The sequence below is a fragment of the Shinella lacus genome (assembly GCF_010994755.1).
GTDB lineage: Bacteria > Pseudomonadota > Alphaproteobacteria > Rhizobiales > Rhizobiaceae > Shinella > Shinella lacus.
Genome location: NZ_WHSB02000002.1, coordinates 564,305 through 674,609, shown reverse-complemented (window position 1 = coordinate 674,609; position 110,305 = coordinate 564,305). Strand labels below are relative to the sequence as shown.

The 110,305-nt window shown below is 62.4% G+C and carries 116 protein-coding genes and 8 tRNA genes (1 of these 124 only partly in view); 76 read left to right on the top strand and 48 right to left on the bottom strand.

The window, feature by feature from the left end:
• The 4 genes from sseA to GB927_RS07805 all read right to left on the bottom strand — a co-directional run.
• Nucleotides 1-730: the 5' portion of a 3-mercaptopyruvate sulfurtransferase gene (sseA, locus tag GB927_RS07820; RefSeq protein ID WP_256116104.1), read on the bottom strand. It extends 125 nt beyond the left edge of the window; the window shows 730 of its 855 coding nt (coding positions 1-730); it begins with the start codon at nt 728-730; its stop codon lies beyond the left edge, outside the window.
• Between the two features lie 75 nt (nt 731-805).
• The gene (locus tag GB927_RS07815; RefSeq protein ID WP_256116204.1) at nt 806-1,543 is read right to left on the bottom strand and encodes an alanyl-tRNA editing protein; all 738 of its coding nucleotides are present in this window, start codon (nt 1,541-1,543) and stop codon (nt 806-808) included.
• 11 nt (nt 1,544-1,554) lie between these two features.
• Nucleotides 1,555-2,595, bottom strand: a complete 1,041-nt coding sequence (locus GB927_RS07810; RefSeq protein ID WP_256116103.1) for a cysteine synthase A — start codon at nt 2,593-2,595, stop codon at nt 1,555-1,557.
• A gap of 126 nt (nt 2,596-2,721) precedes the next feature.
• Complete coding sequence (locus tag GB927_RS07805) at nt 2,722-3,987, bottom strand: SAM-dependent methyltransferase (protein ID WP_256116102.1); 1,266 nt, start codon at nt 3,985-3,987, stop codon at nt 2,722-2,724.
• A gap of 226 nt (nt 3,988-4,213) precedes the next feature.
• Here GB927_RS07805 and GB927_RS07800 point away from each other — a divergent pair, with 226 nt between their 5' ends.
• The 5 genes from GB927_RS07800 to GB927_RS07780 all read left to right on the top strand — a co-directional run bounded on the left by GB927_RS07800 (nt 4,214) and on the right by GB927_RS07780 (nt 8,448).
• Nucleotides 4,214-4,423, top strand: a complete 210-nt coding sequence (locus GB927_RS07800; RefSeq protein WP_256116101.1) for a hypothetical protein — start codon at nt 4,214-4,216, stop codon at nt 4,421-4,423.
• A 75-nt stretch (nt 4,424-4,498) separates the two neighbouring features.
• Entirely contained in the window at nt 4,499-4,690 is a 192-nt protein-coding gene (locus tag GB927_RS07795) for a hypothetical protein (protein WP_256116100.1), read from the top strand.
• Between the two features lie 297 nt (nt 4,691-4,987).
• A complete protein-coding gene (locus tag GB927_RS07790; RefSeq protein WP_256116099.1) occupies nt 4,988-6,139 on the top strand; it encodes a tyrosine-type recombinase/integrase in 1,152 nt (383 codons plus the stop codon).
• Between the two features lie 149 nt (nt 6,140-6,288).
• The gene (locus tag GB927_RS34375) at nt 6,289-6,606 is read left to right on the top strand and encodes a helix-turn-helix transcriptional regulator (RefSeq protein ID WP_369431627.1); all 318 of its coding nucleotides are present in this window, start codon (nt 6,289-6,291) and stop codon (nt 6,604-6,606) included.
• Between the two features lie 255 nt (nt 6,607-6,861).
• Nucleotides 6,862-8,448, top strand: a complete 1,587-nt coding sequence (locus tag GB927_RS07780) for an AAA family ATPase (protein ID WP_256116098.1) — start codon at nt 6,862-6,864, stop codon at nt 8,446-8,448.
• A 154-nt stretch (nt 8,449-8,602) separates the two neighbouring features.
• Here the strand turns inward: GB927_RS07780 and GB927_RS07775 are convergent, their stop codons facing one another.
• Nucleotides 8,603-9,367 (bottom strand): hypothetical protein, encoded by a 765-nt coding sequence (locus GB927_RS07775; RefSeq protein ID WP_256116097.1) that lies wholly within the window; start codon nt 9,365-9,367, stop codon nt 8,603-8,605.
• Between the two features lie 89 nt (nt 9,368-9,456).
• On the opposite strand from GB927_RS07775, the gene GB927_RS07770 reads away from it, so the two are divergent.
• On the top strand, nt 9,457-10,461 hold the full coding sequence (locus tag GB927_RS07770; RefSeq protein ID WP_256116096.1) for a DUF4062 domain-containing protein: 1,005 nt from the start codon (nt 9,457-9,459) through the stop codon (nt 10,459-10,461).
• A gap of 32 nt (nt 10,462-10,493) precedes the next feature.
• Here GB927_RS07770 and GB927_RS07765 read toward each other — a convergent pair whose 3' ends face one another.
• A complete protein-coding gene (locus GB927_RS07765; protein ID WP_256116095.1) occupies nt 10,494-10,736 on the bottom strand; it encodes a DUF2934 domain-containing protein in 243 nt (80 codons plus the stop codon).
• A gap of 122 nt (nt 10,737-10,858) precedes the next feature.
• On the opposite strand from GB927_RS07765, the gene GB927_RS07760 reads away from it, so the two are divergent.
• The 7 genes from GB927_RS07760 to GB927_RS07730 all read left to right on the top strand — a co-directional run bounded on the left by GB927_RS07760 (nt 10,859) and on the right by GB927_RS07730 (nt 18,623).
• Complete coding sequence (locus GB927_RS07760) at nt 10,859-11,692, top strand: hypothetical protein (protein ID WP_256116093.1); 834 nt, start codon at nt 10,859-10,861, stop codon at nt 11,690-11,692.
• Nucleotides 11,693-12,682: 990 nt separating this feature from the next.
• Nucleotides 12,683-13,036 (top strand): hypothetical protein, encoded by a 354-nt coding sequence (locus GB927_RS07755; RefSeq protein WP_256116092.1) that lies wholly within the window; start codon nt 12,683-12,685, stop codon nt 13,034-13,036.
• A gap of 11 nt (nt 13,037-13,047) precedes the next feature.
• Nucleotides 13,048-13,983: a hypothetical protein gene (locus tag GB927_RS07750; protein WP_256116091.1), complete on the top strand. Its 936-nt coding sequence runs from the start codon at nt 13,048-13,050 to the stop codon at nt 13,981-13,983.
• Complete coding sequence (locus GB927_RS07745) at nt 13,973-14,707, top strand: head maturation protease, ClpP-related (protein WP_256116090.1); 735 nt, start codon at nt 13,973-13,975, stop codon at nt 14,705-14,707. Before GB927_RS07750 ends, GB927_RS07745 begins: the two co-directional genes overlap by 11 nt.
• A gap of 694 nt (nt 14,708-15,401) precedes the next feature.
• Nucleotides 15,402-16,070 (top strand): hypothetical protein, encoded by a 669-nt coding sequence (locus GB927_RS07740; RefSeq protein ID WP_256116089.1) that lies wholly within the window; start codon nt 15,402-15,404, stop codon nt 16,068-16,070.
• Between the two features lie 108 nt (nt 16,071-16,178).
• Nucleotides 16,179-16,460, top strand: coding sequence for a hypothetical protein (locus GB927_RS07735; protein WP_256116088.1), 282 nt, complete (start codon nt 16,179-16,181; stop codon nt 16,458-16,460).
• A gap of 12 nt (nt 16,461-16,472) precedes the next feature.
• A complete protein-coding gene (locus GB927_RS07730; protein ID WP_256116087.1) occupies nt 16,473-18,623 on the top strand; it encodes a phage tail tape measure protein in 2,151 nt (716 codons plus the stop codon).
• Between the two features lie 4 nt (nt 18,624-18,627).
• On the opposite strand, the gene GB927_RS07725 is transcribed toward GB927_RS07730, so the two are convergent.
• The gene (locus GB927_RS07725; RefSeq protein WP_256116086.1) at nt 18,628-18,753 is read right to left on the bottom strand and encodes a hypothetical protein; all 126 of its coding nucleotides are present in this window, start codon (nt 18,751-18,753) and stop codon (nt 18,628-18,630) included.
• A 330-nt stretch (nt 18,754-19,083) separates the two neighbouring features.
• Nucleotides 19,084-19,233, bottom strand: coding sequence for a hypothetical protein (locus GB927_RS07720; protein WP_256116085.1), 150 nt, complete (start codon nt 19,231-19,233; stop codon nt 19,084-19,086).
• 374 nt (nt 19,234-19,607) lie between these two features.
• On the opposite strand from GB927_RS07720, the gene GB927_RS07715 reads away from it, so the two are divergent.
• Nucleotides 19,608-19,841 carry a hypothetical protein gene (locus GB927_RS07715; protein WP_256116083.1) on the top strand — a complete coding sequence of 78 codons (234 nt, stop codon included), beginning with the start codon at nt 19,608-19,610 and terminating at the stop codon, nt 19,839-19,841.
• Nucleotides 19,838-20,227, top strand: coding sequence for a hypothetical protein (locus GB927_RS07710; RefSeq protein ID WP_256116081.1), 390 nt, complete (start codon nt 19,838-19,840; stop codon nt 20,225-20,227). The genes GB927_RS07715 and GB927_RS07710 overlap by 4 nt, the downstream gene beginning before the upstream one ends.
• A gap of 408 nt (nt 20,228-20,635) precedes the next feature.
• Here the strand turns inward: GB927_RS07710 and GB927_RS07705 are convergent, their stop codons facing one another.
• Nucleotides 20,636-20,872, bottom strand: a complete 237-nt coding sequence (locus GB927_RS07705; protein WP_256116080.1) for a hypothetical protein — start codon at nt 20,870-20,872, stop codon at nt 20,636-20,638.
• A gap of 833 nt (nt 20,873-21,705) precedes the next feature.
• On the opposite strand from GB927_RS07705, the gene GB927_RS07700 reads away from it, so the two are divergent.
• The gene (locus tag GB927_RS07700) at nt 21,706-21,834 is read left to right on the top strand and encodes a hypothetical protein (RefSeq protein ID WP_256116079.1); all 129 of its coding nucleotides are present in this window, start codon (nt 21,706-21,708) and stop codon (nt 21,832-21,834) included.
• A gap of 189 nt (nt 21,835-22,023) precedes the next feature.
• Here GB927_RS07700 and GB927_RS07695 read toward each other — a convergent pair whose 3' ends face one another.
• Nucleotides 22,024-22,395 carry a hypothetical protein gene (locus GB927_RS07695; protein WP_256116077.1) on the bottom strand — a complete coding sequence of 124 codons (372 nt, stop codon included), beginning with the start codon at nt 22,393-22,395 and terminating at the stop codon, nt 22,024-22,026.
• A gap of 274 nt (nt 22,396-22,669) precedes the next feature.
• Here GB927_RS07695 and GB927_RS07690 point away from each other — a divergent pair, with 274 nt between their 5' ends.
• Complete coding sequence (locus GB927_RS07690) at nt 22,670-22,879, top strand: hypothetical protein (protein ID WP_256116076.1); 210 nt, start codon at nt 22,670-22,672, stop codon at nt 22,877-22,879.
• Between the two features lie 43 nt (nt 22,880-22,922).
• Here the strand turns inward: GB927_RS07690 and GB927_RS07685 are convergent, their stop codons facing one another.
• From GB927_RS07685 to GB927_RS07675, 3 genes are all read right to left on the bottom strand, one after another.
• Nucleotides 22,923-23,225 carry a DUF982 domain-containing protein gene (locus GB927_RS07685; RefSeq protein ID WP_256116075.1) on the bottom strand — a complete coding sequence of 101 codons (303 nt, stop codon included), beginning with the start codon at nt 23,223-23,225 and terminating at the stop codon, nt 22,923-22,925.
• A gap of 147 nt (nt 23,226-23,372) precedes the next feature.
• Complete coding sequence (locus GB927_RS07680) at nt 23,373-23,867, bottom strand: ferritin-like domain-containing protein (RefSeq protein WP_256116202.1); 495 nt, start codon at nt 23,865-23,867, stop codon at nt 23,373-23,375.
• 426 nt (nt 23,868-24,293) lie between these two features.
• Nucleotides 24,294-24,653, bottom strand: coding sequence for a hypothetical protein (locus tag GB927_RS07675; RefSeq protein ID WP_256116074.1), 360 nt, complete (start codon nt 24,651-24,653; stop codon nt 24,294-24,296).
• 216 nt (nt 24,654-24,869) lie between these two features.
• Here GB927_RS07675 and GB927_RS07670 point away from each other — a divergent pair, with 216 nt between their 5' ends.
• Nucleotides 24,870-25,124, top strand: coding sequence for a transcriptional regulator (locus GB927_RS07670; RefSeq protein ID WP_256116073.1), 255 nt, complete (start codon nt 24,870-24,872; stop codon nt 25,122-25,124).
• A gap of 343 nt (nt 25,125-25,467) precedes the next feature.
• Nucleotides 25,468-25,671, top strand: a complete 204-nt coding sequence (locus GB927_RS07665; RefSeq protein ID WP_256116072.1) for a CsbD family protein — start codon at nt 25,468-25,470, stop codon at nt 25,669-25,671.
• A gap of 63 nt (nt 25,672-25,734) precedes the next feature.
• Here the strand turns inward: GB927_RS07665 and GB927_RS07660 are convergent, their stop codons facing one another.
• Complete coding sequence (locus GB927_RS07660) at nt 25,735-25,920, bottom strand: hypothetical protein (protein ID WP_256116071.1); 186 nt, start codon at nt 25,918-25,920, stop codon at nt 25,735-25,737.
• A gap of 116 nt (nt 25,921-26,036) precedes the next feature.
• Here GB927_RS07660 and GB927_RS07655 point away from each other — a divergent pair, with 116 nt between their 5' ends.
• On the top strand, nt 26,037-26,228 hold the full coding sequence (locus GB927_RS07655) for a DUF2934 domain-containing protein (RefSeq protein ID WP_256116070.1): 192 nt from the start codon (nt 26,037-26,039) through the stop codon (nt 26,226-26,228).
• A 111-nt stretch (nt 26,229-26,339) separates the two neighbouring features.
• On the opposite strand, the gene GB927_RS07650 is transcribed toward GB927_RS07655, so the two are convergent.
• Nucleotides 26,340-26,414 (bottom strand) — tRNA-Asn (locus tag GB927_RS07650).
• A gap of 163 nt (nt 26,415-26,577) precedes the next feature.
• Between GB927_RS07650 and GB927_RS07645 the strand changes: the two genes are divergently transcribed.
• Nucleotides 26,578-26,862: a hypothetical protein gene (locus GB927_RS07645; RefSeq protein ID WP_256116068.1), complete on the top strand. Its 285-nt coding sequence runs from the start codon at nt 26,578-26,580 to the stop codon at nt 26,860-26,862.
• 79 nt (nt 26,863-26,941) lie between these two features.
• Nucleotides 26,942-27,418 carry a DUF2938 domain-containing protein gene (locus GB927_RS07640; protein ID WP_256116067.1) on the top strand — a complete coding sequence of 159 codons (477 nt, stop codon included), beginning with the start codon at nt 26,942-26,944 and terminating at the stop codon, nt 27,416-27,418.
• A 52-nt stretch (nt 27,419-27,470) separates the two neighbouring features.
• On the opposite strand, the gene GB927_RS07635 is transcribed toward GB927_RS07640, so the two are convergent.
• Together GB927_RS07635 and GB927_RS07630 are read right to left on the bottom strand one after the other, a co-directional pair.
• Nucleotides 27,471-27,809 carry an RcnB family protein gene (locus GB927_RS07635; protein ID WP_256116066.1) on the bottom strand — a complete coding sequence of 113 codons (339 nt, stop codon included), beginning with the start codon at nt 27,807-27,809 and terminating at the stop codon, nt 27,471-27,473.
• A 277-nt stretch (nt 27,810-28,086) separates the two neighbouring features.
• Nucleotides 28,087-28,160 (bottom strand) — tRNA-Cys (locus GB927_RS07630).
• Nucleotides 28,161-28,346: 186 nt separating this feature from the next.
• On the opposite strand from GB927_RS07630, the gene GB927_RS07625 reads away from it, so the two are divergent.
• On the top strand, nt 28,347-28,610 hold the full coding sequence (locus tag GB927_RS07625) for a hypothetical protein (RefSeq protein WP_256116065.1): 264 nt from the start codon (nt 28,347-28,349) through the stop codon (nt 28,608-28,610).
• A gap of 50 nt (nt 28,611-28,660) precedes the next feature.
• On the opposite strand, the gene exbD is transcribed toward GB927_RS07625, so the two are convergent.
• The gene (gene exbD, locus GB927_RS07620; protein WP_256116064.1) at nt 28,661-29,098 is read right to left on the bottom strand and encodes a TonB system transport protein ExbD; all 438 of its coding nucleotides are present in this window, start codon (nt 29,096-29,098) and stop codon (nt 28,661-28,663) included.
• A gap of 4 nt (nt 29,099-29,102) precedes the next feature.
• Nucleotides 29,103-30,113: a tonB-system energizer ExbB gene (exbB, locus tag GB927_RS07615; protein ID WP_256116200.1), complete on the bottom strand. Its 1,011-nt coding sequence runs from the start codon at nt 30,111-30,113 to the stop codon at nt 29,103-29,105.
• A 369-nt stretch (nt 30,114-30,482) separates the two neighbouring features.
• Between exbB and GB927_RS07610 the strand changes: the two genes are divergently transcribed.
• From GB927_RS07610 to exoR, 6 genes are all read left to right on the top strand, one after another.
• Complete coding sequence (locus GB927_RS07610; protein ID WP_256116198.1) at nt 30,483-31,133, top strand: protein-L-isoaspartate O-methyltransferase family protein; 651 nt, start codon at nt 30,483-30,485, stop codon at nt 31,131-31,133.
• A 352-nt stretch (nt 31,134-31,485) separates the two neighbouring features.
• A complete protein-coding gene (locus tag GB927_RS07605) occupies nt 31,486-32,787 on the top strand; it encodes a TolC family outer membrane protein (protein ID WP_439655475.1) in 1,302 nt (433 codons plus the stop codon).
• A gap of 153 nt (nt 32,788-32,940) precedes the next feature.
• Nucleotides 32,941-33,720, top strand: coding sequence for a PopZ family protein (locus tag GB927_RS07600; protein WP_256116063.1), 780 nt, complete (start codon nt 32,941-32,943; stop codon nt 33,718-33,720).
• A gap of 137 nt (nt 33,721-33,857) precedes the next feature.
• Complete coding sequence (locus GB927_RS07595) at nt 33,858-36,785, top strand: valine--tRNA ligase (RefSeq protein ID WP_256116062.1); 2,928 nt, start codon at nt 33,858-33,860, stop codon at nt 36,783-36,785.
• A gap of 355 nt (nt 36,786-37,140) precedes the next feature.
• Complete coding sequence (locus tag GB927_RS07590) at nt 37,141-38,394, top strand: OmpP1/FadL family transporter (protein ID WP_256116061.1); 1,254 nt, start codon at nt 37,141-37,143, stop codon at nt 38,392-38,394.
• Nucleotides 38,395-38,758: 364 nt separating this feature from the next.
• Complete coding sequence (exoR, locus tag GB927_RS07585; RefSeq protein ID WP_256116060.1) at nt 38,759-39,562, top strand: exopolysaccharide production regulator ExoR; 804 nt, start codon at nt 38,759-38,761, stop codon at nt 39,560-39,562.
• Nucleotides 39,563-39,581: 19 nt separating this feature from the next.
• Here exoR and xth read toward each other — a convergent pair whose 3' ends face one another.
• Together xth and erpA are read right to left on the bottom strand one after the other, a co-directional pair.
• Nucleotides 39,582-40,373 (bottom strand): exodeoxyribonuclease III, encoded by a 792-nt coding sequence (xth, locus tag GB927_RS07580; protein ID WP_256116196.1) that lies wholly within the window; start codon nt 40,371-40,373, stop codon nt 39,582-39,584.
• Nucleotides 40,374-40,403: 30 nt separating this feature from the next.
• Complete coding sequence (erpA, locus tag GB927_RS07575; protein ID WP_256116059.1) at nt 40,404-40,736, bottom strand: iron-sulfur cluster insertion protein ErpA; 333 nt, start codon at nt 40,734-40,736, stop codon at nt 40,404-40,406.
• Nucleotides 40,737-40,954: 218 nt separating this feature from the next.
• Between erpA and GB927_RS07570 the strand changes: the two genes are divergently transcribed.
• From GB927_RS07570 to GB927_RS07500, 15 genes are all read left to right on the top strand, one after another.
• Nucleotides 40,955-42,175 carry a deoxyguanosinetriphosphate triphosphohydrolase gene (locus GB927_RS07570; protein ID WP_256116058.1) on the top strand — a complete coding sequence of 407 codons (1,221 nt, stop codon included), beginning with the start codon at nt 40,955-40,957 and terminating at the stop codon, nt 42,173-42,175.
• A gap of 37 nt (nt 42,176-42,212) precedes the next feature.
• Nucleotides 42,213-43,973, top strand: a complete 1,761-nt coding sequence (gene argS, locus GB927_RS07565) for an arginine--tRNA ligase (RefSeq protein ID WP_256116057.1) — start codon at nt 42,213-42,215, stop codon at nt 43,971-43,973.
• A gap of 63 nt (nt 43,974-44,036) precedes the next feature.
• Nucleotides 44,037-47,330 (top strand): SPOR domain-containing protein, encoded by a 3,294-nt coding sequence (locus GB927_RS07560; RefSeq protein WP_256116056.1) that lies wholly within the window; start codon nt 44,037-44,039, stop codon nt 47,328-47,330.
• 105 nt (nt 47,331-47,435) lie between these two features.
• Nucleotides 47,436-48,455, top strand: a complete 1,020-nt coding sequence (nagZ, locus tag GB927_RS07555) for a beta-N-acetylhexosaminidase (RefSeq protein ID WP_256116055.1) — start codon at nt 47,436-47,438, stop codon at nt 48,453-48,455.
• Nucleotides 48,456-48,526: 71 nt separating this feature from the next.
• Nucleotides 48,527-49,327, top strand: coding sequence for a segregation and condensation protein A (locus GB927_RS07550; protein ID WP_256116054.1), 801 nt, complete (start codon nt 48,527-48,529; stop codon nt 49,325-49,327).
• Between the two features lie 2 nt (nt 49,328-49,329).
• Nucleotides 49,330-50,043: an SMC-Scp complex subunit ScpB gene (gene scpB / locus GB927_RS07545; RefSeq protein ID WP_256116195.1), complete on the top strand. Its 714-nt coding sequence runs from the start codon at nt 49,330-49,332 to the stop codon at nt 50,041-50,043.
• 74 nt (nt 50,044-50,117) lie between these two features.
• Nucleotides 50,118-51,221, top strand: coding sequence for an ABC transporter ATP-binding protein (locus GB927_RS07540; RefSeq protein ID WP_439655473.1), 1,104 nt, complete (start codon nt 50,118-50,120; stop codon nt 51,219-51,221).
• Between the two features lie 42 nt (nt 51,222-51,263).
• Nucleotides 51,264-51,461, top strand: a complete 198-nt coding sequence (locus GB927_RS07535) for a twin-arginine translocase TatA/TatE family subunit (protein WP_256116053.1) — start codon at nt 51,264-51,266, stop codon at nt 51,459-51,461.
• Between the two features lie 50 nt (nt 51,462-51,511).
• Nucleotides 51,512-52,123, top strand: a complete 612-nt coding sequence (gene tatB / locus GB927_RS07530; protein WP_256116052.1) for a Sec-independent protein translocase protein TatB — start codon at nt 51,512-51,514, stop codon at nt 52,121-52,123.
• Nucleotides 52,120-52,950, top strand: a complete 831-nt coding sequence (gene tatC, locus GB927_RS07525; RefSeq protein ID WP_256116050.1) for a twin-arginine translocase subunit TatC — start codon at nt 52,120-52,122, stop codon at nt 52,948-52,950. Before tatB ends, tatC begins: the two co-directional genes overlap by 4 nt.
• Nucleotides 52,951-53,025: 75 nt before the next feature.
• A complete protein-coding gene (serS, locus tag GB927_RS07520) occupies nt 53,026-54,309 on the top strand; it encodes a serine--tRNA ligase (protein ID WP_256116049.1) in 1,284 nt (427 codons plus the stop codon).
• Nucleotides 54,310-54,328: 19 nt separating this feature from the next.
• Complete coding sequence (gene surE, locus GB927_RS07515) at nt 54,329-55,099, top strand: 5'/3'-nucleotidase SurE (RefSeq protein ID WP_256116048.1); 771 nt, start codon at nt 54,329-54,331, stop codon at nt 55,097-55,099.
• Nucleotides 55,096-55,752: a protein-L-isoaspartate(D-aspartate) O-methyltransferase gene (locus GB927_RS07510; RefSeq protein WP_256116047.1), complete on the top strand. Its 657-nt coding sequence runs from the start codon at nt 55,096-55,098 to the stop codon at nt 55,750-55,752. The genes surE and GB927_RS07510 overlap by 4 nt, the downstream gene beginning before the upstream one ends.
• A gap of 255 nt (nt 55,753-56,007) precedes the next feature.
• A complete protein-coding gene (locus GB927_RS07505) occupies nt 56,008-56,634 on the top strand; it encodes a hypothetical protein (RefSeq protein WP_256116046.1) in 627 nt (208 codons plus the stop codon).
• 150 nt (nt 56,635-56,784) lie between these two features.
• Nucleotides 56,785-58,344, top strand: a complete 1,560-nt coding sequence (locus GB927_RS07500; protein WP_256116045.1) for a peptidoglycan DD-metalloendopeptidase family protein — start codon at nt 56,785-56,787, stop codon at nt 58,342-58,344.
• 63 nt (nt 58,345-58,407) lie between these two features.
• Here GB927_RS07500 and GB927_RS07495 read toward each other — a convergent pair whose 3' ends face one another.
• Both GB927_RS07495 and GB927_RS07490 read right to left on the bottom strand, forming a co-directional pair.
• On the bottom strand, nt 58,408-58,797 hold the full coding sequence (locus GB927_RS07495) for a VOC family protein (RefSeq protein ID WP_256116044.1): 390 nt from the start codon (nt 58,795-58,797) through the stop codon (nt 58,408-58,410).
• A 10-nt stretch (nt 58,798-58,807) separates the two neighbouring features.
• Nucleotides 58,808-59,677 carry an ATP-binding protein gene (locus tag GB927_RS07490; protein WP_256116043.1) on the bottom strand — a complete coding sequence of 290 codons (870 nt, stop codon included), beginning with the start codon at nt 59,675-59,677 and terminating at the stop codon, nt 58,808-58,810.
• 183 nt (nt 59,678-59,860) lie between these two features.
• On the opposite strand from GB927_RS07490, the gene yajC reads away from it, so the two are divergent.
• The 5 genes from yajC (at nt 59,861) to GB927_RS07465 (ending at nt 64,640) form a co-directional block, all read left to right on the top strand.
• Entirely contained in the window at nt 59,861-60,196 is a 336-nt protein-coding gene (gene yajC, locus GB927_RS07485) for a preprotein translocase subunit YajC (protein WP_256116042.1), read from the top strand.
• Nucleotides 60,197-60,345: 149 nt separating this feature from the next.
• The gene (gene secD / locus GB927_RS07480) at nt 60,346-62,853 is read left to right on the top strand and encodes a protein translocase subunit SecD (RefSeq protein ID WP_256116041.1); all 2,508 of its coding nucleotides are present in this window, start codon (nt 60,346-60,348) and stop codon (nt 62,851-62,853) included.
• Nucleotides 62,846-63,232: an Mth938-like domain-containing protein gene (locus tag GB927_RS07475; protein WP_256116040.1), complete on the top strand. Its 387-nt coding sequence runs from the start codon at nt 62,846-62,848 to the stop codon at nt 63,230-63,232. The genes secD and GB927_RS07475 overlap by 8 nt, the downstream gene beginning before the upstream one ends.
• Nucleotides 63,233-63,254: 22 nt before the next feature.
• Nucleotides 63,255-64,109 (top strand): phytoene/squalene synthase family protein, encoded by an 855-nt coding sequence (locus GB927_RS07470; protein ID WP_256116039.1) that lies wholly within the window; start codon nt 63,255-63,257, stop codon nt 64,107-64,109.
• 78 nt (nt 64,110-64,187) lie between these two features.
• Nucleotides 64,188-64,640, top strand: a complete 453-nt coding sequence (locus tag GB927_RS07465) for a hypothetical protein (protein ID WP_256116037.1) — start codon at nt 64,188-64,190, stop codon at nt 64,638-64,640.
• 1 nt (nt 64,641) lies between these two features.
• Here the strand turns inward: GB927_RS07465 and trmFO are convergent, their stop codons facing one another.
• The 3 genes from trmFO to GB927_RS07450 form a co-directional block, all read right to left on the bottom strand.
• Nucleotides 64,642-66,051, bottom strand: a complete 1,410-nt coding sequence (trmFO, locus tag GB927_RS07460) for a methylenetetrahydrofolate--tRNA-(uracil(54)-C(5))-methyltransferase (FADH(2)-oxidizing) TrmFO (RefSeq protein ID WP_256116035.1) — start codon at nt 66,049-66,051, stop codon at nt 64,642-64,644.
• 146 nt (nt 66,052-66,197) lie between these two features.
• Nucleotides 66,198-66,341: a DUF1127 domain-containing protein gene (locus GB927_RS07455; RefSeq protein WP_023511883.1), complete on the bottom strand. Its 144-nt coding sequence runs from the start codon at nt 66,339-66,341 to the stop codon at nt 66,198-66,200.
• A gap of 346 nt (nt 66,342-66,687) precedes the next feature.
• Nucleotides 66,688-66,831 carry a DUF1127 domain-containing protein gene (locus GB927_RS07450; protein WP_256116034.1) on the bottom strand — a complete coding sequence of 48 codons (144 nt, stop codon included), beginning with the start codon at nt 66,829-66,831 and terminating at the stop codon, nt 66,688-66,690.
• Between the two features lie 152 nt (nt 66,832-66,983).
• On the opposite strand from GB927_RS07450, the gene GB927_RS07445 reads away from it, so the two are divergent.
• The 6 genes from GB927_RS07445 (at nt 66,984) to GB927_RS07420 (ending at nt 72,373) form a co-directional block, all read left to right on the top strand.
• The gene (locus tag GB927_RS07445) at nt 66,984-67,367 is read left to right on the top strand and encodes a hypothetical protein (protein ID WP_256116033.1); all 384 of its coding nucleotides are present in this window, start codon (nt 66,984-66,986) and stop codon (nt 67,365-67,367) included.
• Between the two features lie 561 nt (nt 67,368-67,928).
• Complete coding sequence (locus GB927_RS07440; RefSeq protein WP_256116032.1) at nt 67,929-69,032, top strand: DUF2157 domain-containing protein; 1,104 nt, start codon at nt 67,929-67,931, stop codon at nt 69,030-69,032.
• A 2-nt stretch (nt 69,033-69,034) separates the two neighbouring features.
• Nucleotides 69,035-69,625 carry a GDYXXLXY domain-containing protein gene (locus GB927_RS07435; protein WP_256116031.1) on the top strand — a complete coding sequence of 197 codons (591 nt, stop codon included), beginning with the start codon at nt 69,035-69,037 and terminating at the stop codon, nt 69,623-69,625.
• Between the two features lie 136 nt (nt 69,626-69,761).
• Nucleotides 69,762-69,846: transfer RNA gene (locus GB927_RS07430), tRNA-Leu, on the top strand.
• 179 nt (nt 69,847-70,025) lie between these two features.
• Nucleotides 70,026-71,501 (top strand): trigger factor, encoded by a 1,476-nt coding sequence (gene tig, locus GB927_RS07425; RefSeq protein ID WP_256116030.1) that lies wholly within the window; start codon nt 70,026-70,028, stop codon nt 71,499-71,501.
• Nucleotides 71,502-71,725: 224 nt separating this feature from the next.
• Nucleotides 71,726-72,373, top strand: coding sequence for a DUF2306 domain-containing protein (locus GB927_RS07420; protein WP_256116029.1), 648 nt, complete (start codon nt 71,726-71,728; stop codon nt 72,371-72,373).
• Here the strand turns inward: GB927_RS07420 and GB927_RS07415 are convergent.
• The 6 genes from GB927_RS07415 to GB927_RS07390 all read right to left on the bottom strand — a co-directional run bounded on the left by GB927_RS07415 (nt 72,360) and on the right by GB927_RS07390 (nt 78,983).
• Nucleotides 72,360-73,163 carry an endonuclease/exonuclease/phosphatase family protein gene (locus tag GB927_RS07415; protein ID WP_256116028.1) on the bottom strand — a complete coding sequence of 268 codons (804 nt, stop codon included), beginning with the start codon at nt 73,161-73,163 and terminating at the stop codon, nt 72,360-72,362. The genes GB927_RS07420 and GB927_RS07415 overlap by 14 nt on opposite strands.
• Nucleotides 73,160-74,566 (bottom strand): Si-specific NAD(P)(+) transhydrogenase, encoded by a 1,407-nt coding sequence (gene sthA, locus GB927_RS07410; protein ID WP_256116026.1) that lies wholly within the window; start codon nt 74,564-74,566, stop codon nt 73,160-73,162. Before sthA ends, GB927_RS07415 begins: the two co-directional genes overlap by 4 nt.
• A gap of 138 nt (nt 74,567-74,704) precedes the next feature.
• Nucleotides 74,705-75,448: a RadC family protein gene (gene radC, locus GB927_RS07405; protein ID WP_256116193.1), complete on the bottom strand. Its 744-nt coding sequence runs from the start codon at nt 75,446-75,448 to the stop codon at nt 74,705-74,707.
• Nucleotides 75,449-75,542: 94 nt separating this feature from the next.
• Entirely contained in the window at nt 75,543-76,370 is an 828-nt protein-coding gene (gene map / locus GB927_RS07400) for a type I methionyl aminopeptidase (RefSeq protein WP_256116025.1), read from the bottom strand.
• A gap of 30 nt (nt 76,371-76,400) precedes the next feature.
• The gene (gene sfsA / locus GB927_RS07395; protein WP_256116024.1) at nt 76,401-77,120 is read right to left on the bottom strand and encodes a DNA/RNA nuclease SfsA; all 720 of its coding nucleotides are present in this window, start codon (nt 77,118-77,120) and stop codon (nt 76,401-76,403) included.
• A 6-nt stretch (nt 77,121-77,126) separates the two neighbouring features.
• Nucleotides 77,127-78,983 carry a PHA/PHB synthase family protein gene (locus GB927_RS07390; RefSeq protein WP_256116023.1) on the bottom strand — a complete coding sequence of 619 codons (1,857 nt, stop codon included), beginning with the start codon at nt 78,981-78,983 and terminating at the stop codon, nt 77,127-77,129.
• A 125-nt stretch (nt 78,984-79,108) separates the two neighbouring features.
• Between GB927_RS07390 and GB927_RS07385 the strand changes: the two genes are divergently transcribed.
• The 4 genes from GB927_RS07385 (at nt 79,109) to recJ (ending at nt 84,216) form a co-directional block, all read left to right on the top strand.
• Nucleotides 79,109-79,447 (top strand): SHOCT domain-containing protein, encoded by a 339-nt coding sequence (locus GB927_RS07385; protein ID WP_256116022.1) that lies wholly within the window; start codon nt 79,109-79,111, stop codon nt 79,445-79,447.
• Nucleotides 79,448-79,623: 176 nt separating this feature from the next.
• Nucleotides 79,624-80,841 (top strand): LL-diaminopimelate aminotransferase, encoded by a 1,218-nt coding sequence (locus tag GB927_RS07380; RefSeq protein ID WP_256116021.1) that lies wholly within the window; start codon nt 79,624-79,626, stop codon nt 80,839-80,841.
• 57 nt (nt 80,842-80,898) lie between these two features.
• Entirely contained in the window at nt 80,899-82,221 is a 1,323-nt protein-coding gene (locus GB927_RS07375; protein ID WP_256116020.1) for a homoserine dehydrogenase, read from the top strand.
• A 192-nt stretch (nt 82,222-82,413) separates the two neighbouring features.
• Nucleotides 82,414-84,216, top strand: a complete 1,803-nt coding sequence (gene recJ / locus GB927_RS07370; protein WP_256116019.1) for a single-stranded-DNA-specific exonuclease RecJ — start codon at nt 82,414-82,416, stop codon at nt 84,214-84,216.
• Nucleotides 84,217-84,250: 34 nt separating this feature from the next.
• Here recJ and GB927_RS07365 read toward each other — a convergent pair.
• The 5 genes from GB927_RS07365 to gloA all read right to left on the bottom strand — a co-directional run bounded on the left by GB927_RS07365 (nt 84,251) and on the right by gloA (nt 87,310).
• Nucleotides 84,251-84,325: transfer RNA gene (locus tag GB927_RS07365), tRNA-Glu, on the bottom strand.
• Between the two features lie 128 nt (nt 84,326-84,453).
• A tRNA-Glu gene (locus GB927_RS07360) sits at nt 84,454-84,528 on the bottom strand.
• A 449-nt stretch (nt 84,529-84,977) separates the two neighbouring features.
• Nucleotides 84,978-85,052, bottom strand: a tRNA-Glu gene (locus GB927_RS07355).
• A gap of 140 nt (nt 85,053-85,192) precedes the next feature.
• Nucleotides 85,193-86,518 (bottom strand): YcbK family protein, encoded by a 1,326-nt coding sequence (locus tag GB927_RS07350; protein WP_256116192.1) that lies wholly within the window; start codon nt 86,516-86,518, stop codon nt 85,193-85,195.
• A gap of 351 nt (nt 86,519-86,869) precedes the next feature.
• Nucleotides 86,870-87,310: a lactoylglutathione lyase gene (gloA, locus tag GB927_RS07345; RefSeq protein WP_256116018.1), complete on the bottom strand. Its 441-nt coding sequence runs from the start codon at nt 87,308-87,310 to the stop codon at nt 86,870-86,872.
• Nucleotides 87,311-87,506: 196 nt separating this feature from the next.
• On the opposite strand from gloA, the gene GB927_RS07340 reads away from it, so the two are divergent.
• The 5 genes from GB927_RS07340 to GB927_RS07320 all read left to right on the top strand — a co-directional run bounded on the left by GB927_RS07340 (nt 87,507) and on the right by GB927_RS07320 (nt 89,288).
• Nucleotides 87,507-88,085: a cold-shock protein gene (locus GB927_RS07340; RefSeq protein WP_256116017.1), complete on the top strand. Its 579-nt coding sequence runs from the start codon at nt 87,507-87,509 to the stop codon at nt 88,083-88,085.
• Between the two features lie 50 nt (nt 88,086-88,135).
• A complete protein-coding gene (locus GB927_RS07335) occupies nt 88,136-88,582 on the top strand; it encodes a DUF192 domain-containing protein (RefSeq protein WP_256116016.1) in 447 nt (148 codons plus the stop codon).
• A gap of 96 nt (nt 88,583-88,678) precedes the next feature.
• Nucleotides 88,679-88,755: transfer RNA gene (locus GB927_RS07330), tRNA-Pro, on the top strand.
• Nucleotides 88,756-88,881: 126 nt separating this feature from the next.
• Nucleotides 88,882-89,187, top strand: a complete 306-nt coding sequence (locus GB927_RS07325) for an ETC complex I subunit (RefSeq protein ID WP_256116015.1) — start codon at nt 88,882-88,884, stop codon at nt 89,185-89,187.
• A gap of 24 nt (nt 89,188-89,211) precedes the next feature.
• Nucleotides 89,212-89,288 (top strand) — tRNA-Arg (locus GB927_RS07320).
• A gap of 62 nt (nt 89,289-89,350) precedes the next feature.
• On the opposite strand, the gene GB927_RS07315 is transcribed toward GB927_RS07320, so the two are convergent.
• Complete coding sequence (locus GB927_RS07315) at nt 89,351-89,785, bottom strand: BA14K family protein (RefSeq protein WP_256116191.1); 435 nt, start codon at nt 89,783-89,785, stop codon at nt 89,351-89,353.
• A 275-nt stretch (nt 89,786-90,060) separates the two neighbouring features.
• Between GB927_RS07315 and GB927_RS07310 the strand changes: the two genes are divergently transcribed.
• The gene (locus tag GB927_RS07310; RefSeq protein ID WP_256116014.1) at nt 90,061-91,035 is read left to right on the top strand and encodes a GlxA family transcriptional regulator; all 975 of its coding nucleotides are present in this window, start codon (nt 90,061-90,063) and stop codon (nt 91,033-91,035) included.
• 48 nt (nt 91,036-91,083) lie between these two features.
• Here GB927_RS07310 and GB927_RS07305 read toward each other — a convergent pair whose 3' ends face one another.
• The 4 genes from GB927_RS07305 to GB927_RS07290 all read right to left on the bottom strand — a co-directional run bounded on the left by GB927_RS07305 (nt 91,084) and on the right by GB927_RS07290 (nt 95,365).
• Complete coding sequence (locus GB927_RS07305; RefSeq protein WP_256116012.1) at nt 91,084-91,860, bottom strand: amino acid ABC transporter ATP-binding protein; 777 nt, start codon at nt 91,858-91,860, stop codon at nt 91,084-91,086.
• A 15-nt stretch (nt 91,861-91,875) separates the two neighbouring features.
• Nucleotides 91,876-93,030 (bottom strand): amino acid ABC transporter permease, encoded by a 1,155-nt coding sequence (locus tag GB927_RS07300; protein WP_256116011.1) that lies wholly within the window; start codon nt 93,028-93,030, stop codon nt 91,876-91,878.
• 1 nt (nt 93,031) lies between these two features.
• Complete coding sequence (locus GB927_RS07295) at nt 93,032-94,240, bottom strand: amino acid ABC transporter permease (RefSeq protein ID WP_256116010.1); 1,209 nt, start codon at nt 94,238-94,240, stop codon at nt 93,032-93,034.
• A gap of 96 nt (nt 94,241-94,336) precedes the next feature.
• On the bottom strand, nt 94,337-95,365 hold the full coding sequence (locus GB927_RS07290; RefSeq protein WP_256116009.1) for an amino acid ABC transporter substrate-binding protein: 1,029 nt from the start codon (nt 95,363-95,365) through the stop codon (nt 94,337-94,339).
• Between the two features lie 357 nt (nt 95,366-95,722).
• On the opposite strand from GB927_RS07290, the gene GB927_RS07285 reads away from it, so the two are divergent.
• Nucleotides 95,723-96,913: a cystathionine beta-lyase gene (locus GB927_RS07285; protein WP_256116007.1), complete on the top strand. Its 1,191-nt coding sequence runs from the start codon at nt 95,723-95,725 to the stop codon at nt 96,911-96,913.
• A 4-nt stretch (nt 96,914-96,917) separates the two neighbouring features.
• On the opposite strand, the gene GB927_RS07280 is transcribed toward GB927_RS07285, so the two are convergent.
• Both GB927_RS07280 and GB927_RS07275 read right to left on the bottom strand, forming a co-directional pair.
• The gene (locus tag GB927_RS07280) at nt 96,918-98,078 is read right to left on the bottom strand and encodes an FAD-dependent monooxygenase (protein WP_256116006.1); all 1,161 of its coding nucleotides are present in this window, start codon (nt 98,076-98,078) and stop codon (nt 96,918-96,920) included.
• A gap of 22 nt (nt 98,079-98,100) precedes the next feature.
• Nucleotides 98,101-98,349 carry a zinc-finger domain-containing protein gene (locus GB927_RS07275; RefSeq protein ID WP_256116005.1) on the bottom strand — a complete coding sequence of 83 codons (249 nt, stop codon included), beginning with the start codon at nt 98,347-98,349 and terminating at the stop codon, nt 98,101-98,103.
• A gap of 167 nt (nt 98,350-98,516) precedes the next feature.
• Between GB927_RS07275 and GB927_RS07270 the strand changes: the two genes are divergently transcribed.
• The 8 genes from GB927_RS07270 to GB927_RS07235 all read left to right on the top strand — a co-directional run bounded on the left by GB927_RS07270 (nt 98,517) and on the right by GB927_RS07235 (nt 105,450).
• Nucleotides 98,517-99,302: an alpha/beta fold hydrolase gene (locus GB927_RS07270; RefSeq protein WP_256116004.1), complete on the top strand. Its 786-nt coding sequence runs from the start codon at nt 98,517-98,519 to the stop codon at nt 99,300-99,302.
• A gap of 90 nt (nt 99,303-99,392) precedes the next feature.
• Complete coding sequence (gene cysE, locus GB927_RS07265; RefSeq protein WP_256116003.1) at nt 99,393-100,226, top strand: serine O-acetyltransferase EpsC; 834 nt, start codon at nt 99,393-99,395, stop codon at nt 100,224-100,226.
• A 153-nt stretch (nt 100,227-100,379) separates the two neighbouring features.
• A complete protein-coding gene (locus GB927_RS07260) occupies nt 100,380-100,583 on the top strand; it encodes a DUF3126 family protein (RefSeq protein ID WP_134649125.1) in 204 nt (67 codons plus the stop codon).
• A 217-nt stretch (nt 100,584-100,800) separates the two neighbouring features.
• Nucleotides 100,801-101,154: a phasin family protein gene (locus GB927_RS07255; protein WP_256116001.1), complete on the top strand. Its 354-nt coding sequence runs from the start codon at nt 100,801-100,803 to the stop codon at nt 101,152-101,154.
• 266 nt (nt 101,155-101,420) lie between these two features.
• Nucleotides 101,421-101,771: an ATP-dependent Clp protease adapter ClpS gene (gene clpS / locus GB927_RS07250; RefSeq protein WP_037408383.1), complete on the top strand. Its 351-nt coding sequence runs from the start codon at nt 101,421-101,423 to the stop codon at nt 101,769-101,771.
• 9 nt (nt 101,772-101,780) lie between these two features.
• The gene (gene clpA / locus GB927_RS07245; RefSeq protein ID WP_256116000.1) at nt 101,781-104,297 is read left to right on the top strand and encodes an ATP-dependent Clp protease ATP-binding subunit ClpA; all 2,517 of its coding nucleotides are present in this window, start codon (nt 101,781-101,783) and stop codon (nt 104,295-104,297) included.
• Between the two features lie 71 nt (nt 104,298-104,368).
• On the top strand, nt 104,369-105,109 hold the full coding sequence (locus GB927_RS07240; protein WP_256115999.1) for an AzlC family ABC transporter permease: 741 nt from the start codon (nt 104,369-104,371) through the stop codon (nt 105,107-105,109).
• On the top strand, nt 105,106-105,450 hold the full coding sequence (locus GB927_RS07235) for an AzlD domain-containing protein (protein ID WP_256115998.1): 345 nt from the start codon (nt 105,106-105,108) through the stop codon (nt 105,448-105,450). Before GB927_RS07240 ends, GB927_RS07235 begins: the two co-directional genes overlap by 4 nt.
• Here GB927_RS07235 and GB927_RS07230 read toward each other — a convergent pair whose 3' ends face one another.
• The 4 genes from GB927_RS07230 to GB927_RS07215 form a co-directional block, all read right to left on the bottom strand.
• Nucleotides 105,451-105,879, bottom strand: a complete 429-nt coding sequence (locus GB927_RS07230; RefSeq protein ID WP_256115997.1) for an HIT family protein — start codon at nt 105,877-105,879, stop codon at nt 105,451-105,453.
• A 95-nt stretch (nt 105,880-105,974) separates the two neighbouring features.
• Complete coding sequence (locus tag GB927_RS07225; RefSeq protein ID WP_256115996.1) at nt 105,975-107,162, bottom strand: GNAT family N-acetyltransferase; 1,188 nt, start codon at nt 107,160-107,162, stop codon at nt 105,975-105,977.
• A gap of 1 nt (nt 107,163) precedes the next feature.
• Nucleotides 107,164-107,889, bottom strand: coding sequence for a glycerophosphodiester phosphodiesterase (locus GB927_RS07220; RefSeq protein ID WP_256115995.1), 726 nt, complete (start codon nt 107,887-107,889; stop codon nt 107,164-107,166).
• Nucleotides 107,889-108,353: a RidA family protein gene (locus GB927_RS07215; RefSeq protein ID WP_256115994.1), complete on the bottom strand. Its 465-nt coding sequence runs from the start codon at nt 108,351-108,353 to the stop codon at nt 107,889-107,891. The genes GB927_RS07220 and GB927_RS07215 overlap by 1 nt, the downstream gene beginning before the upstream one ends.
• A 135-nt stretch (nt 108,354-108,488) precedes the next feature.
• Between GB927_RS07215 and GB927_RS07210 the strand changes: the two genes are divergently transcribed.
• Nucleotides 108,489-109,316: a cell envelope integrity EipB family protein gene (locus GB927_RS07210; protein ID WP_256115992.1), complete on the top strand. Its 828-nt coding sequence runs from the start codon at nt 108,489-108,491 to the stop codon at nt 109,314-109,316.
• Nucleotides 109,317-109,505: 189 nt separating this feature from the next.
• Nucleotides 109,506-110,267 (top strand): 30S ribosomal protein S2, encoded by a 762-nt coding sequence (gene rpsB / locus GB927_RS07205; RefSeq protein WP_256115991.1) that lies wholly within the window; start codon nt 109,506-109,508, stop codon nt 110,265-110,267.
• Nucleotides 110,268-110,305 lie beyond the last annotated feature (38 nt).

Below are 110,305 nucleotides of genomic sequence, written 5' to 3'. Positions count from 1 at the left end.
TGCCCGAGCCGCAGCTGGTGACGATCGGCTTCGAAAGGTCGATGCCCGAATCCTCGAAATGTTTTCGCAGGCTCGTAAGGTCCTTCAACTTGCCATCGACGGAGAAGGTGCCCGACGGCAGGCTTTTGGCGCCCGGCATATGGCCGGAGCGCATGCCGGCGCGGGGCTCCGCTTCCTCGCCGGTGAATCGGCCGGCGCCGCGGGCATCGGCGATCTGCTTGGAGCCGGTCGAAACGATGCCGCGCATCTCCTCGAAGGAGGTGACGGCATAGGGATTGAAATTGGTGTGGAAGACGGCGGGGGCGGGTTCCGGCAGGTCGGTCTGGAGCGGCCTTCCTTCCTTCTTCCAGCCATCGATACCGCCATCCAGCACGAAGACGTTCTTGGCGCCCATCGTGCGGAACAGCCACCAGACGCGCGGCGCGGTGAAGATGCCGGGGCCGTCATAGACGACGATCGTGTCCGTATCCGAAATGCCGAGCTTGCCGACTTCGGTGGCGAAGAAGGCCGGCGACGGCACGGTGTGCGGCAGGTTGCTCGAATGATCGGCGATCACATCCTGATCGAAGAAGACGGCGCCGGGAATGTGGCCGGCCGCATATTCGAGGGCGCCGTTGCGGTTTTGCGCGGGCAGATACCAGGCGGCATCGACGATGCGGAATTCCGGCGCGCCGAGCTGCTTTTCCACCCAGTCGGCCGAGACGACGAACCTGCTCTTGTCGTTGGACATTTTTTACTCCTCAGGCAATTCCGGCAAAAATGCGGAACGCGGTCTTGCGTCCGGAACTGCGTAAACCAGAAAGCGCTACGCCTCGGAACCGGGCGCACCGAAGCGGATGCGGAACCGGCGGTTCTCCTTGCCCTTCTTCTCGATCTTGCCGATGTGGATGGCACCCACTTCCTGCGTCTCCGAGACATGCGTGCCGCCGCAGGGCTGGCTGTCGACCGAAGAGTTTTCACCGATGCAGACGAGGCTGACGCGGCCAAGGCCCATCGGCGGGCGCACGTTCTTCGACCTCACAATGCCGGGATTGGCAGCGAGTTCCTCATCGGTGATCCATTGCACGAAGATCGGATGGTTTTCTTCAACGAGCTTCATCAGCCGCGCCGTCACCTCATCCTTGTCGATCGTCTCGCTCATGTCAAAATCGACCCGGCTGTCGTCCTCGCCAACGGCCGCGCCGGTGATGGGGTAGGGGCAGACGACGGAGAGCAGGTGGCAGGCCGTGTGCATGCGCATCAGCTTGTAGCGGCGCGCCCAGTCGATATGGGCGACCACCGTCTCGCCGACGATCGGCGACGTTTCGCCCTTCAGCGGGCGGTGGATGATGATCTCTTTCGTGCCACCATTGACGGCCGGACCGAGCGCGATGCGGGAACCGTCGGTGCGCTCCAGAAAGCCGGTATCGCCCGGCTGGCCGCCGGATGTCGCGTAGAAACAGGTCTGGTCGAGCTCGATGCCGCCATCCTCGTGCACCGCCGTCACCACCGCCTCGTTTGTCGAAAGATAAAAATCGTCGCGAAAGAGGGCAGTGGTTGGCAGGGACATGAGACCTATTCGACCGGCTGATAGGGGACCTTGATCCCCGATTTCGCCGTCAGCCATGCCGGAACGGGCAGGCCCTTCGAATCGAGGAAGTCCGCGTTGAAGAGTTTGGACTGATAGCGGTTACCATAGTCGCAGAGGATCGTCACGATCGTGTGGCCCGGGCCGAGGTCTCTGGCCAGCCGGATCGCGCCCGCAATGTTGATGCCGGAGGAGCCGCCAAGCGCGATGCCTTCGTTCTCGATCAGGTCGAAAACAAGCGGAACCGCCTCGGAATCGGGAATATTGTAGGAATAATCCGGCGTGAACCCTTCGAGGTTCGCCGTGATGCGGCCCTGGCCGATGCCTTCGGTGATCGAGCTGCCGGCGGCCTTCAGTTCGCCATGCGCATAATAGTTGTAGAGTGCCGCACCATCTGGATCGGCAAGCGCGATCTTGATGTTCGGGTTTTTCGCCCGAAGGCCTGCGGCAACCCCGGCCAGTGTTCCGCCGGAGCCGACGGCCGAGACGAAGCCGTCCACCTTGCCGTCCGTGTCGCGCCAGATTTCCGGCGCCGTCGTCTCGACATGGGCGTCACGGTTGGCGACATTGTCGAACTGGTTGGCCCAGATCGCGCCGTTCGGCTCGGTTTTCGCAAGCTGCTCGGCGAGGCGGCCGGAGAGTTTTACGTAGTTGTTCGGGTTCTTGTAGGGAACGGCCGGGACCTCGACGAGCTCGGCGCCGAGCAGGCGCAGCGCGTCCTTCTTTTCCTGGCTCTGGGTTTCCGGAATGACGATGACGGTGCGGTAGCCGAGCGCCTGCGCGACGAGCGCCAGCCCGATGCCGGTATTGCCGGCCGTGCCTTCGACGATGACGCCGCCAGGACGCAGCGCCCCGGAGCGTTCCGCGGCACGGATGATATAGAGTGCCGCGCGGTCCTTGACCGACTGGCCGGGGTTCAGGAACTCCGCCTTGCCGAGGATCTCGCAGCCCGTCGCGTCGGAAGCCCCCTTGAGCCGGATCAGCGGCGTATTGCCGATTGCATCCAGAACGGACGGAAGAATTGCCATGGGAGCCGAGCCTCGCGTTATAAACCTAGATCAGGAAACGTCTTTTCGGCCGCCAAGCGGCGCTTTGCAAGAAATCGTGTTCCCCGAGAACGAGCTTCCAGAGGGATTTTTTTTAACCTGCGCGGGTCAGCCGAGCGGACGCGTATAAACCACCTGCCGCACGTCGATGTTTCGCGCTCGAAAACCCGCTTCGCAATAGTAGAAGTAGAATTCCCAGAGTTTGCGGAAGCGCTCGTCGAAGCCGAGCGGCACGATGCGCTCCCAGGCGGCCCAGAAGCGGTGGCGCCATTCGGCGAGCGTGCGGGCATAGTCATGGCCGAAGCCGATGTCGGAGGCCGTCGACAGCCCGAACTGCCGGCCGAGCGATGCCAGGTGCTCGCGGGTCGGCAGCATGCCGCCGGGGAAGACGTATTTCTGGATGAAATCCGGGTTCGACCGGTATTCTTCATAGGCTTCCTGCAGGATGGTGATGATCTGCAGGCCGGCGCGCCCGCCGGGCTTCAGGCATTCGTTCAGCTTGGAAAAATAGGCAGGCCAGTATTTTTCACCGACCGCCTCGAACATTTCGATCGAGACGATGCGGTCATAGGTGCCGGTCTCGTCGCGGTAATCCTGGAATTTCAGCTCGACGCGGTCGGTAAGGCCGGCTTTCGCCATGCGCTCGCGCGCAAAGGCAAGCTGCTCGCGGCTGATCGTCAGGCCCGTGACCTTGCAGCCGATCTCGCTGGCCGCAAACTCGGCAAAGCCACCCCAGCCGCAGCCGATCTCCAGCACATGGTCGTTCGGGCCGATGCCGGTCGCCTCCGCAAGGGCGCGGTATTTCGCGACCTGGGCGGAGGTGAGGTCGTTTGCGCCGCGCGAATAGAGCGCGGAGGAATAAGTCATCGTCGGGTCGAGCCACTGGGAATAGAACTCGTTGCCGAGGTCGTAATGCGCGGAAATGTTGCGCTGCGAGCCGCGGCGGGTGTTGGCGTTCAGCCAGTGGCGGAATTTTTCGACGAGCAGCAGCAGGCCGCGCGGGCCGTTCGTGTAGTTGCGAACGATGTTGGTATTGACCAGCACGAGTTCGAGGAACATGCCGGCGTCCGGGCTTTCCCAGTCACCATCCATGTAGCTTTCGGCAACGCCGATCGTGCCGCCGCTGACGGCGCGATAGGCAAGGTTCCAGTTGTTGAGCTTCACGACCGCGTTCGGGCCGGGCGTCTTGCCGCGGATCACGAATGTCTGGCCGCTTGGCACCGTTATGGCGAGCGCCCCGGTTTCCAGGCCGAGCAGGCTGCGCAACACCATCTGCGCGCGGAACGGCAGTCCTTTCGCGCGCGTGGCGAAATTGGCCGCCGTCAAAATGTCTCGATCTGAAAATGTCTGTTCTGAAATCAAATCATTCGTCATCGATTGCCCCTCTGCCAACCCGACGTAAGGGTAAGCTAGCGTCAATGTTCCTGAACGCCAAGACGTGAATCGTGACAGGTCGGATCACAAAGATGCGCAAGGTCGCCCGGAAAAGCGCGAGGCTTTAACGAGCTGTTAGGAAACATGGTTAATTTTGCGTCTATCCGGCAATCGGCGGGAACGGAAACCGCGCCCGTTCGTTTGAAGGAAAATTGGAGGTATCAGGATGCTTTTCAGACTTTTTCCGGCGAGCCCGGTCGATCATGACGACGATATCGCGACCGGCACCTATGCCGACGGGGTAATCGGAACGCCGCTCGGCGACGCCGCTATGCGGCCGCGCGACCGCAGCCAGACCTTCCACCGCGCCACCCCCGATCGCGACTACAGCCTCGCCCGCAGTGCCGGCCAGGCGGGTGCCGGAATGGTGGCCTGAAAATCAAAGCGCCGGGAACAATAAGCCGCCCGGCGCATTCCTCCTCTGCCCGAATGCCGAAGCGAGGAGCCCGCCATGACGCACCACATCGACAATCGCCAGTTCAGCCCCCGCCAGACCCGCAATGTGCTCGATGTAATCGAACATTGCCGCAAGAACGGATTGGACAAGGCGGAGGAACGCAAGCTTCTCCTGCTCTTCGGCCGCTTCGCCAGCCGCCACGAACTCCAGATGAACATCAAGCGCCAGCCGACGAACGTGCGATAGCGAAAGCAGCACGTGATCATTGACGGGGAGCCAATCCTGCGGAAGGATGGCTCCTTAACTGCGTCTATGCCGGAAAAGCAGAAGGGCCGCGCTTTTCAGCACAGCCCCTCAAAATCTGGCTCCCCGGGCCGGAAATTGGATAGCGACCCTTTCAACTTTACCGTCTACCCGCAACCCGCTGAATTACCAATATTCAGCGTCCTCCTTGCCCATTGTGACCATACCGTCTACAACTAGCAACACCCCCAAAAGCGGGGAAAGTTGCGGGGAAGGAAAATGGGGAGCCATACTCGAAATGTGCTGACGGTGAAGGCGATCGCCGCAAGCAAGGCGGCGAAGCTACGCGATGGTGGCGGACTGTGGCTCGTCGCCAAGGGCGCTTCGCGTTATTGGATCCTCGATTTCACCTTCCGCGGCAAGCGGCGGCAGATGGGCCTTGGTGTTTATCCCGATACGTCCTTGGCCAAGGCACGGGATAGAGCGGCCGAGGCTCGGCAGCTCGTTCGCGATGGCGTAGACCCTATCGAACAGCGAAAGGCCGAGAATGCCCCTCCGCGCGACGTAATGACCTTTGGGAATTACGCCGACTTTTACATCGATGAAGCTGTACGGGTGGGGCGTTGGCGTGGTGCCAAGACTGAAGCACGCTGGCGCAACATGATCGAAAATCATGCCGCCAGTCTCCGCGACAAACCGATTGCAGACGTTGCCATCGACCATGTGCTTGCCGCAATCCGACCATTGTGGGGTTCGAAGCAGGAAACCGCTGAGAAGTTGCGCGAAGCGATAGAGCGAGTTCTCGATTCCGCGAAGGTGGAGGGGCATCGCAGCGGTGAGAACCCGGCCGCCTGGAGGGGCAACCTCGAGCACGTTCTGCACAAACCTGATGCGCTCACTAGCAAAGGGCACCACGCCTCTATGCCCCATGAGGAAGTGCCGGGCTTTATGAAGAAGTTGACCAATGTGGCAGGCGTTGGGGCGAGGGCACTCGAGTTTGCCATTCTGACTGCTGTTAGAAGCGGTGAGGTGAGAGGCGCACTTTGGTCTGAGATCGACCTGCAGAAGAAGATCTGGTCGATTCCAGCGGCACGGACCAAACCCGGAAAGCCTCACCGAGTGCCGCTCTCGGATAAAGCTGTAGCGTTGCTGAAGACGATGGCGGCGCAATCCGTCAACGAGCTCGTCTTCCCAAGCGTCCGAGACAAGAAACCTCTGTCAGATATGACTCTCGGTAAGGCGCTGAAGTCGGCGGGAGGAGAGGGGGCAACCGTCCATGGCTTCCGATCATCTTTTCGTGATTGGGCAACCGAGGTCGCGCATACACCCCGCGAGATCGCAGAGGCAGCACTGGCTCATGCCGTTGGCGACGCGGTGGAGAGATCCTATGCGCGATCCGATGCCCTTGAGCGGAGGAGGGCGCTAATGCAGCAATGGGCGGACTATATTTAGCTGACCATCTTGACTAAATTGTCAAATTCAACTATACGTTGACGATGGGCGCGTCTTGGTGCGCGCTCAGTGCGGGGTGGTTCCCGCCGAGGTAGGCTGGCGACGTAAGCCCTACCGCGTCAGATCAGGTCCTAACGGGCCGCGCCACAATGGCGTGTCGCAACTCAACCCGGCCAGTCGGTCGGTACCAGATCCTTCTCTATTCACGCTATTGGACCGACTCGGGAACGATGTTCCGTGTTCGGCAGAGGAGCACCATGACGCCTGCAAACGACAATGTGCCTATGCTTATCAGCTTGAACGACGCATGCCGTCTGACGAGCATGTCCCGCAGCATGCTTAATCGCTACCGATTCGAAGGCCGCTTTCCTATTGCGGTCGATCTTGGTGACAGGCGCGTGGCGTTCGTCCGGTCAGAAGTGACAGACTGGATCCAAGCAAAGATTTCGGCGAGGGCTGCAGCATGACCCTCATAGCCGCCTAACCAAGGACCATCATGAAGATCCTATCTATCAGACCCGCGCCTCCAGGCGGCGGGAACACCCTCGCGCGCTTTGACGCTGAAATCGCACCTGGAATTCGCGCATACGGTCTGCGTCTAGTGCAGTCGAAAACCGGCCTTCGCGTTTTCGGTCCATCAATCTCCGGCGGTTCAGCCGTGACCTTTGCACCCGAAATTGCCAACGAACTCGCCGCAATCGCCGAGAGGGATGTCGCCCCAGATGACCGCATTGAACCAAAAGCAGCTTGAAACGAATATCGAAGAACTTCGGGGAATGCCTCCCCTACTCAAGAAACCGGACCCTGACAGTCGCGAGGCGCTGGTATTCGGGACGCACGATCGCCTCGTCGACCACGGCCACGCCATCGTCAACGTCGTTCTGGCGCCAGCGCATCCCGACGGCTCGCCAGACTGGGGGCATGCCGACCCGGCAAATCTCGAGTCGCTGCCGGCCGATGAATGGCCGGAAGATGTGCAAGTCGAAAACCGCGTCGGCATTCTCGTAGATCAGATCGACGGATGCTCGCCGGAAACGTCGATGCTTATTTTTTTCAGCGATGTTGGCCAGCCCCACGTAGAGCAAATTGCCGGACCAGATGCCGATGCCGCCATCGCCGCCGGCATCATCGCGCGCGATATAGGCGCTCGTCCTCCTGAGACTGCCGCCACGCGGTTGCAGGAGTCCATGGCGAAGCTTGCCGGAGAGCTCTTCCCGCCCGTCCCGGCGAATGACAACGTGCCGCCTAGCGCGAAGAACCTTTTCACGGTCATCAGCCCGGCTAATTTTGCGAATGCGTCAGTTCCGTCGCGCAAGTGGTATATTGATGAACTTATTCCGGCTCGAAATGTCACGCTGCTCTCCGGTGATGGCGGCACAGGAAAATCACTGGTCGCTTTGCAGATTGCTGCCGCTGGTTGCATGGGCACTGAGACGCTAGGCCTTTCGCCGGCATACGGCCGCACGCTGGTACTCGCCGCGGAAGATGAGTGGGACGAACTGCACAGACGGCTGGATGACATTTGTGTGGCACAGGGGACGACCCTAGCCGCCCTCGGCGGTATGCGCGTCATACCCGCCGCCGGCCAGGATGCCGAACTTGTCAGAGCGGACGCCAAAGGCCGGATACAAATTACGGATAAGATGCAGGCGCTTGTCGATGAGATCGTCGATTTCCAGCCTTCTCTGGTGGTGCTGGACACCTCTGCAGACCTCTTCGGCGGTAACGAGATCGACCGCAATCAGGTGCGGTTCTTCATATCGACGTTGCGCGGTCTCGCAATGGAGCTCGATTGCACTTTCCTCCTACTGTCGCACCCGTCTGTAGCTGGCATGCAGACAGGAACGGGCATCTCTGGCTCTACCGCGTGGAACAACTCCGTGCGCAGTCGGCTCTACCTTACGGCTGACAAGGATGATGACGATGCCCGCGTGATGAAGGGAATGAAGGCCAACTATGGGCGCAAGGGCGGCGAGATCCGCATGCGTTGGCAGGGCGGCATATTCGTCCTTGACGACGGGCGGCCCGCTGCGGGATCCGCATTGCTAGCAGCGCGTGCCGAGCGGGTATTCGTTGAAACCCTCGCGAAGCTGTTCCAGCAAGGCCAGAGGCTCAGCCCGTCACCGTCCGCGACATATGCGGTGAAGGTGATTGCGGCTCATCCCGATGCCAAGGGACTGTCCAAGAAGGAGTTGGTCGCGGCTCAGCAACGATTGCTTGACGGCGGGAGCATACGGATTGTCGAAGAAGGCTCTCCGTCACGCCGGACGAAGCACCTTGTCGTGGTCGACGATCAGCCTTCAGACTAAGGGTACAGACTGCCTTCAGACCCCTTCAGACCCCTTCAGACTGGGGGTGCTCACACACCCCCTTATACCCCCTGAGAGTGCGAAGGGGTTCGCACCCGCCCTTGGTGGCGGTTGCACCCCTCCACACTCGAGATAGAGGACATGCTAGGGGGCATCACTCGCTAAGCGCGACGATGACCTCGGCCAAGAGTAGGTCCAGCGAGTTGGAGGAGTCGACTTGCGTGATCGTCGGCAGGACTTCTTTTCTTCTGATTTGGGAATGGAGGTGTAGGTCAGCAATGCTTCTTGCCGTTGTGTCGAGGTTTTTGAGCTCACGTTTCAGTGTCGCGCCACCATGGTTATTGGCAACCTCGGAAAAGGTCGACTTTCCGAATATGGGCGGAACGTGATCCACGATTGCGCGAGTGAGCATCGCCATTGAAAGATAACTCTGGGTCGCAAATGCCAAGTTCAGCTCTTCACATAGGCGGATCAGCTTTGCCAAATCGAAATTCGGCGAAGTAATATTTCGCAGTTCATCAATGCGGGAAGGGTCAACGATCGCGCGTGAGGTTACGTTAAGCTTCACTTCGCGGCGCCCGACTTCAATGCTCTCGGCATTTACCGCTTCTGGGATGGTAAGATCGCGCATCCGAACCTTAAATGGCAAATCGGCGAGCCATTGAAGGTGACGGTCGACATGCCCCTCGGCCATCACCCTTGCCAGGCTAGTAGGGTTTGAGAGTGGGAGACCTATCTCGATAATTGGAAGTGCGGCCCATTCGGCCGATAGCCCGGTATTAGGGAAATTATCGCTGACCCAACTGGCAACGCGGGCTTTCCAGCCTGACGCTGCCATGCTGACCTCTAGAGGCGCAGCAAATTTGACCTGTGATTTGAGGGCCGCGCCCAGATGGGCCAGTTCATCTAAGCCTCTCATTTAAAATCCTTCTGTTCAGAAGAGGGCTCACCTCTCGACAACGTTTCCACCGCCATGATCTAAAGGTCAACTTCAGCGGGGAGCCGGCGATGGTCGCAAAGAAATACCAGGTTTTCGTCTCATCGACATTCCGCGATCTCGTCGATGAGCGGCAGGAAACGATTAGAAACATTCTCGACCTGAACCATATCCCCGCAGGAATGGAGCTATTTCCAGCCGCTGATGTCGAGCAACTCACCTACATCAAGAAAGTTATCGATGAATGTGACTATTACCTGCTTATCATCGGTGGGCGGTATGGCTCTCTTGATGCGGAGGGCATCAGCTTTACGGAAAGGGAATATGACTACGCGGTAGATACTGGCAAATTTGTTATCGCCTTCGTCCACGGGGAGCCTGGAGCAATATCGGTAAGGAACAGCGATATCGAGCCAAGGCTAGCGGCGGCGCTTGACGCATTTCGGGACAAAGTCATGTTGGGGCGCTTGGTGAAAACTTGGACAAATCGCCAGGATTTGCAGCTTGCGGTTCTCAAATCGCTTATGCATGCATTCAGTGCGTATCCGCAGACCGGGTGGATACGCGGCGATGTGGCTGCCAATCAAGACACATTGGAACAAGCTAATAAAGCCCTGCAGGAAAATGCGGAGTTACGAAATCAGGTCGCCATTTTGCAAAAAAACCAGCAACCGATGTTCGATAACATCGCTGGGTTGGATGATACCGTAGAGATCCGTTTTCGTACCCGGCACCGGAATCAATACAGCAGTAGTTATTATACTTACACGGACCGTGAAATATCACTCACGTGGAGACAAATTTTTCTTCCCCTTTCCGCGGAGTTGACGGTTGGAAAAACTGACTATGTGATTTCGAGTGCGGTTAAGACAGCGATGAAAGAGGCAAATTGCGACTACACTCCGTACGATATAAATGAAATGGACTTAGCGAAAGTCAAAGTACAGTTCGTTGCTTTGGGGCTGATCGCCGCTCGCGTTAGCCAAACGACCAAAGGCGGACATGCTGAATTTCTTTCCCTTACGACGCAAGGCCAGCAAATCTATATGGAAGGCCTCGTTGCGAGAAAGGATTAGGCTCGGCCCATATCGACTGCATAGCGACTCGACTACCTGCTCGCAGCAGCCTTCCTCTTTGCACCGCCAACTTTCACCACCGTTTCCGGATGTTCGCGCTCAACGCCTCGACGAGCAGCAGCATCGGGGGTGTCCGCATCGATCACAGGCTCGACTTGCGCGGCCTCTGCCTCTGCCTGAAGCCAATACTCTGCGCCGTCGCCTGGCGGTTTGCCGGCGGCTTGCCACAGTTCGTACGCGCGATTTCGGATTCGTTTTTTCGGATCAGTTTCCATGTGGGTTCTCCTTCGGCCGAGAAACTTCACGGAAGGTAGAATGTTCCCCGTACCTGGAAAAGGGCGCGCCCCTTACCACAACCGGCGATTAATGTCTAGCCCATATTGACAAAATTGTCAAAATGAATTACAGTACGAAAATCGGCGTTGAGCGCGCCGATTCCACCACATTTCCCTTTCTCAAAAACGAGGTGACGGCCTTGATCATCGAGACACCGGTGTTCGACCGGCGCGACGCGCTGCCCGCAATTCTCAACAAAGGCGAATGGGCGCCTGCCCGAACGCGAATCAAGACACGCGGCGTGGCTATCCGAATTGCGGGCGATCCTAGACCCTCATTCGTGTGGGACGACGCGGACGAAGCCGAGCGAGAACTCTGGCGGCGCAACGCTGCGGCTACATATGCTTCGCAGTGGTATGATGGCCAGGCTGCTAACGACAATGAAGACTGGCCGCTTCAGAAACTCCTCCGGACTGAAAAGAACGACCATTGCCTCGTGCTCGCCGAACGCTATCGCGCTGTACACGATATCGCGGAACGCCCTACCGCGCTTGTCGGTCGCGAACCGGTGGACCTCTATGTCGTGCAGAACATCGACAAGGACGGAAAGAAGAAGGGACCAAAGGTCATCACAGGCAAGAAGGCCATGGTCGACACGCAACCTTCCCGCAATCGTGCCGCACCCGTGCCGAAGGAATGGACCGGAGACGCCGCTTTGATTGCCACGATCGATGCGAGGCGCGAACTCGCCTTCCTCCGCGGCCGACTTGCGTACGTTCCCGCCATCCTTGATGCATTCGAGTGGTCCGTGGTCGACGGCCTGACCCTAGAAGAGATTGGAAAGAAACTCGGCGCTGGCAGCAAGGGGGCAAAGGGCGAGGCCCGCGCACGCATTTTCGACGGATTCGGCATCATCGATAGGTATTGGGGTAAACAGCGGCGGCGCGCTGCTTGATCAACTGGGTCGACGTTTTCTATTGGCGAGCTTGAGAAAGCTCGGCTTGGCGCGCCCGCTCCAATATTGCGTGCAAATCGGATCGGCTGCCGTCTTGGGCAGGGTAGGACGATGCTGACCGACGTCGCCCGACTTCCTGTTGGGCTAGCGAAACAAACTTCTTGAGGCAGTCGATTGCAACTACACGCATAAGCCGTCTCTCTTCAGTTTCTGAGGCGGACCAAGCAAGTGAAATCCGATGGCAGATTAGTAACTGATCAAGAATGATCGGTCGGATCCCGCGGTAGGCTACTTCTTTCTGCATTTTGTACCTAGAGCGAGTATTGTTTTTAAAGAAAAGCCGCCCCTGTTCGACCAATATGGAAGTTCGAAAGCCCAATTCAGTCAACCTCGCGGCCCGCTGTTCATCCCATCCTGGTGACGTTATCGTTATCGTCAGCACAAGTGATTGCAATGCGTCGATACCGTCATTTGCCCAAGCGTGTACCTCCTCCCGCCGAAGCTCTGACTTTCGCCATTCAATGTAACCCGTAACCAAGGCTAAAAGGCTTAGGATCGTGGCCGCTATCGTCGCGATCGACTCCCAGTCTCCAAGATTCATGCTAACCCCCTAATAATCGCCGCCAAAGAACTACACAACTAAAGGTTATTCGCCAAGGGGTACCCCATTCCCCCGCGCCAAATGGGTAGGGAGAGGAGAGGGTCGCAGCGATGCGGCCCTTTCGCATTTTCGGGGTGGCCGTCACCGCCCTGAATAAGTGGGTGGCCGCGCGCGGTCGCTCACTTCCTATTCCCCAATCGCCGCCGGTTTCCTTTGCCCGGCGCGATCTCCCCGCCGGAGCGTGTCTTCCGCGACGCGGGGCCAGTTTCGTAATTCGCGGAGTCTACCAACGCTCGCCGCGAACTCCTGGCCACTCCCTTCTGGGAGTGGTCTTTTTTTTACCACCCAAAACCGTGACGCCCATCGCCCGTCACTGAAAGGAGGCCGAAGTGACCTTCGCCAACAGCGACCTTGCAGGCCTTCTTGGCCTGTCGGAAGCAGCCATCCGGCAATGGCTCTGCCGCGCCCCAGCATTCCACATCGGGGCCGTTCGCGGCAAAGCCCGGCTCTACAATCGCGTGGAGGCGCTCACCATCGCCATCGCCGCCGAACTCTTCCGCCACCACCTGGGCCGGCCGCATGAGGTCCTGCCCGTCGCACGGCAGATAGCAGCATCCGGCGACGATTCCATCTGGGTCCATCGGCCTACCGGCGGTCCGATTACCACCACCGCAGAGAAACCCGCCAGCACCGCCGTGCATCTTCCGCTCGCGGAACTGCGGCGCCGGCTCGTTCAACATTGAAAGGAAGTCACTTGGGAAAACTGATCAACAAGATACTCGGCAAGTCATCCTCCGCCGACCTATCCGCCGCGATCGAAAAGGCCAAGGCTGAGCTCGAAGCTGCTGAGGCTGCCGTAACGGCCGCTGAAGAGCAATACGACGCCAACCTCCTGACTGCCGACAAGAAGTCCTTGCGCGGTTTTCTGGACGCGAAGACAGAAGCAGGCATCGATGTGGACCAGGCGCGTGCCCGCGTCCACCGTCTTGAGCGGGACCACGAAGCGGCACTTGAGGCCGAGGCTACCGACCAGCGTCAGCGGAAGTACGATGAAGCCAAGGCTGCTAGTGAGGCAGCCGAGAAGCGGTTGCGCCGGGAGTACCCGAAGGCTGCACTCCAGATCCGCGACCTTCTCGCCGAGGTCGCTGCCGCATCGATCGCCGTGCAGGCTGCGAATGAGGATCGCCCCGAAGGAAAACCCCCGCTGCTCGGCCCCGAACACAGCCGTTCGCAGCACCAACTTTACCGAGAAGTGCTCGGCGAAGACGCGGTCTGGATGTGGTGCGAGATCGATGGCGCGCGGCCCGTTCGCGACGAACTCCAACGCCACGTTCGCGCGCATGACAAGCATCGACGTGGCATGATGACCGATCGCTCTGATACCGTCGAAAACCCACTGACATACGGCGTGGTCCAGACCGAGCACGGGTTCCTTGAGGTTGTGCGCAAGCCCTTCCGCCGCTCGAAAATCCTCCCCGACCAGAGCGGGTACAACATCGCCCCGCTGGGATGCGAGATTATGCTGCCCGCGCTCGACGCCGGCGCCACGCCGTTCTGGACGCCCTCGTACGACCAACGCGATGCCGCAGCGCAGGCTGTCTCCGAACTGAAGCCCGCGCCGAAGCGCGCCGAGCGCAGCCCGGAATTTGAATACAGCCTTGCCCCAAAGGAGACCGCCCTTGCGTCTTGATCTGTTTGGCGTCGTCGGGGAGGACTTCACCCCGACGACCGTCCGCGCCGCGCTGCCGTACAGCGGTGATATCACCGTCACCATAAACAGCGGTGGCGGCATCGCCGTCGATGGCAGCGCGATCTACAACATCCTCGCCGCTCACCGCGGCAAGGTGCATGTCGAAATCATTGGCATTGCCGCTTCGGCCGCCAGCCTGATAGCCATGGCGGGCGACACCATCACTATGCTCGACGGATCGATCCTTATGATTCATGAGCCGATGAATATCACGATCGGCGACTCGGCTGCGCATCAGAAGACGGTGGAGCAGTTGGAAGCGCATGCCGTTGCGTACGCCAGGGTGTATGGCAAGCGCGCAGGGATCACCGAGACAGCGGCGCGCACGATCATGAAGGCGGAGACGTGGTACACACCCGACGAAGCGGTAGCGGCACGGTTCGCCACTGCCGTAGCCGACCGCCGTGCAGCGCCTTTCGCTTATGTCGATGAGAAGTATGAAGCACGGATGCAGGCCGTGCATGCGCGTGCCGCGGCCTCGCCTCGCGGCTTAAAGAAGGTAGCCGAGGCCAAGGAGTCGTGGGCGCGAGTTGTCGCGGCCATGAATAAGTCAATGGGCTTCGCGCCTGCCGTGAAGCCGGAGGAGGCGAAGCCGAAGGTTGAGCTGACCGGGTGGGCGAAAATCGTCGCCGAGCAAAACGCGTTCGCCCGGCGCCACCGGTAGCCCCCCAGGACAGGGACCGTTCTCATTTCGTTCCTCCGGGCGGTGACGCAGCCGCGAGGATTCGAAAATTATCTAGCTCGAAAAGGGGGTAACAACTTGTTACCTGCTCAAAACCCACCGCCTGCGTTCTGCAAACAGAGCGCCTACGCGCGGTATCGCGGCGTCAGCCGCAAGACCGTTACCGTCTGGAAAGCTAAAGGATTACTTGTGCTTAACGAGAATGGGGTTGTCGATGTGGCGGCAACCGACAAGCTTCACTTGGGTCATTTCGGGACCTTGAAGCTGGCCAGAGACCGGTAACAGTCGCGGACAGTCAGGTGTCCGCATTTGTTACCGCTGCGGACACCGCGGACACTCTTGCGTAATCCGTCATTCGGCCGCTGGGAACCATTTATCCTGTCCAAATCGGGAAATGCTGCCGACCCGGAACTCGGCCCTCTAGCTGCCAAGCAAGAGGACGGGCGGCACCCCGATCATAACAATCCCGGCGAGAATGAGTGCTGCGGCAGCCACCATTGTGCTGTCGCTATCTTTCAGTCGTTTCACACGATCGAGCATTGCAGACCTCACGTTGTCAGAAAATCTGACGCTCAAATTCGGACAGCGATTGTTTGTTCCACTCGCCGCAACGTAGCGGCACTTCATCCCATTATGGCCCGCCCTCGCGCGGGCCTTTTTATGCCAGGAGACCTAAATGCCCCGTATTCGACACATCGGCGGAATCGGCTCGATCCTCACCGCCGGCAAAAGCGGAGCGACCGGCGACGCGCCGGATTTCGTCGATGCGCAGACAGCGACTGCATCCAGCACTACGGCGCTGACCGTAAATAAGCCGGGTGTTTCTGTGGGTGATATCTTGATTGCGCGTATCGTTTCGTCTGGCGTCAGTTCGCATATCCCGCCAGACGCCAAATGGGGGCGGATCGGCGGTTACATCGAGACGTCCAGACCGTCTACTGAGTTGTTCCTGAAGATCGTTGACGGGACAGAAGATTCAACGTTCGTCTTCTCCCCAACGGTCAGTAATACTCGCAGCATCATCCTTGCCGCCTATCGACCAAAGAAGGCGCTTGATCTTCAACTCGACCAGCTTCCGCTGCCGGTCTATTCGGCAGCATCTACAGCCTTCTCTACAGTTAGCCTGACGCCCAAGCGCAAGTCGCGAATGCTGGTCTTTGTTGGTTACAACAATGCGTCGCCGAATGCGACTGCGCCATCCGGGACGACCCAAAGGGCAATGGCCAGCGCCAGCACTTCAAAGCAATACCTGTTCGACGTGCTGGCGCCCAAAGGGACAGCGATTTCAAAAGCTGGAACGCTGTCGTCTGCGAATCAGCACATTACCGAGGCGCTACTGTTTTGAGGCCGGTGCCACAAGTGCCCTGAAAGACACATGTACCAGTCGCCAGTGGGCGGCACCTAATCCCCACCATCGCCCGGCCTTCGAGCCGGGCTTCTTCATGGAGACGAAATGACTAGCATCAAACTCACCGTGCCCGTCGCGAACGGCCCGGAAATCATCCGCTCGATCTCGCTCCGCAAGATCAAAATGAGCGATTTCCCGGTCCTAATGCGAGGAGCAACCCTCTTCGCTACTGGGGACCTCAATAACCTGGGCGAAAATGTCCTCGAGATCCTTGAACGGCTCTCCGGCCTTCCGCGCCGCATCATTGATGAGATCGACGCTGACGACATTGAGGCGGTCCTCGGCGGCGTGACCGAGCACATCAAAGCTTACAACGACAAGAAGTAAGGAGCCTCGAGCATGGCCTCACTCAGTAGCGTCCTCAAACTTACTCTTCTGGATGGCGTGACGGGTCCGGCGCGCCGCATCCAGGGGGTGTTGTCCGGCTTGCAACGTCAGCAGACGGCCATGCTCTCGCCCCTCCGCGGTATAACCGGTTCAGTCCTGGCATTCGGGGCCGGTTATGTCGGGCTGCGCGAAGGCATCGGTGCGACCGTCGGCGCGGCAATTAAGTTCGAGTCGGCCTTCGCGGACGTGAAAAAGGTCGTCGACGGTTCGGATGAGCAGCTTGCCGGGATCGCGCGCTCCATCAAGCTCATGTCGCGCGAACTGCCGATGGCGAGCACGGAAATTGCCGCGCTGTACGCGGCAGCGGCGGAAAGCGGCGTCGCGACCAATGACCTGCAGGCGTTCTCTAAGATGGCCGGTCAGGTTGCCATCGCCTTCGACATGTCGGCGGGTGAGGCTGGCGAAAGCCTCGCGAAGCTAAAGACGCAATTCGGGTTGACGGTTGCCGAAACCGGCGACTTGGCCGACTCGATTAATCATCTCTCAAATGGCATGGCATCCAAGGCCAGCGAAATCACCGAGTACCTTTTGCGCGTTGGCTCCCTAGCCGAAATGGGCGGCTTCGCGAAAGAAGAGGTGGCGGCGCTCGGCTCGGCCATGATTGCCGCAGGGGCAGACGCCTCCACGGCCGGCACAGCGATGCAAAATGTTGTGAAGGCGATGACGCGGGGCGGCTCCGCGAAGAAGTCGCAGAAGGACGCGGCCCGCGCCCTTGGTCTGGACCTTCCGCAAATTGCCAAGGATATGCAAAAGGACGCACCTGGTGCCCTGAAGACGGTTCTCAAGGCGATCGCCAAAGCTCCGAAGGATCGCCACATCTCGCTGCTATCCGATTTTTTCGGCGATGAGGCGAAGGCGTTTTTGCCTCTTGTTGGCAATATCGGGTTGCTCGACCAAGCGCTCTTCGCGGTGGCGGACCGCAGCAAATATACGGGCTCCGCATTTAAGGAGTTTGTCGCCCGCGCCGGCACCACCGGCAACGCCCTCCAGATCCTGCGGAACAAAATAGACTTCGTTTTCGAGGACATTGGCGAGGGCTGGCTCCCGACAATCAAGGAAGGCACCACCGCCATTGGTGAAGTGCTCGATACGCTTGGGGATCGGGCCTCGATCTTCGATGAGACGGGTGCTGGCGTGTCCGGCTTTATGCAGGGGCTCGGCTATAAGGGCGGCGTCAAGGAAGGAATTAAAGGCTTAGGCGACCTCCTGTTCGGTGAGGTGGATCCAGACGGAGCTGCCGATCGAATTGGCGGAATCTTCGCGAAGTTCGAGGGATACGGGAAGGCAATCCGTGAATTCAATGAAGATTTGAAGAACAACCCAATCGCTCAATTTTTGGGCGACATAGCCGGCAAGGGTCTGAAACTCACCCTCGCGGCTGGGGGCATCGCGCTTGTTGCCGGTGCAATCACTACCCTTGCCACCGCTCTCGCCAAGATCACCGGCGTCACGACCGCGATCGGCATCATGAGGGCCGTGGGCAAGATCAGCGGAATCCTAAAAGACGTTCCGATTCCAAACGTGCCGGGAGATGGCAAAAACAAGCCGGCGCCCGACAACAAACCCGGTAGTTGGGGCATAGGTTGGAAGGGCTTGCTCGCCGCTTTCCAGATGGTCGATCACGTCGCCGGCATACCCTCTACCAAAGAGGGTGTGGAAGAGCTCTATGCGAAGAACCGCAAGGATGCTGGTCGCCTTAACAGGTGGCTAGATGAGCGGATCACCACGCCTTCGAAGTGGTTCCAGGATACCTTCGTTCCCCTCCAGCCGTCCGCAGACGATGACGGTGGTCGTGCGGCAAGCATGGACTCATATCTCGCGGGTCCGCAACAGACCGGTGGAATGCCCAAGACGGTAGACCAGTTGATGGGCGGGTTGAACAGCAAGCCGATGTCGCTTGATGCCGGCACTATCGTTCAACTGCTACAGCCGTCTCGCGGCGTGCAGGAGGTGCGTGACGTCAATCGTCAGCAGCCGGTAGTCAACGTCCACGCGCCGGTCTCGATCAGCAATATATCGTCGCCTCAGGAGGCGGTAGACGCTGCCGCGTCTCACTTGGGTCAACGTGTGAAGGCCGCGGTGGAGTCGGCGTATTCCGACTAAGTCATCAGCCGGCGAAATTGAACAGCGCGGCGGCAACCGCCAGCAGCGGCATTAGGAAAAATGTCGCAGCAACGGCCCGCCGCGCGGTTTTCATGCGCCGGGTTCTCTGCCCTGTCCAATCATAATCCATGACCCACCTCCGATCGGCACGTAGAAAACAGCGTCGCGTGAGGGAGGTCAAGTGTCCAAAGGAGGTAGCCGCCGGGTCGCAGACAACGCCCCTGAAGGCACACCCGCCACGCCTGCGGAATGGGCTAAAACCAGGCGCTATGGGCGCACGGACGAGAACTAGGCGGGGCAACGGCTCGGCAACACCCTCAATGCGCTGAAAACCCGGCAACGCGGCACGGCAGCAACCCGTTGCCGAGGTTGCCGGGCTATGCCTGGAGCAAGGCCGGGCCTCACGACCCGCAAGTGGTCGTTTTTAGCCTGGAAAGGGACCCGACCCAGGGGGGGGCAATCACGCAAGCTGGGACTGGTTGGGCATGTCTTCAGGTTCCTCATCGAGAGCACTGCGTCGCTCTTCGATCCGGTCGCTCAGCTCTCTTGCCTCGTCGGCTAGCTGGCGCAGGCGGGCCACTATCTCGTCCAGTGTCAGGCGTGTACTCATCTCCAAGGCCCCTCGCTTCTCTGCGAGAAACTCACCGGAGGCGATATAGTTCCCTCCAGCCGCCCATCGTAGCTACCAATCGCAATCCGGATCCACCATGAACACAGGGACGGCTGCCCGGTCTCCAGTCGCTGCGACAAATAAGTCGACGCAGCGACGGCGCTCTTCCTCGATTGCCTCGCAGATCATTTTAACGGGGTCCTTTTGGCCCGCGGCCAAGTGACGGGCGGCAATCGACCAGGCGGTTCGTTCCGTTCCGGAATTGAAAACACTGGCTCGTTCCTCCACGGTGCACCCTCCCGACCGATGAACAATCAGCGCGCACCATCTCCATCTTCGCTTGCGCGAACGTTACCAATGAATACGGAATTTCAATGATAAAGATCACCAACATGAATCCGTCCGGTGGACGGATTGCCGCGACATTCACAGCTACGGTCGGCGACCTGGTATTGCCGGGGTGCGCGCTGATCAGGCGTGGCGACGGCTATGTGCTGTCGGTGCCCCGGATCGGTACGCCAGGCGATACCAGACCGGCGCCGTTGACGGCACTCAAGGAGGCGGAACTGCTGCGCGTTGCGGTGGCGCATTATGGGGAGATGACATGATCAGAATCGGAAACATGCGCAAAGGTTCTCGCGGCGCCAAGACGATCTTCGACGTCGAAATCGACGGGTGGACCATCCGGGGCTGTGCTGTCGTGCAGCGGCCGGATGGCAAGCTCGCGGTTCGTCCGCCCCTGCTGCGAGATGGCCGCCAAGCCGTGCAGTTGCCGGCCGAATTGTGGCCCGCTTTCGTCCAGGATGGCCTCGCGGCATATCGGCGGATCAGCCGTGAGGAGGGTTGGGTCGAGGTCTGCGCCGGCGAGCAAGAGGCGTTGGCGAGGGACGCGGAGATAAATGTCCCGAAATGGCATGACGCGTCACCCAGATCACCTTGTGCGCCTCGTCCGAAAGACGTAGTGCACCGCGGCAATTCCTTAATCGCTCTCTAATCGTTTAGTGGACGTTCACTTTACATTAGACTTGAGTAATATTCATTCCGGATTTCGCCGTACCGGGAGTATAATTCCCGTATGGAAAGCTTGTCGCGCTATCACCTAGCTCAAGACGAAAACGGCACTTGGCATGTTGTGGATGCCAGGACGAAAGGCCCGGTCGAAATACAGGTGGACGGGGAGCTTTGTCTTCTATGGGAAATGGCAAGGGTTGACGCCGAGTCCTGGTCAATCCTTCTTAATCAGTTCGCACGCCGTCGCCACTAGCGGTGTGGTCAGGTTTGCGTTTGAAAGTCGACCGGTCGCCCTATGGCGGTACGCTCAGGAGGAGGATGGGGTCCGCATTTTTAGCCACATTCACCATACCGCGGTCTGCGGCAATTGTTCCACGGAAAGTCACTTCGCCTACGTATCGGCTTCGCGATCCAATAGAATCTTCATGGTGCGAATCATTTCGGCGGCGTCGAGGAGAAGTGCTCTGACGTCCTGGTCTGACAGGGCGCCGACCAGCCCCGTGGCCGATGCCAAACTGATTGCTGTACTCGCCGTGGGCTGGTCGCGATGGGTAGAAAGCTGCTCTCGCGCCTCCACAATAGTAACGTAAGCGCGTCCGAGCAAACGGCGCGCTTCGTCTTCGGTCATTTTCGCTGACCCATTAGCGGCTTTCACCAGCTCGGCTACAAACACCGCCATTCCCGTGTTGGGTGTTCCGATCATGGGGACCTAATGCAAGGTCGCTATATGGACCACGGGATGGTCGCCGTTTAGAACGTCCATGACCATGTCTGCTTCATCAAGCGAGAGGCCTGACATCAGCCGACCGTCGCAAACGACTGATCTACCCGTATTGCGATCGAAAACCTCCCAATCACCTTGTGTATCTCTTCGCAGCCCAAACGGCTTTTTAGGTAAATTGAGCTCTCGCATTAGACGCCTCCTCATTTACCGGATCATTTCATTTTACGCCGACCGACGTGCCTCGCAAGCCTCCAGGCTCAGTCGTTGCATGGTTTCGAAGTCTGCAAGTGCTCGAACCGATAACGGAAACCCTCGATCTCGGAGTCGGCGTACCGCCCAGTCGTCTTGAGTACGATCATCGCAACTGCGATGAATTCAACTTCAGAAAGCCCGTTCGTACTGTCCAATGGGATGATCGCAATTAGCTCCCGGTCCCCGTCTATCCTGTACACTTTCACTGTTATATCGGCCATGCGCAGCCTCGATGATACGCAGGTCCAAACCATACACATGCTGCTCTTAAAATTGATTTACACCTCATCAAACAACTTTGAGAAGTGCGGCCTGGGCATAAACCAATCGCCCATCGAGGATGCAAGCGGTTCTATTCGCGACGCTGCGAAGCCTTTTACGGCTTCCATCCCGCCGGATGACCCCAACCCAACCCCTGGCTCTCCAGCCACCGGGTGACTTCCCCAAGGGTTCGCCGCCTGCGAGACTTGCGGAGCAACTCCATCATGCGCGAAGATACGATTTCCGCCGTCGCCGGCGATGGCCAGACGCCCAGCAGCGCCCTTACCTCTCGGGCGGTCGTCACCGACATTACATCCGGAACGTCCTCGTCGCCGGGCTTCGCGCAGTTTTGATAGTAGAGGATATTTACGTATCCAACGGAGATTCCCAGATCTCGGGAAATGTCATTGAATGTCCAACCCTGGTCGCGAAGGGCGACGATCCGCTTGTCTCGCTCTACTGCCATGTCAGGTTTGTTCACGCTCAGGGTTCCGTTTTCAACCATTGAAGCCGAAGAATGCCTTCCCGACAAGTTTCTGAGCCTAGTGAGATTTTTTCGGGCTGACTATGTTGTTTAGCAAGCTGGACAGCATTGCCGCCATCCGGCGACGATCAAGGGCAACCCTGAACGGCGGTAAGCCCTTGCCCTTAAATGCCAGGTGAAGGCGGGATGCCTCATCGAGCTTTCCAGAGACCTGGGGATCCAATAAGAATACCGCAGGCTGCTGATCGAGTGCGTCAAGCCCAGCGGCTTCAGGATCTTCAAGGCAGGAATACATCGAGATCAACGCGTCGCGCGCTCCATCTCCCACCAAGTTTACCGACAGCAGTTCACCACTCGGGCTTGCGATTTCCAGGCGGAGACCGCCCTCGATAGAAACCACGTTCAGGATGTTGCCGATGCTCTCAGTCATTTAGCCAGCGTATAGGAACACCGCTGCCGGCGCTAAGCAAAAAAAAGGCGCCACTGGGAGGTCGGCGCCCGTAGTTTGGGGGGAAGCACTCAGTTGGCGACTGGTGCAAGTGTCAAACCACGAATAGACGGAAAGGTTCCGGTAGCATGCTCGGGGCCTGCACGACTTGTCAATGTCATATTCGGGGAGCATACTTCCCTCATCGGTGGCAGTTGTATAGGGCGTCACCGGCAGGGAGGTCACCCCTTTCGCCCCGACACAGGAGGAGGGCCCGGTGGATCTTCCAGATAAACTGTCTCGTAAAGGCATTTTCCAGCCTGACGAAGTCAAAGTAATCGCTGAAGTTGTTGGTCACCTTGCAACTGACCGCCTCGAAGCGCGGGAACGTGAGGATTTGGCTCTTTTTGTGCTCCGAGTCTATCAGGAAAACCCGGTCGATGGCGAAAGCCTGCTTGACCGATGCCAGATTGCGCTGGGTCATTAATTGAAAAGCCGGCCGCCTCGATTGAAGGCGGACGGCAACACGGTTAGGCGCTCATAGCTGGTGGCGCAGACGGCCCGGAGCGGTGCCAGACGGGCGGGAGCCCCTCAACAGGCATCCCGGCCTCCAAGCATGCAGCAACAAACGCCTCGCGCGCCACGTGGGCAGGCGTGCGGAACTGCAGCGCGGCGCGGCACCTTTCGCAAGCGCGCTTATAGCGCTCTCCGTTGCGTAGTGGCCATTCGTTTTCGAGAAAGTCGAGCGCATCGTGGACGCCGTGGAAAGTGCGGGCAGTGCCATTGGAAAAGCGCACATAAAGTGGGGTAGCGAAGTAAATCTCAGCCAGCATCGGAATCCTCCTTTCAAATGCGAATCTGGCGCCTCCGATATGGATTTGGAGTTTTCGCGATTCAAGATTTCATCGTGCGAAAAACAGAAAAACCGCCCGCCTTGATGGGGCGAGCGGCTATTAAAGTCCGGTGCCGGCAAGAAGCGACTACGCAGCCTTCTTGGCGGCCGACGTCTTGTTTATCGACGTGACGGCGAGGTTCGTCAGCTTGTTGTTGGTCGCTTTCTCCTGGTCAAGGATCTCGCTTAGAAGCTTGTGCGCTTCGTCGTGGCCGAGGTCCTTGGCCCATTCGCGGAGCGAACCGTAACGTGCGATCTCATAGTGCTCCACAGCCTGGCAGGCAGCGAGCAGGCCGGCATCGAGCGCGATGCCTTCCGCCTCTTTCATCAGGCCATCGGCTTCTTTGATTAGCCCCTCGATGGCGTCGCACTTCTCACCGGAAGCCTTCTTGCCGATCGACTGGAAGACCTGCTCCAGCTTCTTGATCTGCTCCTTTGTTTCCGCAAGATGCGCCTCGGCCGCTTTTTTGAGCTCGGCGCTCTTCGCAGCCTTTGCCACCTTCGGCAACGCCTTCGTGATAGCGTTTTCAGCGTAATAGACGTCCTGCAGTGTGTGCTCGAAAATGTCGGCAAGCGTTTTCATGGGGGTGCTCCCTTTTCTGTGAATTAGAGCATCAAGAATGAAAAGGCCGCGAATTTGTTCCGGCGATGAGGCGGCCAAGACGTCCGGCAGGCAATCCTGGAAAATGAAACGTAAAAGCCGCCCGCCAGTGAAGGCGGACGGTCTTCATATGCCAGCGCTCGGTGGGCGGCGGCCTCCTGGTAAGAAAAAGGCCGCGCGACAAAGCCCCCTCGGGCGCGCAGCGGCAAGGCCTACCGGGACATGCGGGGCCGGGTCGGCTCAACTGGTGGGTGCCGCCGGCGACGGTTCAAGCGCCGCGGCGACACCCGACACGGACGTACTACGCGACCGTGCCACCGCCTCTCGGCGATAAAGACCCCGCGCTGCCACGAAGGCGCGCTGGGGCAAAGGCCAGCCGCAACATGCGGCGGAGCGGCTGGCAGGAAACTAGTTTGGTCGATCGATACGGGCGTACTCGCCGGCCCGAAGCTGGAGCAAATCGCCGTAGATCGTCTCCACGACACCGAACCCTTCGGCGATCGCTTCGCGAATCCGGTAGGCGCCAAGGTCGTGCAGGACCGCCTGCAGCATCACGGTCTCGAGATTCAGCGCGCCACCCTCGTCGCCCTCGACGAGGTAGGCGAGCACGCGGAGCTTGTCGGCGAGTTCGGAGGACTTGGTGACCGGCATTGCGGCGAGGGCCTCAACCACGGCGCTGTGTGCGTCGTTGATTGAGTTCATTGCCGCGTCTGGCATGGGTTGCAACTCGACCATGCTGGCCTGCAGCTGTTCGGCAAGGGCTGCCATTCTGGGAATTTCGGTGGCAGCCGCTTGCTCGTAAATGAATGGTGGCTGTCTTCTCGGGAGCAGCCTACGCGGTTCGAGTCTTCTGTCTGTGATGGAGTCATGCGTGGTCGTTTGCATTGTGAATGCTCCTTGTGTGCCGGTTTCGTTTTCGCTACCGTGTAGAGATTATCACGACTAAACGCTACGTCAAGGCGTTTTCGCTACAGGATTACGAAAATGTTGCCGGTACAGTGCCGTATGGCGCGCATCGCGTTGAGTTTGGGCGTGAGGGATCTCGCCGCACTTGCTCAAGTCTCTACGAATACGGTCACCCGATTTGAGGCTTTTGACCCAAAGGCTGAAGGTATGGGGCCACCACTTAAGCCCCGCACTGTCGACGCCATCCGCGCCGCCCTCGAGAAGGCTGGAATTGCTTTTCTAGATAACGGCGATGTCTCACCCGGCCCAGGCGTGGCGCTGAGGCAGGAATGACCGCGGCGAAAAGAGAACGCCTAGAGACCGAACTCGCTCGCTTGGTGGTTCGGAACATGGCGGCTGTAATGGAACGAGAGCAGGTCCGTCGCGGGCTCAACAAGGTGGAGTTCGCGAAGCTGTGCGGGATTACCGCCCCCTCATACATTTCGATCCTTGAGGGCCGGGCGAACCCCACAATGTACATGGTGGCGAGGATCTCGTGGAATACCGGGCTTACTCTGCATCACCTTATTCACGGCGATGAACATACGCCCAATCCTCGGTAGCGACTCGACGGTAGGGATCAAAATCGTCCCTCACGCATTCCTTTTCCATCAACGTCCTAATGAAGGAGACCACGATGGACTGGAACCGTGTTGAAGGTAACTGGAAGCAGGTCAAGGGCAAGATCAAGGAACAGTGGGGCAAGCTCACTGACGACGATCTGGACGTCATTGACGGCAAGCGCGATCAGCTCGAAGGCAAGATCCAGGAGCGTTACGGCTACGCGAAGGATCAAGCCACGAAAGACGTCGACGACTGGTACGGCCGCCAGACCTGGTAAGCAGCACTAGATACGCCGCCCGGTATCCCCTGCCGGGCGGCTATCTGTGTTAAAGCTGCCGGTTCACTTCTGCTTTTCGCCCGCGCTCTTGCCGTCTGAGCTTCTGGAGCGCTCCTCGAAGCGATCAGCGCCTTTGGCGATGTCTGAACCCTTCTCGGCTTCAACCTTGCGCTCCTCGGCTCGTGTGGCCTTGTGAAGGCCTCTGGCGCCTTCCTTGCCTTTATCGGTCGGTGCGTTCTCGATTGCCATTGCACGTCCTCCTGTTGGTCAAGCTGCAACGGAAGCAGGTCGACGATGTTCCCGTGTACTAAGGAACAACGCGATCTCCTGCACATTCATCTCATCCAACATTAGGAGATCTCGAAATGCAGGACGAACGCGACAGACGGATCAAGGCGAGGGCTTTCGAACTGTGGCAGCAGGAAGGTTCACTCGATGGCCGGACGCTGGGCCATTGGCTGCAGGCTGAGCGTGAGATCCAGGAAGAAGGGCGGGTCGCGGAGGAGGGCGGAACGATCCCCGAAAAGCCATACCGCAATGGCGAAGCGCGCACGTAAGGTTCGACTCCACATATCAGAGACGCGGATTTCAAAAGCGGGGAAGATTTGTGGGGAAGAAAGCGCCTGCTACCGGAATAGTCAACAGTAACAGGCGCTTATCTTCTAAAGTGGCTCCCCGGGCCGGATTCGAACCGGCGACCTGTCGATTAACAGTCGAATGCTCTACCGCTGAGCTACCAGGGATCATCCGCTCGCTGCGGAGTGAGCGCGTAATACAAATGCTGGATCGATTTGCCAAGCGCTTTTTGACAAAAAAATGCACGAGGCTTGATTGATTGTGGAGAAGTCTCCAACTGGAGGGGAGGCGAGCCCCGGAAAACCGGGCTTTCGAGCGAATGGACGGCGAATGACGACGCGAAAAACAAACATGCATTTCGGGATCGACCCGCGCACGCGGCAGATCGTGATCGGAAGTTTTCGGATGAAACTGCCGGAATCGCGCTGGCTGCGCACCCTGATCGGCGTTCTCCTCATCGTCGGCGGCATTCTCGGCTTCCTGCCGATCCTCGGATTCTGGATGGTGCCGCTCGGCCTTCTCGTGTTGTCGCACGATTCCCATTTCGTCCGCCGCCAGCGCCGTCGCCTGGCCGTCTGGTGGGCGACCCGTAAGGCGCGCCGCAACGCGCGCTGACGTTCCCTCTCTCTTTATTGCATCGACGCTGCGGACCTGCTCTAAACCCCGGCAGGGCTTTTTAGGGTGAGGGAAGCATATGGAATTGCTGTTGAAGGGCGTTGCGATCGGTATCGGCGCGACCGTGCTCATGGATCTCTGGGCGATCGTTTTGTGGAAGGGGTTCCGCCAGTCGCGGCCAAACTGGGCGCCGGTCGGCCGCTGGTTCTGGCACCTGAAGAACGGCACGGTCTTTCATGACGATATCGGCAAGGCGCCGCCCTATGCCAACGAGCTGGCGCTCGGCTGGATCAGCCACTATGCGGTCGGCATTCTCTATGGCGTGATCCTGGCGCTCCTCGTCGGCGAGGCTTGGTTTGCCGCCCCGACCTTCCTGCCGGCCTGGATTCTCGGCATCGTCACCGTCGGCGCCGGCTGGTTCCTGCTGCAGCCGGGTCTCGGTATCGGGGTTGCGGCGTCGAAGCTGCCGAATGCCAATACGGTGCGCATCCTCAATCTCGTCGCGCATACCGTTTTTGCGCTGGGGCTCTACGGCACGGCGCTGCTCATCCGTTGAGGCGTAACAAGAAAGAACCCCACCGCAGATCGTCTGCGGTGGGGTTTTTCGTTCAGCGGGCCGCAGCGACCCCGAGGATGACGCCTGTGGCGATGCTTAGCAGCAGGTAATCGTTGTCGACCTTGACCCATTGCTGGCCGCGGTTGGGCTTGCGCAGGCCGTAGCGATGGTAGTCGCGCACAGCCGGCCGGCGCTTCCAGTCGGAGTAGCGCTCGCCCTGGTGCCAGGCGCGCCGCGTCACGACCTTCTTCCTGGTCACGACTTTCTTCTTATAGGTCTGCGAATAGCCGGGCTTGCGGTCGTGGCCGTATTGCTGGGCGGCCTGTGCCATCGGTACTGCCGCGACCGAGAGGGCGACAGTGGCAAGAAGCGTGCGGATGAAGACTTTCATTGGGTAGTTCCTCGTTGTCGATGAGCAGAGCCTAGGTCCGCGCCGATGAACGAGAAGTGAATGCAAGATTAAACTTCTGTAATGAAAACAGTTGCTTAATTTACCTCTTCCTGTGAGCGCTCCACCGATGAAGAGCTGATTGCTCATAGAGGAACGGCACTGCCGGAAGCATGCGCCAAGCATAATGCGGCGTCGGAAAGCAAGGATCCCAAGAGTGGCCTACCTTAAGCGTAGGTATCCACAACAAAGCGATCTAAGTCCATGATAAATTGGAAGTTGGAGGCCTCGCCGAGAATCGAACTCGGGTGCAAGGATTTGCAGTCCTCTGCGTCACCACTCCGCCACGAGGCCGTCCGTTTTGCTATAAAGCGAGTGGTGCCGGGCGTTTAGAACGAATTTAGAAAGGGCGCAAGGGGCTTCCGGCGGATTGTGAATTTTTTCCCCCCGGCAACTGCATCGTGCGCTCCTGTGATGGAACAAAGGCTCTGCCAACCCCATCTACAGTTTGATGAAATCGACAAGACAGGAGAATGCCCGATGCGCACGATAAAGACCCTGGCGGCGGTGGCGATGACGTTTGCGGTATTGAGCTCCGCCGCCTACGCCATAGAGCCCATTCCGGGCAGCATCATCTATAACGGTCAGCCGCGGAGCAAGCTGACGAAGGCGCCGATCGGCAGCACGTTCGAGCATCTGTTCCGGGACAGTTTCGGCGATCGTTATGTCGAAACCTACCGGATCGCGCCGGACAGGTCGCTGCAACTGCTTTCGCGGCACAAGATCGATATTTTCCAGCGGTAGTAAGCGCTGAGGGCCGAGGGAGGCGGCGCGCCCGAAGGCGCGCCCTGTCCTTATTGAGCCGCGGCCGGCGCCGCGCCTTCGAGGCCGACGAGCGCGATCTTGGCATAGCCGGCGGCGCGCAGCAGGTTCATGACATCCATGACATTGCCGTAGTCGACGGCCTTGTCGGCGCGCAGCAGGATGCGCGTGTCCTTGTTGCCGTCCGTCACTTCGTCGAGTTGCGGGCCGAAGGTGTCGCGTCCGATCTCGCCATTGCCGATCGAGACCGTCAGGTCCTTCTTCAGCGTCATGAAGACCGACTTGTCCTCGCGGGGCGTCGGTTGGGCAATGGAGGATGGCAGGTCGACATTGATATCGACGGTGGCGAGCGGTGCCGCCACCATGAAGATGATGAGCAGCACCAGCATGACGTCGATGAACGGCGTCACGTTGATTTCACTGTTCTCCTCCAGGTCGTCGCCGCCGCCTTCCTTGATCTTGCTCGCCATGACGTCACCCGATCTTCACGACGGAGCCGCTAGCGCGCTCGCTGCGCGGCGCGGCGTGACGCACGGCGCGGCGCACGTCGAGATCGCGGCTGGCGAGCCGTTCGATCGCGGCCGAGGCGTCGGCAAGGTTCTGGCGGTAACCGGTGATGGCGCGCGCCAGGAAGTTGTAGATCACCACGGCGGGAATGGCGGCGACGAGGCCGATCGCCGTCGCCAGCAGCGCCTCGGCGATGCCGGGCGCAACGATGGCGAGGTTGGTGGTCTGCGCCTTCGAGATGCCGATGAACGAGTTCATGATGCCCCAGACGGTGCCGAACAGGCCGACGAAGGGGGCGGTCGAGCCGATCGTCGCGAGGAGGCCGGTGCCCTTGGCGATGCGGCGGCCGGCATGCACCTCCATGCGGCCGAGGCGCGAGGAGACGCGCTCCTTCACGCCGCCGTCGGAGACGTGATCGAGCACGGCTTCGGAGGCATCCATTTCCTCGCGCGCCGCACGCGTCATGCGGGCGACAACGCCGCGATTGCGGCCAAGGGCCTCCTCGCCATCCGCGAGGCCGCGGGCGGCAACAAGCCGGCGCACGGCACGGCTGGCGGAGCGCTGCGCGGCACCAAGCTCTGCAAGCTTCACGAGCAGCACGGTCCAGGTGACGACGGAGGCGAAGGCAAGGCCGACCATCACGCCCTTGACGACGATATCGGCCGCCATGAACATGCCCCAGGGGGAAAGGTCATGCGGCAGGCCGGCCTGGCGCTCGCCGGCGGCGTCATCGACGGCGTCGAGCTCGGTCGCTTCTTCCTCGGCGGCTGTGGCGTCCGGATCGGTCGCGGTAGCCGGGTCCGTCGCGGTGTCGGCGGTGCCTTCGGTCGTCGTCGGGCGCGCGGTTGTGTCCGTCGTTGTGGCGCCGCCTGTTGCGGCGCCCGTGGACTGGCCCGTCGTTTCCGGCTGGCCGTCCGTCTGGACCGATGGTGTCTCCTGGGTCTGCGCCGGGGCGGCGCGCGGGGCGGCAAGCGCCATCAGGAAGATCGCGAATAGCAGGCGAGACCGTTTCGGCACGGCGTATTCCTCTTACATATCTTAGTTCAAGCGAAGCCCATTCAACAGAAACGGGCATGGTGCGGCTGCCTTGGCATCCGTAAAACCTGAGTGCTCAATACGACATTATGCGGGGAGCAGGCAATAATATGTTGAGTAATTTATTCATGATAACCCTTGGAAATTCCGGGGCCACGCGGTTCAAGCGGGCAGGGCCGCGGTTTTTGCGCGCAACCCGTCGCCGCCACTGGACACCCGGCCCGAAACCGCACTAAGAGAATTGCGACGCATCCGGCATCGCAACCGGGCCTTCGTGCCGCGGTCTGCCGCTTACTCACAGGGCTAGAGATGATTGACTACAAAGCAGCGCGCACGAAGATGGTGGACAACCAGATCCGTACGACGGACGTGACGTCGCACGAGGTGCTCGACGCCTTCCTGACCGTCGCGCGCGAAGAATTCGTGCCGGCGGCGGTGAAGCCGCTCGCCTATATCGACAACGACATCCAGCTCGTGCCCGGCCGCTACCTGATGGAGCCGTCGCCGCTCGCCAAGCTGATCCAGCTCGCCGAGATCGCCAATACGGACGTGGTGCTCGAAGTGGGCTGCGGCACGGGTTATGCCTCCGCGATTCTCTCGCGCCTCGGCAGCTCCGTCGTGGCGCTCGAAAGCGACGTGGATCTTGCCGCGACCGCGACGGACACGCTGTCCCGCCTCGGCCACGACAATGTCGCCGTGGTCACCGGTGATCTCGAAGCCGGCTACGCGCCGGAAGCGCCCTATGACGTGATCTTCGTGCACGGCGCTGTCGAATTCGTGCCGGATGCCATTTTCGCGCAGCTTCGCGACGGTGGCCGCCTGGTCGTCGTCGAGGGCTACGGCAATGCCTCGCAGGCCCGACTTTATATCAAGGAAGGCGGCCGCGTTTCCGAGCGCAACGTCTTCAACACGGCCGTCAAGCCGCTGCCGGGCTTCCGCAGGGCGAAGGAATTCGTCTTCTGAATGAGCGCTGAGGCGCTTTATCCCGGGCAGGCCCGATTTGTTGCACTTTCGCAACGGGCCCGTCCTATTGTCGTTACCAAATCCTTGCCGATGGGCCTGCCGACTGTTCCCGAATGAACGAAGAGGCATTATCGCGGTCGGCGCGCACCGTCCGTGGAGGGTTGCCGCTGCCCGAAAGCGTGCCCGGCCTGCGGCCGGTGAGAATTGTGTAAAGGCAGCTCATGCGACGGGCTGGCCAGGATCGGAGTTTCGTACTGTGTCCATTCTTCGTCGAACCGCCTTTGCGCTAGCCCTCGCCACCGCCTTCCACGCCGTGCCGTACGGCGCATCCGCCGAGACGCTGGCCGGTGCGATGGCCAAGGCGTACGAGAACAATCCGGACCTGAACGCTGCGCGTGCGGCTTTGCGTGCGATTGATGAGAATGTGACGATTGCCAAGTCGGGGATGAGGCCGCGCGTAACGGGCGTGGCCGAGGCGGAAGCCCTTCGTACGAATCTTGATGTCCGTCCCGCCGGTAATTTTTTGGGGCGACCCGATCGGCAGACCGACTATGTTACCTCGAGCTATGGCATCACGATCAGCCAGCAGATTTTCGACGGCTTTCAGACACTTTACCGTGTCAAGGCGGCCGAGGCGAATGTGCTGGCAAACCGTGAATCGCTTCGCGCCCAGGAAATTTCCATTCTTCTCGCGGCCGTCGAGTCTTATGCCAATATCGCGCGTGACCAGACGATCGTGTCGATCCGCAAGCAGAATATTGCCTTCCTCAAGGAGCAGGTGAAAGCAGCCAACGCGCGCCTGAATGTCGGGGAGGGCACGCGCACGGATGTCAGTCTCGCCGAAGCCGAGCTTGCCGCTGCCAATGCGCTGCTGACGGCAGCCGTCTCGTCGCTAAAGCAGAGCGAAGCCGCCTATGTGCAGATCGTCGGCGAAACGCCGAAAGGCATCAAGCAGCCGTCGTCGGCCAAGAAGGCTATGCCGCGGTCACTCGACAATGCAGTGGCGACGGGCATGCAGGAAAATCCGAACATCCTCGCCGCCATGCGCGGCGCCGATGCGGCCGGCTTCAATGTGAAGGAGGCTGAAGGCGCCATGCTGCCGGGCGTTTCTTTGCAGGGAAGCGTCTTTAAATCCGTCAACACGGAAGAGGGACCTGCCGACAATCTGAGCGGCTCGGTGACCGCCCGGCTGACGGTTCCGATCTATCAAGGTGGAGCCGAATACGGCCAGATCCGCCAGGCGAAGGAACGGCTGGGCGAAAGCCAGTTGCTGGTGGATTCCGCGCGCATGGAAGTCCAGCGCACGATCGCTTCGGCGCATGCGCAATACGAGGCGGCCAATGCCTCTATCGCAGCTATCCGTGTGCAAATCGGTGCGGCAAACGAGGCGCTGAACGGCGTCATCGAGGAGCGAAACGTCGGTCAGCGCACGACGCTCGACGTGCTCAACGCCCAGCAGAACGTGCTCGACGCCCAGGAAGATCTCGCCGCCGTGCAGCGCAATGCTGTTGTTGCAAGCTATTCGCTGCTCGCCGCCACCGGCAGCCTGACCGTGCGCAGCCAGGGGCTCGAAGTGGCGGAATATCGGTCCGAGGTGCATTTCGAGGCGGTCAAGGACAAGTGGTTCGGCTTGAGAACCGTCGACAGCGAATAATCCTCGCCCTTGGCAGGGCAAACAAATCTGTGCATCACTCGTAACACATGATTCGCGGCGATTTAGTTCGCCACCGAACTCGCCTAGGGTTTTCGGGATGTCCGGCAGGCTGGGAGCGGCAGGCCGTGGACGCCGCAGAGAACGGGGATAGAAATGGCTCAGCCAAATGTAGCGCGTGAACCGTCCATGGATGAAATCCTGGCGTCCATCCGCAAGATCATCGAGAACAACGAAGCCATGCCGGAGCTCGCGCCCGATGCCGATGGCGACGAGGGTTTCCACATCACGACGGACAGCCATTCCAGCAATCTGATGGACCACCCGGCGGTGGTCGAGCGGTTCCACAGCGAAGAGCATCGTCCCTCCACCATCCAGCCGATCCAGCGCACGGAGCCGGTGCAGGCCACCCAGCCCGCTTTGTCGCTCGCCGATGTCGCCGCCCGTGTGCGCGCCGCCTCCGAGCGGCATGTCGCAAACCGCGAGCCGGAGGTTGAGCCTGTTTCCATCGAGCCGGTGCAACTGCCGCTGCGCGAGGAAAACCCGGTCATGACCTCCCGCATGACGGCGAATGCCAGCCGCTTCGTGCCGGCCGTCGAAGCCGTCGAAAAGCGCGAGCCCTTTATCGAAAAGCATGAGAGCGTGACGCCCCACGTCGAGCCGACGCCGGTCGTGGAAACACGCGTGGCCGAACCGGTTGCGGCAGGCCGTGATATCGCTGCTCTCGTTTCTCCCGCGGTCGGCGAGCGCGTAGCGCAGTCCTTTGGTGCGCTGGCGCAGGCGATGGATGCCGGCCCGCGCCGCTCCTTTGATGAGATCGCCGAGGAAATGCTGCGCCCGATGCTGCAGGAATGGCTCGACGACAACCTGCCGACGCTGGTCGAGCGGCTGGTGCGCGAAGAGATTGAACGGGTGGCGCGCGGCCCGCGCCGCTGACCGACGCCGCCATTCTGCTTAAAAATGGTTTGAGCCGCGCCGGACCCCCGGCGCGGCTTTTCTTCTGATATTGTTGACTTCACGCCGGCCATCCGGTTTAGAAAACCCTGACGACAAACAGCGGGCTTCGCACGAAAATGCTTGAAAAGAACTATGATTCCGCAGCGGTCGAGCCGCGAATTGCCAAGGCGTGGGAAGATGCGGACGCGTTTCGCGCCGGCGAAGGCGCAAAACCGGGCGCCGAAACCTTCACCATCGTGATCCCGCCGCCGAACGTGACGGGCTCGCTGCATATGGGCCACGCGCTCAACAACACGCTGCAGGACATCATGGTCCGCTTCGAGCGCATGCGCGGCAAGGACGTGCTGTGGCAGCCGGGCATGGACCATGCCGGTATCGCCACCCAGATGGTCGTTGAGCGCAAGCTCGCCGCCGAGAAGCTGCCCGGCCGGCGCGAGATGGGCCGTGATGCCTTCATCGAGAAGGTCTGGGAATGGAAGGCGGAATCCGGCGGCTTGATTTTCAACCAGCTGAAGCGTCTCGGCGCGTCCTGCGACTGGTCGCGCGAACGCTTCACCATGGACGAGGGGCTTTCCGAAGCCGTGCTCGAAGTCTTCGTCTCGCTTTACAAGGAAGGCCTGATCTATCGCGGCAAACGGCTCGTCAACTGGGACCCGAAGTTCGAAACGGCGATTTCGGACCTCGAAGTCGAGAACAAGGAAGTCGACGGCCATATGTGGCATTTCAAGTACCCGCTCGCCGACGGGGCCACTTATACCTATGTCGAGAAGGATGCGGATGGCAACGTCGTATTCCAAGAGGAGCGCGACTATATCTCGATCGCCACGACCCGCCCCGAGACGATGCTGGGTGACGGCGCGGTTGCGGTCCATCCGACGGACGAGCGCTATGCGCCGATCGTTGGGAAGCTTTGCGAGATCCCGGTCGGGCCAAAGGAGCACCGCCGCCTGATCCCGATCATCACCGACGAATATCCGGAGAAGGATTTCGGCTCGGGAGCAGTCAAGATCACCGGCGCGCACGACTTCAACGATTATCAGGTCGCGCGCCGCAACAATATCCCGCTTTACCGCCTGATGGATACGCAGGCTGCCATGCGTGCCGATGGCGAGCCCTATGCCGTCTACGCGGCGCAGGCGCTGGTGATCGCAAAGACCGGCCATGTGCCGAACGAGGCCGAGGTCGACGACATCAATCTCGTTCCCGACGAATATCGCGGCCTCGACCGTTATGAAGCGCGTAAGCGCATTATCGACGCGATTAACGCCGAGGGCCTTGCGGTCACTATCAAGGACGGTGAAGGCAACGATGTTCCCTATGTCGAGAACAAGAAGGTCATGCAGCCGTTCGGCGACCGCTCCGGCGTCGTCATCGAGCCGATGCTGACCGACCAATGGTTCGCCGACGCTGCGACGCTGGCAAAGCCGGCCATCGCCTCCGTGCGCGAAGGCCGCACCAACTTCGTCCCGAAGAACTGGGAGAAGACCTATTTCGACTGGATGGAGAACATCGAGCCCTGGTGCATCTCGCGCCAGCTCTGGTGGGGTCACCAGATCCCAGCCTGGTACGGCCCGGATGGTCAGGTCTTCGTTGAAAAGACCGAGGAAGAGGCGCTGCACGCCGCCATTCAGCACTACATTGCCCATGAAGGCCCGTGGAAGGCCTGGGTCGAGGAGAAGCTGGAAAATTTCGCGCCGGGCGACATCCTGACCCGCGACGAGGACGTGCTCGACACCTGGTTCTCTTCCGCGCTCTGGCCGTTCTCGACGCTCGGCTGGCCGGAAAAGACGCCGGAATTGGAAAAATATTACCAGACCGATGTGCTCGTCACCGGCTTCGACATCATCTTCTTCTGGGTCGCCCGCATGATGATGATGGGCCTGCACCTGATGAAGGACGAGTTCGGCAACCCGATCGAGCCGTTCCACACCGTCTATGTCCACGCTTTGGTGCGCGACAAGAACGGGCAGAAGATGTCGAAGTCGAAGGGCAACGTCATCGATCCGCTCGAACTGATCGACGAATACGGCGCGGACGCGCTTCGCTTCACGCTGGCCATCATGGCCGCGCAGGGGCGGGACGTGAAGCTCGACCCGGCCCGCATCGCCGGCTACCGCAATTTCGGCACGAAGCTCTGGAACGCCACGCGTTTTGCCGAGATGAACGGGGTTGCGACCGATCCGAAGTTCGTGCCGGAAACGGCGTCGCTGACGATCAACCGCTGGATCTTGACGGAACTCGCCCGTACGGCGCGCGACGTCACCGAGGCGATCGAGACCTACCGCTTCAACGACGCGGCCGGCACGCTCTACCGCTTCGTCTGGAACCAGTTCTGCGACTGGTATCTCGAACTGCTGAAGCCGATCTTCATGGGCGAGGATGCGGCGGCGAAGGCGGAATCGCATGCCTGCGCGGCCTATGTCCTGGAAGAGATCTACAAGCTCCTCCACCCGTTCATGCCCTTCATGACGGAAGAGCTCTGGGCGCACACCGCAGGCGAGGGCAAGACGCGGGACAGCCTGGTCTGCCACGCCGAATGGCCGTCGCCGGCCTATGCCGATGACGCGGCCGCCGACGAGATCAACTGGCTGGTCGATCTCGTCTCCGGCATCCGTTCGGTCCGCGCCGAAATGAACGTGCCGCCAAGCGCTACGGCGCCGCTCGTGGTCGTTGGCGCCAATGCGCTGACGAAGACGCGCCTCGAAACGCACGATTCGGCCATTCGCCGTCTCGCCCGCGTGTCGGAGATCGGCCTCGAAGACACGGCGCCGAAGGGTGCCGCGCAGATCGTCGTCGGCGAGGCGACCGCCTGCCTGCCGCTCGGCAGCCTGATCGATCTGGCGGCCGAAAAGGCGCGCCTCGAAAAGGCGATCGACAAGGCGAAAGCGGAGGCCGGCCGCATCGAGGGCAAGCTGTCGAACGAAAAGTTCGTCGCCAATGCCAAGCCCGAGGTGGTCGAGGCCGAGCGCGAACGCTTCGCGGAGCTCGAACAGCAGCTCGCAAGCCTCGCGGTGGCGCTTGGCCGCGTCAGCGAAGCAGGCTGATTCCCCTAAAATCTGCCGGGAAGACGAAAAAACCGCGCCGGAGACCCCGGCGCGGTTTTCTATTCGGTAAGTGGGCTGCAAAATTCCGGCTGTGTCCATAATGTGACAGAATGCCACCTTGATGGAATGAATATCCATCAAACCGGTAAAATTCCCGTGATATTGAAAAAATGTTCCTTAGCTTGTTGATGTTGAGGGTCTTCATAAAAACCTTACGTAATTTTCTGAATACTGTTTGGAAATCACAGGCAAGAACTGGGGTTTGCCAAAAAAGTGCGTGTCTTCGATAGTCATGGCGGAGAGGCGTGCGGCAAAGGCAGTTGTCGTTAGCGCAAGACTTTGTGAGGGGGATTGCATGGGTAAGAAAACGATCGGCCGCGGCGTAATGGCTGCGATGGCATTGCTGGCCGCGACATCGGCTCAGGCCGGTGGCCTGGAGCGCGGCGGCTACAATATCGACCTTCTGTTCGATCCTTCGGATTACGCGGCGGAGGCGACCGCCACCTACGTCAACCCGCAGCGCGACATGAACAACGTCCGCGACGAGGTGCCGGAAGACGGCGACCTGAACGGCCTGCCCAGCAACGGTATCCGCGATACCGAGGGCTACTGGGTTCCGCGCGTCGGCATCAAGGCCTCGATCGGCGATGCGATCGACTGCATGGCCGATTATTCCGAGCCATGGGGCGTGCACATCAATCCAGGCCGCAACTGGGCGGGCGCGAACGACAACGTCGAGACCAAGATCGAAAGCCACAACTACGCGACGACATGCTCCTATTCCTTCGACATGGGGCCGGGCCAGTTCCGTATCATCGGCGGCGGCTTCTATCAGGAAGTCTCCGGTTTCAAAGACCGCCTGGTCTTCGCCATGCCCGCCGGCTCGCCGATCAACGGCATGGGCCGCCTGGAGCTGGAAGGCGAGGGCTGGGGCTGGCGCGCCGGCATAGCCTATGAGATCGAGGAATATGCGCTGCGCACGAGCCTGGTCTACAACAGTGCAGTGAAGCTGGACGACATTACCGGCACGATGGACCTGCGGCAGGTGCCGGGCGCCGTGCTGCCGGGCATTGCCGGTGTCAACACGCCGGTCTTCGGCTCGGCCGACATGCCGGATTCGCTGGAGTTCAAGTTCCAGTCGGGTATTGCGCCGGACTGGCTGGCCTTCGGTTCGGTCAAATGGACCGACTGGAGCCAGCTCCAGAGCCTGCCGTTCTGCCCGATCGCGACGCGCGGCATCGAATGCCGCACCAGCGGCCCGACGGAAGTCACCTCGCTCGACCTGCTGTATCGCGACGGCTGGACCGTTTCGGGCGGCGTCGGCCACAAGTTCAACGACAAGCTGAGCGGCGCCGTGAGCCTCACCTGGGACCGTGGCACGAGCACCGGCATCGGCGCGCAGACCGACACCTGGACGCTCGGCACCGGCATTTCCTACGCCGCGAGCGAAAATGTCGAGTTCCGCCTGAGTGGCGCAGTCGGCATCTTGACGAGCGGTTCCTCGGGTCAGGTCGTCAAGGACGGCCGCACCTTCGGCCGGCGCGTTTCCTATGATTTCGACAACGATCTGGTGACGGCCATCTCGACCTCGCTCAAGGTCAAATTCTGATCGGCGGACCATCAAGAGATCAGAATCAGGCCCGGCGTCATCGCCGGGCCTTTTTTCTTGGTTAAGACTTTGTTGCTCCGGTTAAGCCTCTCTGGGGAAACCACAGCGAGGCGTCAAATTATGTGACGGAATCGCAACACATTTTTTTCCAGAGTTTGCTACACACCTAGACGAGAGACGAGATGTCCATTTCCCGCCACAAACGGGGCGCAGCGATAATGACAAGTAGACGCGTGAAACCGCGCCCAAGGAAACGATGAGCCAGCCGATGTCATTGCCGCCGGAGTTGCCGGAAATCCGCACGAGACCCGTGCGATTCCGGTTTGGCACAGCGAACCAGGCTGGGCACGGAATTGTAGAAGTGATGCCCAAGTCCGAGTTGTCGCCGATGAAAATAGTGGTAATGGGTCTTTGCCTTTCGCTCTCCTTTGGAGCGGCATCACAGGCCCTCGCATTCGATCCCCAGTCCGGCGTCAGCAGGGAAAGCGGTCCCTTCGACCTCTTCAAGTTCGGTTTCTTCTCCTACAAGAAGGGTCGCAAGGAAGACGCCATCGAGGCCTATCGTTATGCGGCGGAAAAGGGCCATACCGGTTCGCGCTGGGCGCTTGCTAACATGTATGCCGATGGCGACGGCGTGCCGGAGAACGACCTCGAAGCCTTCAAGATCTACAGCGAGATCGCCCAGGCCGGCGTCGAGCCGGGTTCGGAAGATACCGGCTACTTCGCCAATGCGCTGATTGCGCTCGCCAGCTACTATCGCCGCGGCATTCCGGATAGCCCCGTGAAGGTCGACATGACCCAGGCCCGCCAGCTCTATTTCCAGGCAGCTTCCGCCTTCGGCATTCCGGAAGCGCAGTTCCAGCTCGGCCGCATGATGCTTTCCGGTGAGGGCGGTAGTGCCAGCGTGCATCAGGCCAAGAAGTGGCTGAACCGGGCGCGCAACAATGGCCATGCCGGCGCGATGGGCCTGTTCGGCAACATCCTCTTCCAGGAAGGCCAGGCGGCACGCGGCCTCGCTTTCATGACCGCAGCTCTCGATCACTGCCCGCCGAAGGACTGTGCCTGGCTTCAAGCCAATCAGGAAGAGGCCTTCTCCGTGGCAAGCGAGGAAGACCGCCGCAAGGGCGTTGCGCTCGCGCAAAGCATCCGCTTCAATCCCGACGAATAAGACTTCTTAGATTTTTGCCTCAGGCCGCGTAATCGAGCACGGCGACGACCGGCACGTGGTCGGACGGCTTTTCCCAGGCACGCACATGCTTTTCGACCGCCGTCGAGACGAGGCGGTCCGAGGCTTCCGCCGACAGCATGAGATGGTCGATGCGGATGCCGAAATTTTTCGGCCAGCAGCCCGCCTGATAATCCCAGAACGTATAGAGCGGCACCGCGTCCGACGTGGCGCGCACGGCATCCGTCAGGCCGAGATTTTCCAGCCGGCGGAAGGCCTGGCGGGTGGGCGGCAGGTAGAGCGCATCCTTTTCCCAGACTTTCACGTCCCAGCAATCGTGCGGCTCGGGAATGACATTGTAGTCGCCGGCGAGAATGAGCGGCTCTTCCAGCGCCAGCCGGTCCTCAGCAAAGGCGATGAGCCGGTCCATCCAGGAAAGCTTGTAGGGATATTTAACCGGATCGTCCGGCGGGTTGCCGTTCGGCAGATAGATCGAGCAGACACGGATGACGCCGCCCTCGACGGAAAACACGCCCTCGATGAAGCGCGCCTGCTCGTCGCCTTCGCCACCGGGCAGGCCGCGGTTCACCTCGTCCGGGCGGATTTTCGAGAGCAGCGCGACGCCATTGAAACCCTTCTGACCGTGCGTCTCGACATGATAGCCGAGCGCCTCGATCTCGCCGCGCGGAAAGGCCTCGTCGACCGACTTGATTTCCTGCAAGGCGACGATGTCGGGATTGGATTCCTTCAGCCACGCAACCAAGTTTTCGATGCGCGCCCGCACGCCGTTGATGTTCCAGGTGGCAATCTTCATCGGCATGCGGGAGTCCTGTGATTCGTGAGTTCAGATCGAGAAGCTGGTGCCGCAGCCGCAGCTTGCAACCGCGTTGGGGTTCTTGATCTGGAAGGATTGGCCGAGCAGGTTGTCGATGAAGTCGATCTCCGACCCGTCCATGTAGACGAGGGAGAGCTGGTCGATCAGCACCTTGGCCTTGTCCTTTTCGAGCACCAGGTCGTTGTCCTGCTGGTCCTCGACGAGGTCGAATTTATAGGAAAAGCCGGAACAGCCGCCGCCTTCCACAGAGACGCGCAACGCCTGCTTTTCCGGCGAGGAATTGAGGATCGACGCGATGCGCCTTGCGGCGGCGTCGGAAATACTTACGGACTTGTCGTTCATGTCTGCCTCCTGCCGGGGTCAAGATCCGGAGAGAATCGCTCTGTCGCACAGACGGCGACTTCGTCGCCGATGGCAGGGGCGGCTGCGGAGCGCATCGGGCAAATCCCTGAAAAGGCTTGCATTTCACGCTCAGCTTGCAGCCGGACTTGCCGCTGTGCACACTATAGGTATGAAGGCATTGCTGCCGCGTCAATGGGCGGCGTGAATGCAGGTGACGAATGACACTGGACAGACATGCGCTGGGTTTCGGCGCGGGGCAACGCGCCATCTATGCCTCCGACCCCTGGGCGACCCGCGGGCGGCTTTATCCGGAGCCGGAAAGCCCCACGCGGTCGGACTTCCAGCGCGACCGCGACCGCATCGTGCACACCACGGCCTTCCGCCGCCTGAAGCACAAGACGCAGGTCTTCATCGCCGCAGACGGCGATCATTACCGCACGCGGCTGACCCACACGATCGAGGTGGCACAGATTGCGCGGGCGCTGGCGCGGGCGCTGAAACTCGACGAGGACCTCGCCGAGGGCGTGGCGCTGGTGCACGATTTCGGTCACACGCCCTTCGGCCATACCGGCGAGGATGCGCTGCACGAGGTGCTGGAGCCCTTCGGCGGCTTCGACCACAATGCGCAGTCGCTGCGCATCGTCACCAAGCTGGAGCGGCGTTATGCCGATTTCGACGGGCTGAACCTCACCTGGGAAAGCCTGGAGGGCCTCGTCAAGCACAACGGGCCTCTGATCGGCCCGACGGGCGAATGCACGCACGGAGACGACGTGCCGCGGCCGATCCTCGAATATTGCGCGGTGCACGACCTGGAACTGGCGAGTTATGCCAGCCTGGAGGCGCAGGTCGCGGCGATCGCCGATGACATCGCCTACAACACCCATGACATCGACGATGGCCTGCGCTCCGGCTACCTGACCTTCGACATGCTGGAGGATGTGCCGTTCCTCGCAAAACTGATGCGCGACGTGCGCGAGCGCTATCCGGACCTCGAAGCCTCGCGTTTCACCCACGAGATCATGCGCCGCCAGATCACCGCCATGGTGGAGGATGTGATCGGCTATGCGCAGCAGGCGATCCGCGAGGAGCGCCCGGAAAGTGCCGAGGACGTGCGTAAGGCGCGTCGCGTGCTTGCGACCTTCACCGACGAGATGGCGGTCACCGACAAGCAGATCAAGCGCCTGCTGTTTTCCCGCATCTATCGCCACCCGGAGGTGATGCGCGTGCGCGCCAATGCGGCGTCCATCCTTACGGACCTCTATCACGCCTATATGGACGACCCGCAGCTCATGCAGGGGCACTATTGGGTGGACCGCATTTCGACCATGCCCGAATCGGCGCGCGCCCGCCATGTCGGCGATTATCTCGCGGGAATGACCGACAACTACGCCATCAGCACGCACCGCCGGCTGTTTGACCATACCCCGGAATTGCGATAGTCAGCCGCCCACGGATCGCTTCGCGCGGATGGATGAGATGAACCTTTTTACAGACTTCGACAACAGAATCAAAAACGTACTCGAAGGACTTGAAATCGTCCGTGAGAAGCGCGCCGAGCTCGATTTCGGCCGCATCAGCGTCGAACCGCCGCGCGATCAGAGCCATGGCGACGTCGCGACCAATGCCGCCATGGTGCTGGCAAAGCCGCTCGGCCTCAATCCGCGCGCACTCGCCGACCTCATCGTCGAAGAGCTTAAGAAGGACCCGCAGGTGGCCGAGGTCGCCGTCGCCGGGCCGGGCTTCATCAACGTGCGCCTTTCCGTCGCCTATTGGCAGGCGCTGCTCGCCGGCATGATCCGGCAGGGCACGGACTATGGCCGCGGCTCGCTCGGCACCGGGCGCAAGGTGAATGTGGAATATGTTTCCGCCAACCCGACCGGCCCGATGCATGTCGGCCATTGCCGGGGTGCCGTGGTGGGCGACGCGCTCGCCAACCTGCTGGGCTTTGCCGGCTATGCGGTGACAAAGGAATATTACATCAACGACGCCGGCTCGCAGATCGACGTGCTGGCGCGCTCGGCGTTCCTGCGCTACCGCGAGGCGCTGGGCGAGGCGATCGGCGATATTCCGTCAGGCCTCTATCCGGGCGATTACCTGAAGCCGGTCGGCGAGGCGCTGGCGGAAGAATTCGGCACGACGCTGCGCGCCATGCCGGAACACCAGTGGATGCCGCTCGTCAAGGACAGGACGATCGACGCGATGATGGCGATGATCCGCGAGGATCTGGCCGCACTCAACGTCCACCACGACGTCTTCTATTCCGAGCGCTCGCTGCATGCCGGCAACGGCGCGCCGATCCGCACGGCGATCAACGACCTGACCTTCAAGGGCCATGTCTACAAGGGCGTGCTGCCGCCGCCGAAGGGCCAGCTGCCGGAAGACTGGGAAGACCGCGAGCAGACGCTGTTCCGCTCGACGGAAGTGGGCGACGATATCGACCGCCCGCTGATCAAGTCTGACGGCTCCTATACCTACTTCGCCGCCGACGTCGCCTATTTCAAGGACAAGTTCGACCGCGGCTTCGACGAGATGATCTATGTGCTCGGCGCCGACCATGGCGGCTACGTCAAGCGCCTGGAGGCTGTCGCGCGCGCCGTCTCCGAAGGTAAGGCGAAGCTGACGGTGCTGCTCTGCCAGCTCGTCAAGCTGTTCCGCAACGGCGAGCCGGTCAAGATGTCGAAGCGCTCCGGCGACTTCGTCACGCTGCGCGACGTGGTCGACGAGGTCGGCCGCGATTCCGTGCGCTTCATGATGCTCTATCGCAAGAACAGCGAGCCGCTCGACTTCGACTTCGCCAAGGTGACGGAGCAGTCCAAGGACAATCCGGTCTTCTATGTGCAGTATGCTCATGCCCGTTGCATGTCGGTGTTCCGCCAGGCGGCCGAGGCGTTTCCGGGGCTCGACATCGGTTCGCTCGATCTCGCGGCCTCGATCGAGGGCAATATCGCTGATCCTAGCGAGTTGCAGCTTCTCGCAAAGCTGGCAGAATATCCCCGCGTCATCGAGGGCGCGGCACTGGCGCACGAGCCGCACCGCATCGCTTTTTACCTCTATGATCTTGCCAGTGCTTTCCATGCGCATTGGAATAAAGGCAAAGAGCAACCGGAATTACGGTTTGTTAACGATAAAAATAGAGAATTGAGTATTGCCAGACTTGGGCTGGTGAATGCTGTCGCGTCTGTTCTTAAGTCCGGCCTGTCGATTACAGGCACGGCCGCCCCGGACGAAATGCGATAACGTCACCATTTCCCCACAATAAGCTGGCAAACGCGTTTTTGTAGCTTGTGAGTGGGAAGCAGTATGGCAGAGAAGAACTTCGCGCGAAGCGGAACCGCTGACACGGATCTCCTGGCGGACGACGATCCGTTGGCCGAGCTTGCCCGTCTCGTCGGCTACGAGCCGCGTCCGCTTCAGGACGTCCGCAAGCCTTCCTCCGAACCGGTCGCCGACGCCGCGCAAACTGTGCCGCGACGGGACAACCCCGTGCTCGCCCTTGAAGACGAGCTGATGCGCGCCTTCGAGCAATATGACACGCCGAGCCGCGTCGCGGTCGCGCCGGTCGTCGCCGAGCGCGCAGCCCCGCGCCATGTCGAGCCCGTCTTCGACGCGCCGGAGCCGGTTGCCGAAGAGAGCGATGCCGTTCTCGACGAAGTGCCGACGCGGGGCGTCGTCGCGAGCGATATCGGTAACCGCGAGCCTTCCTTCGAAGAGCCGTCCGTTACTGAGCAGGCGATCGAGCCGTCTTTCGAGGATGCGCTGATCGTCGGTGATCCGCAGTACGGTGCCACACTCAGCGATATCGAATATCGCGAGCCCGCTTTTAAGGAGCCGGTGGTCGAGCCGATTCCTGTTGAAGAAGAAGTCGTTGCCGATGTCCGGCCGGCCGAGCCTGAGCCGGAGCTGGAATTCGATCCCGCTTTGTTGCTGGCCGACGAGCTTGAAACGGCCGTGCACGAAGACGTGCCCGCCGTCGAGGCCGAGCCGACGGCGCATGCGGGCCTGAAATTCGTCGAAAGGCTGGAGCCGCGCTTCGAACAGCGCAGCGAGCCGGTCGTCGAAACCTATGTTCCCGAGCGCACCAGCGCGGATGAGCGCCAGCCGGCCTTCCTCGGCTTCCAGCCGCACGCGGCGGATGAAAACCCGCTTGACGATGTCGGTCTCGACCTGGAGCGCGAGCTGGAGCTTTCGATCGGCGACGGTTTTGCCGACGATCTCTTGGCCGACGACCGCGCGCCGCGCGAGCACAGCGCCGAAGCCTCCTTCGTCGAACCGCTGCCGGTGACCGTGGAAGCCGACGGCGAGCCGAATTTTGACGGCTGGATGCCGGACGAGGCGGTCCGCGAGGATGCCGAGCCGTTCCATGCCGAATCGGTCTATGCCCGCGATGAGCCGCACTTCGTCGCCGAAATGCCCTTCGAAAACCGCGAGGACCGCGCCCGTGCGGTGGCGGAAGCCGAAACGCAATGGCAGGCCGAAGAACCCACGCTCGAAGCCGAGCCCGACTACCGGGTGGAATCCGTCGAGCCGGGCCAGAACTACGACCGCGATGCGCTGCTGGCCGAGGTCGAGCGTTATCCCGTGCCGGAAACCCGCTCCTCGCTTGCCGCCGTGACGGCGACGCCGCGCACCACCGGCGGCCTCTCCTCCATCTTCGGCCGCGCGACGCCCGTCGCGCACCGCCAGCCGGTTGCCGAGACGGCGCGGACGCCGTTCGTCGAGACCGTTCGCGAACCGGTCTTCGAACCCGTGCAGAGCCCGGTCATCGAGACCCGCCAGGAGCCGGTCGCGATGCCGACCCCGGTCGCCGCCGAGCCGGACCTCGATTTCGAGAACCTGGAATTCGATCTCTCCGATATCGACCTGGATCTTTCCGATTTCTCGCTGGACGACGAGCCGGTGAAGGAAGAGGTCAAGGCGGAGGTCGCAAGGCCGGTCGAGGTTGTCACGCCCGTACGCCGCGAACCCGCCGTTGCCGTTCCTGTCTCCACCTATACCGCGCCGCAGCCCGTCATCACCGAGACCGCCGACGGCGCTCTGCCCTTCGACCCGGCGATGATTGCCGATACGGACGAGGGCGTCTCCCCGGTCACCGAGCTCGACGTACCGCAGCTTCCGGTCATCGAGAAGGAAAAGCCGCCGGTCTACCAGCCGGACTATGATTTCGACATCGACGCTGAAATGGCGCAGCTCTTCACCGAGCCGTCGACCAAGGCGCGCACGGAAGACCTGCAGGCGGGTGTTGCCGCCGGTGCGGTTGCCGCGGCGGCCGCCCAGCCGACGGCGCAGATCAACGATGTCGACGATTTCGAGCGCGCGCTGGAAGAGGATTTCCGCCGCTCGCTGAGCCAGCCGGAGCGCATGGCGATCCCCGTCGATCCCGGCCAGGCGAGCACGCTCTATACCGGCGACGGGTATGACGACGAACAGGCGCGCCCGCGCCGCGGCCTGCTGATCGCCGCTTCCATCGCGGCCCTTCTGCTGGTTGGCGGTGGCGGCGTCTACGCCTGGACCGCCTTTACCGGCGGCACCGCTGGTTCTGGCGAGCCGCGCGTCATCCTCGCCGACAAGACCCCGGTGAAGATCGTGCCGGAGGAAAAGGGCGGCAAGACCGTTCCGAACCAGGACAAGGCCGTGTACGACCGCGTGGCCGGCGACGCTGCCGCCACGCCGCAGCAGGAACAGCTCGTCACCTCGACGGAAGAGCCGGTGGACGTCGTGCAGCGCACGCTGACGCCGGAAACCCTGCCGTTCGACGGTCCGGAAGACGGCGTCGAGGCGGTCATCCAGGCGGACGACGAAAACCGTCTGCTGCCGGGCGTCGACGAGCCCCAGACCGCAACGGCGGAAGGCGGCAACAAGCCGCTCGTCTCGCCGCGCAAGGTCAAGACGATGATCGTCAAGCCGGACGGCACGCTCGTCGCCCGCGAGGAGACCGTCACCGAGCCCGTGGTGGAAACGGCCGATATCGACGCCAAGGCCACCGCGACGACCGGCAGCGCCTCCGGCGAAGCCGTCGCGACGGCAAATGCGACGATCGATGCGGATGCCTCGCTCAGCGCCGAGCAGGCGGCAAGCGAAGGCCAGCCGCGCTCCGCGCTCGCCGAAGTGGCGGATGCTGAGGTCGACGACACTGCGCCGGTGCGCACCGTGAAGACGACGACGATCGGTGCGACGGATACCTCGACGGACGGCAACGCGCCTGTTCCGGAAACCCGCCCGATCGACCAGCCGGTCACCGTCGTCGGCACCGTCACCGAAAACGGCAATGTTTCTGGCACGCAGACTGCCGAAGCGAAGCCGGCCGAAACCCAGCAGACGGCGGAACAGACGCAGGTCGCAGCCGTCGCCCCCGGCAGCTACGTGATCCAGATCGCCTCGCTGCCCTCGGAAGCCGAAGCGCAGAAGAGCTACAACTCGCTGTCCTCGAAATTCTCGAGCGTCATCGGCGGCCGGGGCGTGGATATCAAGAAGGCGGAAATCCCCAACAAGGGCACCTTCTTCCGTGTGCGCATCCCCGTCGGCTCGCGCGAAGAGGCGAACTCGCTCTGCAGTCGCTACAAGAGCGCGGGCGGCAGCTGCCTCGTCACCCGCTGAGGCTGGCAACGATTTTCTGAAGAGGCGCGGCAGGTCCGCGCCTCTTTGATTCCCGCGAAGGCGCAACCCTTCGTCTTTCTCCACCGAACCTCTAAGATTGCGGACATGAGCGAATCGAAATCCTTCCTTTCGGGCTGCAAGGGCCTGAGCCTCACCGCCGACGAAAAGGCCTTCTTCCGCAGCGAGCGGCCCTGGGGCTTCATCCTCTTCGGCCGCAATATCGGCGAGCCGGCCCAGGTGGCCGACCTGACGGCCGAGATGCGTGATTGCATCGGCGGCGGCAGCGACACTGCGGTGCTGATCGACCAGGAGGGTGGCCGCGTCCAGCGCATCAAGCCGCCGCATGTGCAGCAATATCCGAATGCCGCGGCGCTCGGCGCGATTTACCGCGCGGATGCGGAAAAGGGGCTGCGCGCCGCCTGGCTGATGTCGCGCCTGCATGCCTTCGATCTTCTGCGCCTCGGCATCAATGTCGATTGCCTGCCGGTGCTCGACGTCGCCGTGCCGGGCGTGCACGATGTCATCGGCAACCGCGCCTACGGCCAGGAACCGGAGATCGTCTCGGTGATGGGCAAGGCGGCGGCGGAAGGCCTCAAGGCCGGCGGCCTGCTGCCGATCATGAAGCACATTCCTGGCCACGGCCGCACCATGGTCGATTCGCACCACGACCTTCCGGTCGTGCATGCGAGCCGCGAAGAGCTGGAGGCCTGCGACTTCGTGCCCTTCCGCCGCATGAAGGACGAGCTGATGGCGATGTCCGCCCATATCGTCTTCACCGCCATCGACGGCGACAATCCGGCGACGACGTCGGCCAAGGTTGTGAGCGAGATCATCCGCGGCCATATCGGCTTCGACGGGCTCCTGATGTCCGACGACGTGTCGATGAACGCGCTGAAAGGCGATATTGCTGCAAGAAGCCGGGGAATCATCGCCGCGGGGCTCGACATGGTGTTGCATTGCCATGGCATCATGGACGAAATGATAGCGGTGACCGAAAACGTACCGCCGCTCACGGGCGACAGCCTGCGGCGGGCGAATGCGGTGCGCGCGGGCTTCCCGACGCCGGATGAGGCGGACGAGCAGGCGCTGCGCGAAGAGTTCAACGCGATGATCGCGGTGGCCTGAAACGCTAGAGGGGCGACGTGCAGGGAACGGGGCCGAAGCCACAGAAGAAGGGTCGCGGTGCAGATGCGCCGATGGATGACCTGTGGCAGGAGGGCGGCGAGGAGCGGGGGCTTTCCGAGGAGAGCCTCGTCGTCGATCTCGCTGGCTTCGAAGGCCCGCTCGATCTTCTCCTGCACCTTGCCCGCACGCAGAAGGTGGATCTCACCCGCATCTCCGTGCTGGCGCTCGCCGAGCAATATCTCGTCTTCATCGACCGGGCGCGCAAGATCCGCATCGAGCTTGCCGCCGACTATCTCGTCATGGCGGCCTGGCTCGCCTATCTCAAATCCCGCCTGCTGATCCCGCGGCAGGCAAAGGACGACGGTCCTTCGGGCGAGGAAATGGCGGCAAGTCTCGCCTTCCGCCTGAAGCGGCTGGAGGCGATGCGCGATGCCGCGACCAGGCTCGTCAACCGCAACCGCCTCGGCCGCGACGTCTTTGCCCGCGGCATGCCGGAACATATCCCGGTCGAACGGAGCTCGACCTTCGAGGCCTCGCTTTACGACCTGCTCAACGCCTATGCCTCCCTGCGCCAGCGCCATGCCATCACACAGGTGACCATCGAGAAGCGCACCGTCTGGTCGCTCGCCGAGGCGCGGGACATCCTGTCGCTGCTGGTCGGCGAGTTCGAGGACTGGACGGCGCTCGACCATTTCATGCTGCGCTACCTGACCGACCCCGCAGACCGCACCACGGCGATTGCCAGCGCCTTTGCCGCGACGCTCGAAATGGTGCGGGAAGGGCGACTGGAGCTTCGCCAGGATGGCGCCTTCCAGCCGATCTATCTGCGCCGCGGGCCGAACCCCGAGGGCGACGAGGACGGGGGGCCGTGAGCGTGATCGAAGGCGACGACGACGCACCGCGCGATGCGGATGGCGGCACGATCGTCGATCCGCGTCGGCTGCACGAGGCCGCGCGCATCGCCGAAGCCCTGGTCTTCGCCTCCGCCGGCCCGGTGTCCGCGGCCTATATCGCCGAGCGCCTGCCGCGCGGCGTCGACGTCCTGCATGTCATGCGCGAATTGAAGGGGCTTTATGCCGGCCGCGGCGTCAATCTCGTGCAGATGGACGACAACTGGGCTTTCCGCACCGCGCCGGATCTGTCCTTCGTCATCCGCACCGACGAGACGGAGCTGCGCAAATTGTCGCGCGCCGCCCTCGAAGTGCTGTCGATCATCGCCTATCACCAGCCGGTCACGCGCGCCGAGATCGAGGATATCCGCGGCGTGCAGACCTCCAAGGGCACGCTGGACGTGCTGATGGAGGCGGGCTGGGTGCGGTTCCGCGGCCGCCGTCGCTCGCCGGGACGCCCGGTCACCTTCGGCACGACGCGCGATTTTCTCGATCATTTCGGCCTTGAAGACCTGCGCGACCTGCCGGGGCTGGAAGAGCTGAAGGGCGCTGGCCTGCTGACCGGCCGCATCCCCGCCAATTTCCAGGTGCCCATGCCGCTTCGCGAGGACGAACTGGCGGAAGACGAGGACCCAATCACCCAGCTCGACCTTGAAGAACTCGGTCTCTTGACACCGGGCGGAAAAGAAGACGAATAGACGAAGCTTATCGCCAGCACCGGTCGCCGGCGATTGGGCCAGCGACTGGCCAAGGGACTGGGAAAACTTCGGAAATGGCTTCGGACCCGTCAGGCTCCAACGGTATCGAGACGAGACGGGCATCGGCGGTGATGTTCGGCGCTCGCCTGTCCTTCGAGGATATCCACCACAGCTACCACAACAAGCAGACGATCCGCGGTATTTCGCTGACGGCGGAACCCGGCGAAGTTCTTTGCCTGCTCGGTCCCTCCGGTTCCGGCAAGACGACGCTGCTGCGCATCGCCGCCGGCATCGAGGCGCAGAGCGCCGGCCGCGTGCTGCTCAACGACCGCGAGATCGCCGGCCCGACCACCTTCCTGCCGCCCGAGCGGCGCGGCGTCGGCCTGATGTTCCAGGATTTCGCGCTTTTCCCGCATATGTCGGTGCTCGAAAATGTGCGCTTCGGCCTGACGGCCCTGCCGCGGGTTGAAGCGGAGGCCGAAGCACTGGTGGCGCTCGACCGCGTCGGACTGTCGCACTATGCCCAGAAATTTCCGCATGTCCTGTCCGGCGGCGAGCAACAGCGCGTGGCGCTTGCCCGTGCGCTTGCGCCGCGGCCGTCGGTCCTGCTGATGGACGAGCCGTTCTCCGGCCTCGATTCGCGCCTCAAGGATTCGATCCGCGCGGACACGCTGGCGATCCTGCGCCATTCGCGCGCCAGTGCCATCGTGGTGACCCATGATGCCGAGGAGGCGATGCGCATGGGCGACCGGATCGCGCTTCTGAAGGACGGCCGCCTCGTGCAGGTGGGCACGGCGGAAGAGCTCTATCTTCGCCCGAAAAACATCTTTGCAGCCGCTTTCTTCTCCGAAATCAACGAATTTCCCGGCCATGTGCGCGGCGGCGTCGTCGAAACGCCGCTCGGCAATGCCGACGGCAGGGATTTTTCGGATGGCCAGAAGGTGCATGTCGCGGTGCGCCTATCGGGCCTGCACGTCATGGAAACCGGCGGCGACATTCCGGCGCGCATCCTGTCGCGGCGCTTTCTCGGCGTGGTCGAACTGCTGGATCTCGCCGTGCCGGGCACCGATCGGCCGGTTCGGGCGCGCGTCAGGGCCGATCAATTGGCGGCCGGATTGCGCGACGTCACGCTTTCGGCTAACCAGCGCGACATACTAGTGTTTGAAAAAGACGCCTGAACGTCTTACATCGGGGTTCGAGTTCGAAAGGGAGTTACGGGAATGGGTTCTTTCAGCATCTGGCATTGGCTGATCGTTCTGGTGGTTGTGCTGCTGCTGTTCGGCCGCGGCAAGATTCCGGAACTGATGGGTGATGTCGCCAAGGGCATCAAGAATTTCAAGAAGGGCATGTCCGAAGAGGAAGCGGCCGCCGCTGATAAGGCGAAGACCGTCGATCACAAGGCTGACGAGGTCAAGTGACCGGCGTTTGGCCGCGGGCGGTGGTTCGCGGCCCATGAGGACAATACCCAATGCTTGATGTCGGCTGGACCGAAATACTCGTCATCGCGATCGTTTTGATCATCGTGGTCGGTCCGAAGGACCTGCCGCAGATGCTGCGCACGTTCGGCCGCATGATGTCGAAGATGCGCGGCATGGCGAGCGATTTCCGCCAGCAGTTCGACGAGGCGCTGCGTGAAGCCGATCTCGAAGATGTGAAGAAGACGATCGGCGAGGCGCAGAAGCTCAATCCGTTGAACACCATCCGCGAGGCGGTCAATCCGCTACGCCAGATGGGCAACGAGATCAAGGCGGACCTGCAGAAGTCGGCCGGTTCCGTTACATCGTCGACGACCACAAGCACGCCGGCGGAGAGCGTACCGCTCGCCGTGCCGTCCGAGGCCAATAAGCCGGCCTCGGCAGAGCCGGTGGCTGCCGTCCCGCTGAAGGCGGGGCCGACCAGGAAGACGGCGGCGAAGAAGCCTGCCGAAACGGCCGCCAAGACCACGAAGCCGCGCAAGGCGGCCGCCAAGGTCGAGGCCGAGACGAAGGCCGCTGCCAAGCCGGCGGCAAAGGTTGCCACGGCCAAGAAGGCCGCTCCCGCCAAGGCCAAGACGACAAAGACCAAGAAGGACGAGGCATGAGCGGCGATATCGAAGACAAGCCCCAGCCGCTGATCGAGCACCTGATCGAGCTCCGCCAGCGCCTGCTCTGGGCGGTCGGCGCCTTTTTCGTCGCCTTCCTCGTCTGCTTCTATTTCGCCAAGCAGCTCTTCAACCTGCTCGTCCTGCCGTTCAAATGGGCGGTGGAGTGGGCGGGGCTGACGCATCGCAATGTGGAGCTGATCTACACGGCGCCGCAGGAATTCTTCTTCACGCAGATCAAGGTCGCCATGTTCGGCGCCTTCGTCATCGCCTTCCCGGTGATCGCGCAACAGGTCTATAAATTCGTGGCGCCCGGCCTCTACAAGAACGAGCGCTCGGCCTTCCTGCCGTTCCTGATTGCCTCGCCGATCCTGTTCCTGATCGGCGCCGCACTCGTCTATTTCTTCTTCACGCCCATGGTCATGTGGTTCTTCCTGGCCATGGAGCAGGGCGGCGGCGAGGGGCAGGTCTCCATCCAGCTTCTGCCGAAGGTTTCCGAATATCTCAGCCTGATCATGTCGCTGATCTTCGCCTTCGGCCTCGTGTTCCAGCTTCCGGTCATCTCGTCGCTCCTGGTGCGCGCCGGTTTCATCACGTCGCAGACGCTGAAGGAAAAGCGCAAATACGCGATCGTCATCGCCTTCGTGGTGGCGGCCGTGCTGACGCCGCCTGATCCGGTTTCCCAGATCGGCCTTGCACTGCCGGCCATCCTTCTCTACGAGATTTCCATCTATACGGCCCGACTCATCGAACGGCAGCGGGCGAACGCCTCGAACGCGCAGGACGCGGAAAACGAGGTCGCAGCAACCCCGGGCGAGGCCGACTGAGGCTTTTCCCGCGGCGTTGCCGCAGGTCGCTGCCGGGCGGGGTGAGCCTTCATCCAAAGAACGCCTGGAACGACAATGCTTGATATCAAATGGATCCGCGACAATGCCGACGCCTTCGACGCCGCCCTGGCGAAGCGCGGCGCTAGCCCCCTCGCAAAGGCGCTGATCGACCTCGACGAGAAGCGCCGCAGCGTCATCCAGAAGGCGCAGGACATGCAGTCGCGCCGCAACGCCGCCTCCAAGGAGATCGGCGCGGCGATGGCGCAGAAGAACGGCGAGCTTGCCGACAAGCTGAAGGCCGAAGTCTCCGCCATCAAGGATCTGCTTCCCGCAGCCGAAGAGGAAGAGCGCCAGGTCACCGCCGAGCTCACCGACCAGCTCTCGCGCATTCCCAACATCCCGTTTGACGACGTGCCGGTCGGCTCGGACGAGACCGGCAATGTGGAAAAGCTGCAATGGGGAGCCAAGCCCGGCTGGAACCACAAGCCGCTGGAGCATTATGAAATCGGCGAGGCGCTCGGCTGGATGGATTTCGAGGCCGCGGCGAAGATCGCCGGCTCGCGCTTCACCGTGCTGAAGGGCCAGCTTGCCCGCCTGGAGCGTGCGCTCGGCCAGTTCATGATCGACGTTCACACCGGCGAACACGGCTACACGGAAGTGCATGCGCCGCTGCTGGTGCGTGACGACGCCATGTACGGCACCGGTCAGCTTCCCAAGTTCGCGGAAGACCTGTTTCGCACCACTGACGGCCGCTGGCTGATCCCGACGGCGGAAGTCTCGCTGACCAACCTTGTGCGCGAGGAAATTCTCGATCAGGACAAGCTGCCGCTGCGCTTCACCGCGCTCACCCCGTGTTTCCGCTCGGAAGCGGGTTCGGCCGGTCGCGACACGCGCGGCATGCTGCGCCAGCACCAGTTCATGAAGTGCGAACTCGTCTCGATCACCGATGCGGACAGCTCGATCGACGAACATGAGCGTATGACCGCCTGCGCCGAAGAGATCCTCAAGCGCCTCGGCCTGCACTACCGCGTCATGACGCTGTGCACCGGCGACATGGGTTTTGGCGCCCGCAAGACCTACGACCTGGAAGTCTGGCTGCCCGGGCAGGATACGTTTCGCGAGATCTCGTCCGTTTCGGTCTGCGGTGATTTTCAGGCGCGCCGCATGAATGCGCGCTATCGCGGCAAGGACGACAAGGCGACCAAGTTCGTGCACACGCTGAACGGTTCGGGCACGGCCGTCGGCCGCGCGCTGATCGCCGTCATGGAAAACTACCTGAACGAGGACGGCACGATCACGGTGCCCGATGTCCTGCTGCCCTATATGGGCGGCCTGAAGAAGATCGAGAAGGCCGCCTGAGGCGGCGGGCGGAGACGAGATGCGCATCCTTCTGACCAATGACGACGGCATCCACGCCGAGGGCCTCGCCGCCCTCGAGCGGGTCGCCCGGGAACTGACGGACGACGTCTGGGTCGTGGCGCCGGAGACCGACCAGAGCGGTCTTGCCCACTCGCTGACGCTCTCCGAGCCACTGCGCCTGCGCAAGATCGACGACAAGCGTTATGCGCTGCGCGGCACGCCGACGGACTGCGTCATCATGGGCGTGCGCGAAGTGCTGGACGTCAAGCCGGACCTCGTCCTCTCCGGCGTCAATGCCGGCGCCAACATGGCCGACGACGTGACCTATTCGGGCACGATCGCCGGCGCCATCGAAGGCACGCTGCAGGGCATCAAGTCGATGGCGCTGAGCCAGGCCTACCACCATGCCAGCGGCCGCGTCGTGCCGTGGGAGGTGGCGGAAACCTTCGCGCCAAAACTCATTCGCCAGCTGATGGACGTCGAGCTGCCGGACTGGACCTTCTTCAACCTGAACTTCCCGAACTGCACCCCCGCCGAACTCAAGGGCGTCGAGGTGACCAGCCAGGGCAAGCTCGATTTCGGCCTCACGATCGACGAGCGCGCCGATGGCCGGGGCTTCCCCTATTACTGGCTGCGCTTCGGCGAGCGGAAGGGCGACTTCCGCGTCGGCACCGATATCCACGCGGTCAAGAACCACAAGATCTCGGTCACGCCGCTGAAACTCGACCTCACGGATTACACCGTGCTCGATCGCGTGCAGCGCGTGCTCAACGGTGAGGATGCGGATTGAACACGGGACGGGTGATCGAGAAGGAAGGTTTTGCCGCGCTGGCGCTGCGCCTGCGCGGGCAGGGCATCAACAATCTCGAACTCCTGACGGCCGTGGAGCAGACGCCGCGCACGCTCTTCGTGCCGCCGCAGTTTGCCGGCGAGGCCTATTCGCGCCGCGTCCTGCCGCTCGACTGCGGCTCCTTCATGGAGGGCATCGATCTTGCGGTGCGCGTGCTGCATCTGCTCAGCCTCAAGGCCGGCCAGCGCATCCTCGAAGTCGGCACCGGCAGCGGCTTCACCGCCGCCGTCATGGGCCGCCTGACGGAGCGCGTGCTGACGGTCGACCGCTACCGCACGCTCGCCACCAATGCGCAGCAATCCATAGAGAAAGCCGGCATCCGCAACGTCATCGTGCGCCAGGCGGATGGCAGCAACGGCATGCCGGGCGAGGGCACCTTCGACCGCATCCTCGTCACCGCCGCCTTTCAGGCCCTGCCGCGCTTCTTCGCCGAACAGCTCGTCTCCGGCGGCATGCTGATCGCCCCGGTCATGGTCAGCGACACCGAGTGCCGCATGCTGAAGCTGACCAAGACCGGCAGCCGCTTCGACCGCGAGGACCTCTTCGAGGTGCCTTACCTGCCGATCGTGCCGCAGATGGCGCAGGCCCTCTAGTCAAACTCTCATCCATCGCTTTTACGGCTTGGCAGGCATCCGCCTGCTGAGTCTCTTGGCGATTTTTGCCGGAAAATCAGTACCTCCAGCGCATGCGCCTCGGCGCACCGCACGGATTCCCGTCGCGATTCCAGCGCGTTAACCTTTTGTTAACCAACGTAAGCTTCGCGCAAGCTTCGGGGCGTAGGCCGATAACGAAGCAGAAGTTTCCACACAGGACGCCGGTTTTTTGAGGCCGTTCCGATGGAGAGGGAAATGTACGTCTCGAACAGGATCACCAGCAGCTCGACCAGCGACAGCCTCGCCTATCTCGCAGGCAAGGCTGCGGGCAAGGCTGTCGAGGAGAATGCCGAGGCCGGATCGACCGCGCATCTCGCCGGCGGCAGCTACGACCCGTCCTCCCATGTCGGCCTGACGGTCGATGCGCTGCTCGTGCTGAGCGTCGCCAGGGAAGAGACGACCTCCAGCCTGCCGGCGCTGACCGCTGCCGAACGCGACAACCTCGACACATCAGAACTCGAAAAGCGCGAATATGCCGCCTTTGGCCATTTCCTGGAGAAGGACGACCGCAAGGCCTATTACCGCGCCTATGTCGAATATTTCGACAGCATGCCGGCGCAGGACCAGCGCAGCGCGCGTTATGCCGGAACACGCGAGCCGGCCGTCGCCGCCCTGCAAGCCATCGCCTATAATGAAAGCGCCCTCGACATGACGGCGCCCGACGCCGCCCTCGAGAATGCCGCCGTCCTCGGCGAGCGGGCCACGCGCCGCGCGACGCCCATTTCGGCAATCTTCCAGCCAAGTGCTGCCGATGTCGAGAATGTCGCCCGCGTCAACGGCCGCATCTCGCGCGCCGACAGCATGTACGCGACGGGCTTCTGAGGTCTTTCACCCTCGTTTTGCCATGGTGCAGGGGCAGCATGGTTATCAATTCATCAAAAACCTGTTGCGGATAGCCCGTCCTTAACCGTGCAGTAACTCTAACGCGCTTTAATCGGTCTACATCAAGTAGCGTACCGATTGGGTAGTCTCATGCGTAAGAGTGTATCGCCGAGTTTTGGTAGGACCGCGACCCGCCTCGTGGCCGCCGCCCTGCTGGCAAGCGTAGCGACCGGGTGCAGCTCGGACGTCTCCCGTTTTGGCGGCCTCTTCTCCTCCTCCGGCTCAGACAACATCACGACGAGTTCGGTCCCGCGCCGCACGCTCTTCGGCAACAATGTCGTGCCGCGCGGCTCGGTCGGCAACGGCCAGCAGGTCGTCGCAACCGACCAGATGGGCACCCGCGACCAGGCGCTGAACCAGGAATTCCCGGATCAGGGCACGGTCTCCTACGACCCGATCAACACATCCACCACCGGTGGTTCCGGCACGCGGCTCGCTACGACGCCGATGACCGTACAGCGTGGCGAACTCAACGACCCGACCGCCGGCGCCCGCCAGGAAGCCGAACGCGACGTCGCGATGGCCCAGGAACTTCCCGAGCGCAAGGTCAAGGAAGTCGATACGCTGACGACCTCAACCGTCAAGGGCAAGGCCGGCTGGTCGACGAAGAACGCACCGGTCGTCATGCTGCGTCAGGGCGAAAGCGTGAAGACGCTCGCCAACCGTTATGGTGTGCCGGAAAAGGAAATTCTCGCCGCCAACGGCCTGAAGCGCGCTGCGGATGCCGAGCCCGGCCAGAAGATCGTCATCCCGACCTTCAGCACGACGGCAAGTGCCGCAAAGGCCTCGACGGACCACACGCTGAAGGTCGGCGAAAAGCTGCCGACGCCGGAGCGCAAGGGCGAGCAGAACGTCGCCATCCTGCCGGGTACATCCACCCGCGACAAGGTGAAGTCGGAAAGCGGCCAGACGAATTCCAAGGTCGCCGAGGCCGGCGAAGGCAAGGGCAAGGCCGGCTACGAAGTGCAGCCGGGCGACTCGCTTGCCAAGATCGCGCGCAGCAACGGCGTTTCCGTCGATGCGCTGAAGAAGGCGAACGGGCTTGAGACCGCGTCCATCCGCATCGGCCAGAAGCTGACGATCCCGGCCGGCGGCGCGAGCGTCGAAACGACGACGGACAAGACGACGACGGCCTCGGTTCCGGTCAACAAGGAAAAGAAGGTCGAGACGACGGAAAAGAAGCCGGAAACCTACAAGGCGCCGGTGAAGACCGTCTCCGTGACCGAAGCGACGGAAAAGTCGGACGTAACGGAAGATGCCCCCGAATCGACCGGCATCGGCAAATATCGCTGGCCGGTGCGCGGCGCGGTCATCGCCGGTTACGGCGCCAATGTCGAAGGCAACCGCAACGACGGCATCGACATCTCGGTTCCGGAAGGCACGCCGATCAAGGCCGCCGAAAACGGCGTGGTCATCTATGCCGGCAGCAGCCTGAAGGAACTCGGCAACGCGGTTCTCGTGCGCCACGACGACGGCACCGTCACGGTCTACGGTCACGCCGGCGACCTGAGCGTCCAGCGCGGCCAGAAGATCCAGCGCGGCCAGACGGTCGCCACCTCCGGCATGAGCGGCAACGCCACCCGCCCGAAGGTCCACTTCGAGGTGCGCAAGAACGCCACCCCGGTCAACCCGATGACCTTCCTCGAATAGGCTCAGCCTCCACGCCAAACAAACAACTGCCGCGAAACGCCCCGTTTCGCGGCAGACGCATTTTCAGGGGACTGAAGCGCCGAGATCCTGCGGCTCGCCGATCTCGATCGCATGCCCGTCCGGATCGTAAAACCGGAACACGCGCTGCCCCCAGGCCTGCCGTTCGACCGGGTGGATCAGCTCCACATGCGGCGCGATGGCCGCAAAGGCCGCATCGACATCCTCGTGCTCGAAATAGAGCAGCAGGTTCTTTCGCCCGTAGGGCTCTTCCCCGCCTGTTTCCTTTCGCCAGACCGTTTGCTCCAGCGCGCGACCGTCGTGAATCGCAAAGCCGGTCTCGAAGAGCACGAAGGTCCCGAAATCCTCCAGAACCTTCAGGCCGAGCCTATCGCGATAAAAGTCCCGGGAGCGACCGATATCGCGGACGAAGGGGATCGGATTGACGAAGCGCATCGGGCGGCCGTCATTTCACCAGCGGCTTGCCGAGGCGCCCCGCAAGGTCCTGCACATATTGCCAGGCGACGCGGCCCGAACGCGAACCGCGCGTCGTCGCCCATTCCAGCGCCTCGGCATGGAGCTGTTCCGCGGGGAGGTCGAGCTCGAAATGGCCGGCATAGCCGTCGATCATTTCGAGATATTCGGTCTGGCTGCACTTGTAGAAGCCGAGCCAGAGGCCGAAACGGTCGGACAGCGACACCTTCTCCTCCACGGCCTCGGAGGGATTGATCGCCGTCGACTGCTCGTTTTCCATCATGTCGCGCGGCAGGAGGTGCCGGCGGTTCGAGGTGGCGTAGAGCAGCACATTGTCCGGCCGGCCTTCCACGCCGCCGTCGAGCGCCGCCTTCAGCGATTTGTAGGACGTGTCGTCATGGTCGAAGGAGAGGTCGTCGCAGAAGATGATGATCGGCGCGGGCGCGTCCTTCAGGATCTCCATCAGCGCCGGCAGCGTCGAAATATCCTCGCGGTGCACCTCGACGAGCTTCAGGCCGCTGCCGGTCTCCTTGGCCGCAAGCGCATGCACCGATTTCACCAGCGACGACTTGCCCATGCCGCGCGCGCCCCAGAGCAGCACGTTGTTGGCCGGCAGGCCGCGGGCGAATCGCACGGTGTTGTCGACCAGGATATCGCGCACATGGTCGACCCCGCGGATGAGCTCGATGTCGATGCGGTTCGGGCGCTTCACCGGCTGGAGGTGCTGGCGGGCCGGCGACCAGACGAAGACGTCGGCGGCGTTCCAGTCGTTGATAGCGGGCGCGGGGCCGGCGAGGCGTTCCAGCGCGGCATTGATACGGCCGATTTCGGCGAGCAAAAGCTTGACGTGGTCTTCCTGCAATTTCTCTCTCCTCATGCGTCCCTGCCGGGTAACATGGGGCGGCAGGTGGCGAAAAGGGGGAAAGCGCTTGAAAAGAGCCGGCTTCTCAGTCTCGTGTGTTGCATTCAAGGCCTGCTTGCCTATATTCCGGCAACCGAAATGGCCCCTCAGGCCGCACAAATTCAAGATTTCAAGGAGTAGCTGATGTTCATTACCGAGGCCTTCGCCCAGACGGCACCCGGCGGGGCAGCTGGCGGTGCAGACATTCTCATGTCGGTCCTGCCGTTTCTGCTGATCTTCGTGGTGATGTATTTCCTCATCATCCGCCCGCAGCGTGCCAACATGAAGCGTCGCGAAGAGCTTCTGAAGAACATCCGCCGCGGCGACCAGGTCGTCACCGGCGGTGGCATCGTCGGCAAGGTCACCAAGGTCGTCGACGACCACGAGCTTGAAGTCGAAATCGCCGAGGGCATGAAGGTGCGCGTCGTGCGCAGCGGCATCAGCGAAGTCCGCGTCAAGGGCGAACCCGTCAAGGAATAACTTGGCCTGCCGTCTGGCCGGGCAAAAACCCGGCCAGACGGCCCGACTGGTTTTCAGCCGGCGTCCGTGCCGGGTTGTTTTTGTTTTTACGCAATGCCAGCAGGACCGCGTTCCGCCCTTTTGCTGGAATTGCCGTAGGCGAGACCGCGATGCAGCAATCCGCCCGCTGGAAGACCGTTTCCCTCTGGCTCGTCCTTGCGGCGAGCCTTCTTGTCATTCTGCCCAGCCTATTGCCCACGCGCACCGCCGCCCGCCTTCCGGGCTGGCTGACGATGCACCGCCTCGAGCCCGGCATCGACCTCACCGGCGGCTCCCGCCTCGTGCTGGAGGTTTCGCGCAGCGACATTGCCGCCGACCGGCTGCGCGCCGCCGTGGAAACGATCGGCAACGCGCTGCGCGCCGCCCGCGTTCCCTATAGCGATCTCAACGGCGCGGATGACACGATCGACGTGACCGTGACGGCCGCCGATCGCGTTGAGGCCGCCCGCACGACGCTGGCAGGCCTCGATCTCGGCACGCTCAGCGAGCCGGAAAGCAACGCATTCCGCCTCGTCCTGTCGGCCGCCGCCATCGACGATTCCGTCCGCGCCGCCTCGCTCGGCGCCGTCGATGCGGTGCGTCGCCGCGTCGAGAGCCTCGATATTCCGACCCTTGTCGTCGGGCGCGGCGAGCATGACCGCATCGTCGTCGCCATGCCGGGCCTCACCAATCCCCAACGCGTCAAGGACATGCTGGCGCAGGTCGGCCGGCTCTCTGCGCGGCTGGTCGATGACAGCGTGCCGGTCAACACGGCGATCGAGGACGGCGCGCCGGCGGGCTCCGAAGTGCTCTACTCCACCGGGGAGCCGCCGGTCGGCTATCTGGTCCGGCAGGACGATCTCTTCACCGCGTCGGATGTCGCCTCCGCGCAGCCGGCCGCCAATGGCGAACCCTTCATTGAATTCGTGCTGAGAGGCGAAGCGGCCGAACGGCTTGCCGCCTTCACGCGCGAAAACAGCGGCCGCACCATCGCCATCCTGCTCGATGGCCAGATCATCTCGACCTCGCGCATCCAGGGCGCCATCACCGATGGCGTCGGCCGGCTTTCCGGCGATTTCGACGCGGAGGGTGCGGGAAACCTCGCGCGCATCATCGCCAGCGGCCCGCTGCCTGCACCGCTCACCATCATCGAGGAGCGCTCGATCGAGCCGGCGCTCGGCACGACGTCCAGGGTCACGATGGCCGCCGCGCTCGTCGTCGCGGTCGGGGCCGTCGTCGCCTTCATGACCTTCTTTTACGGTGTGCTCGGGGTCATCGCCTCGATAGCACTGTTCTTCAACGTCATCCTCACCTTCGCCGTTCTGGCGCTGGTCGGAGCGCCGCTGTCGCTTTCCATGATCGCCGGCATAGTGCTCACCGTCGGCATCACTGTGGATGCCAGCGTGCTGATCTTCGAGCGCATTCGCGAGGAAGTGAAGGGCGGGCGCGAGCTCTCGCGGGCGGTCCTGGTCGGCTTCCGCCGTGCCCGCGCCACGGTGCTTGACGCCTCCATCACCATGTTCATTGCCATCGCGGTCCTTTTCCTGCTCTCGGCCGCGCCGGTGCGCGCCTTCGCGCTTGCCGTCGGCATCGGCCTTTTGGCAACGCTCGTCACCACCTTCACGCTGACGCGCCGCCTTGTGAGCGCCTGGCTCAACCGCAGCCACGCGACGCACCTGCCGAAGGGCGTGCGCTCCGGCTTCTTCGAAAGCCTCAATCTGCGCTTCATGGCGGTGCGCAACGTCGTCTTCCTGCTGACGGCCGTGCTCTCACTCTCCATCGCGGGCCTGCTGATTGCCGGAAAGCTCAAGCCCGGTATCGATTTCACCGGCGGCGCGGCGCTCGAAGTGCAGGCGAAGGCGGGCAATGCCGATCCCGACGATATTGCCGCGCGCCTGACGGATGCCGGCGTCGACGTGCTGAACGTCACCAAGCACCGCGATGCGCGCCACGCGCTGGTGCGGCTGACATCGGCCGGCGAGGGCGAGAATGCCGAGCAGACCTCCGTGCTCATCGCCCGCGGCGAGCTTGAGGACGATTACGATTTCCGCCGCGTCGAGGCGGTCGGCCCGGCAATATCCGGCGAGCTGATCGACACCGCGACGCTCGGCTTCGTCGTCGGCCTCGTGGCGCTCGTCGCCTATATCTGGGTCCGCTTCGAATGGCATTTCGCCATCGGCGCGATCATCGCGCTGGCGCATGACGTGTTCTTCACGCTCGGCTTCCTGGCGCTCGCCAAGATCGAGTTCAACATCACCGCCGTCGCAGCCCTCCTGACTGTCGCCGGCTATTCGTTGAACGACACCATGGTCGTCTACGATCGGATCCGCGAAAATCTCCGGAATTTCAAGCAGATGCCGCTGCCGATCCTGATCGACGACGCGATCAACCGCACGCTGTCGCGCACCGTGCTGACCTCCGCGACGACGCTGATCGCGCTTTCGGCGCTGGCGCTCTTCGGCGGCGAGGCGATCCGCACCTTCGCGCTGACGCTGCTCTTCGGGGTGGCGATCGGCACCATTTCCTCTATCTATATTGCCGGACCGATCCTCATCCTGTTCCGCCTGCAGCCGGAGCGCTACCGCCCGGGCAAGGGTAGTAAGGCACCGGTTACGGAAGCGACGGAAAGCAATGGCTAAAGGCATCGAAATCCGCGAGGCGCACTTCCCCGGGCGTGCGCCGATCGACGCATATGGCAATGGCGGTTTTCGCTTTGCCGACATGTCGCACCGCGGCTCCATCCTCTGCCTGCCCTCCGGCATCCACGGCTGGGACAAGGAGGAGGGTGAGGCGCTGACGGTCGCCGACCTCCAGCGCGTGCTGGACGAGGCGGGCGATATCGAGGTGCTGCTGGTCGGCACCGGCAAGGACATCCGCCCCCTGCCGGCGGATATCAAGGCGGCGCTTAAGGAGCGCCGGATCAGCTCCGACCCGATGAGCACGGGGGCCGCCGTGCGCACGTTCAATGTCATGCTGGCGGAAAGCCGGGCGGTCGCCGCGGCGCTGATCGCGGTGTGACGCGGAAGGCGGTTTTTTCGACGTGACCGACAAGACGGACGCCCATTACGAGCACTGCCTGACGGTGCTTCGCGAGACCGATCGCGACCGCTATCTCGCCTGCCTGCTGGCGCCGGCGGAAAAGCGCGGCGCGCTTGCCGCGCTCTACGCCTTCAATGCCGAGATCGCCCGCGTGCGCGACGTGGTGCGCGAGGCGCTTCCCGGCGAAATCCGCCTGCAATGGTGGCGTGACCTGCTGGAGGGCGAGGCCGACGGCGACGCCATGGCCAATCCGCTCGCCGCCGGCCTGATGGCCTGCGTCAGGGAACACCGGCTGCCGATCGCCGTGCTGACGGACATGATCGAGGCGCGCATCTTCGACGTCTACAATGACCCGATGGAGAGCCGTGCGTCCTTCGAAGGTTACGCCGGCGAGACGGCCTCCGCGCTGATCCAGCTTGCGAGCCTCATCCTCGATCCAGCCACCGCGCCGAAATCGGCGGACGCGGCCGGCCATGCCGGCGTGGCGCAGACGGTGGCCGGAACGCTCCTACTGCTACCGATCCATCGCCGCCGTGGGCAGGTCTACCTGCCGGCCGATCTCTTGGCCGCGACCGGCCTGACGCCGGAAGCGCTTCTCGGCGGCAGCGATGCCGCTGCGGCCACGCGCGCGGTGCAGGCTTTCGTGGGGCTCGGGCGGGAGCATCTGGCCAAGGCACGGGCCGCAGGTGGCGTCTCATCGGCGAATCGCCCGGCCTTTTTGCCCGTCGCCCTTGTTCCGCATATCTTGGACGCCGCCGAGAAGGCGGGCGCTGCGGCGCTGGAACGCTCCCCCCAGCCGGCGCAATGGCGGCGTCAATGGTGGATGTGGCGGGCGATGCGGCGCGGGCCGTTCTAGAAAATTGACGGGACGCAAAACTGGCGCAAGCCTTGTCGGCTACAGCGTCAGGACGTTTTTCGCGGAGGAGTCGCGCCGATGCTCTGGACCATCACCATCGCCAGCCTGCTCTTGGCCGGCCTGGTCTTTCGTCAGATGTTTCGCCGGGAGGAGGAGCAGGAACTGGCGGGCGAGGATGCCGGCCTGGCGATCCTGGAATTCGGCCGGGCGTTTCCCGACGAGGCGATCCGCGAGATGATCACCACCGCGAATGGCCGCACGGTGTTCCTGCGGCTGCATGACGGCAAGGCCGGCTGCATGAATGCGCACGGCCACCACTATTCCTGCCACCTGATCGAACCGGGCACGGTGCGCGTCAACGGCGCCGGCCCGAAGCGTCTCGACGTCAAGTTCGCCAATGCCGCCTATGAGGGCGGCACCTTCGAGTTCCGCGACGAGCGGGACGCCGCGGAAGTCTCGCTGTGGCTGCTCGGCAGCTTCATGCCTGGTATCGCCAGCCTCGATCCGCAGGCCGCGGGCCAGCCGCACTAATTTACAGGCTTAACCAGCGCGTGCAGTCTTCAAGCGCGCGGGCGGCGGTCGCGTGCTTCTTGGCGATCGCCTTGTCGTTGCCGCGAAAGCGCTTCAGGCCTTCGGGCCTGATCACCGCGCCCGGCTCCAGCGGCGGAAACAGGCCGAAATTGACGTTCATCGGCTGGAAGGAGCGTTTTCCCGGCTCGTCGTCGGAGACGATGTGGCCACCGGTAATATGGTTCAGCAGCGCGCCGAAGGCGGTCGTTTCCGGCGGCAGCGAGGGCGTTTCGCCCAGCCGCTCGGCGGCCGCGAACCGGCCAGCGAGCAGGCCGATGCTGGCGCTCTCCACATAACCTTCGCAGCCGGTGATCTGGCCGGCGAAGCGCAGGCCCGGGCGGCCTTTCAGCGTCAGCGAACGGTCGAGCAGCGTCGGCGAGTTGATGTAGGTGTTGCGGTGCAGGCCGCCGAGGCGGGCGAATTCCGCATTTTCGAGCCCGGGAATCAGGCGAAAGATCTCTGCCTGCGCGCCATATTTCAGCTTTGTCTGGAAGCCGACCATGTTGTAGAGCGTGCCGAGCGCATTGTCCTGGCGCAGCTGCACGACGGCATAGGCCTTGACGGTCGGGTTATGCGCATTGGTGAGGCCCATCGGCTTCATCGGCCCGTGGCGCAGCGTCTCGCGGCCGCGCTCCGCCATCACCTCGATCGGCAGGCAGCCGTCGAAATAGGGCGTGCCTTCCCATTCTTTAAAGCCCGTCGTGTCGCCGGCGATCAGCGCATCGATGAAGGCATTGTACTGCGCCTCGTCCATCGGGCAGTTGATATAGTCCTTGCCCGTGCCGCCCGGGCCGACCTTGTCGTAGCGCGACTGGAACCAGCAGATTTCCATGTCGATGCTTGCCGTGTGCACGATCGGCGCGATGGCATCGAAGAAGGCGAGCGAATCGGCGCCGGTGCGCGCCTGGATCGCTGCGGCGAGCGATGGTGCGGTCAGCGGACCGGTCGCGATGATCGCCTGGTCCCATTCCTCCGGCGGCAGTCCGGTCACTTCCTCGCGCGTGATGGTGATCAGCGGGTGGCTTTCGAGAGCGGCCGTGACGGCAACGGAAAAGCCATCGCGATCGACCGCGAGCGCGCCGCCGGCCGGCACCTGGTTGGCATCGGCCGAACGCATGATCAGCGAACCGGCCAGCCGCATTTCGGCGTGCAGCACGCCGACCGCATTGCTGGTCGCATCGTCGGAGCGGAAGGAATTGGAACAGACGAGCTCGGCAAGGCCGTCCGTCTTGTGGGCATCCGTGCCGCGCACGCCGCGCATTTCATGCAGGATGACGGGCACGCCACGCTCGGCGATCTGCCAGGCGGCTTCGGAGCCGGCAAGGCCGCCGCCGATGATATGGATGGGGGCTGGGGAGGAGGTGTTGTTCATGGCCGGTTCGTTACCACGGCGGCGTGCGGCTTTCCATCACCCCGAAATCAAAAGCTTGAATCAAAAACGGCACCAGATGGTGCCGTTTGAAGCGTTCCTCGCGCGTCGCCTATTCCGGCCGCAGCGGCGGAAATTCGGCTGATGTCTTAGCGGAAGGAACGGGCTGCGATGTCGCGGATGTCGTAACGCGTCAGGCCGATGTCGGACAGCGTGTGGTTCGACAGGTTGCCGAGTTCGTTCATCGTGCGGCGGTAGGAAATCCAGTTCTTTGCAATGCGGATCGGGTTCATCGTCTTTGCTCCTCGAAGCGGTTGTCCGGGACGTCTGTCAACCGGTTTGTGATGCTTATATACGCGACACTCTTGTTAATGTGCAGTGCAAAGAAAATGCAGCTGCTATGCATTTGTGCAATAAGACGATCACGGATCGGGCAGTTGCGAACGCTGCGAGCATAATAGGCAGAAAGTGCCGCTATTCCAGGCGGATAGGGATTTTCAGCATTTTCGGGGAAGAAAAGCAGGCGTGTCGCAGACGATGAATCGCGACATTGTGCGCCGCAATAAGTCGCGCACAGCAAAACGCCCTCCGGCGGGAACCGGAGGGCGTTCGAAAAAGGACCGTTAACGGTCGTTCGGCTTAGTTGGAAGCCTTGCGAGCGATGTACGGGATATCGCTGCGGCCGATGCCGAGGTCGCGGAGCTCGCGGTCCGACATGCGGCCGAGTTCGTTGACGGTCTGACGATACTTGCGCCAGTTGTTAAAAGAGCGTGCCAGGTTCATGTGATTACCCCTTTCTTGGGCTTCGTACTGGGCGGCCGCTCGTCTTTGGCGCCGCCCTGATCTGATGAAACGGAATATACGCTGCGCCGCCGAAAAGAACAGCGCTGTTCCAGCACGGCACCCATGCGTTTTGTGCATGTCAAGCAGAAATTTTGGCAAAATTCTGGCCAAAATCCGGGCTTTCGGCCACAAAGGTTAAGGCCGGTATGCATCTCTGGTTGGGTGCAGTGCAAAAAGAAACGCCCGCCGGGGAGGAGATCCGGCGGGCGTTTCTGGTCTCGATCGGCAACCTGGGAGGAGGAGGGGTGCCGATCCTGTCGGGGACGTTGGGAGGAGGAGATCGTCGCCCGACCGATGAGAGGAATATAGGATGGCGCCGTCGCGTAAAAAAGAGCGCGATCGGAATGGCACCCATGCGTCGCTTGCATGCGTTCAACATCAGGCGCGCGAAATTGCGCAAACTTTGCGCGGATCTGCCCAGCGTCGGAGGATTTTGCCGGGAAAGAGAGGGCGCGCCATGCGTCTGGCGCAAATAATAACGCCCGCTGGGGGAGGAGATCCAGCGGGCGTCATTGAAGGTGACTGGCAACTGGGAGGAGGAGTGTTGCCAATCGTATCGAAGCGACGCTGGGAGGAGGAGTGCGTCGCCCCGAATTCTATGTCGATCCCCGTTTCCGGGCATCGGGTCTTCAGGCATCATGCCAGGCGTTCGACCAATCCGCTCTTCCGGTCCTCTGTCGCCATACGAAACGCGGCGCCTTGATTTCCGGGCCGAACCATCTCTGATCCGATGACTGAACTATAACCGCGCCCGTCGATTTTGTGCAGTGCAATATGGGCATGGATGATATGCGCCCGCTGCATGCCCGAAACCGCCGAGCCAATCGGCTCTTGAGGGCTAGAATTACCATGCATTTCTTTATTTCCCGTTAATCTTGGTTGTCATTGGCCCGCATTCAAGGGCATAACTCGCGAAGATTTGCCCATTTTTCGAGTTTTCGCCCCGATTGCGAATTTCTCTGCAACCTATATCGTCCCTGTTGACAGAGCCGGAATCGGCGCGATCGAATGATATTTTCGGAACGGAGCAGGAACGCATGTACAGGGGCAGGCTGGAGCGCGACCTCAAACTCTGGGAGGTGCAGGGCCTGATCGACGCGCCGACGGTTGGGCGGCTGCTCAAGGAATACGATTCCCGCCCCAGTTCCTTCAGCCTCGGCCGTGTGCTGATGATCATCGCCGCACTGCTGGTCGCCGCCGCAGTCCTGCTGCTGGTCGCCGCCAACTGGGATGCGATTCCGCGCCTCGTGCGGCTCGTCGGCATCGTCGGGCTGATCTGGGGCGCCTATCTGGCCGGCGCAGTGCTCATCACGCGCGGCGCGGAGCGGCTCGCCGCCGCCTTCCTGGTGTTCGGCACGCTCGCCTTCGGCGGGGCAATCGCGCTGGTCGGGCAAATGTACCATCTCTCCGGCGATACGTTCCAGGCGACGCTCGTCTGGTTCGTCGGCGCGGTCGTGGCGGCTGCGCTCTTCCGCTCGGGCGCCGTCACCGCCGTCGCGGGTTTCCTGGCCTTCGTCGTTTCCGGTGCGGACTGGACGCAATCCTACAGCGCCAACGAGACCGTGCTGCTCTGGCTGATGCCGCTGATGGCCGTCATCATTATCCTGCTGGTGCGGTATACCGGCGCCGCGCGGGTCCGCCATCTCGCCTATCTGCTGCTCGTCACCTGGCTCGCCTTTATCTATAGCGAATACGAGACGCCGACGACCGCCATCGCGATTGCCGCCTTCGGCGCGGTCGCCTATCTGCTGGCCGCCGTGCCGCAGTCGCCGCTCCATGCCTTTGCCCGCAGCGCCGGCGCCGCACCCGCCTTCTATTCCTACCTGGTGCTGATGGTCGGCCTTCTCGTGCTGCATGCCGAATTCGACAATGTGGCGGACCGGCTGTTCCTCGGCATCCTCACGCTCATGGCCGCCATCGCCGGCATTGCGCTTTCGGGCAAGGAGAACGGGGCGGTGCGTTATCTCGGCTACGGTGCTTTCGCTGCCGAGACGCTCTATCTCGCCTCCGAAACGATCGGCTCCATCATCGGCACGTCCGGCTTCTTCCTCGTCTCGGGCCTGGTGGTGGCTCTGATCGCCTGGGGCGTGATCGCGCTGGAGCGGCGTTTTTCCAAGGCTGAAACCAAGGTGGAGGCGTGAGCATGACGATATCCAGTTTCCTCCGCGTGCCCCCGCTTGCCGCCGCCATCGTCGCCGCTGCCCTCCAGACCGCGGTGCTCGGTTATATGGTCGAAAGCCGCGCCTCGATCCTGCGCAGCGGCGCCGACATTAAATTGAAGACGCTGCCCGTCGATCCGCGCGACCTGCTGCGCGGCGACTACGTCATCCTGTCCTATCCGATCTCGACGATCCCGAAGGATATCGTGACGGGCGAGATACCGAAGGACAGCCAGCAGGTGCGCATGTCGGTGCGGCTGAAGCCCGGCGCGGACGGCCTATGGACGGCAAGCGAGGCGAGTTTCGGCGACCTTGCGCCGGCGGAAGGCAGCGTCGTGCTGCGCACGCTGCCCTTCGAATATTATTCGTCGGTGGACAATGTCCTGCCGGATAACATCTTCGTCAGCTACGGCATCGAGCGCTATTATGTGCCGGAAGGCGAGGGCAAAGTGCTGGAGGATGCCCGCAACCAGGAGGAACTGGAGGTGGAGGCGCGCGTCTCGAAGGAGGGCACGCCGCAGATCGCCCGGCTCATCCTGAAGGGCGAGCCGATTTATGACGAACCGCTCTATTGACGAGAACGGGCTGGATCACGCCGCTCTGCTCCGCATTTTTCCTTTGATCCGCCGGAAACGGGTGATATAGAGACGCCGCGCTCGGAGGGCGCCACGGCAGCGGCCATGCCGCCCGTGGCACTGCAGTATCTGAGACGCGGGTATGGTGAAATTGGTAGACACGCCAGATTTAGGTTCTGGTGCCGCAAGGCGTGGGAGTTCAAGTCTCTCTACCCGCACCAGAGCCACGAACCGTGGAAATGGAGGTTTCCGCGGCTGTGGGTCATTGTAGAGCGCCATTTTGCTTGCCAAAAGGCCACGGAATTCAGTAAAGCCACCGCTGGCAAATGGACCGGCGGGGTGCTCGCCATAACCGGCAGGCCGGTTTGAGCACCGCCAACTCGAAATTGAAGGTTTGAACATGCAGGTTATCGAAACGCTCGCTGAAGGGCTGAAGCGCGAAATCAAGGTCGTTATCCCGGCCAAGGACATGGAAGCTCAGATGAACGAGCGTCTTGAAGACGCCAAGGGCCGTGTCCGCATCAACGGCTTCCGTCCGGGCAAGGTCCCCTTCGCCCATCTCAAGAAGATGTACGGCAAGTCGATCATGGCTGAGCTCGTCAACGAGATCATCCGCGACCGTCCGTCGGCCATCCTTTCCGAGCGTGGCGAAAAGTCGGCGACCCAGCCGGAAATCGTGATGACCGAAGACCAGGCCGAAGCGGAAAAGATCCTTGCCGCCGAAGCCGATTTCGAATTCACCCTGTCCTATGAAGTCATTCCGGCGATCACGCTGAAGGACGCTTCCGGCATCGCCGTCACGCGCGAAGTCGTTGAAGTCGACGCTTCCGAGGTCGACGAGCAGATCCTGAAGATCGCCGAAAGCGCCCGCACCTACGAGACCAAGAAGGGCAAGGCCGCCGACGGCGACCGCGTCACGATCGATTACCTCGGCAAGGTCGATGGCGAAGCCTTCGACGGCGGCAAGGACGAAGACGCTGAACTCGTCATCGGCTCCAACCGCTTCATCCCGGGCTTCGAAGAGCAGCTCATCGGCCTGAAGGCTGGCGACGAGAAGGTCATCACCGTGACCTTCCCGGCCGATTACCCGGCTGAAAACCTCGCCGGCAAGGAAGCCACCTTCGACATCAACGTCAAGGAAGTCGCTGCCGCCGCCGACGTCGAGATCAACGACGACCTCGCCAAGAAGCTCGGCCTCGAATCGGCCGACAAGCTGCGCGAAATCGTCCGCGGCCAGATCGAAAGCCAGTACGGCTCGGTCACCCGCCAGAAGGTCAAGCGTCAGATCCTCGACCAGCTCGACGAGATGTACAAGTTCGATTCGCCGGAACGCCTGGTCGACGCCGAATTCGAAAACATCTGGCGCCAGATCAACACGGACCTCCAGCAGTCCGGCAAGACCTTCGCTGACGAAGACACGACGGAAGAAGCCGCTCGCGAAGAATACCGCAAGCTTGCCGAACGCCGCGTCCGCCTCGGCCTCGTTCTCTCGGAAATCGGCGAAAAGGCCGGCGTCCAGGTGACCGACGAAGAAATGCAGCAGTCGCTTTACCAGCAGCTCCGCCAGTTCCCGGGCCAGGAAAAGCAGATCCTCGAATATTTCCAGAAGACCCCGGGTGCCGCCGCCTCGCTGCGCGCGCCGATCTTCGAAGAAAAGGTCGTCGATCACCTGCTCAGCGAAATCAAGGTGACGGACAAGGCCGTCTCCAAGGACGAGCTGATGGCCGAAGACGAAGAGGGTTCCGAAAAGGAAACCAAGAAGGCCGCGCCGAAGAAGAAGGCCGCCGCCAAGGCCGAAGCTGCGGACGGCGAAGAAGCCGCTCCGAAGAAGAAGGCTGCCGCCAAGAAGAAGGCCGCCGAAGGCGACGCCGAATAATCGGATCGACCCGATCGAATACGAAGAGGCCGCCCATTGGGCGGCCTTTTTGCGTTTGGACAGAATGCTTCCGCGTAGACCGGGCAGCCACACGCGGCCTCCGCAACAAAGCGCAGCACAACGAAACCCGCCAATACGCTCGATTATGCCAGTGATGACCGGGTCGAAAACGCGGTCGCCGCCTGCTGTGCAAATAGCGCGGCCGCAATGCCGGAGTGTGCTGCATGTTGAAATCAACTGTCGCCATCAGCAGGTTCGTCCTGCTTTGGATTCTCTGTCCCGTCGTGGCCATTGCCTCATTTCGCTTTCTCCTCGGAGGCGTCGAGGTGACGATGGCCGACTTCGTCTATCACGCCAACCTGCGGCCGGTCGCATTCTATGCCCACATCGTGCTGGCGTCGGTCGCGCTTGCTCTCGTGCCCGTGCAACTATGGCCAGGGTTGCGGCAACGCCGCATCACCCTTCACCGAACGCTCGGGAGAGTCTACGCGATTTCGATTCTCGCCTCCGGCGCGGGCGGCTTCTTTCTTGCGGTGGGCACCGAATCGGGCGCTTTTGCAGCCTCTGGCTTCGCTTGCCTGGCCATTGCCTGGGTCGGCACTACGGTCTACGGCGTCATTCTCGCAATGACGGGGGATGTGGCGGCGCATCGCCGCTGGATGATCCGCTCCGCCGCCCTGACGATGGCCGCGGTGACACTTCGCATCTACCTCGGGCTCTCCATCGTGGCCGGCCTATCCTACGACGAGGTTGCCGGAGCGCTGGCGTGGGGATGCTGGATACCCAATCTTCTTCTGGCTGAGGTCATCGTGCGCCGGAGCAAACCAGGGCAGCAGCGGGTAGGCTTTCGACCCGCCGTCAGCCGAGGGTGAGAAGCAGCGCCCGGTGATCTGAGACTTCAGGTGTTTCTACGACTGTGAACTCGGCGACCGGCACTTCCGCATTGACCAGCATGTAGTCCGCATAGCGGCCGGGCTTCTTGTAGAGCGAGGTTCGCGTGTCGGTGAAGCCGCGGGTCGTGACGAGGTCGGTGAGGCCGAGCTGTTCGAGTGTCTTGAAGGTGCGGCTGTCGGGCAGCAGGTTGAGGTCGCCGCACAGCACGACGCCTTCGTCCTTGCGATGCAGGCGCTCGATGAGCGCGACGAGGGCGTCGGCCTGCGCGTCGCGGGCGGGCGTATCGCCCTTGCCGTCCTCGGTCCGCAGGCCGTGGAGTTGCACGACGGACAACGCGCGATCGGCCGCGTAGTCGTAGAGACGGAAGGCATGGGCGTTGCGGGCGCGGGGATGGGCGCCGAAACCGTGTGGGGAATACGCGCCGTGCACGAAATCGAGCGCCTGTCCGATGACCGCGATGTCCTGCCGGATGAAGGTGGCGAGGCCGAATTCCTGCCAGCAGGCCTGGTCGCCGTCCAGCAATTCGCCGCGCATGGCCGGCGCGAAGAAGCCGTCATGGGCGGGAAGGGCGGTGGCGATGTCCCGGTAGAGATTGGCGCGCTGCTGGAGCTCCACCGCGCCGTCGCGATAGGTGAGCCAGTCCGACCGCGCGGCGACGGCCCGCGGCGCCTCCTGCAGGCAATAGACGTCGGCATCGACCGTGGCGAGATAGTCGATGAGCGGCGCGTGCAGCATGCCGCCCCAGACGTTCAGCGACAGGATCTTCATGCCGTCTGCGACAGGTCGCCCATGCGGTTCCAGGCGTCGAGGCCGGCGATCTTGTAGGCTTCGGCGAGCGTCGGGTAGTTGAAGGTGTTTTCGACGAAATATTCGACGGTGCCCTTCAGGTTCAGCACGGCCTGGCCGATATGGACGAGTTCGGTGGCACCTTCGCCGACGATGTGCACGCCGAGCAGGCGGCGGGTCTTCAGCGAGAAGATCATCTTCAGCAGGCCGGAATTGAGGCCCATGATATGGCCGCGCGAGGTTTCGCGGAACCGCGCCATGCCGCACTCATAGGGGATGCCACGTTCCTTGACCTCTTCCTCGGTGAGGCCGCAGGTCGAGATTTCCGGCACGGCATAGATGCCGTAGGGGAAATATTTCGGCGGTTCCTTGGCAATGGCGCCGACGGCGACGCGGGCGGCGATGCGGCCCTGTTCCATCGAGGTCGAGGCAAGCGCCGGGAAGCCGACGACATCGCCGGCGGCGAAGATATGCGGCACTTCGGTCTGGAACGTCTCCGGATTGACGCTGAGGCGGCCGCGCGAATCGGCGGTGAGGCCGGCGGCGGCAAGGTTCAGGCTGTCCGTCGCACCGACGCGGCCGGCGGCATAGAGCACCATGTCGCAGGTGACGTGGCGGCCGTTGTCCAGCGTGATCTCGCACTTGCCGTTTTCGAGCTTCTCCACCTTGTCGGCCTTCTGGCCGAGGATCAGCTTCATGTTGCGATCGCGCAGATCATGGGTGAACTCCTCGATAATTTCCTTGTCGATGAAATCGAGGATCGTCGCCTTGGGATCGATAACCGTCACCTGCGTGTCGAGCGCGCTGAAGATCGTGGCATATTCGATGCCGATGACGCCGGCGCCGATGACGGCCATGGAGCGCGGCAGGCTCTGGATGTCGAGCAACTCATCGCTGTCGAGCACGCTGACGCCATCGAACGGAATACTTTCCGGGCGATAGGGCTTGGTGCCGACTGCAAGCATGATGCCGGCGCCCTTCACATGCACGGTCTCGCCGTCGTCCTTGACGATTTCCATCGTATCGGGCGTGACGAACTTCGCCTTGCCGCGGATGTGCTGCACGCGGTTGCGCGCGAACTGGTGCTCCAGCACGTCGACCTCGTGATCGAGCGTGATGAGCAGGCGGCGGCGCAGGTCGTCGGCGCTGATTTCCTGCTTCACGCGATAGGAGCGGCCATAGAAGCCGCGCTCGCGCCAGCCGGAGAGGTTCAGCGCGGTCTCGCGCAGCGTCTTCGACGGGATCGTGCCGGTGTGCACGGAAACGCCGCCGACGCGCTTGCCCTGTTCGATGACGAGAACCTTGCGCCCGAGCTTGGCGGCCTGGATGGCGCCGCGGCGGCCTGCGGGGCCGCTGCCCACGACGACGAGATCGAATTCCTGCATGTGAGGGTGCCCCAGTCTTTTGCGGGAAGAATCATATTGCGTTGCAGCAATTGTCTTCGCCTCGCATTTTTACGTCAACCGAATGTGACAGCGAACCGTTTCAATCGGATGAAAGCCGGTTCACCCGATTTTGGGATTTCACATAAGTCTCAGTCCCTTGAGACTGGCATGCCCATCCTTGCCGATGATGATGTGGTCATGCACCGTGATACCAAGCGGCCGCGCCGTTTCCACGATCGTCTTCGTCATGTCGATGTCCGCCCGCGACGGGGTCGGGTCACCCGACGGGTGGTTGTGGACCAGAATGATCGCCGTCGACGACAATTCAAGCGCCCGGCGCACGACTTCGCGCGGATAGACCGGCGTGTGATCGACCGTGCCGTGCCCCTGCACCTCGTCGGCGATCAGCGTGTTGCGCTTGTCGAGGAAGAGGATGCGGAACTGTTCGCGCGGCTCGTGCGCCATGGCGGCGTGGCAATATTGGATGACGGAGGACCAGGAGGCGAGCACCGTCTTGTTGCGGATCTCGCTTTTCAGCGTGCGCTGGGCGACGGCTGAAATGAGTTTCAGGTCGAGCGCCACTGCCTCGCCGATGCCCTTCACCTCCTGCAACAGCGCGGGCGTGGCGCCGAACACGCCGGAAAGCGTGCCGAAGCGGTCGAGCAGCGCCTTTGCCACCGGCTTGGTGTCGCGCCGGGGAATGAGGCGGAACAGCAGCAGTTCGAGGATTTCGTAATCCGCAAGCGCGCCGTCGCCACTGTCGCGGAAGCGCAGGCGCAGCCTCTCGCGGTGGCCGTGATAGTGTTTGTCTTCGACCGTCGGGATCGCCTTGGCGTTCGTCGTGCGGGCAGGGCGCTCGTAGAAATGGCCGCGTTCGTCCATGGAGTCGAAAAGATCGTCGGCGGTCGAGGCGTCGTCCACCGTCGTGGTGGAGGATGTCGTGTCCTTTCGTCCGCGCGATCCTGCCATGGGCGACCTATGCCGGAAGGCCGGGACGGTCGAGGCCGCCGGGCGAAAGCGTAAAAATCTCGCAGCCATCCGCCGTCACGCCGACGGTGTGCTCGTATTGCGCGGAGAGCGAGCGGTCGCGCGTGACCGCCGTCCAGCCGTCGGACAGCACCTTCACATGCGGTCGGCCGAGATTGATCATCGGCTCGATGGTGAAGATCATGCCCTCCTTCATTTCCGGCCCCTCATTGGCGCGGCCGTAATGCAGGATGTTCGGCGCATCGTGGAAAAGCCGCCCGACGCCGTGGCCGCAGAAATCGCGCACGACCGAGCAGCGCTCGACTTCCGCATAGATCTGGATCGCTTCGCCGATGGCGCCGGTGCGTGCACCCGGCTTCACGGCGGCGATGCCGCGCATCAGGCATTCGTGCGTTACTTCGAGGAGCCGCTCGGCGGCGCGCTTGATCTCACCCACCGGATACATGCGGCTCGAATCGCCATGCCAGCCGTCCAGGATGAAGGTGACGTCGATATTGACGACATCGCCTTCGCGCAGCGGCTTGTCGTTCGGAATGCCGTGACAGACGACGTGGTTGATCGAGGTACAGCTCGACTTGGTGTAACCGCGATAGTTCAGCGTTGCCGGTAGCGCGCCGTGGTCCATGCCGAATTCGAAGACGAAACGGTCGATGACGTCGGTGGCGACGCCCGGCTTCACCAGAGGATAGAGCTCGTCCAGGCAGCGCGCGGTGAGCTGGCAGGCCTTGCGCATGCCGGCGAAGGCCTCCGCGTCGTAGAGGCGGATCACGCCCGTGTTCTTCAGCGGCGCGGAGGTCGCGTCGATATAGGTCACCATGGTCGAACTTTCGCTAATCTTTAGAGACCGTCATAAATCAGCGACACCGGGTTCGTCCATGGCGATCGCTGCGACAGGATGGATTTGCTGGGATGTAACCGCGCATTTGACCGCATAGGCCTCCACACCGCGCGCAATCGCCCGCCGGAAGCCCGTCGCATAGGCCGGGTCGAGGTCGGCGCAGATGCGGAAGCGCGAACAGTCCTCGCGCTGGATGAGATAGAGCATGACGGCGCGAAAACCGGCCTCCGCCATGTCGCCGAGCTCTTCGAGATGTTTTGAACCGCGCTCCGTCACCGTATCGGGGAATTCCGAGAGGCCGGGCGTGCGGCGGAAATGCACGTTCTTCACCTCGACATAGGCCGACGGGCGGCCGTCGCCGGAGAGCAGGATGTCGATGCGGGAGTTGCGGCCGTATTTCCTTTCGCGCTCAAGAACCGGATAGGTGCCGAGATCGGCGACGAGGCCGGCGCGGATCGCTTCCTCGGCGAGCCGGTTCGGCAGGCCGGTATTGATGCCGACGATCGTGTCGTCCGCCTCCACCAGTTCCAGCCGATGCCGGTGTTTTCGCGTTGGGCTGTCGCTCTGCGACATCCAGATGCGCGAGCCCGGCGCGGTGAGGCCGCGCATCGAGCCGGTGTTGGGGCAGGAGCCGGTGATCGCCGATCCGTCATCGAGGATGGCGTCGAACAGGAAGCGCTTGTAGCGCTGCACGAGGGTGCCGGAGACGAGCGGCGGATCGAATTTCATGTCGCGTCAGGCACGCACGCGCACATAGGAGCCGGGGGCTTCCTCGATGGAATTCATCGCGCCGCCGGTCTTGCGGGCCGGCACCATGCGGTCGTCCTCGGCCTTGATCCAGGCGTGCCAGTGCGGCCACCAGGACCCGGCCGTCTCGTTTGCCTTCTCGACCCATTCCTCGAAGGCACCTTTCACCGGGCCGCCGGTCCAGAACTGGTACTTCATCTTGTCCGGCGGATTGACGACGCCGGCAATGTGGCCGGAGCCCGCCATGACGTATGTGACCTTGCCGCCGAAGAACTGGCTGCCGACGAAGACCGATTTCGCTGGCGCTATATGGTCCTCCTTGGTCGCGAGATTGTAGATCGGGATTTTCACGTCCTTCAGCGAAAGCGTTTTGCCCGCAAGCACCATCTTGCCCTTGGTGAGGGTGTTGTTAAGATAGCAATTCCTGAGATAAAACGAGTGGTTGGCGGCGGGCATTCGCGTGGAATCTGAATTCCAGTACAGGAGGTCGAAGGGCATGGGGTCCTGGCCCTTCAGGTAGTTGTTGACGAAATAGGGCCAGATCAGCTCGGAGGCGCGCAGCATGTTGAAGGCGGTCGCCATCTTTGAGCCGTCGAGATAGCCGGTCGCCTTCATGCCGCGCTCCATGAGGTCGATCTGCTCCTCGTCGGCAAAGACCTTGAGGTCGCCGGCATGGGTGAAATCGACCTGCGTGGTGAAGAGCGTCGCCGTGCGGATGCGCTTGTCGCCCTCCTGCCCATGCAGCGCCAGCGTCGCTGCCAGCAGCGTGCCGCCGACGCAATAGCCGATGGCGTTGACCTCTTCCTCGCCGGTCGCCTGCTTGATCGTGTCGAGCGCGAAGCCGATGCCCTCGCGCGCATAGGCCTCCCAGTCCTTGGCGGCGTGGCGCTCGTCCGGGTTCACCCAGGAGATGACGAAGACCGTATGGCCCTGGTCGACGGCCCATTTGATGAAGGATTTCGCCGGGTTGAGATCGAGGATGTAGAACTTGTTGATCCACGGTGGGCAGATGAGGAGCGGGCGCTTCAGCACCGTCTCCGTCGTCGCGTCGTACTGGATGACCTGGCAGACATCGCTCTGCGCGAGAACCTTGCCGGGCGTCAGCGCCATGTTCTCGCCGATCGCGAACTTGCTCGTGTCGGTCTGGCGCAGCTTCAGGTCGCCCCGGCCGGCGGCGATGTCCTCCGCCAGCATCTTCATGCCGCGCACGAGGTTCGCGCCGTTCGATGCGACCGTCTCGCGATAGAGCTGCGGATTGGTGGTGACGAAGTTGCTGGGCGAGATCGCGCTGGCGATCTGCTTCACATAGAAGCCCGCCTTGTGGCGCGTGTGCTCGTCGAGGCCTTCCGCATCCGCCACCAGCTTTTCCGCCCAGTCGGAGGTCACGAAATAGGCCTGTCGCAGGAAGTCGAAGAAGGGGTTCTTCACCCAGTCCTCGTCGCTGAAGCGCTTGTCCTTGCTGTGCGGATCGGGCGTGGCGTCGGGCTCTTCGCCGGAAAGACGGCTCAGCGTGCGCGACCAGATGTTGAAATAGCTGCCGAGCAGCATGGTCTGCGCTTCCAGCGTGCGGCGCGGGTCCGTCAGCCAGTATTCCGAGACTTTGGAGAGGGTTTTCACCATGTCGACCATCGGCTCGGAGACGGTATCGACCTTCTCGCCGCTTTCGCGGGGCGCCAGCCAGGCCGACGCCGCCTTGCCGAGCTGCTCGACGGTGCGGGCCAGGTTGACCGTCAGCGCTTCAGGGTCCTTCACGACATAGGGTTCGATCGCGGCGGGGTCGAAGGGCTGGAAACCGGGCTTGTTTCCGGCTGCATCGCGGTCGTTCGCTTTGCTGTCCTCGGCCATCGTTCCCTCCCGATTTTATTGTTACTTTTGTATTTTTACATTCTCTGCGAAACAGATTACAAGGGCCTGACAGCCTTTCACGGAAAGATACGGAACCGGTCGTTTCGACAGGAGCATACTGCCACATGGCGTTCGAATTCAGGCGCTTGAGCGCCGCCTTTCTCATGGCCGCCATGCCGGTCGTCCTTGCCTCCTGCGCTTCCAGCGAGACGCCCTCGACGGTCAACAGCGGCGCCAACCGCGCCGATGTCTATCCGGACATCACCGCGATCGTCAGCGCTGAAACGAAGCAGATGAGCGACGAGGAAGCCGCAAGCTACAGCGCACGCCTGTCGTCGCTGTCGCGCCGCCGCAGTTCCGGGGTGATTTCGGAGGCGGAATACCGTCGTCAGCTCGCCGAATTGCAGGCTCTGCGCGACGGACACGGCGCGGCGACACTTTCTGAGATCCAGGGCACGAATTAGCACTTGCCTTTCTTGCCGTTTGGCAGCAAAGCGATGGGCGGTCCCCTGGACCGCCGGCGCAGGCGAAGCGCCTTCATTTTGAGCGCTTTCGCCCTTATCCGGTCACTTGATTCGCGTGGAGTTTTGCGTCTTCCGGCAGAGCCGCCGGAGGGGCTCCGCGCTCAACGGGGTAAAAGATGGAAGAGTTTCACAAGGTCCGGCGTCTGCCGCCGTATGTTTTCGAACAGGTCAACCGTTTGAAAGCAAGCGCGCGAGCGGGTGGCGCCGATATCATCGACCTTGGCATGGGCAATCCCGATCTGCCGACCCCCAAGGCGATCGTCGACAAGCTCTGCGAAGTCGTCCAAGACCCGCGCACCCATCGTTATTCCTCGTCCAAGGGCATTCCCGGCCTGCGCCGCGCCCAGGCCGCTTATTACGCCCGCCGCTTCGGCGTGAAGCTGAACCCGGAGACGCAGGTCGTCGCGACGCTCGGCTCGAAGGAAGGCTTCGCCAACATGGCGCAGGCGATCACCGCGCCGGGCGATGTCATCCTCTGCCCGAACCCGACCTATCCGATCCATGCCTTCGGCTTCCTCATGGCCGGCGGCGTGATCCGCTCCATGTCGGTCGAGCCGGACGAGAGCTTCTTCCCGCCGCTCGAACGCGCCGTGCGCCACTCGATCCCGAAGCCGCTCGCGCTGATCATCAACTATCCGTCCAACCCGACGGCGCATGTCGCGACACTCGATTTCTACAAGGACGTCATCGCGTTCGCGAAGAAGCATGACATCATCGTGCTGTCCGACCTTGCCTATTCGGAAATCTACTTCGACGACGCGCCGCCGCCGTCCGTGCTGGAAGTTCCGGGCGCCATCGACATCACCGTCGAGTTCACTTCGATGTCGAAGACCTTCTCCATGCCCGGCTGGCGCATGGGCTTTGCCGTCGGCAACGAACGCCTGATCGCAGCACTCACCCGCGTAAAGTCCTACCTGGACTACGGCGCCTTCACGCCGATCCAGGTGGCGGCGACGCACGCGCTAAACGGCGACGGTGCGGACATTGCGGAAGTGCGCAGCATCTACAAGCGCCGCCGCGACGTGATGGTCGACACCTTCGGCAAGGCCGGCTTCGAGGTTCCGCCGCCGGCGGCCACCATGTTCGCCTGGGCCAAGATCCCGGAAAAGTTCCGCCATCTCGGCTCGCTGGAATTCTCCAAGCTTCTCGTCGAGAAGGCCGACGTCGCGGTTGCCCCGGGCATCGGCTTCGGCGAGATGGGCGACGATTACGTCCGCCTCGCGCTGGTCGAGAACGAGCACCGCATCCGCCAGGCGGCGCGCAACATCAAGAAGTTCCTCTCCACGGCCGACGAGACGATGCACAACGTCATCTCGCTGAACGCCCATCGCTGACACCATCCGCCCTCCGCGCCAGGCGGAGGGCTTTTTCCAAAACGTTAGGACATGACCATGGCTGATGCCCTGAAGATCGGCATTGCGGGCTTGGGCACCGTTGGTGCTTCGCTCGCGAAGATTCTCGTCGAACGCAGGGACATGCTCACGACGACGTGCGGCCGGCCGATCGAGATTATCGCCGTCACCGCGCGCACCAAGGGCCGCGATCGCGGCGTCGATCTTTCCGCCATCGAATGGTTCGACGATTCCGTCGCGCTCGCCCGCGAAGCGAAGATCGACGTTTTCGTCGAGCTGATGGGCGGGGCGGGCGATCCGGCCTATTCAGCAGTCAAGGCGGCGCTGTCGCGTGGCGTGCATGTGGTGACGGCCAACAAGGCGCTGCTTGCCGCGCACGGCGTCGAGCTTGCCGGCATCGCCGAGAAAAACGGCTGCATCCTCAATTACGAGGCGGCTGTCGCCGGCGGCATCCCGGTCATCAAGGCGTTGCGTGAGTCCTTGACCGGCAACACGATTTCCCGCGTCTACGGCATCATGAACGGCACCTGCAACTACATCCTCACCAAGATGGAGAAGGAAGGCCTGTCCTTCGAGGCCTGCCTGAAGGAAGCCCAGCGCCTGGGTTATGCGGAAGCGGATCCTGCCTTCGACATCGAGGGGAACGACACGGCGCACAAGCTGTCGATCCTGACGACGCTCGCCTTCGGCACGAAGATCTCGGCCGACGACATCTATCTCGAAGGCATCACCAACATCTCGATCGACGACATCCGCGCCGCCGCCGACCTCGGCTACCGCATCAAGCTGCTCGGCGTGGCCCAGAAGACCGATACCGGTGTCGAACAGCGCGTGCACCCGACCATGGTGCCGCTTGATTCGGTCATCGCGCAGGTCGATGGCGTGACGAACGCCGTGGCGATCGAATCGGACATTCTCGGCGAGCTGTTGATGGTCGGCCCCGGCGCGGGCGGCAACGCCACGGCATCCGCCGTGCTCGGCGACATTGCCGACATCGCGAAAAGCCGCCCCGGCGCGCAGACCGTGCCGGCGCTCGGCCGCCCGGCCGCGTCCCTTGCGCCTTACAAGCGCGCGCAGATCCGCAAGCACCACGGCGGCTACTTCATCCGCCTCTCGGTGGAAGACCGGACCGGCGTTTTCGCCAGCATCGCCAAGCACATGGCGGCAAACGGCATCTCGCTCGAATCGATCGTCCAGCGCGCGCAGTCCACGACCGAATCGACCGATCCCAAGACCATCATCCTCGTCACCCATGCGACGATGGAAGATTCGGTCCGCAAGGCGGTCGCCTCCATCAAGGGCGAGGGCTATCTCGTCGGCGAACCGCAGGTCATCCGCATCGAGCGGCCGAAGACGGCCTGATTTTCGCTTCTCCGGCGCGGCGTGGTATCAGGTTGCTGACAAAACTTGCCTCACCCACTGCCGTCATCCTCGGCCTTGAGCCGAGGATCCATTCTTCTCAACGGTTTGTGGATGCTCGGGTCAAGCCCGAGCATGACGAAAGAGAGGTTTGGGGATTTTGAGCAGTCTGGAGAGACGGGAGCGGCCATTAGCATGCTGGAAAACGCAGATCCCGTCAGCCGCGCCTTTCTCGGCGTCGAGCGCTCGGCGACGGGCCAGCGCTGGGTGGCGCGGCTCGACCAGGCGGGGGAAAACCGCGCGCTGGCGATGAGCCAGACGCATGGCCTGCCGGACCTGATCTCGCGCGTGCTGGCCGGCCGCGGCGTGCCCTTCGAGACCGCGCTCGAATTCCTAGACCCGACGCTGCGCCGCCTGATGCCCGAACCCCACAGCCTGATGGACTGCGAGGCGGCGACGGAGCGGCTGGCGCGCGCCGTGGAGCGCGGCGAGCGCGTGGCGATCTTCGGCGATTACGACGTCGACGGCGCGTCCTCCTCGGCACTGCTCTACCGTTTCCTCGTGCATTTCGGCGTGCAGGCGGAAATCTATATTCCCGACCGCATTTTCGAGGGCTACGGCCCGAATCCGAACGCCATCGCCCAGCTCATCGAGCGCGGCGCGCAGCTGATCGTCACCGTCGATTGCGGCTCGACCAGCCACGAATCGCTGGCGGTCGCGCGCGATCGCGGCATCGATGTCGTGGTGATCGACCACCATCAGGTCGGCGAGGATCTGCCGCCGGCCCATGCCCTGGTCAATCCCAACCGCGAAGACGATCTGTCGGGGCAGGGGCACCTGTCCGCCGCCGGCGTCGTCTTCCTCGTGCTGGTGGCCTTGCAGCGCGTTTTGCGCGCGCGGGGCGATACGCGTGCCGCCGGCTTCGATCTCCTCTCCATGCTCGATCTCGTGGCGCTCTCCACGGTCTGCGACGTCGTTCCGCTGAAGGGGCTCAACCGCGCCTATGTGGTGAAGGGGCTCGTCGCCGCGCGCCATCTCGGCAATGCCGGCCTGACGGCGCTCCTGAAGCAGGCGGGCATCGGCGGGCCGGTGACGCCCTACCATCTCGGCTTCCTCGTCGGCCCGCGCATCAATGCCGGCGGGCGCATCGGCGATGCCGCGCTCGGCAGCCGCCTGCTGACCATCGATGAGCCGGGCGAGGCCGAGCGCATCGCCAAGCAGCTCGACGAGCTGAACCGCGAGCGCCAGGCCATGGAGGCTGCCATGCTCGCCGAGGCGGAAGCCGAGGCGCAGGCGGAGTACGGCACCGGCGAAAGCGCCTCGGTGATCCTGACGGCCCGCGAGGGCTGGCATCCGGGCGTCGTCGGCCTGCTTGCCTCGCGGCTGAAGGACCGCTTCCGCCGCCCCGCCTTCGCCATCGCCTTCGATCCTTCCGGTAAGGGCACCGGCTCCGGCCGCTCGATCAGCGGCTTCGATCTCGGACGCATGGTGCGCGCCGCAGTGGACGAGGGCATCCTGGTCAAGGGCGGCGGCCACGCCATGGCGGCCGGCCTGACAGTGGAGCGGGCCAATCTCGGCCGCCTGCGCACCTTCTTCCAGGAACGCGCCGAGCGCACCGTGCGCGACCTGGTCGCGGCCGAGGCGCTGAAGATCGACGGCGCGATGAGCGCCAGCGGCGCCACCCTGGCGCTCGCCGACCAGCTCGAACAGGCCGGCCCCTACGGCTCCGGCCATCCGCAGCCGATCTTCGCGCTGCCGGCGCATCGTGTCCGCGATGTGCGCCCCGTCGGCGTCAACCACCTGCGCATCGCCCTTGAAGGTCCCGATGGCGGGCGCATCGACGCCATGGCGTTTCGCGCGGCGGAAGCCGATCTCGGCATGTTCCTGATGAAGGAGCGCGGCCAGGCGGTGCATCTCGCCGGCACGCTTTCGGCCGATAGCTGGCAGGGCAGCCGGCGCATGCAGTTCCGCGTGCTGGACGCGGCAAAGGCGTTCTGACGGACGTATTTTGTGGAGAAATCGACGGGGGAGGTGGCACGCCCTAGGGGAGTCGAACCCCTCTTTTCAGAATGAAAATCTGACGTCCTAACCGATAGACGAAGGGCGCGTGCGGTGGGCGTCTTCTAGTCGGGCCTGCCGATTTGCGCAAGCCCTAAAGGCAGGATTTTTCTCTTTTTTCCCGCTCGATTGATGAGCCGGTCCGGAGAGGCCGAGACTGTATTCGGGGAGGGGAAGTGGCACGCCCTAGGGGAGTCGAACCCCTCTTTTCAGAATGAAAATCTGACGTCCTAACCGATAGACGAAGGGCGCGTGCGGTGGGCGTCTTCTAATCAGGACCGGCCGGATGCGCAAGACGGAAAATCGCGAAAATCGCAACTTTTTCATCGGTGGAAACCGGAACCCACGGGGTAGGGCGCCGTCGTCGAATTGACGACTGGCAATTTCGCGGGAGCCTTCCCATATAATCCTTGCTGAAGGTCCTGAGGTTGCCGCCGTTGACCCTCCCGGCGGTGCCCGTTGGCTCAGCTCCGTTGCCGTTGTCGGCAACACGCAGCCGCTCGTCCGGCATGCTGGGCCGGACGAGCGGTGCGACTGAGCGGATCGAGACCCCGGAGCGCTGGGCCATACTCGACGGGGCCTCTCTCCCGACCGCGTAAGATCGCAGCCGTAAATCCTAAACGATCCTTAACATGTGTCGTTCCACGCCAAGGCGAGCACGAAAAGCTTCGGGCGGTCATTAATGCGTGATGTGGGGGAAGTGGCACGCCCTAGGGGAGTCGAACCCCTCTTTTCAGAATGAAAATCTGACGTCCTAACCGATAGACGAAGGGCGCGTGCGGTGGGCGTCTTATAGAAGGGCGCTTTGGCTTCCGCAAGCGGGAAAAAGCCGTTGTGACAAAAAAATGAAAAGCCGCCGGGAGGGCGGCTTCGGATGCGCGAAAGCGCACCAATTACAGACGCTTAGGCCGAAAGCCTATTTGCGCCGGCGGCAGCGCCAGTTCCAGTCGCGTTCCGGGCCGACGTCGATATGCACGGATTCGGTGTGGCAATAGGTGCCCACGCCGCCGCGGCCGGGCATGCTGCGCAGATATTCCGCAAGCTCCCATTTGGTGACGCCCGCGATCTGGATATCGGCGGCCTCGCAACGCGTATGCAGCGATTGTTTTGCGCGGTTGCGTTTCAGGTCGCGCAGGCCCGAGGTGACGATGATCGGCTTGTCATAATGCGTCTCGATCGTCTTCAGCACCTGCAGCAATTCCGGCTTGAAACAGCCGGTCTTCACCTTTTCGGTCTGCAGCCACAGCCCATTCGGCGCGAGCCGCGCAAGGCCGGCAAGCGAAGCCACTTCCTTGAACTGCGGCGCGTCGTCCTCGACCTCTTCGGATTCCGAATGATCGGTCGAAAACAGCGCATTGGCGGTCGAAACGCCGGGAAGCGTGCCGAGCGACGCCTTGCGCGTCGCATTTGCGCTCTCGCGGTTGAGGACGCGGCGCGGCTGCTCGGCAAAACGATCGCCGTCGAACTGGTCTTTCGCTTCGCGCTTGCTGGCGAAAAGCGAGGCGAGCGTCACCGTCTTGCGCGGCTGGTCCTTCTTCGTCTGCGTCTCGGCAAGACCGGCCTGAGCCGTCGTTTCCGGCAGCGTCACGCTGTCTTCCGCGGGTGTCGTAAGCGCAAGATCGGCGGCATTGCCGGTCGCTGCCTCCGCGACGAGCGCCGTGCGCGCGGTCTTCGGGATCGGCACGTTCTCCGGCAGCACCACTTCGGCCTGTTCGTCACCGAGCGTTTCGAGCGGCTGCTGCCCGGTCGATTCGACGTGCGGCATGTCCTCGACGGGCAACCGGCCGGACTGGTCCGTGCCCTGCGCCTCGCCGGAACCGGCATAGAGGCTCTTGACGGAGGCATTCGTGCCCGACGTCTGCGTCGCATAGGCGGTGCTGGTCTGGCCGCCATTCGCATAGATGCTCGACTGGCCGGCATTCAGCGTGGTCTGCTGCATGACGAGGCCCGCCATGTCGCGCCCGGCCTCTTCGCCGGCGACCTGCCCACCCGCCGTCGCTCCGGCATCGGCCGTTATTGATGGATCCTTCGCCGTGCCTTGAGCGGCATCGGCCGTCACCACCGGCGTGGTGGTGTCGTCGGTGCTGCCCTCGGCGACCGTTTCTTCATTTTCCTGCACGGCCTTGTTTTCCGCGCGCATATCGGTGGAGACTGCGGAAACGCAGCCCGAGAGCGTGGCGACCGACACGGCCAGCAGCAATCCATACCGCAGCGCCTTCAGGCCTGGCCACTTTCCCTGCATGTCCTGCAAAGGCTTTCCCCCGCTTTCGACGTTCGCGCCCTCGGTCTTGCCGCCGATCGGGCCATTTCTTCAAACAGTCGCAACCGCAAGCGAGAAAAGCCGAAGGGCCAGGCTGCGGTTGCCGCGATGTTACCGTTTCGGCCAAAAGTGTAAAGGCCGAAGCGTGTGGAGCCGATAACGCAATACGGGAAGCAAACCGGCCGGAATCGGCCAAGGCGCCCCTCTCGCTGGCGATCGACCGGAAGGCAAGAAATCCCGGCCAAATACGGCGAAACGATGGTCTTGTGACAAAGCTATAGGACGCAAGCTTTGCCCGGAGCTTGCGTCCCGCAGGACTTGCCGGGTCCGAACTTACCAGACGCGGGTATTGCCCATCGACGCCCAAGGCTCGGCGGGCGCCAGGTTTTCGCCCTTCTGCAGGATCTCGATGGAAATGCCGTCCGGCGAGCGTACGAAGGCCATGTGGCCGTCGCGCGGCGGACGGTTGATGGTGATGCCGTTGTCCATCAGCTTCTGGCAGAGCGCATAGATATCGTCGACCTCATAGGCGAGGTGGCCGAAATTGCGCCCGCCGGCATAGTCCTCGGTGTCCCAGTTGTAGGTGAGCTCCAGGCACGGCGCCGCATTTTCGCGCGCGGCGTCGACATCCTCGGAGGCCGCCAGGAAGATCAGCGTGAAGCGGCCCTTTTCGTTCTCATAGCGGCGCACTTCCTTGAGGCCGAACAGCGTCGAGTAGAAGTTGAGGGACTGGTCGACGTCTTTGACGCGGACCATCGTGTGGAGATAACGCATTGGAAAATCCTCTGAATGTGGGGTCGTCCGAAAGAGTAGGGTTTTGTCAGCCTCAGGCAAGCCTTGCAGCCTACCAATAGGGCCGGCAAAACTTTCAAAGGGGCTTGCGCATTCGCATCGGGACAATGTTATTCTGGTTATCAAGAATCAGTTAACCGTAAACTCATGTGACGCGTAAACGAGGGGCTGGCAGGTCATGGTGGACAGGGTGTCTTCAAAGGAAATCACGACCCGTGATGACCAGAGCAATGACGCCGTCGATCTGATCGAGATCACCGGCATCATCAAATGGTTCGACGTCGCCAAGGGCTTCGGCTTCATCGTGCCGGACAACGGCATGCAGGATGTCCTGCTGCACGTCACCTGCCTCCGGCGCGATGGCTACCAGACGGTTCTGGAAGGAACGCGCGTCGTCGCGCTGATCCAGAAGCGCGACCGCGGCTACCAGGCTTTCCGCATTCTTTCCATGGACCAGTCGACGGCCGTGCATCCCTCGCAGATGCCGCCGGTGAAGACTCACGTTCAGGTCACGCCGTCGAGCGGGCTGGAGCGCGTGCTGGTCAAGTGGTTCAACCGCACCAAGGGTTTTGGCTTCCTGACGCGCGGCGAAGGCACCGAGGATATCTTCATCCATATGGAGACGCTGCGTCGCTTCGGCCTCACCGAGCTTCGCCCGGGCCAGGTCGTGCTCGTGCGCTTCGGCGATGGCGAAAAGGGCCTGATGGCCGCGGAAATCCACCCGGACATGCCGGTTCCCGGCAACAGGGCGCACTGATGGGGTGTCTCGCGCGGACGTTCGGCTTCGCGCGCCTGGCGAGCGCCGTCATGGCGCTTTTTTTCTGTTTCTCGCTCTCTGCCCATGCCGCGGAAACCTTTGACAAGCAGCCGCTGACGATCGTGACCAAGGATGGCAAGAGCCATGTCTTCACGGTCGAACTCGCCGTGACGCCGCGCCAGCGCGAGCAGGGCCTGATGAACCGCCGCGAAATGGCCGAGGACCACGGCATGCTCTTCGCCTTTGGCGAAACGCGGCAGGTCTTCATGTGGATGAAGAACACCTACCTGCCGCTCGACATGCTGTTCATCGCCAAGGACGGCAAGGTGCGCGCCATCAAGGAAAATGCCGAGCCGCTCTCCGAAGCGATCATCGATTCGCAGGGACCGATCGACTACGTGCTGGAACTCAACGGCGGCACCGTCAAACGCCTCGGCATCCGCGCCGGCAACCGCGTTCAGAACGAACTCCTGGAATCCCAGCGCAAGGCGCAATAGACCGTCCCCGCATTTCTCGCGACAAGCGCCCGAAAGCGCCTATTAGCTGTTGCGGCAGCCGGCGAATGCGTGTATCTCCCCCTTCGCCGGGACGGACGGAGTGTAGCGCAGTCTGGTAGCGCATCTGGTTTGGGACCAGAGGGTCGGGAGTTCGAATCTCTCCACTCCGACCATCGGCGGGCGTTTCTATGGCAAATGCGCGACCGGTCATTCCCCCTTTACGGAATCTGGGTTATGCATGCTCGAACGCGCGCCGACGGAACGGTGTGCTTGTCTGCGAGAATTCTGGAGCCGCTTCGATGACCGCGAAGATCTATCGTCCTGCCAAGACCGCCATGCAATCCGGCAAGGCCAAGACCCATCTCTGGGTTTTGGAATTTGATGCGGAAAAGCCGCGGACGATCGACCCGATCATGGGCTATACGAGCTCGGGCGACATGTACCAGCAGGTCAAGCTCACCTTCGAGACGAGCGAAGACGCGATTGCTTACGCAGACCGCAACGGCATTGAATATCGCGTGATCGAGCCGAAGGAAGCGACCCGCAAGCGCGTCGCCTATCCGGATAACTTCCGCTTCAACCGCATGCAGCCCTGGACCCACTGAGGTTCTACTGGCGCCACCAGTCCCGGCCCCTTAGCTCAGCTGGATAGAGCATCTGCCTTCTAAGCAGAATGTCGCAGGTTCGAGCCCTGCAGGGGTCGCCAAGCCTTTTCACATGAAAAAGGGCAGCTCGAGAGCTGCCCTTTTGTTTGGGAACAACAACCTATTACGAATAGGGCGAAACGCACTGCTGGCGAGGGCCGCCGTAGGGCTGGAATGTGTTGTCGTACGACCGGTAAGAGCGGTAGCGGTTGGCGCACCAGCTTGTGTGCGATCCGCTGCCGGCCTGCGGCTGGTTGGAAATCGCGCCGCCGATGATGGCACCCGCCCCGAACGCTGCCAACGGATACCACCAGCCGTCAGAATGGCGGCGATAGCCTGCGCGGCGGTCACGATAGCCGCGGTGGCCGTGCCAGCGGCGTTCCGCACGGCGTTCATAGCGGTCGCGGCGGCGCTCATAGCGATACTGAACCTGTTCGATATTCGAGGCTTCCGGAACCGGAACCCTCGCGAATGTCACGGCCTGGGCCGGGACGATGGAGGTCAGCGCAATGGCGATGGACAATGCGCCCGCGGCAAAACCGGTCTTGAGCTTCAACATGATAAAACCTTTCGTGCTTGATCGGCAGAAGAACGTGGCACTGCCGTGGTTGTTCCCCGCGATCTCGAAAGGGCGTGTCTCAGAGGCAAAAAAAACGGGTTGGTCCGCCTGTTCGGCTCGCCAACCCGTTCCGGTAAAATGCGGATCAGGGTGTTCGGGGTTACAGGGGCTCTCACCACAATCCGGCTGCATCTCCAGATCTCCTGTAAAGCGGATCATGCCCGAATGCGCTTTTCTCGATTGACATAACCCGCATCTTTTTTGACAATTTCCACATGCGTAAAAAAGAGCTGCGGCAGGGGCCGCTCGAGGTGACGATCGTCCTTCTGCCCGAGTCGTCGATCATGTCGCTCGCCTCGGTGCTCGACCCGATGCGCGCGGCAAACCGCGTTGTGCCGGAGCCGGTGTTCCGCTGGACGATCCTGTCGCCGCAGGGCAGGCCGGTCCTGTTGACTTGCGGCGTGGAGATCCGGGTGGATGGGGATTTTGCCGATGTCACCAGCGGCGATGCACTGCTGCTGATTGCCGGCTTCAATCAGGATCGCCATGCTGACCGTAATTTCGTTGCTCGGCTAAAGAAAGTGGCGCGCCGCTTCGGGGTGGTCGCGGGCATCGAATCGGGCTGCTGGCTGCTGGCGCGTTCAGGCCTGCTCGACGGGCGCGATGCGACGGCGCATTGGGAGGAACTGGAGGATTTCGCGGCGGCCTTTCCGGCGCTCAATGTGCGCGCCGACCGCTTTGTCACCGACGGGCCGCTCTGGACGTCCGGCGGTGCCTCGCCGACCTTCGACATGATGCTGCATCTGGTGCGAGAGCGTTTCGGCTCGGCGGTGGCGCTCGATGTGGCGAGCGTCTTCGTCTATGACGAAACCCATGCGGCGACGGATGCGCAGCCGCTCGTCTCGCTCGGTCGGCTCGGGGAACACCAGCCGGAATTGGCCGCCGCCATCCGCCTTATGGAGCGCACGATCGACCGGCCGCTGACGATCGCCGCACTTGCCCGGCGACTCGGATTTTCGACGCGCAAGCTGGAGACGCTGTTTGCGACCGGGCTCGGCATCGGGCCGGGCAAATATTACCTGCGGCTGCGCCTGACGGCGGCGCAGCGGATGGTGCGCGATACGCCGCTGTCGATTCAGGATGTGGCGCTGCGCAGCGGCTTCGACAGTCTCTCCGCCTTCTCGCGCGCCTTCCGCAACCACTTTGGCGCAAGCCCGCTGAAGCTCAGGGCGGAACTGCGCGTCAAATGAAAAAGGCGGGCTTTTGGCCCGCCTTTTCGCTGTGCCGCCCGGATCCGCCTAATGCAGGATCTGGCTGAGGAAGAGTTTGGTGCGCTCGTGCTGCGGATTGTCGAAGAACTCGGCCGGCGAGTTCTGCTCGACGATCTGGCCCTGGTCCATGAAGATGACGCGGTTGGCGACCTGGCGGGCAAAGCCCATTTCGTGCGTCACGCACAGCATGGTCATGCCTTCTTCGGCGAGCGACACCATGGTGTCGAGCACTTCTTTGACCATTTCCGGGTCGAGCGCCGAGGTCGGCTCGTCGAACAGCATGATCTTCGGCTTCATGCAGAGCGAGCGGGCGATCGCCACGCGCTGCTGCTGGCCGCCCGAGAGCTGGCCCGGATATTTGTGGGCCTGTTCGGGGATCTTGACGCGCTTGAGGTAGTGCATCGCCACTTCCTCGGCGTCCTTCTTCGGCATCTTGCGCACCCAGATCGGCGCCAGCGTGCAGTTTTCCAGGATCGTCAGGTGCGGGAAGAGGTTGAAGTGCTGGAACACCATGCCGACTTCGCGGCGCACTTCGTCGATCTTCTTGAGGTCGTTGGTCAGCTCGATGCCATCGACGACGATCTGGCCCTTCTGGTGCTCTTCAAGGCGATTGATGCAGCGGATCATCGTCGACTTGCCGGAGCCCGACGGGCCGGCGATGACGATGCGCTCGCCCTTCATGACCTTGAGGTTGACGTCGCGCAGCACGTGGAAATCGCCGTACCACTTGTTCATGTTGGTGATCTCGACGGCGACATCCGTTGTGGAGACCGCCAGCTTTTGCGCCTGGGCTTGGTTGGCCATTGTGTTTCCTCTCTTTTATCGTTTGTGGCCCTTGTCGAGCCGGCGTTCCACGAAGGCCGAATAGCGCGACATGCCGAAGCAGAAAATCCAGAACACGAAACCGGCGAAGATCAGGCCCGTCAGGGGCGTGACCGGCGTGATCCAGGCCGAGTCCCCAAAACTTGCCTTCACGATGCCGAGCAGATCGTACATCGAAATGATCGTGACGAGTGAGGTATCCTTGAACATGCCGATGAAGGTGTTCACGATGCCGGGGATCACGAGCTTGATGGCCTGCGGAAGCACGACGAAGGTCATTTTGTGGAAGTAGTTTAGACCAAGAGCGTCGGCCGCTTCATATTGCCCTTTTGGAATGGCTTGGAGACCGCCGCGAATAACCTCCGCCATATAGGCGGACGCGAAGATCGAAACGCCGATCAGCGCGCGCAGGAACTTGTCGATATTGTTGCCGGGTTCCAGGAACAGCGGCAGCAGCACGCTCGCCATGAAAAGGACGGTGATCAGCGGCACGCCGCGGATCAGCTCGATGAAGACGACGCAGGCCGTCTTCAGCACCGGCATGGTCGAACGGCGGCCGAGCGCCAGCAGGATGCCGGCCGGCAGCGAGACGACGATGCCGACGAAGGAGATGATGAGCGTCACCATCAGCCCGCCCCAGAGCGAGGTCTCGACATGCCGCAGGCCGAACACGCCGCCAAGCAGCAGGAAGAAGGCGACGACCGGCAGCACGATCAGGAGCAGGAGCGCGTTCAGGCCCTTGCGCGGCACCTTCGGGATCAGGAAGGGGATGAGCAGGCCAACGAACATGACGACGACCAAGAGCGGCCGCCAGAGTTCGTCGCGCGGATAGGAGCCGAACATGAACTGGACGAAGCGGTCGCCGACATAGGCCCAGCAGGCGCCGTTCCAGCCGGCCGGAAGCTGGCCGCCCTGATCGACGGTCAGGCAGGCCGTGCGGTCTGCGCCGGTCCAGACGGCCGATACGAACAGCCAGTTGAGGAGGCCCGGTATGAAGTAGAGGATCGCCGCCAGCGCGACGAGGGACAGGATGCTGTCCTTCCACGAGGCGAAGAGGTTCTTGCGGACCCAGCCGATGGCGGAGGAATCCGACATCGGGGCCTTCTCCGGCTCAAGGAACTGGCTGCGGACGTAGGTAATGCTTTCAGCCATATCAGCGCTCCACCAATGCCATTTTGGCGTTGAACCAGTTCATGAACAGCGAGGTGATGAGGCTGATCGAGACGTAGATCAGCATCCAGATCGAGATGATCTCGATCGACTTGCCCGACTGGTTGAGGATGGTGCCGCCGACCGCGACGAGATCGGCATAACCGACGGCCACCGCGAGGGAGGAGTTCTTGATGAGGTTGAGATATTGCGAGGTGAGCGGCGGAATGATGATGCGCAGCGCCTGCGGCAGCACGACGAGGCGCGTCGCCTGGCCGGGGCGCAGCCCCAGCGCATAGGAGGCTTCCGACTGGCCCTTCGAGACGCCGCGGATGCCGGCGCGCACGATCTCGGCGATGAACGAGGCCGTGTAGAGGGACAGCGCGAGGTAGAGCGCCAGGAATTCCGGTCCGATCACCATGCCGCCGTTCATGTTGAACGAGCCCGGCACCGCATAGTCGAGCGAAAGCGGGCTGCCCATCACGACGAAGACGAGGAGCGGGAACAGCACGATCAGGCCGAGATTGATCCAGAGCACCGGCGGGCGGATGCCCGTGGCGCGCTGGCGGGCATTGGCCCAGACCGTGAAGGCGATCGCCGCGACGACGCCGATCAGGAAGGCGGCCAGCACCACCCCAAAACCCTCGCCGAAGACCGGCGCCGGCATGTAGATGCCGCGGTTCGAGATGAAGAAGATCGCGTCCGGATTGTCCTTCACATGCTGGAAGATAGTGCGGATCGACGGCAGCAGGGCGAGAACGCCGAGATACCAGAAGAAGATGACGAGCAACGGCGGAATGTTGCGGAAGATCTCCACATAGATCGTGCACAGCCGCGCGATCAGCCAATTGTGCGACAGGCGCCCGATGCCGACGAGCAGGCCGACGATCGTCGCGGTGACGATGCCGGCGGCGGCGACGACGAGCGTGTTGATAAGGCCGACCTGAAGGGCGCGGAAATAGGTCGAGTCGCTGCTATAGGCGATCAACGACTGCGCGACGTCGAAGCCGGCGCGGCTGTTCAGAAAGCCGAAGCCCGCCGACATGTTGGCGCGGGCAAGGTTCTGGACGACGTTGTTCCACGCATACCATACGGCGGAGACGATAACGATGATCGTCACGACCTGGTAGACAGTGCTTCTCAGCGCCGGATTGTAGAGAAGAGATACCTTCGGCGGTTCGCCGGACCCTGTTCGGGCATCCGCAAGAGCCATGCATTTCCCCTGACATTGTTGTCGCCCTGTTTTCCGGGCGTTTTGTTTGAAAGGGAGGGCAATCGCTTGCCCTCCCGGAGTGGTGCGGATGATCGCTTAGCGAACCGGCGGTGCGTACTGCAGGCCGCCCTTCGTCCACAGGCCGTTCAGGCCGCGGGCGATCTTGAGCGGGGAACCTTCGCCGACATTGCGCTCGAAGGATTCGCCGTAGTTGCCGACCGCCTTGATGATCTGCACGGCCCAGTCCTTCGGCACGCCGAGGTCGGCGCCGATGGTGCTGTCAGCTTCTTCGCCGAGGAAGCGTTTGATGTCCGGGTTGGCCGACTTCTTCATCTCTTCGACATTCGCCTGGGTGATGCCGAATTCTTCGGCGGCAACCATCGCGTAGTGCGACCATGTCACGATGTCGAACCACTTGGAGTCGTTCTGGCGAACGGCCGGGCCGAGCGGCTCCTTGGAGATGATTTCCGGCAGAACCATGTGGTCGTCGGGGTTGGCCATCTTCAGGCGGATCGAGTAGAGGCCCGAGGCGTCCGTCGTGTAGACGTCGCAACGGCCGGCATTGTAGGCGGCGTCGGCTTCATCCTGCGCTTCGAAGACGACCGGCTTGAAGTCCATGTTGTTCGAGCGGAAGAAGTCGGCGAGGTTGAGTTCGGTCGTCGTGCCGGACTGCACGCAGACGGAGGCGCCGGACAGTTCGAGCGCCGACTTCACGCCGAGCTCCTTCTTCACCATGAAGCCCTGGCCGTCATAATAGTTCACGGCGCGGAAATCGAAGCCGAGCTGCGAATCGCGGCTGATGCTCCAGGTGGTGTTGCGGGCGAGAATGTCGATTTCGCCGGACTGCAGGGCCGGGAAGCGGTCCTTGGCCGAGAGCGGCGTGTATTTCACCTTGGTGGCGTCGCCAAAGACGGCAGCGGCCACGGCCTTGCACAGGTCGATGTCGAGACCGGACCAGTTGCCGGCCGAATCCTGTGCGCCGAAACCGGCGAGGTTCGAGCCGTTCACGCCGCACTGCACGAAGCCCTTTGCCTTCACGTCAGTCAGCGTGTCCGCCTGTGCTGCATTTGCGCCAAGCCCCAGTACGGCAGCGCCGACGAGCGCAGCCATGATTTTTTTTGCCATTTTTTTACAACCTTTTTCTGTTGTCTTTGTTTTGTCCGCAGGCCCCGCACCCCTGACGGGCGCGCCCACGAAAACTCGCCACCCTCCCGGCGCGAGGTTGCTTATCTCATGCTCAAAATTTCGCAGGGTCAAGTGATCCGAACCATTTTCCGTTCGGTAACCTAAATTTGTCGGCAGTTGATGGGTTTTTGGGCAAAAAACCGTGGACTTGTGCAGTAAATCGCACAAAATTTCCGCGCAATGAGGACTTGAAGCGCTTTGGACGCTTGCTCATCCTTTCGTATGGGGGTTGACCTGCCGGTCCCGCTGGCGAAAAGTCGGCCCCACAAAACCCCTCGCATTGCTTCGGACAGATCCATGAAAAACAGAGACGAAATCTTCGCTGGCGCCGGCGTGAACACCCGCCTTGCCCATGCCGGAAACGACCCGGCCGACTACTATGGTTTCGTCAATCCGCCCGTCGTGCATGCCTCCACCGTGCTCTTCCCCGATGCCGCGACGATGGAAAGCCGCGCGCAGAAATACACCTATGGCACGCGCGGCACGCCGACGACGGATGCGCTCTGTGCCGCCATCGACGAGCTGGAAGGCTCGGCCGGCACGATCCTCTTGCCCTCGGGCCTTGCCGCCGTCACTGTGCCGTTCCTGGCCTATCTGTCGTCCGGCGATCACGCGCTGATCGTCGATTCGGTCTATCACCCGACCCGCCATTTCTGTGACACGATGCTGAAGCGCCTCGGCGTCACCGTCGAATATTACGATCCGATGATCGGCGCCGGCATCGAGACGCTGATCAGGCCGAACACCAGGCTGGTGCATACCGAGGCGCCGGGCTCCAATACATTCGAAATGCAGGATATCCCGGCTATTGCCGCCGTCGCCCACAAGCACGGCGCGGTCGTGACCATGGACAATACCTGGGCGACGCCGCTCTATTTCCGCCCGCTGGATTTCGGTGTCGACGTCTCCATCCATGCGGCGACGAAATATCCGGCCGGCCATTCGGACGTGCTGTTCGGCACCGTCTCGGCCAATGCCGCCCATTGGGAACAACTGCACGACACGCAGATCGCGCTCGGTACCTGTGCCTCGCCGGATGACGCCTACCAGGTGCTGCGCGGCCTGCGCACCATGGGCGTGCGGCTGGAGCGCCACCAGGAAAGCGCCTTGGAACTGGCGGGCTGGCTGGAAGGCGTCGACGACGTGTCGCGCGTGCTGCATCCCGCGCTGCCGAGTTTCCCCGGCCACGACCTCTGGAAGCGGGACTTCAAGGGATCCAGCGGCATCTTCTCGATCGTCCTGAACGGCGGTTCGCGGGACCGTTACAAGGCCAAGGCGCACGCTTTCCTCGATGCACTGGGAATCTTCGGCCTCGGCTATTCCTGGGGCGGTTTTGAATGCCTCGCGGTGCACGTCAATCTCAACGACCGCCGCGTCGCCAAGGCCCCGGAGGAAGGCCCGGTGCTGCGCCTTCAGATCGGTCTTGAGGACGTCAAGGACATCAGGGCCGATATCGAGCGCGGGCTTGCCGCGGCGCGGGCGGTTTAACAGCTCAATCCGGCGTTCGGTAGCCGTAGAGCCAGTCGAGATCCGCGGCGAGGCTTTCGGGCCGGCGTAGCGAAAGCACCAGATTGCGGGCGAGGGCGATCGGCCCGCGCGCATGGTAGGCAAAGCGGTTGAAGGCGCCGCGGCTGCGCACGCGGGCGACGCGGTCGCGGCGGGTCGTCTCGAATCGCCGCAGCACTTGTCCGACGTCGGTTGCGCCGGCGAGCCGGTTTGCCAGCAGCGCAGCGTCCTCGATGGCCATTGCGGCGCCCTGGGCCGCGAAGGGCGTCATGGCGTGCGCGGCGTCGCCGATCAGCACGGTGTTGCTGCCATCCGTCCAGGCGCCGTCCGGGCATTCGAAGAGCGGCCACATCAGCGGCTCGCGTGCGTCGTCCAGCAGTCGTCTTATATCACTGTGCCAGCCGGAAAAGGCGCCGAGCAGGCGCGCTCGCGCGGCGGCATCGCCGGTCCGCGACCAGCCTTCCGGCGGCGCTTCTGCCGATTGATGAATGGCGACGATGTTGAATGTCTGGGTTTGCGCGAGCGGATAGGCGACGAGGTGCGCCTGCGGGCCGAGGAAGGCAGTCACGGTGCGCGGGTTGAGGAAGGGCGGCGCGGCGGCGTAGGGCAGGAGGAAGCGCCAGGCGACATTGCCGGAATAGTGTGCGGGCAGGGCGCCGGGCACCGCCTGCCGCAGGCGCGACCAGACGCCGTCCGCGCCGATCAGCACGTCCGCGGGCGCGATGGAAAGAGCATCCTGCGCGGTCTCTATCCGCTGGTCCGTCGTCAGCGTGCACAGCGGCTCGCGGCGCACGGCCTCCAGCAGCACGGCGTGCAGCGCGGCGCGGTGCAGCACGCCGTAGGGCGCACACCAGCGGGTGCGCGCCGCCTTGCCGGCGGGAATCGAGGCGAGGGGGGAAAGCGAGCTTCCGGACGACAGCAGTATATGGCCCGGCTCGCTCCAGCGGGCGCTGAGCGCGTCCAGCAGGCCGAGATCCGAAAGGATGCGGGAGGCGTTCGGCGAGATTTGCAGGCCGGCGCCGACCTCTTCGAGCGCGGGAGCCTGCTCCAGGATATGCGAGACGATGCCCTTCTGGGCGAGCGCCAGGGCCGCCGTCAGGCCGGCAATGCCGGCACCGACGATGGTTGCGAATTTTGGAGGGGACATGCTGGTGCCGGCCTTTCGGCCGTTACGCCGCGACCTGGTTGGTGAAGGTGCAGCCGACCGGGTCGGTCTGCGTGGCCTTGAAGGTCGGGTTGTAGCGGTAGAGCGTTGAGCAGTACGGGCAAACCTTCTCGTTGTCGTCGCCCATGTCGAGGAAGACGTGCGGATGGTCGTAGGGCACGGAGGCGCCGACGCACATGAATTCCTTCACGCCGATCTCGATCGTGCGATGGCCGCCGTCGTTCTGGAAATGAGGAATGCCGTGTCCAGCCATGTCATGCTCCGTGGGAATGCCTGTTTTCTGCGCCGGACCATAATCGCCTTCCGGGCGAATGTGTAGATGCAAAACCGTCGCGGCCGGTGAGAAATCCGCGTGGCCACCGTTTTCTCGACGATCAAACGGCATTAAGAGCAGGGCATGAAAACGAAAGAAGGCCCGCGATGAACCTCGATGCTCCGTCCTTTTCCAGTTTCGCGCATGACGGCCTCGAACTTGCCTTCTTCGACGAGGGCGACCCGTCGGGCGATCCGGTGCTGCTGATCCACGGCTTTGCCTCCAGCGCCAACGTCAACTGGGTGTTTCCCGGCTGGCTGAAGACGCTGGGGGACGCCGGCTACCGCGTCATCGCGCTCGACAACCGCGGCCATGGTGCGAGCAGCAAGCCGCACGATCCCGCGGTCTATACGCCGCCGCTGATGGCAGGCGATGCGGCAGCCCTGCTCGATCACCTGGCGATCCCCGAGGCGCATGTCTTCGGTTATTCCATGGGCGCCCGCATCACCGCCTTCATGGCGCTGGCGCATCCGCATCGCGTGCGCTCCGTGGTCTTCGGCGGGCTCGGCATCGGCATGGTGACGGGGGTCGGCGACTGGGACCCGATCGCCGACGCCCTGCTCGCCCCTTCGCTCGACGTGGTGACCCACGAGCGCGGCCGCATGTTCCGCGCCTTCGCCGACCAGACGAAATCCGACCGCCAGGCGCTCGCCGCCTGTATCATGACCTCGCGTGACCTTTTGACGCCGCAGGACATGGGCCGCATCGATGTGCCCGCGCTGATCGGCGTCGGCACGAAGGACGACATTGCGGGTGCGCCGCAGCCGCTCGCCGATCTGATGCAGAACGCCCGCGCGCTCGACATCCCCGGCCGAGATCACATGCTCGCCGTCGGCGACAAGGTTTTCAAACGCGCCGTTCTGGATTTCTATGCGAAGATCGACGGCCGCTGACGCGGCGTTTACGACAACGGCCGCCGGGCCATTTCGCTCCGGCGCCCTTTGCTTTATATATGGACGGGAATGACCATAAGGAGTGCGGCGATGGTCGCGACGAACGAACTGCGGGCCGGCGAGAATCTCAAGGCCATGGATCCAATCTGGGACAGCCTGCGCGAGGAAGCGCGCGTTGCCGCCCAGGCCGAGCCGCTGCTGGCGGCCTTCCTCTATTCGACGGTGTTGAACCACCGCTCGCTGGAAGAAAGCGTGATCCATCGCGTCTGCGAGCGCCTCGACCATCCGGACCTGCAGGCGAACCTGCTGCACCAGATTTTTGACGAGATGCTCGAAGACTGGCCGGAATGGGGCGGTATTCTGCGCGTCGATATCCAGGCCGTCTACGACCGCGACCCCGCATGCCTGCGGTTCCTGGATGCCGTGCTCTATTTCAAGGGCTTCCACGCCATCCAGACCCATCGCGTCGCCCACTGGCTCTATAACAAGGGCCGGCGCGACCTCGCGCTCTATCTGCAAAGCCGCTCCTCCAGCGTCTTCCAGACGGACATCAACCCGGCCGCGCGCATCGGCAAGGGCATCTTCCTCGATCACGCCACCGGCTTCGTCGTCGGCGAGACGGCGACGATCGGCGACAATGTCTCGATCCTCCACAACGTCACGCTCGGCGGCACCGGCAAGGAAGGCGGCGACCGTCATCCGAAGATCGGCGACGGCGTGATGATCGGCGCCGGCGCAAAAATCCTCGGCAACATCCATATCGGCCATTGCTCGCGCATCGCCGCCGGCTCGGTCGTGCTGAAGCCCGTGCCGCCGAAATCGACGGTCGCCGGCGTGCCGGCCAAGGTCATCGGCGAAGCCGGTTGCAACGAGCCCTCGCGCGCCATGGACCAGCTTCTCGCGGCCTTCGACTACGACCTGTAAGCGACGCCGGCAAAAGCGCGAGGCGGTTTGCATGCGGCGTTGCGGGAAAGACTCCAACGCGGGGAAAGTCGCTTTCTCGTGGAAATCGAGGGTTTACACGCCCCGGAGCAGGTGCGAGAAGCGCGGCAAATCAATCGACGACGGAGACATATCGTGAAGCCGGAAGAAATCAGGAAGCTCGAGGCCTACTTCAAGCGCAATATCAACAAGGAGATTGTGGTGAAGGCCCGTCCGCGCAAGGATGAATCGGCGGAAGTCTATCTCGCGGACGAATTCCTGGGCGTCATCTTCCGCGATGACGAAGATGGGGAACTCTCCTACAACTTCTCCATGGCGATCCTCGACATCGATCTCTGATCGTCGGTATTATTTCCAGAAAAAAGCCCGGCTGCCTCTGCGCCGGGCTTTTTTATTATTGTTTTGCGACAAATTCGTCTTTTTCTGTCCCAATGATCATACCTATTGCGCAAGGTCTTGCTTTGTTTGTGGAATATTGCATTGCAGCATGATTATTGACTTTTTTGTGCGGCGCATATAGATTTCGGGCCTAAACCGGGATCCAAAGGAGACTTCGATGTTCAATCTCGACGACGCAAACAAGAAGAGCAAGGAAGCCGTGGACACTTTCGTAAAGAGCTACACGACCGTTGCGCAGGGTTTCCAGGCGATTGCCACCGAAACGGCCGACTACTCGAAGAAGTCCTTCGAAAGCAACGTCGCCCATTTCGAAAAGCTCTCGGGCGTCAAGAGCGTCGAAGCCGCTCTCGAACTGCAGACCGCCTTCGTGAAGTCCGCCTATGAAGGTTTCGTCGCCGAAGCCACGAAGCTCACCGAAATGTACGCCGACCTCGCCAAGGGCGCCTACAAGTCCTACGAAGCGCCGGTCGCCAAGACCACGGCTGCTGCCAAGGCTGCTGTCGCCGCCTGATTTTTTCAGTACTGCGTACGCGTATAGCGTTTAGAGGCCGGCTGCGGGCAACCGCAGCCGGCCTTTGCGCGTTGCGGGGATTGCGCGAGGCTGATGGAGCGGGCGCAAATTTCGCTATTTCCTTCGGATGACCGGCGATTATGATTGCAGTGCGAAGCGAGGCTCTTACAATCGTGTGACGAGACATTAGATAACAGGTCCAGAAGGCAGCCTCGGCTGAACGGTTCGCCCAAAGGAAGCGACCGAAATCAAGGGAATGAACACGAATGGATGTGAGACGGGTTCGAATGCAGGATGGGGAAGGCGGCGGCGACACTCCCGGTCGCAGCACCTCCGTCATTACCCGCACGAAGCCTAAAACGAAGAAGCCGAGCCTTTATCGCGTCCTGCTTCTCAACGATGATTATACGCCCATGGAGTTTGTGATTCACATTCTGGAACGTTTCTTCCAGAAGGACCGCGAAGCGGCCACGCGGATCATGCTGCATGTGCACAATCATGGCGTAGGCGAGTGTGGCGTGTTCACCTACGAGGTTGCCGAAACCAAAGTGACACAGGTGATGGATTTCTCCCGCCAGCACCAGCATCCCCTGCAATGTGTCATGGAAAAGAAATGAGGAACGAACGTGCCAACATTTTCTGCAAGCCTTGAAAAGGCGCTCCACCAGGCACTGACCTACGCGAACGAGCGCCACCACGAATATGCGACGCTCGAGCACCTGCTGCTCGCCCTCATCGACGACGCCGACGCGGCTGCCGTGATGGGTGCCTGCAATGTCAACCTCGACGTGCTGCGCAAGACCGTCACCGACTATGTCGACCACGACCTAGCCAACCTGGTGACGGGTTACGAAGAAGATTCCAAGCCGACCTCCGGCTTCCAGCGCGTCATCCAGCGCGCAGTGATCCATGTCCAGTCGTCCGGTCGCGAAGAAGTGACCGGCGCCAACGTGCTCGTCGCGATCTTCGCCGAGCGCGAGAGCCATGCCGCCTATTTCCTGCAGGAGCAGGAGATGACGCGGTACGACGCCGTCAACTTCATCTCGCATGGCATCGGCAAGCGCCCCGGCTCCACCGAGCAGCGCCCGGTGCGCGGCTCGGATGACGCCGAGAGCGAGCCGAAGCAGCAGCGCGGCAATGGCGGCGGCGAACAGGAAGAGGCTGCCAAGAAGCAGGACGCGCTCACCGCCTACTGCGTGAACCTCAACGAGAAGGCCAAGAACGGCAAGATCGATCCGCTGATCGGCCGCCACGCCGAGGTCAACCGTACGATTCAGGTTCTCTGCCGCCGCTCCAAGAACAACCCGCTTTATGTGGGCGATCCGGGCGTCGGCAAGACGGCCATCGCCGAAGGTCTCGCAAAGCGCATCGTCGAAGGCAAGGTGCCGGAAGCGCTCGCCGACGCGACCATCTTCTCGCTCGACATGGGCACGCTGCTTGCCGGCACGCGTTATCGCGGTGATTTCGAAGAGCGCCTGAAGCAGGTCGTCAAGGAGCTGGAAGACTATCCGGGCGCCGTGCTGTTCATCGACGAGATCCATACGGTGATCGGCGCCGGCGCCACGTCCGGCGGCGCGATGGATGCATCGAACCTCTTGAAGCCGGCGCTTTCCTCCGGCGCGATCCGTTGCATCGGCTCGACGACCTACAAGGAATATCGCCAGTTCTTCGAGAAGGACCGGGCGCTCGTGCGCCGCTTCCAGAAGATCGACGTCAACGAGCCGACCATCGACGACACGATCGAGATCATGAAGGGTCTCAAGCCATACTTCGAAGAGTACCACAAGCTCCGGTACTCCAACGAGGCGATCAAATCGGCCGTCGAGCTTTCGGCGCGCTACATCAACGACCGCAAGCTGCCGGACAAGGCGATCGACGTGATCGACGAGACCGGTGCGGCCCAGATGCTGCTGCCCGTTAGCAAGCGCCGCAAGCTGATCACCGAGAAGGAGATCGAGGCGACAGTCGCGACGATGGCCCGCATTCCGCCCAAGACCGTGTCGAAGGACGACGAGCAGGTGCTCGCCAACCTGGAGCGGGAACTGCGTTCCGTGGTCTACGGCCAGGATCTGGCGATCGAGGCTCTGGCGTCGGCGATCAAGCTCGCCCGTGCGGGCCTGCGTGAACCGAACAAGCCGATCGGCTGCTATTTGTTCTCCGGTCCGACCGGCGTCGGCAAGACCGAAGTGGCCAAGCAGCTCGCCGGTTCGCTCGGCGTGGAACTGCTGCGCTTCGACATGTCGGAATATATGGAGCGGCATACGGTTTCCCGTCTGCTCGGTGCACCTCCCGGCTATGTCGGCTTCGACCAGGGCGGCCTCCTGACAGATGGCGTCGACCAGCATCCGCATTGCGTGCTGCTGCTCGACGAAATCGAGAAGGCGCATCCGGACCTCTACAACATCCTGTTGCAGGTCATGGATCACGGCTCGCTGACCGACCATAACGGCAAGAAGATCGACTTCCGCAACGTCATCCTGATCATGACGACCAATGCGGGCGCATCCGACATGGCCAAGGCCGCCATCGGCTTCGGCTCGTCGAAGCGCGAAGGCGAGGACATGGAGGCGATCAACCGCCTGTTCACGCCGGAATTCCGCAACCGTCTCGATGCGATCATCCCGTTCGGCTCGTTGCCGACCCCGGTCATCCATCAGGTCGTGCAGAAGTTCGTCATGCAGCTGGAAACCCAGCTTGCCGAACGCAACGTCACCTTCGACCTCAAGCAGGAAGCAATCGCCTGGCTGGCGGAGAAGGGTTACGACGAGAAGATGGGTGCCCGGCCGCTGGCGCGCGTCATCCAGGAAAACATCAAGAAGAAGCTCGCCGACGAAATCCTCTTCGGCAAGCTCAAGAAGGGCGGCGTCGTGCGCGTCTCCGTCGGCACCAAGGAAGATGGCTCGAACGGCCTGATCCTTGATGCAGTGCCGGAAACCGCGCCGATCAAGCCGAAGGCCGAAATCGAGGAAGCGGCGGCCAAGAAGGCCAAGCCGCGCAAGGCCAAGGAAACGGTTGCTGCTGAGGCTGCGCCGGCCAAGGCCAAGTCGTCCAAGAAGACGGCTGAGCCCAAGGCCGAGGAGCCGAAGGACGAGCCGCCGCGCAAGGCCTCCAGCGCCGTGCCGAAGGTGCCGCGCAAGAAATAACGGCTTTACAAATCCCATGAGCCGGGCAGGTAACTGCCCGGCTTTCTTTATGTTGAAGACCCGAGACGTTGATGACGGCCGAGACTGCGCCAGACCCACAATCCCAGACCCACTGGTTCCTGCTCGGCATGCGCGGCATCTTCAGCCTGCCGGCGATCATCCTCATGCTGTCCTTCGTCGGCTTCGCGGCCTTCACCGCGGAGGCGAAGATCCCGGTCGAGCAGGTGATGTTCATGACCGGCATGGTCTGGGCGCTGCCGGCCAAGGTGATCCTCGTCGGCTCCATGCTGTCGGGCGCCCACATCCTCACGGCCTTCATCGCGGTGACGCTCTCTTCCGTGCGCATGATGCCGATGGTGGCGGCGCTGATCCCGGAAATCCGCACCAGCCGCACGCCGACCTGGCTTCTGCTGTTCCTCTCGCATTTCGTCGCCATCACCGCCTGGGTCTTTGCCATCGAGCGGGTGAACGGCGTGCCGCGCGACGGCCGCGTCGCGTTTTTCGCCGGCTTCGGCATCACGCTGACGCTGCTCAACATCCTGCTCGTCGGGCTCGTCTACGGCGCGGTCTCGGAATTTCCGCCGATCGTTTCGGGCTGCCTTTTCTTTCTGACGCCGGTCTATTTTTTGACCTCAATCTGGATTTCCGCACGCCACCGGGTGATCTACTGGGCGCTCGGCATCGGGCTGGCACTCGGCTGGTTCTTCGCCATCGTCGCGCCGGAATACGATATCCTGCTTGCCGGCGTCATCGGGGGTACGCTCGCCTGGTGGGGTGAGCGGGCACTGCGCCAGCGGGAGGCGCGTTCATGAGTTTCGATGGCCTCTGGCCCTATATCTTCATCGCCGTCGCCGGATGGCTTGCCACCGATCTGTGGCGCTGGGCGGGTGTTCTCGCGGGCAATCGCATCGACGAGAAGTCGGAGGTGCTGAACTGGGTGAAGGCGGTCGCGACCGCACTCGTCGCCGCGGTCATCGCCAAGCTGATCTTCTTTCCGACCGGCACGCTGGAGGCCTCGCCGCTCTGGCTGCGGCTGGGGTCCGTGGTGTTCGGCGGCCTGTGTTTCTTCGTCGGCGGGCGCTTCCGCCAGATCGCCGGCATCGCCGCGGCCATCGGTTTCCTGGCCGCGGGTCTTGCCATTCTCGGGGTGTGATCAGCCCTTCGCCAGCGCCGCCCGGAGCCTCTCGGCATTTGCCGCCAGCACGCCCTGATCTTCCATCGTGCCCGAATGCGGCTTCAGCGCCACGCCCTCGACGCGCGGGATGATATGCACATGCAGGTGGTAGACGGTTTGGCCCGCCGCCGGTTCATTGAACTGGATCACCGTCACGCCGTCGGCCTCGAAAGCCTCCTTGGCCGCGACGGCCACCTTCTGCACGACGGGAAAGAGCCGCGAAAGCGTCTCAGGATCGGCATCGAGGATGTTGCGCGACGGCGCCTTGGGGATGACGAGCGTGTGCCCGTTCGCCTGCGGCATCACATCCATGAAAGCGACCGTGTGCTCGTCCTCGTAGACGCGGTGCGAGGGGATTTCGCCGCGCAGGATTTTGGCGAAGATGTTGTTGGTGTCGTAGGCGCTCATGCTCGTCTCCCGATGATGCTTAGAGCATTTTCGCTTTTAGTCGAGTCGCAAAAACGCTCTATCTCTTTGTTTTCACGAACTTTTATGGAATTGCTCTAGTCGCTTTCGTTTTCGCCGCGGCGGAAGGGACCGTGTTCGGCAAGATATTCGCCCATCGTCTCCACATCGCGGCGCTCGCGCTCCAGATAGTCGGCGACGGCGCGGCGCAGGCCCGGATGGGTGATGAAATGGGCCGAATGGGTGATGGCCGGCAGGTAGCCGCGCGCGAGCTTGTGTTCGCCCTGTGCGCCCGCCTCGACGCGCGCCAGCCGCTTCTCGATCGCGAAATCGATCGCCTGGTGGTAGCAGACCTCGAAATGCAGGAAGGGATGGTCCTCGATGCAGCCCCAATGCCGGCCATAGAGCGCATCGCCGCCGATGAAATTGATCGCACCGGCAACGTAGCGGCCGTTGCGCTTCGCCATGACGAGCAGGATGTCGTCGGCCATGCGCTCGCCGATCAGGCTGTAGAATTCACGGTTGAGGTAGGGCCGGCCCCATTTGCGGCTGCCGGTATCCATATAGAAGGTGAAGAACTGGTCCCAGATCTCTTCCGTCAGGGCCGCACCCGTCAACCAGTCGATCGAGATCCCATGCTCCAGCGCCGCGCGGCGCTCCTTCTTCAGCGCCTTGCGCTTGCGCGAGGCGAGGGTTTCCAGAAAATCGTCATGCGAGCCGTAGCCGGCATTGAGGAAGTGGAACTGCTGGTCCGTGCGGTGCAGGTAGCCCGTCGCCTCGAAGATCGGCATTTCCTGTTCCGGCACAAAGGTGACATGGGCGGAGGAGGCGCCGTGCCTCCGGGCGAGTTCCTTCAGGCCTTCGGCGAGCCCCGATTGTGTCTCGATCAGCGGCTGGTCGGGGCGGTGAAGCAGACGTGGGCCAGTCGCGGGCGTAAACGGGATTGTGGCCTGCAGCTTCGGATAATAGCGCCCGCCGGCGCGCTCGAAAGCATCGGCCCAGCCGTGATCGAAGACATATTCGCCCTGGCTGTGGCTCTTGAGATAGGCGGGCAGGGCGCCGAGGATAGCGCCATCGTCGCCTTCCAGCAGGAGATGCTGGCCGAGCCAGCCCGTTTCGGCGGTGGCGCAGCCGGACTCTTCGAGGGAAGAGAGAAAGGCGTGGCTGACGAAGGGGTTGTAGGGCATGTGCGCGTCGCCCCTGGAGGCGCCGGCAAGGCGCCCCCATTGGTCCGCCGCAATGTCGGCGAAGCTCGTTTCGACGCGGATGCGCACGGGCTCGACCATATCAGGCCGTCAATGCCTCACGGGGATCGAAACCTTCGAAGGTCATCTGGTCCGCGTTGAGCGCCGTGATCGTGCGCGCTTCGTCGTCGCGCACGGTCCAGGTGATGATCTGCTTGCCGAGGTCGCGCTCCTTGCTGATGAAGGCGTTGGGCAGGTGGCCATAATGGTAGGAGATGAAATCGAGACCGAGCTGCATCGCCTCCTCGTGCACCGCAAAATTCTCCGGCCTTGCGCCTTCAGCCGTCAGGCCGACGGGGCGGGTGGTGCCGAGAGCCTTGAGGTCCTTCAAAAGCCAGTGATCGAAGCTCATCAGCGCGACGGGGCCTTCATAGTCCTCGAGCGCGTCGAGCACCGCCATGGCGAAACCTTCGTCGTCACCCTTGCGGCCCTTGAGTTCCAGCACCAGCGGCACGCGGCCCTTCACGAGGTGGAGCAACTGGTTGAGCGTCGGAATGCGGTCCGCCGTGCCGCCGATCGGCAGCAGGCCGAGTTCACCGGCGGTGCGCGCACGCACATCGCCCTCGATGCCGCACAGGCGCTTCAAGTCATCGTCATGGAAGACGACGGGAATGGCATCGGCGGTATATTGCAGGTCGCATTCGATGGCGAAACCGGCATCGGCCGCGCGTGCGAAGGCGGAAAGCGTGTTTTCCCAGACGGCCCGGTTGAGGTCGTGATAGCCGCGATGGGCGATCGGCCTCTCGGTCAGCCAGTTGAATTTATGCATCAGGCGATTTCCATGATGGCGTCGATCTCGACGGCGGCATTGAGCGGCAGCGCGGCCATGCCGACGGCGGCGCGGGCATGTTTGCCGGCGTCACCCAGCGCGCCGACGAGGAAGTTGGACGCACCGTTGATGACGAGGTGCTGTTCGACGAAGTCCGGGGCGGAGGCGACGAAGCCGTTGATCTTGATGATGCGCTTGATGCGCGACAGGTCGCCGAGGGCTGCCTTCGCCTGGGCGAGCAGGCCGAGCGCACACAATTCCGCCGCTTTTTCGCCGCCGGCGACGTCGACGTTCCTGCCGAGATGGCCGGTTACGGCGAGCTTGCCGTCGAGCATCGGCAGCTGGCCGGAAATGTGTAGCACGTTGCCGCTGATGACGAAGGGCACGTAGTTTGCCGCGGGGGCCGCTGCCACGGGGATTTCGTAGCCCAGTTCCTTGACGCGATTCTCGATTTCAGCGGACATTGCGGTCTCCGTCGTTGCTCGCGTTCGGGCCTGCCGTCGCGATATCGAAATGAATAGGGCAGCGCGCGGATATTGCCTCGCTTTTGCCGGAAGAGTTCTTATAACATCGCGACCGACTTCAACAGGAGGAAACGGATGTTTCGTTCAGCCTTTGTCGCGGCCGCCATGGCCGGGGCATGCTTCGCCGGCAGCGGCGTCTCGAGCGCCTTTGCCACGCCGGCGACCGGGCTTGCGCCGCACCGTGCCGTCTACGACCTCCAGCTCAAGGATGCGACCGAGCGCTCGGGCATCGCCGGCATGTATGGCCGCATGGTCTATGAGTTCAACGGCAGCCCCTGCGACGGCTACACGGTAAGCTTCCGTTTCGTCACGCAGGTCAATACCGGCGAGGAGACGCGCCTCACCGACCAGCAGACGACCACCTACGAGGACCTGAAGAACGGCAGCTTCCGCTTCCTCACCCGCTCCTTCACCGACGAAAAGCTGGACAAGGAAGTGCGCGGTTCCGCCCGCGAGGAGAAGCAGGGCGTCAGCGTCGACCTGACGGCGCCGGACAACCGCCAGGTGGAGCTTGCCGCCAGCCGTTTTCCGACCGAACACATGCTGGAAGTCATCGATCACGCCAAGAAGGGCGACCGCTTCTTCGAATCGCGCATCTACGACGGCTCGGATGCGGGCGACAAGACGCTGTTGACCACCGCCGTGGTCGGCAAGAAGGAAACGCCGAAGGCCGGCGACCTTGACGCCGCCAAGGCTGGCGATTTTTCCAAGGATGCGTTCTGGCCGGTGTCGATCGCCTATTACAACGACACCAGCGAGGGCGACGCGCTGCCGGTCTACCGCATGTCCTTCAAGCTCTACGAGAATGGCATCACCCGCGACCTCACCATGGATTATGGCGAGTTCTCGCTGACCGGAAAGCTTGCCAAGCTTGAGATGTTCAAGCAGCAGGAGTGCAAGTAAGCACCCTGCGATCGCATTTTTTAACCCGCTGCCCTTGATTTGCCCGGAAACTGAGGGTATGGGGCAGCCATTCCACACGTAAGGCATGGGATCGTCCGGGAGAAATCCGGACCGTTCCGCCCGGTGGCATTCCTCGATAAGGGATGCTGTTCGCCTTGCGGAGGTTCAACCGGAAAAGGATAACAAGGCATGGCATTGCCCGATTTCTCTATGCGCCAGCTTCTGGAAGCTGGTATTCACTTCGGCCACCAGACGCACCGCTGGAACCCGAAGATGAAGCCGTACATCTTCGGCGATCGTAACAACGTTCACATCATCGACCTGGCACAGACCGTTCCGCTCCTGTCGCGCGCCCTTCAGGTCGTGTCCGACACCGTCGCCGGCGGCGGCCGCGTTCTGTTCGTCGGCACCAAGCGCCAGGCGTCCGACATCATTGCGGACGCTGCCAAGCGTTCGGCCCAGTACTACGTCAACGCTCGCTGGCTCGGCGGCATGCTGACGAACTGGAAGACGATCTCCAACTCGATCCAGCGCCTGCGCAAGCTCGACGAGATCCTGAACTCGGAAGGCTCCGGCTATTCCAAGAAGGAGCGCCTGACCCTCGAGCGCGAACGCGAGAAGCTTGAAAAGGCCCTCGGCGGTATCCGCGACATGGGCGGCACGCCGGACCTGATGTTCATCATCGACACCAACAAGGAATCGATCGCGATCCAGGAAGCCAAGCGTCTCGGCATCCCGGTCGTCGCCGTTATCGACTCCAACTGCGATCCGGACCCGATCGACTTCCCGATCCCCGGCAACGACGACGCTTCGCGTGCCATCGCCCTTTACTGCGACCTGATCGCCCGCGCCGCCATCGACGGCATCGCGCGCCAGCAGGGTGCATCGGGCCGTGACCTCGGCGCATCCGCCGAGGCTCCGGTCGAGCCGGAACTCGAAGCCGAAGCGTAAGGCCGAGGTCGGAGCGAGACATTCGCTCCCGCTTATCT

Coding starts and splice junctions, on each gene's coding strand:
- GB927_RS07605 (WP_439655475.1), top strand. CDS start 31,486: ATGGCCAAGGCGTACGAGAACAATCCGGACCTGAACGCTGCGCGTGCG.
- GB927_RS07235 (WP_256115998.1), top strand. CDS start 105,106: ATGAGTTTCGATGGCCTCTGGCCCTATATCTTCATCGCCGTCGCCGGA.
- GB927_RS07225 (WP_256115996.1), bottom strand. CDS start 107,162: ATGGTCGAGCCCGTGCGCATCCGCGTCGAAACGAGCTTCGCCGACATT.
- exoR (WP_256116060.1), top strand. CDS start 38,759: ATGCCCAAGTCCGAGTTGTCGCCGATGAAAATAGTGGTAATGGGTCTT.
- GB927_RS07725 (WP_256116086.1), bottom strand. CDS start 18,753: ATGGATTATGATTGGACAGGGCAGAGAACCCGGCGCATGAAAACCGCG.
- radC (WP_256116193.1), bottom strand. CDS start 75,448: ATGGACGAACGCGGCCATTTCTACGAGCGCCCTGCCCGCACGACGAAC.
- GB927_RS07715 (WP_256116083.1), top strand. CDS start 19,608: ATGATAAAGATCACCAACATGAATCCGTCCGGTGGACGGATTGCCGCG.
- GB927_RS07800 (WP_256116101.1), top strand. CDS start 4,214: ATGCTTTTCAGACTTTTTCCGGCGAGCCCGGTCGATCATGACGACGAT.
- GB927_RS07505 (WP_256116046.1), top strand. CDS start 56,008: ATGTACGTCTCGAACAGGATCACCAGCAGCTCGACCAGCGACAGCCTC.
- GB927_RS07385 (WP_256116022.1), top strand. CDS start 79,109: ATGGCGTTCGAATTCAGGCGCTTGAGCGCCGCCTTTCTCATGGCCGCC.
- GB927_RS07340 (WP_256116017.1), top strand. CDS start 87,507: ATGGTGGACAGGGTGTCTTCAAAGGAAATCACGACCCGTGATGACCAG.
- GB927_RS07415 (WP_256116028.1), bottom strand. CDS start 73,163: ATGAAGATCCTGTCGCTGAACGTCTGGGGCGGCATGCTGCACGCGCCG.
- GB927_RS07760 (WP_256116093.1), top strand. CDS start 10,859: ATGAATTACAGTACGAAAATCGGCGTTGAGCGCGCCGATTCCACCACA.
- GB927_RS07440 (WP_256116032.1), top strand. CDS start 67,929: ATGTACAGGGGCAGGCTGGAGCGCGACCTCAAACTCTGGGAGGTGCAG.
- GB927_RS07640 (WP_256116067.1), top strand. CDS start 26,942: ATGGAATTGCTGTTGAAGGGCGTTGCGATCGGTATCGGCGCGACCGTG.
- GB927_RS07325 (WP_256116015.1), top strand. CDS start 88,882: ATGACCGCGAAGATCTATCGTCCTGCCAAGACCGCCATGCAATCCGGC.
- tatB (WP_256116052.1), top strand. CDS start 51,512: ATGCTTGATGTCGGCTGGACCGAAATACTCGTCATCGCGATCGTTTTG.
- GB927_RS07770 (WP_256116096.1), top strand. CDS start 9,457: ATGGTCGCAAAGAAATACCAGGTTTTCGTCTCATCGACATTCCGCGAT.
- GB927_RS07560 (WP_256116056.1), top strand. CDS start 44,037: ATGGCAGAGAAGAACTTCGCGCGAAGCGGAACCGCTGACACGGATCTC.
- GB927_RS07290 (WP_256116009.1), bottom strand. CDS start 95,365: ATGGCAAAAAAAATCATGGCTGCGCTCGTCGGCGCTGCCGTACTGGGG.
- GB927_RS07295 (WP_256116010.1), bottom strand. CDS start 94,240: ATGGCTCTTGCGGATGCCCGAACAGGGTCCGGCGAACCGCCGAAGGTA.
- GB927_RS07720 (WP_256116085.1), bottom strand. CDS start 19,233: ATGAGTACACGCCTGACACTGGACGAGATAGTGGCCCGCCTGCGCCAG.
- GB927_RS07600 (WP_256116063.1), top strand. CDS start 32,941: ATGGCTCAGCCAAATGTAGCGCGTGAACCGTCCATGGATGAAATCCTG.
- GB927_RS07775 (WP_256116097.1), bottom strand. CDS start 9,367: ATGAGAGGCTTAGATGAACTGGCCCATCTGGGCGCGGCCCTCAAATCA.
- tig (WP_256116030.1), top strand. CDS start 70,026: ATGCAGGTTATCGAAACGCTCGCTGAAGGGCTGAAGCGCGAAATCAAG.
- exbB (WP_256116200.1), bottom strand. CDS start 30,113: ATGGCGCTTGCCGCCCCGCGCGCCGCCCCGGCGCAGACCCAGGAGACA.
- GB927_RS07450 (WP_256116034.1), bottom strand. CDS start 66,831: ATGAACCTGGCACGCTCTTTTAACAACTGGCGCAAGTATCGTCAGACC.
- GB927_RS07380 (WP_256116021.1), top strand. CDS start 79,624: ATGGAAGAGTTTCACAAGGTCCGGCGTCTGCCGCCGTATGTTTTCGAA.
- GB927_RS07215 (WP_256115994.1), bottom strand. CDS start 108,353: ATGTCCGCTGAAATCGAGAATCGCGTCAAGGAACTGGGCTACGAAATC.
- GB927_RS07695 (WP_256116077.1), bottom strand. CDS start 22,395: ATGACTGAGAGCATCGGCAACATCCTGAACGTGGTTTCTATCGAGGGC.
- GB927_RS07305 (WP_256116012.1), bottom strand. CDS start 91,860: ATGGCCAACCAAGCCCAGGCGCAAAAGCTGGCGGTCTCCACAACGGAT.
- GB927_RS07275 (WP_256116005.1), bottom strand. CDS start 98,349: ATGGCTGGACACGGCATTCCTCATTTCCAGAACGACGGCGGCCATCGC.
- trmFO (WP_256116035.1), bottom strand. CDS start 66,051: ATGAACAACACCTCCTCCCCAGCCCCCATCCATATCATCGGCGGCGGC.
- GB927_RS07705 (WP_256116080.1), bottom strand. CDS start 20,872: ATGACCGAAGACGAAGCGCGCCGTTTGCTCGGACGCGCTTACGTTACT.
- GB927_RS07595 (WP_256116062.1), top strand. CDS start 33,858: ATGCTTGAAAAGAACTATGATTCCGCAGCGGTCGAGCCGCGAATTGCC.
- GB927_RS07220 (WP_256115995.1), bottom strand. CDS start 107,889: ATGCATAAATTCAACTGGCTGACCGAGAGGCCGATCGCCCATCGCGGC.
- GB927_RS07300 (WP_256116011.1), bottom strand. CDS start 93,030: ATGGCTGAAAGCATTACCTACGTCCGCAGCCAGTTCCTTGAGCCGGAG.
- secD (WP_256116041.1), top strand. CDS start 60,346: ATGCAGCAATCCGCCCGCTGGAAGACCGTTTCCCTCTGGCTCGTCCTT.
- recJ (WP_256116019.1), top strand. CDS start 82,414: ATGCTGGAAAACGCAGATCCCGTCAGCCGCGCCTTTCTCGGCGTCGAG.
- sthA (WP_256116026.1), bottom strand. CDS start 74,566: ATGCAGGAATTCGATCTCGTCGTCGTGGGCAGCGGCCCCGCAGGCCGC.
- GB927_RS07735 (WP_256116088.1), top strand. CDS start 16,179: ATGACTAGCATCAAACTCACCGTGCCCGTCGCGAACGGCCCGGAAATC.
- GB927_RS07310 (WP_256116014.1), top strand. CDS start 90,061: ATGCGTAAAAAAGAGCTGCGGCAGGGGCCGCTCGAGGTGACGATCGTC.
- GB927_RS07315 (WP_256116191.1), bottom strand. CDS start 89,785: ATGTTGAAGCTCAAGACCGGTTTTGCCGCGGGCGCATTGTCCATCGCC.
- exbD (WP_256116064.1), bottom strand. CDS start 29,098: ATGGCGAGCAAGATCAAGGAAGGCGGCGGCGACGACCTGGAGGAGAAC.
- GB927_RS07780 (WP_256116098.1), top strand. CDS start 6,862: ATGACCGCATTGAACCAAAAGCAGCTTGAAACGAATATCGAAGAACTT.
- GB927_RS07645 (WP_256116068.1), top strand. CDS start 26,578: ATGACGACGCGAAAAACAAACATGCATTTCGGGATCGACCCGCGCACG.
- GB927_RS07350 (WP_256116192.1), bottom strand. CDS start 86,518: ATGCAGGGAAAGTGGCCAGGCCTGAAGGCGCTGCGGTATGGATTGCTG.
- GB927_RS07455 (WP_023511883.1), bottom strand. CDS start 66,341: ATGAACCCGATCCGCATTGCAAAGAACTGGATTTCCTACCGCCGCACG.
- GB927_RS07550 (WP_256116054.1), top strand. CDS start 48,527: ATGGATGACCTGTGGCAGGAGGGCGGCGAGGAGCGGGGGCTTTCCGAG.
- GB927_RS07670 (WP_256116073.1), top strand. CDS start 24,870: ATGTTGCCGGTACAGTGCCGTATGGCGCGCATCGCGTTGAGTTTGGGC.
- map (WP_256116025.1), bottom strand. CDS start 76,370: ATGGTGACCTATATCGACGCGACCTCCGCGCCGCTGAAGAACACGGGC.
- GB927_RS07210 (WP_256115992.1), top strand. CDS start 108,489: ATGTTTCGTTCAGCCTTTGTCGCGGCCGCCATGGCCGGGGCATGCTTC.
- tatC (WP_256116050.1), top strand. CDS start 52,120: ATGAGCGGCGATATCGAAGACAAGCCCCAGCCGCTGATCGAGCACCTG.
- GB927_RS07710 (WP_256116081.1), top strand. CDS start 19,838: ATGATCAGAATCGGAAACATGCGCAAAGGTTCTCGCGGCGCCAAGACG.
- GB927_RS07590 (WP_256116061.1), top strand. CDS start 37,141: ATGGGTAAGAAAACGATCGGCCGCGGCGTAATGGCTGCGATGGCATTG.
- GB927_RS07535 (WP_256116053.1), top strand. CDS start 51,264: ATGGGTTCTTTCAGCATCTGGCATTGGCTGATCGTTCTGGTGGTTGTG.
- gloA (WP_256116018.1), bottom strand. CDS start 87,310: ATGCGTTATCTCCACACGATGGTCCGCGTCAAAGACGTCGACCAGTCC.
- GB927_RS07805 (WP_256116102.1), bottom strand. CDS start 3,987: ATGACGAATGATTTGATTTCAGAACAGACATTTTCAGATCGAGACATT.
- GB927_RS07540 (WP_439655473.1), top strand. CDS start 50,118: ATGGCTTCGGACCCGTCAGGCTCCAACGGTATCGAGACGAGACGGGCA.
- rpsB (WP_256115991.1), top strand. CDS start 109,506: ATGGCATTGCCCGATTTCTCTATGCGCCAGCTTCTGGAAGCTGGTATT.
- sfsA (WP_256116024.1), bottom strand. CDS start 77,120: ATGAAATTCGATCCGCCGCTCGTCTCCGGCACCCTCGTGCAGCGCTAC.
- GB927_RS07280 (WP_256116006.1), bottom strand. CDS start 98,078: ATGTCCCCTCCAAAATTCGCAACCATCGTCGGTGCCGGCATTGCCGGC.
- GB927_RS07685 (WP_256116075.1), bottom strand. CDS start 23,225: ATGCTGGCTGAGATTTACTTCGCTACCCCACTTTATGTGCGCTTTTCC.
- GB927_RS07765 (WP_256116095.1), bottom strand. CDS start 10,736: ATGGAAACTGATCCGAAAAAACGAATCCGAAATCGCGCGTACGAACTG.
- clpS (WP_037408383.1), top strand. CDS start 101,421: ATGGATGTGAGACGGGTTCGAATGCAGGATGGGGAAGGCGGCGGCGAC.
- GB927_RS07495 (WP_256116044.1), bottom strand. CDS start 58,797: ATGCGCTTCGTCAATCCGATCCCCTTCGTCCGCGATATCGGTCGCTCC.
- GB927_RS07635 (WP_256116066.1), bottom strand. CDS start 27,809: ATGAAAGTCTTCATCCGCACGCTTCTTGCCACTGTCGCCCTCTCGGTC.
- GB927_RS07390 (WP_256116023.1), bottom strand. CDS start 78,983: ATGGCCGAGGACAGCAAAGCGAACGACCGCGATGCAGCCGGAAACAAG.
- GB927_RS07655 (WP_256116070.1), top strand. CDS start 26,037: ATGCAGGACGAACGCGACAGACGGATCAAGGCGAGGGCTTTCGAACTG.
- GB927_RS07255 (WP_256116001.1), top strand. CDS start 100,801: ATGTTCAATCTCGACGACGCAAACAAGAAGAGCAAGGAAGCCGTGGAC.
- GB927_RS07375 (WP_256116020.1), top strand. CDS start 80,899: ATGGCTGATGCCCTGAAGATCGGCATTGCGGGCTTGGGCACCGTTGGT.
- GB927_RS07665 (WP_256116072.1), top strand. CDS start 25,468: ATGGACTGGAACCGTGTTGAAGGTAACTGGAAGCAGGTCAAGGGCAAG.
- GB927_RS07435 (WP_256116031.1), top strand. CDS start 69,035: ATGACGATATCCAGTTTCCTCCGCGTGCCCCCGCTTGCCGCCGCCATC.
- GB927_RS07810 (WP_256116103.1), bottom strand. CDS start 2,595: ATGGCAATTCTTCCGTCCGTTCTGGATGCAATCGGCAATACGCCGCTG.
- GB927_RS07700 (WP_256116079.1), top strand. CDS start 21,706: ATGCGCGAAGATACGATTTCCGCCGTCGCCGGCGATGGCCAGACGCCC.
- GB927_RS07570 (WP_256116058.1), top strand. CDS start 40,955: ATGACACTGGACAGACATGCGCTGGGTTTCGGCGCGGGGCAACGCGCC.
- GB927_RS07240 (WP_256115999.1), top strand. CDS start 104,369: ATGACGGCCGAGACTGCGCCAGACCCACAATCCCAGACCCACTGGTTC.
- GB927_RS07660 (WP_256116071.1), bottom strand. CDS start 25,920: ATGGCAATCGAGAACGCACCGACCGATAAAGGCAAGGAAGGCGCCAGA.
- GB927_RS07465 (WP_256116037.1), top strand. CDS start 64,188: ATGCTCTGGACCATCACCATCGCCAGCCTGCTCTTGGCCGGCCTGGTC.
- GB927_RS07740 (WP_256116089.1), top strand. CDS start 15,402: ATGCCCCGTATTCGACACATCGGCGGAATCGGCTCGATCCTCACCGCC.
- surE (WP_256116048.1), top strand. CDS start 54,329: ATGCGCATCCTTCTGACCAATGACGACGGCATCCACGCCGAGGGCCTC.
- cysE (WP_256116003.1), top strand. CDS start 99,393: ATGGTCGCGACGAACGAACTGCGGGCCGGCGAGAATCTCAAGGCCATG.
- GB927_RS07500 (WP_256116045.1), top strand. CDS start 56,785: ATGCGTAAGAGTGTATCGCCGAGTTTTGGTAGGACCGCGACCCGCCTC.
- GB927_RS07270 (WP_256116004.1), top strand. CDS start 98,517: ATGAACCTCGATGCTCCGTCCTTTTCCAGTTTCGCGCATGACGGCCTC.
- nagZ (WP_256116055.1), top strand. CDS start 47,436: ATGAGCGAATCGAAATCCTTCCTTTCGGGCTGCAAGGGCCTGAGCCTC.
- GB927_RS07475 (WP_256116040.1), top strand. CDS start 62,846: ATGGCTAAAGGCATCGAAATCCGCGAGGCGCACTTCCCCGGGCGTGCG.
- GB927_RS07335 (WP_256116016.1), top strand. CDS start 88,136: ATGGCGCTTTTTTTCTGTTTCTCGCTCTCTGCCCATGCCGCGGAAACC.
- GB927_RS07795 (WP_256116100.1), top strand. CDS start 4,499: ATGACGCACCACATCGACAATCGCCAGTTCAGCCCCCGCCAGACCCGC.
- yajC (WP_256116042.1), top strand. CDS start 59,861: ATGTTCATTACCGAGGCCTTCGCCCAGACGGCACCCGGCGGGGCAGCT.
- GB927_RS07230 (WP_256115997.1), bottom strand. CDS start 105,879: ATGAGCGCCTACGACACCAACAACATCTTCGCCAAAATCCTGCGCGGC.
- serS (WP_256116049.1), top strand. CDS start 53,026: ATGCTTGATATCAAATGGATCCGCGACAATGCCGACGCCTTCGACGCC.
- argS (WP_256116057.1), top strand. CDS start 42,213: ATGAACCTTTTTACAGACTTCGACAACAGAATCAAAAACGTACTCGAA.
- GB927_RS07285 (WP_256116007.1), top strand. CDS start 95,723: ATGAAAAACAGAGACGAAATCTTCGCTGGCGCCGGCGTGAACACCCGC.
- GB927_RS07680 (WP_256116202.1), bottom strand. CDS start 23,867: ATGAAAACGCTTGCCGACATTTTCGAGCACACACTGCAGGACGTCTAT.
- GB927_RS34375 (WP_369431627.1), top strand. CDS start 6,289: ATGGCGTGTCGCAACTCAACCCGGCCAGTCGGTCGGTACCAGATCCTT.
- GB927_RS07625 (WP_256116065.1), top strand. CDS start 28,347: ATGCGCACGATAAAGACCCTGGCGGCGGTGGCGATGACGTTTGCGGTA.
- GB927_RS07675 (WP_256116074.1), bottom strand. CDS start 24,653: ATGGCAGCCCTTGCCGAACAGCTGCAGGCCAGCATGGTCGAGTTGCAA.
- xth (WP_256116196.1), bottom strand. CDS start 40,373: ATGAAGATTGCCACCTGGAACATCAACGGCGTGCGGGCGCGCATCGAA.
- GB927_RS07420 (WP_256116029.1), top strand. CDS start 71,726: ATGTTGAAATCAACTGTCGCCATCAGCAGGTTCGTCCTGCTTTGGATT.
- erpA (WP_256116059.1), bottom strand. CDS start 40,736: ATGAACGACAAGTCCGTAAGTATTTCCGACGCCGCCGCAAGGCGCATC.
- GB927_RS07730 (WP_256116087.1), top strand. CDS start 16,473: ATGGCCTCACTCAGTAGCGTCCTCAAACTTACTCTTCTGGATGGCGTG.